The organism is Brevibacillus fortis (genome assembly GCF_046196545.1).
Lineage (GTDB): Bacteria > Bacillota > Bacilli > Brevibacillales > Brevibacillaceae > Brevibacillus > Brevibacillus fortis_A.
This window is the reverse complement of the sequence record NZ_CP176370.1, coordinates 3,415,063-3,530,405: the sequence shown is the minus strand read 5'-3', so window position 1 is coordinate 3,530,405 and position 115,343 is coordinate 3,415,063. Positions and strand designations below refer to the sequence as shown.

Sequence of the window (115,343 nt, the reverse complement as noted above, 5' to 3'; positions counted from 1 at the left end):
TATCAGGAACTGAATGCGAAAGCGAACCGCTTGGCACGGACTCTGCGTGATCAGGGTGTAAAACCAAACAGCTGCGTTGCGATTTTGGCAGAACGCTCGATTAACATGGTCGTCGCTGTTCTGGCAGTCATGAAGGCGGGTGGTGCCTATGTTCCGATTGATCCTCAGTATCCGAAGGACCGCATTTCGTTCATGCTGGAAGACAGTCAGGCAAAGGTCATGCTGGTCAATCAAAATGGGCAGAGCGGAGTAGAGTTCAGCGGCGCCATTATCGATCTGGACGCAGAGGCCAGTTACAGGGAGGATTCGTCCAATCTCGACGCCATCTCCGGACCGAGCGATCTCGCTTATATCATTTATACATCCGGCACTACTGGCAAACCCAAAGGGGTCATGATCGAGCATCGCAATCTGGTGAGTGTAGCCAATACATGGCGGTACGAGTACGAACTAGAACAGATGAATGTGAATCTCTTGCAGATGGCGAGTTTCTCTTTTGACGTGTTTGCAGGGGATTTGTGCAGGGCCTTGCTGCATGGTGGGCATTTGGTGATTTGTCCCAGTGATGTAAGGATTGATCTTCCGGCTCTTTATCAGTGGTTGACCCGGTATGAAATTTCCTTGTTTGAATCAACACCTGCTCTTGTTCTTCCTTTTATGGAGTACATTTATCAAAATGGATTGCCGCTCACTCATCTGAAACTGCTGATTCTTGGTTCGGATACATGCCAAAGCGAAGCGTTTGTCCGTTTGGTCGAGCGTTTCGGGCAGATCAAAATCATCAATAGCTATGGAGTCACGGAGGCTGCTATTGATTCCAGCTACTTCGAAATGGCTGGCGATACCGAAATGACAACCGGAAATGTTCCGATCGGAAAACCGCTGCAAAACACAGAATTTTATGTGTTGGATTCACAATTGCGACCACAGCCGGTAGGCGTGTACGGTGAACTATATATCGGGGGAGCAGGTGTTGCGCGGGGTTATCTGAACCGAGAGGAATTAACCCGTGAGCGCTTCATCCAAAATCCTTTCCGTCCTGGTGAGACCATGTATAAGACCGGCGATATTGTGCGCTGGATGGCAGATGGAAATATGGAGTTTGTTGGTCGTTCGGACTACCAATTGAAGATTCGTGGATACCGTGTGGAGCTGGGCGAAGTCGAAAATCAGCTGCTACGGCATGAAAAGGTTCGTAATGCCATTGTGCTCCCGAAGACAAAGGGAGATGAATCCGTTGTATTATGCGCTTATTACACGACGGATGAGGAAGCAAGTGCGTCCGAAATCAAGGGCTTTTTAGCCGATTCCCTGCCTGAGTTCATGGTGCCAACCTTTATCATCCAATTGGCAGAGTTGCCTGTTACGCCAAACGGCAAAATCGATCGTAATGCCTTGCCTGAACCGGATCTTTCTAAGCTGGTTTCTGAGGAATACGTAGAGCCTGCGACAGAAAATGAAAGAAAACTTGCGGGAATATGGCAAGAGGTCTTGGGGATCGAACGAGTGGGCGTTCTGGATCGATTCTTTGAAATCGGTGGACATTCTCTGCATGCTGCCATTCTTCTTGCCAAAGTAAATAAGGAGTGGCAGGTAGAAATTCCGCTGCGAGCCGTTTTCCAAAATCCTACCGTCAGAAGTTTTGCCCACGTCATTTCTGAATCGACACAGGCAGAAAAGCCTTTGATTCAGGCCGTTGGAGAACAAGAGAATTATGAGCTCTCTCCTTCGCAAAAAAGGATTTTTACGGTTCAATCACTCGATGAAACGAGTGTGGCCTATAACATGGCAGGCGCTCTGGTACTTTCCGGGCAGCTGGATTCTGCGGCCTTGGAAAACGCATTCCAGTCTCTCATCCAAAGGCATGAGGCGTTCCGTACGTCCTTTGACTACGTAAATGGTGAGCCTAAACAATTTGTCCATGACTCTGTCCGTTTTGCCATCGATCATGCTCGAGCAGAGGACAGTCCTGAGAGTATAGAAAATCTCATTCGGACGTTCATTCAACCATTCGAACTGAGTCTGGCTCCATTATTGCGCGTCAAGCTGGTCAAGCTGATGGAGGACAAGCATTTGCTCCTGATTGACATGCACCACATCATAGCAGATGGAACATCGGTGAGCATTGTGATTGATGAGTTGAATCAACTGTATAACGGGCGAAATCCAGAACCACTCACCGTTCAATACAAGGACTATTCGGCTTGGTTGAAACAGATCAAGACGACGGGTCAGTCGCATAAGCAGGAGAAGTTCTGGATAGATGAATTCAACGGGGAACTACCTGTCATGAATCTGCCTACGGACTATCAGCGACCGCAGTTCCAAAGCTTTGAAGGGGGTACGGTCGAAAGCGAGATTAAGGCGGATGTATCCCGCAGATTGCACGACTTGGCGAAGGAAGCAAACGTAACGGTCTTTTCGATTCTATTGGCAGCGTACAACGTTTTGCTGTCCAAATATACCGGACAAGAGGACATTGTCGTAGGGACTCCAGTGGCAGGACGTAACCACACCGATATTCAAAATGTAGTGGGGATGTTTGTAAATACGCTTGCACTGCGAAATTATCCAACAGGCACCAAAACGTTCCGCGAGTTTGTCCAAGAGCTAAGTGAGAAGTCACTACTGGCGTTTGAACATCAGGATTATCCATTGGAAGACCTGGTAGAAAAGCTTCAAGTTCGACGCGACCCAAGCAGGAATCCGTTGTTTGACACCATGTTCTCCTATGACAATGTGGCAGACACGGCATTTGACTGGAACATGGTAGAGGTCAGTCTTTATCCATTCCAAACGAAAATATCCAAGCTAGACATCGTCATGAATGTCGAGACGAGAAATGAAAGCTTTTTTGTGGAGTGCGAATATAGCACCAGTCTGTTTAAGCATGAAACGATGGAGCGTTTTATCAGCCATTTTACCAATGTACTGCGGCAGGTAGCTGCGAACATGGATATTCTTGTGGGCGAGATTGACCTCATGTCTCCGGAAGAAGTGCAGTTTTTGGAGAAGCTCAGTAATGATACGAAGCGGGAGTATCCTGTGGTACAACCGATCCATGTTGCCATCGAGGAATCAGCCAGACTTTATCCAAATCGAATCGCCGTTTCCTATCAAGGCTCGACAATCACTTACCAACAATTGAACGAGAAAGCCAATGCAGTCGCTTCTGATCTGCTGAAACGCGGTATAGGAAAAGGCAAGTATGTACCTGTGCTTATGGAAAGAAGTCTGGAATTGGTCGTATCGTTATTGGGTGTAATGAAGACGGGAGCAGCGTTTTCACCACTGGACATTCAGTGGCCTGTCGATCGACTCCAGTCTGTTATTGCCGAGCTGGGTAGCGAGTTCGTATACGTAGAATCTGACCATTCCTTTACGGAAACGGATTTGGGAGCGAATTTGGTCGCGATTGATCTGGGGCACCTGACAACGGAAGCCGAAAATCTGAATCTGTCCGTATCGCTGGAAGACCCCATCTATGTCATTTTTACTTCTGGTTCAACAGGCAAACCAAAAGGAGTCGTCGTACCGCATAGAGGGATCGTCAACCGTTTCCTCTGGATGGATGATTACTTTGGACTGGACGCAGCGCAATCTGTCCTTCAGACCACCAACCATGTATACGACAGTGCCATTTGGCAATTCTTCTGGCCGCTGACCAATGGCGGAAAAACGGTCTTGCCTACTACAGGGATGACAGTCTCGGCTGATTACATGGCTGGAATCATTGAAGACGAACAAATTACCTTAACTGATTTCGTCCCATCTGTCTTTAATGTGATCGTAAATCAGTTAGCTGAAAACCTCGAACTGCAGGGCAAATTACAATCGCTCAAAAAGATCATTATCGGCGGCGAGGAAATTGTTCCGTCCGCGGTTTCCAAATTCCTGAAAATATTCCAGTTTGTATCACCGACGAATTTGTATGGCCCGACAGAAGCCAGTATCGGATGCATTGCCTACCAAATTACGGGAGAGGAAGATCGTATTCCGATTGGAAAACCGATATTCAACACGAAAATCCTTCTTCTCGATGCGTACGGAAAGCGAGTGCCGATAGGTGTCCCTGGAGAAATCTTCATCTCAGGCATGCCGCTTGGATTAGGTTATTTGCATAACGAGCAGCTAACGAGACAAAGTTTTGTCGATAATCCATACGCGGAACCCGGCTATGAAAAAATGTATAAGACAGGAGATTTGGCTGTCTATTTACCAGATGGAAACATCCACTTCCTGGGGAGAAAGGATTTCCAGATCAAAATCAGGGGATACCGAATCGAGCCAGGGGAAATTGAAAGCAAGCTGCTTTCGCTAGAACAGGTAAAAGAAGCAATCGTTATCGCCAGAGAAGAGGAAAATGGAAGCAAGTACTTATGCGCGTATATTGTGACAGAGCATGAGCTTGCGGCTGACGAGTGGAGGGACTTGCTCGCTAAAGATTTGCCCGATTACATGATCCCGGCTTTCTTCGTTCGACTAGACGCTATGCCGATTACCGCTGTCGGAAAAGTGGATCGGAAAAAACTCCCTCTTCCTGATCGCTCTCTCTTGGTGGAGGAACACATCGTCGAGCCGTCCGATGATCAAGAACAAATCATGGTCACCATCTGGAAGGATGTACTGGGACTTGCGCAAGTAAGCGTGACACACAACTTCTTTGAGCTTGGGGGAGACTCCATTAAAGCTCTTCAGATGATAGCGAGATTGAGGAGTCATGGGTATGAGCTCCGATTGAAAGACTTGTTCCAAAACCCGCGTATTCGCAGTGCAGTAAGATATCTCCAGCCGCTGACCAGACAAATTGATCAAGGACCTGTAATGGGAACCGTAGCGTTGACACCAATCCAGATGAACTTCTTTGAACAAAACCATCAGAACCCTCATCATTACAATCAATCTGTCATGTTGTTCAGAGAAGCTGGCTTCGATCCAAAGCTGGTTCAACAAGCATTTACGAAGCTGATTGAGCATCATGATGCTTTGCGAATGAAATTCCAAATGAATGAGTCGGACATTGTCCAGGAACATCGGAAACTGGACGAGTGCCTGGTTCCCATAATGATCAGGGAGTTTTCGGCTCAAAACGTAGAGGAGATAGAGCAAGCAGCGCAGCTCATACAGGAAGGGATCGATTTGACGGATACTGCGTTGGTAAATCTCGGCCTTTTCCGAACAGATGCAGGAGATCACTTGCTAATCGTGATTCATCATCTCGTTGTCGATGGTGTCTCATGGCGGATTCTACTAGAAGATTTCCATACGGTGTATGACTCCTTGCTGCAGGAAGAAGAGCCTGCTTTGCCTATGAAAACCGATTCCTATCAAACATGGTCAGAAGAATTGCAAAAATATGCGCGGGGAAGCGAGATTCAACAAGAAATCGGATATTGGAAGCAGGTCGAGGAAATGCCATTCTCTCCTCTGGCAAAGGCGGAAAAGATCGAAGCACCGCTTATGCAAGATACAACAGATGTCACCATCGAGCTTGATGAAGCCTACACAGAAAAGCTGCTGAAGCAGAGCCACCAGGCTTATAACACGGAAGTGAATGATTTGTTGCTTACGGCGTTAGGTTTGGCGGTAAAAGAGTGGGCGGGGATAGATCATGTACTCGTCAATCTGGAGGGACACGGCAGAGAAGAGATCGTGAAGGACATCGATGTTTCACGCACCGTCGGATGGTTTACAGCCCAGTATCCATTTGTACTGGATATGAGCCGATCGGAATCCGTTGGCTACCAGATCAAAATGGTGAAAGACAACCTGCGACGTGTGCCGAACAAAGGTGTTGGATACAGTATTTTGCAGTATCTGTCCGCGAGACAAACCGAAGTTCCGTTAACGTTCCAGGTAAAGCCCGAGATCAGTTTTAACTACTTGGGACAGTTTGATACAGACTTGGAATCTGGCAGCATAACGACTTCCACCCTTTCAACGGGCCGAGAAATCAGTCCGACCGCCATTCGATCCTTTGCGCTTGATGTGAATGGAATGGTGGTGAATCGCAAGCTGACACTTACTTTTACGTATCATCGTGAAGAGTTTGAAGAAGGAACCATTCAGCGCCTCGTGGATGCCTACCGAGATAAGATCGTAGAAATTATTACGCACTGCTTATCGAAAGAGTCAGTAGAGCAAAGCCCAACAGATTTCACATACGATGAGCTGTCCATTGAGGAATTAGATCATCTTTCCCAACTGCTGGGTGAAAAAATTCAATGATAGATGGTGATGAGGTTTGAATGGTGTTCAGATAAAAAATATATACCGCTTGACACCTATGCAAGAAGGCATGCTGTATCACTTTATCCTTCATCCTGAATCAGAGGTTCACTTCGAACAAACGGTGATTACGATGGAGGAGTCGTTGCGGCTTGATCTCCTTGATCAGAGCTTTCGCGACCTCGTCGAAAGATTCGATATCCTGCGAACAGTCTTTCACTATAAAGAAAGTAAAAAGCCTCTGCAAATCGTGTTGAAGCAAAGAGAAGCAGCTATTCAGATCGAGGACATCTCTGACCTGACCCAGGATGAACAAGAAGCATTTGTGGAGCAATTTCTTGTAAGGGATCGGGGCAAGAGATTTGATCTGGAAAAGGATCTGTTGTTTCGGATGACCGTTATGAAATTGAGTGAATCGAAATACAAGATGGTGTGGAGCTTCCACCATATTATTATGGATGGCTGGTGCTTGGGGATTGTCGCAAAAGACTTTTTCCATATCTATCGCTCTTATCTTCAAAATAAGAAGGCTGAGCTGGCTCCACCGTATTCCTTCAGTAGCTATGTCACTTGGCTTGGCAAGCAAAATAAACAAGAAGGGCTCTCGTTCTGGCGAGATAGCTTGGATGGATTTGATCAGCAATCTCCTTTACCGGTTGAATACATTTCAACCGGTAAGGGGTACCAACGAGAAGCGATCGTGTTCCGCATTGATCGGGAAACGACTGCCCGTTTGGAGCAAATAGCGAGATCAAATGATGTGACACTGAGCATCGTCTTTCATTCCCTCTGGGGATTGTTGCTGCAACGATACAATTATGCCAATGATGTTGTCTTCGGATCAGTCGTTTCAGGACGTCCCACTGAGCTCGTTGGCGTGGAAGAAATGGTTGGGTTGTTTGTCAATACGATCCCAATGCGGATTCGCAGTGAAGGCAAACAGACATTTTCGGAGTTACTCGGGCAGGTGCAACAATTCTTCACAGCCACAAGTAGCTACCAATACTTGTCTCTGGCGGATATTCAGTCCGAAACCGCATTAAAACAAAACCTGATTCAGCATCTCATGGTCTTTGAAAACTATCCATTGACGGAGGAGGCATTCGACGAAGATGGAAAAGGCGGCTTATTCGGAATCACGGATGTCCAAGGATATGAGCAAACCAGCTACGACTTCAACTTGTGCATTATTCCCGGAAAGGAATTAGAAATTCACTTTATCTATAATGCACTTGCTTACAGCGATGCCTACCTGCATAAAGTACGAGCGCATTTGAATCAATTGATCCAAAGTGTCGTCCGTAACCCCGACCAGCCGATTGCAAAAATGCAAATGATCACGGACGAGGAGCAGGCACTCATTCTCCAGCAATGGAATGACACGGAGATGCTGGTTGATCAATCGCGAACCATTGACCAGCTGTTTAAGGAACAGGTCAAAAAGGGACCGGATCACATTGCCGTGGTCGATCAGGAAGGCACCTACACGTATCAGGAATTAGATGACAAATCAGATGCGCTGGCCTACGTACTGCGTGAGAAAGGCGTACAACCAGGCAGCATTGTTGGTGTGATGGTAGAGCGCTCTACTGCTTACAGCCTCGCCATCTTGGCCGTTTTAAAAGCGGGCGGTGCCTTTCTCCCAATTAGCACCGACCATCCGAGCGAACGGATCAGCTATATGATCGAAGATAGCGGGGCTAGCATTGTTTTGGTCCATAATCCGACTGCAGCGTATGCAGAGCGTGTTCTCCCTGCAGCAACGTTGATCAATCTTGATGATAGGATCGTTTACAACGATGTTTCACTACAGACCCTTCATCGTTCCAGTGACCTGGCCTACGTCATTTATACATCTGGGTCAACGGGGAAGCCAAAGGGGGTAAGGCTGCATCACGTCGGAATCGCCAACCTCCAGCAGTTTTTCATCAACGATCTCGGTATCACGCAAAAGGACAAGGTGTTGCAGTTTGCCAGCATCTCCTTTGATGCCTCTGTCTGGGAGTTTACGATGGGGGTATTGACGGGGGCGAGATTGGTTATTGTTTCAAAGGATGTCGTACTCGATCCGCATGCTTTCAGTGAGTATCTGCTACGGCATGAAGTAACAGTCGCGACGCTTCCGCCTACCTTTGTGACGTATTTGGAGCCGGAACATTTCCCGAAATTGAAAACGTTAATCACCGCAGGTTCCGCGGCAAACTGGGAGCTCGTCCATAAATGGAGCGCGCATTGCCGATACATCAATGCATACGGTCCGACCGAAACAACGATTTGTGCAACGACGTGGACGTATGAAGGGCAAGAGAGGCTGCCGCAGCAAGTGCCAATCGGAAAGCCCATTGCCAACACAAAAGTATACGTGCTGGATGCGCACGGTCATTTGCAGCCCCAGGGAATTCCTGGTGAGTTGGCTATCGCGGGCATTAGCGTCGCTGATGGCTACATCAATCGCGAGGAATTGACGAACGAGAAATTTGTGGCAGATCCGTTTATTGCTGGTTCGAGGCTCTACAAGACGGGAGATATGGTGAAATGGCTTGCGGATGGAAGTCTGGAATATTTGGGGCGAATGGACAACCAGGTCAAGATACGTGGTTTTCGTATCGAGCTTGATGAGGTTGAAAACGTGATCCTATCCCAGGCAGGAGTGAAGGAAGCGGTCGTGTTGGCCAAAAAAGAGCAGGGGGGAGATGCCTGCCTGATCGCTTATCTGGTATGGGAGCAGCCTGAGTGGAACAGAGATTTGCGTCAGGAGCTTTTGGCCACCCTTCCGGCCTATATGGTACCAACGTATATCCACATCCTTGAGAGAATGCCTGTAACACCGAACGGAAAAATAGATCGGAAAGCATTACCTGAGCCTGTCATGATCCGGGAGGCAAATAAGCATCTGAATCCACCGGTTACAGAGCAGGAGATTAGGCTGGCGGAAATCTGGAAAGAAGTGCTCGACCTACAGGAAATCAGTGTGGATGACCATTTTTATGATCTGGGCGGGCATTCTATCAAAGCAATCCAACTGGTAGCGCGACTTCATAAGGAAGGAATAGAAGTAAAGATTCAAACGATCTTCCAATACGATACAGTCAGAGCGCTAGCAGGATATTTAGATACAATAAACCGGATTCGCACCACAAAAGCGCAAGATAAAAAAGAGCTGGAAACCTTGATCTACGCGCATTTTCAAGTACGAAGCAACTATGTAGAGGTGCCCTTCGGCAGCAAGCACCGAGCTGTTCTGTACGTGGAGGAAAATGCGCGGGACCAACACCAAGAAATACTGTCCTTATTGCGTAGGTCTTGTGATCCTGCGATTCAGCCGCACGCCATTCAATATCTGGATCTCTCGCAAAAAGCATGGGAAAAAGAGAAGAATCATTTCCAAGAGGCTACACTTGATGAGAAGGAAACCCTGTCATGGCAGGAGCGCCTCGTCAACGACCTCGATCAGAAGCTCCTTCAGTATTCGGAGGCGATCGTTAATCAGCAGACTTTTATCAGACAGCCGATGTCACCTTCACAGCGCTATCATGTACAGGAAAAGGACATTTCTGGAACAGTGATTCGCTTTGAGCGGATGATCGATCCTAAGACACTGGAAAAGGCCTTTCTTGACATCCTGGAGCGGCATCATTTACTTCGATGCACGCTGGCTTTTGAGGAAGAAGAGCCATATTGGAAAGAGTATCCTTGCCCAAGTGAAATTGCGCTTCCTGTTGTTGATGTATCGGGCGGGTCGGATGAAAGAAAAGAAGCGGTGCGTCATCTTTTGCTGAGCGAGTATTTTTACAAGCAGCATGATTCGATCGGTTCCTTGTCTTACAAAGTGATCTTGCTGAAAGAGAGCGAGAAAGAGTACTCGTTCATATTCCCGGCATCGCATCTCATTTTTGATTTTATTAGCAGTGAGGTTCTGCAAAACGACATGAACCTGTATTACGAAGCGTTGGAGAATGGTACAGACCTCTCGGGAAATGATCGGAATACGTATTGGGATTTCGTCCGGCAAATTACCAAAGGTCCAGTTGGTATCGAAGATCAGCAGATCATGGAGGAATTTGACCTTCACGCATTTGAGAATAGTCTTTTGTCCATAGAAAGACAGCTTCCATCTTCATCTGCTTTGGACGGATACACGATTGTTACCTGCGAACTGGATATGGACAACCCGCAGGAGACAGAAAATGCGCGGATTCCGATTGCTCTTTTAGCAAGATTTTGTGAAAGAAGTTATGGAGTCCACAAGGCACCCATCTTCCTCATGAACTTTGGCAGATCCTTTATGGGGAACCATTTCTTCGATGTGCTTGGCGAGTGCATCGATCATATTCCGCTTCATATTGATCCAGCGTGGAGTCTGGATGAGGTGGAAACGTATGTGAAAGTCCGGTTGGATCTCGCAAAGGAAGGGAACATCCATTTCACCAATCTCGTGCAAAATCCTGATGTAACGGAAAACTATCCTCTTTCCAATCACTCACTCATCCGATCCATGCAGATGACACCTATTATTTGCAACTTTCTGGGTGAGCAGAACAAGAGTCAACCGAGTGAATACGATCACCTGTTTATAAAGAAACGTATTCTCTTTGAGGCCTCCTATACATCCATGGGCAAAATGACTATTTTTATGGCTTTGCCATATCGCGAGGATGAAAGGAAGCTGCGAGTGATCTTGGAGGAGGAAGCAAAAAAATTGATAGGAATGCCTCTAGTCATACGCTAAGAGTCGCCTAGGCATCGTATTGGAAATCGGCAGATGGATTCCGCTCTATTCCGGATTTATTGTCCGTGAGGCGTAGCGGGTTCATCTTGCCGAAATAGATATTCACCTAGAGGGATTACTATTCAGGGAGGTTAAGATGGGCAACCAAACATACGGATACGGATTAAATATTTTTCTCTTTTCTTTTACTCGTTTCATTACAGAATTAGGTAGCGGTGTCTACAAATTTGCTCTTGCCCTGTACATTGCGGATGTGACGGGTTCTTCCGCTGCATTTGCAACTGTTTTGGGCTTTTCGTATTTGCCAGGGGTGCTGATTAATATTTTTGCAGGCGCCTATATTGATAGACACAACAAGAAAACAATCATGGTTGTCACCGAGCTACTCAGCGGTGCGCTCGTTCTCTTGTTTTTACTGTTTTTCCTTCAGTTTCCCACAAATCTATGGTTGTTTGTCGGGTACGCTTTCTTGATCAGTACCATTCAGGCTTTTACGTATCTCGCTTTGCAAGCATCCATTCCTGAGCTGGTAGACGAGGATAGAGTAGGAAGTATGAACTCTATTTATCAAGCGATCAGTGCCATTCTCAATGTAGCAGGTCCTTTGGTAGGGGCGGTAGCCTATGGTTTACTGGGGATGGAAATGATTTTGCTGATTGATGGCCTTTCTTTTATCGGGGCAGGGATCATGCAGATGTTCCTCCGTTTCCGCAAGACCGAGGCAGTACAGGAGACAACGCAAAGCTATACAGACACCATCAAGGAAGTCTTCCAATATATCCGAGAACAGGTTGTGATCAAGTACTTGTTCCTGATTTTCCTTGTGCTCAACTTTATTTTCCCTCCGCTCATGTATGTGGGGCTGCTGCATATTGCCTATCGAGTTGAAAAAGTATCGATGGAGCAATTCTCCTTTATTCAGTCCTCCTGGTTTATCGGGATCATTATCGGAGCGGCTGTTGTCTCTATGAAAAAGGTGAGCAAATATGTGGAGAATAAAATCTTCCTTTTGATTCAATTGCAAGGGCTTCTTTTGCTGACGTGGGTATTTCCGATTTTTGTTCCGGAAACGAGTAACGCCTCTTGGATCATCACTGGCGTATTTGTCTCGATTCTATTAGTCTCGGCAATTTTCAACTCCATGGGGAACATCCCGATCTTTACTTTTGTTCAATTGAACACGCCTGAGCATTTGCGTGCCAGCATGTTTGGGGTGGTCGGTACTTTTACCGGAGTGGCCGTACCGTTTGGGATCTGGTTGTACGGTATTTTACTGGAGGCCGTTCACTGGACGTATCTTGTGTTGGCATCGGGTGCCATCATTTTCGTGATCGCCTTGATCGCTCATCTGAATAAGCAAGTGAGTCAATACTTTAAGAAAAAAGAAGAACAGGTGGTTGCAACAGACAAGTCTGCTTGAGCAAGGTCGCTATAACTATAGAGAGAATATGATGTCAGTTTCATTCAAAAAGACAATGACAAAACTACTGGAGGACTCTACGTGAAGAGTATGCACTACGTCGTTTTGACCGTTGTACTGATGTTCATCACGGGATGTGGAGTGGAAACGAAACAGGAAACGGAGCAAGCCAAACAAAAAATCGTGCAGGTGCACACCGTAAAACAGACGGATTCCTTGCCGATACCACTTACTGCTTTCGTTGAATACAAACAGGAGAGCCATTTAGCCTTTGGGGCTTCTGGTACGATTGAACGAATGAACGTAAGAAAAGGGGCAAAGGTGACACAGGGCCAGGTATTAAGTTCATTAAATACGAACTATTATCAAAAAGGGCTGGAAGCGGCACAAAGCCAGGTTCAAAGTGCATCTGCGTTGCGTTCAAAAACGTTGCAAGGAGCAAGCGCCGATCTCATCAGCAAACAACGCTTGGCAGTAGACAGCCAGGAAAAGCGCATGAAGGATGCGCAACGGAAATGGGAGACAGCCCAGGAGCTGTTTAAGGGCGGCGCTATTTCACAGAGTGAGCTGGACAGTGCGCAGTCGGAAAAAGAGCAAATCGAGATATCGCTACAAGAGGCGCGAATTACGTTGGATAAGTTACTAAAGGGTGCGGAAGTCAACGAGATTGCCAGTGCAGATGCCGATTTGAAACAAGCGGCCAGTCAAGTAGAGCTCGCAAAGAAAACCCTTCAAGAAACGCAACTCGTCGCCCCGTTTAGCGGTACGGTCATCGATGTGACCCAAAAGGCAGGCAGTCTTGCCCAGCCAGGTGAAAGTATCATTCACCTGGTTGATAGCTCGGAAGTGAAGCTGAAGGTCGATGTCCCATTGGATGTGATGGAAAACTACAAGCAAGGGGACACGGTGCCTGTGGCAGTGGAGGGAAAGGGCAAAAGTACAGGGACCATTACCTTTATCTCCCCCGTTCTTAACCAGGAAACGGGAAAGTATCTGGTAGAGATAGCTGTTTCCAATAAAGACAACGTGTTGATCGAGGGGATGGTCGCGACTGTAGAGATGTCACGCAAAGTGAACGGAATGCTCGTTCCCGTCCAAAGCGTGGGCATTAAGGAAACACAGCGCTTCGTCATGGTTGTCGAGAATGGTGTAATCAAGAGACGCGACGTGGAAGTGGGGCAAATTTTTGGCAATAACGTCGAGATTCTATCGGGTCTTCAGTCAGGCAATCAAATCCTAATCTCCGGCATCACGTACTACGCCGAAGGAGAAGTCGTAACGGTGAAAGGGGAGTAACCGATGGACAAGGTCATTCTCTTTTTGCTGAAACGAAAAGTGATCCTCTATTTATGCACATTCCTCATCGTGCTAACCGGAATCGGTGCTCTCTTTTCCTTCCACGTGGAGCTCGTACCGAAAACGAATTTGCCTTGGATTGAAGTGAATATTTCAGGAGGAGCGCTACCGCCTGAAGAGATGGTGGAAAAGGTCACGAAAAAAATAGAGCAGGAATTGAAATCAGTGACTGGCATTAAAAATTTCTCATCGAAAACAGGGACGGGGTTTTCTGGCATCTCGATCCTTGCAGAAGATGGGGAAGGTGAAAAGGTCAAGCAAGAGACACAAAATATTGTGAATCGGCTGCGCAACGAGTTTCCCAAAGTAGTGGATACCGTAACTGTCACGCAAACGAATTTAGGTGACGAGGACTTAATCGACTACGCGATGGTGGGTGCCGATACACAGACCATGCTCACCTTGCTGAAGACGACCATTAAGGATCGAATAGAATCCGTCCCGGGTGTGAAAGAAGTGGTTGTATCCGAGGACGGTTTTGAAAATAAGGTTGCGATAACATTTCGTCCTGATCGGCTTACTGCCTATCGTACGACAGCAGCAGATGTCGTTGGTCAGCTACAGGGTGCCAATTGGAAAAAAGCCGTGGGGATATTGGAAAATCCCGGGTTCGACACCGTTGTGATGATTGACAACAGCTTAAAAAATGTAGAAGAGTTCAAAACCATTTTAATCAAGACACCCAAGGGCAAGGTTGCACTTGAACAATTGGCAACGGTGAGTGACTTGCGCGGAAGCGTGAAGGACGCTATTTCCATGACAGAAGGAAACCTCTTTGTACAAATCAGTGTAAAGCGCGCTACGGGGAGTGACCTGATCACTACACAGAAAAAAGTCGAAGAAGTTGTGAGGCAAATCAATGATGAGGCGGGCGGAAACTACGAGCTGAGAGTCATGTTTGAATCCGTCTCCTTTATCAAAAAAGCGATCACCAATTTGAGTCGAGATGTTGTCATTGGGGGTATATTGGCAATCCTCGTGCTCTGGGTCTTCCTGCGAAATTGGCGTGTGACGATGGTCATTGCAACGACGCTCCCGCTCTCCATCCTGATGACTTTCATCGCTTTGAAAGCTGCCGGATATAACATTGACATGGTGGTATTGATATCACTGAGTTTGTCAATCGGATTGATTGTTGATGCCGCGATCGTTGTTCTGGAGAGTATTTATCATTTGAGAGAAAAGGGAATGCAGTTGAAACAGGCCATCGTTCAGGGTTCAAAAGAAGTCATAGCACCTGTTTTTGCTTCCCAGTTAACTTTGATTATTGTGTTTTTACCACTTGTGGTCGCGGATTTTGAACAGTGGCTGAAGCCTATTCTTCATACCATTGCGTTTACTGTTACCTCTACCATTCTTGCGTCAACGATTGCAGCTTTTCTGTTTGTTCCGATTTTTTCCGAGCGTTTTCTTCAACATGATAAACAGTTACAGTCCCATGGCGAGAAAGAAGGGAAGAATCGGATTGTTTCTCTCTTTCAGCGATTGCTGCTGTTAACCCTTCGTCATCGAATTCTCACATTGCTGGTGGCTCTAGCAGTGTTTGTAGGGGCCTTGAGTCTCTTCCCATTGATTAAAATAGGAAATGGCTTGAATGCCAATGAGAATCAAATTTTTGCCACGCTAACGATGCCCGATGGCACTAGCTTGGAGCAGGCGCGAACAGCGGCAGTTGAAGCGGAAAAAGCGTTGAGAGAGTTGTCCGACGTGAATCAAGTCTTTTTTACGGCAAAGAAAGAGACAGTCGAGTTAAATATTACATTAGTGACCAAGTCGCAACGAATACAAGAGAAAGAAGAATTTATGCAAGAAGTTAACGGTCGCTTGAATGCCGTTGACGGAGTGGAACGGACGAGTTTGACATTTGGCTTCTCAGGTGAATCGGCACCTATTGAGTTGCAGGTCGCGGGAGAAGATTTGGAGGTTTCCCGGTCGATTTCCACAAAAGTAGAAGAAATGCTGGCGAGTATCCCCGGTGTAGTCAATATTCGGAATGACTTTGAAAGAGGGAAGGAAAAAGTAACGCTGACACCGAATCAGGAGGCAATGTCTCAATTACAGGTTGACTCCGATTCATTGGACAGCCAAATCAGCATGTTACTTGGGGAGCAATCCCTATCCACAATCAGTCAAAATGGTATCGAAACCTCGATTGTTGCCAGATTTCCAGAGACATGGGTGACACATCCTGACCAACTTCAACAGACTATGATTCGAACCGAAACAGGCTCACAGGTGCCGTTACACGAGCTGGTCGATTTCCATTTCAGCAAATCTCCGATTACGATCAAGCATGAAAAAGGAGAACAAATCATCACCGTGTCAGCAGAACTGTTGGGCACGGACATTGGTACGGCAGGCAGACAAATCAATGAGAAGCTGGGCACTGTGGAATTGCCCGCTGGATACAAGATCGAGATCGCTGGCGATTTGAAGGAACAGAATAACACCTTTACGCAAGGAATCATCGTCTTGGTAGCGGTCGTCTCCCTCATCTATGTGATTATGGTAGCGCAGTTTGGGAGGTTATCTCAGCCGTTTATTATCATGCTGTCGTTGCCAATGGCCTTGGTGGGCGTCATTCTCGGATTCGTGGTTACACAGCGAACCTTTGGTGAGATGGCGATGATTGGGCTCATCATGCTGGTAGGAATTGTCGTATCCAATGCGATTCTGTTAATTGACAGAATCAATCTGCTCCGCTCACGGGGAATGGGGTTGGAAGAAGCGATTGTACAGGGCACGCGAGATCGTGTTCGTCCGGTGATTATGACCAAGCTGACAGCGATACTCGGTATGCTGCCGATGGGACTCGCTGTTGCGGAAGGAGCGGAACTAGAGGCACCGCTTGCTACCGGGGTAATTGCGGGGTTGATTTTTCACACGCTCGTAACGCTTGTATTGGTTCCCGTTCTTTATTCGATCTTTGAGGGGCTTCGTGAAAAGAGAGTAGCGCGAAAAAAAGCGCAGCGTATTGCTGATTTGTAGAAAAGGGATACCGGGCACGGCGCTGACGAACCAGCGTTGTGCCCTCTACCAACTTCATAGAGCGAATAACATGACGGCAGGTGAGTTTGCCAAGGGTTAAACACAAAGGAGGAGCAATCATGCGCATAAAAGTAGGCATTATTGGCTGCGGTTCCATTGCAAACGAACGTCATGCGCCGGAGTATCACGATCATCCAAATGTCGAGCTTTTCCTTGTGTATGACCCTAATCCAGATCGTGCTCAGAAGCTGGTTGCAAAGTATGGGGGGACGGTAGCGGCTAGCTGGCAAGAGGTCGTTCATCATCCTGAAATTCAAGCGATCAGCGACTGCTCGACGAACGAAATGCACCATATCATCACGACCGAGGCACTGTTGGCTGGAAAACATGTCTTGTGTGAAAAGCCGATCGCGACGACGAGCGAAGGTGCACAGGCTATGCTTGCAGCAGCCAAAGCTACAGGTGCGATTCTCATGATCGACCACAATCAGCGGCTGGTTATCGCCCATCAAAAAGCGCGTCAGATCATTGATTCAGGTGAGCTAGGGCGCATCTTATCCTTTAAAACAAGCTTCGGACATAAAGGGCCTGAGCATTGGAGTATCAACAAAACAAACGCCACATGGTTTTTTAAAAAGAATCGTTCTGCACTCGGTGTTGCCGGAGACTTGGGCATCCATAAAGTAGATCTGCTGCGTTATTTGCTTCAGGACGAAATCGTGCAGGTCAGTGCCTTAACAGCTGTTTTGGACAAAAAAGACGAGGAAGGCTTACCAATCGAGGTATGTGATCAAATGGTATGTCTTTTCCGAACACAGTCGGGGACGGTGGGGACTGCTGCCTTTAGCTGGAGCTACTACGGTGAGGAAGACAATAGTACGATTCTCTATGGAGAGCGTGGGATCATGAAGATTTTTGCTGATCCAGAAAAGGATATCGAATTGATAACAGCTACGGGCGAAAGAAGAGTAGAGCGAACAGGGGCGATACAGACCAACGACCATCAGACAAATAGTGGGGTAATCGATGCCTTTGTAGATGCGATCCAAAATCAAACAATCCCCATCGTCACAGGAAAAGATGGACTTATCGCTCTTTTGATTATCGAAGCGGCCCTGGAGTCAGCTGCAACGGGAAAAACGATTTCTTTGCAACAAAATATTGGATGATTGCCATGTTGCTTGGTCACACTAAGGTGGGAGGTGTAACCATGGAACGAACCATTCAGGTCAATGGTGAGGATTATCATTTCGAGTCAACGTATGATGGGGATTCCCAGTATCATGTACAAGTGCGATGCGGCAAGAAAGTGGTATCGAGTTTCAAAATCTCGGCCGGATCGGAAAGTGATGTGTTTGAGGCTGCTCGTGCTCATTTCAGTGCGGACAAGGAATTGGGCAATTTAAATGGATAGAGACTGGTCTCGGAACGCAGCTTGCGAATGCAGGGCTGCGGTTTTTTCTTGCGCAAAAGGAAATCTCATGATAAGGTTATTTTGTTTCCGTGGAAACAAAAATCGAAATAGATGAGGAGCTGATGCTGTAGTGGACCCTAAAAAGAAGATTTGGAATCGATGGATCACCTTTCTACATAAACAGGAGGAGCGCAGCAAGCTACGTGAAGAAATGCTATTGCGCCAGATTAGAATCAGCGTACCTGATTACGATAAAGTTGGAAGGTTATCCGTAACAGAGCTCCACGTCCTTCAGGAGGTAGGGGGGAGGGATCGAGTCAATGTTACGACAATTGCACAGCATATTGGGGTAACAAAGAGTGCGATATCCAAAATAACAGTCAAGCTTTTGAAAAAAGGATTACTCGAGCGCTATCAGCTCGAAGACAATCAGAAGGAAGTTTTTTTTAGGCTGACATCAGTTGGAGAGATGGTAAACGAGATTCACGAACACTACCATCAACGCCTGGAGAATGACATGTACCGATTCTTGGATAGGTATACCCCCGCTGAATTGGCATTTTTGGATAAGGTCATACGAGAAGCAACAGAAGATTAGGGGAAACATACAACTGGTGTTCATTATTTTTTTGCGAAAATTGTTTCCAAGGACACAATATTAACGAGATAAGAGGCGAGCAACCATGAATCGAAAAAAAGTACTGTACCTACTTGGGTTAACGCTTATGCTAGGTATGTTTGCGCAAAATTTGTTCATGCCTATTTTACCAGCCATGCAAAAAGAGTTTCAGACGAGTGCAACCATGATTAACTGGACCATTTCAATCTTTACCGTCATGCTCGCAATTATGCAAATCGTCTACGGACCATTTATCGATCGGTTCGGCCGAAAACGTGTCATGATACCTGCTCTGATCCTATATACGATCGCATCGATCGGATGCTATCTGGTCGATTCTATTTATGGCCTATTATTTTTCCGGGCTTTACAAGGGGCGGGGTTTGCTGCCATTCCGATTGTAGCCGCAACGATCATTGGAGACTTATTTACAGGAAACCATCGTGCATCTGCAATGGGCACCTATCAAATGCTACTCGCGCTTAGTCCGGCGCTTGGTCCACTGTTAGGTGGCTGGATTGGCGGAATCGGCGGACATTCTGCGGTCTTTTTGTTTTTGGCGACCTGCGCGGTGTTTCTCGTCGTCATAAATGCAACGCTGTTACCTGAAACGAAAACGAATCAAGCAACTTCATCAGGTGGCTTTACATTAGGTTCTTTCCGTGATATTTTACTCCACCCGGTCGGTGCATCCGTCATTTTGATTGGTTTTAGCCAAATGTACGCCTATTATTGCTTTCTGCTGTTTCTCCCTGTCCAATTGACGAACCATTACGAAATCTCCGTTGAAAAAATCGGATTGGTTTTCATGCTCGTGTCAGCCGTTTTTATTATCAGTAGCAAGCTGTCTGCTGTATTGCAAAATCGATGGGGAGCACGTACAACTTTACTGGTGACGACCGGTTCAAATGCTTTGGCGATGTTTCTTTTTATGGCTGCGGCTGATGTTTCTTTTCTCCTGCTTATGATAACAAGTGCGCTGTTTGCCTTAACCTTGGGTGTAGGTATGTCTGCACACACGATCTTGCTATCCGAAGTATTTGAAGCAGAGCGTGCAACAGCCATTGGTGTGTACAATTTCATCCGCTATACGGGAATGGCTGCAGGTCCGGTTGTAGGTGCGATGCTGTTAGAGTGGGGAGGGGTCTGGCTTGAATTTGGTACGGCCGGTATCCTCATTGCTTTGTCGACTTTATTCGCACGTCAAAAGGTAAAAAGAACGGCAGCAAACATTCAAGGGGAGTTCTAATGTTCGGACAGACTTTTCATGTTCGGCTAAATATGCTACAACAGGGATGAAACAATGGAGCGGGAGGAGCAATCAAAAGATGCAGCATCAAGAAGAACGGGACCCGAGGGTACTGATTGCAGGTTTTAGCGAAAATCCGTCCAGCATCCAGTCACTATCCGAAGGCGAATGCCTGACATTCCTGCAAATGCTCGAACAGCATCGCCAAGAACATCCAGGCGAAGAGCTTGATTGGATGGAAGCGATGGTGTTGACGCGGATGTCTGCTTTGCGGATGCACAAAACAGGAGGCCATACGCTGGCAGCTGAATGGGTAGATCGTGCGATTCAACTAGCCCCTGATTATCGCTACGCTGGAGAAGTTAAGCTCGAGCTGTACTTTACACAGTTACGATCCCATGCCTTTCTCACTGAATTCAAGTCCGTGCGTGAAACGGATAACGTCGTCATGCGCAGGAGAACAGTTGAGGTGCTGGAAGAGCAGGCAACCAGTGAGTTGGCTGAAATCACGAAGTGGCGCTCTCTTGTTGAAGAGACGCTGCAGGCAGCGCAAAAGTGGAACGATTCGGAGGCGGAAGCTACGGCTGCTGGCCTCGTGCTGTTATACACGGAACGACAAAATTTGTTAATACAATTGCAAGAACGTGTTCAATCGTATGGAGCGTCTTTATCCGGGGTCTTTTACTCCAGTGAAATGCTCGTCCAATTGCAAGAGACGATTCGCGCTTTAACTAATCAGCAAGAACAGAAAGAAAAACTCCTGCCGCAAAGGAACGAAAGGGTAGAAGATCGCGAAAAAGCGCCTCAGCAAGATTTGAGTGCCTTAGAGCAATTGGAGCAGTTGATCGGTTTGGACGAGATCAAACATCGGGTTCGGCAGTTGGCGCAATTTTTGCAGTATCGCCAGCTGCGCGAAGAAAAGGGCTGGCATATGAAAGACCAGCTCCCTCTTCATCTTGTGCTGATGGGGAATCCAGGCACGGGGAAGACGACTTTGGCTCGCTTGATCGCCAAGCTGTATCAGGAGCTCGGGTTGTTGGCAAAAGGACAGCTCATCGAGGTAGATCGTTCTCAGTTGGTCGGCGCTTACGTAGGACAGACAGAGCAGCGCGTCATGGAAGCGATCAAGCAGGCAGACGGTGGAGTCCTGTTTATCGATGAGGCATACAGCTTGAAGCGCCCAGATAGCTCCGGCAGTGATTACGGACAAGTGGCGATTGACACGCTTGTATCCGCTATGACGAGTGGCGAGTATGCTGGACGCTTCGTCGTGATGCTGGCGGGCTATCCCGAAGAAATGCGTCATTTTTTGTACGCCAACCCTGGGCTGAATAGCCGTTTTCCCGAGACGGGCCACTTTTTGCTGCCGGACTATAAGGCGGACGAACTGGTGCAAATCGCAGAAGAAGTAGCCGTACGGAACGATTTTACTCTGACAGAGGCGGCAAAAATTACGCTGCGCCAGCGCATTGAAAAAGCGCAAGTAGACGAGACGTTTGGCAATGCACGGGCAGTTACAAATATCGTGCTCGATGCTATCTTTGCCAAAGGACGCCAGACAGACGGTAAGGAACTGAAATGGGATGACTTTACGATTCTGAAACCAGAGGATGTCCGTGGTTTCGATCCGCCGCAAAAAGAAAGGAATGCGGAAGCCCGACTGCAAGCGTTGATTGGTCTTGCTCAAGTGAAAACGGAGCTGAAAAAAATCGCTGCGTATGTATCCGTCCAGCAAGAACGCGCAGTAAGAGGCCTGCCGAAAAGTCCGATTGAGCTGCATGCCGTCTTTACTGGAAATCCTGGCACAGGAAAGACGACGGTTGCCCAGCTGTATGCGCAGATTTTGCAAGAAATCGGCTATTTGAAACGCGGTCATCTTGTTACGGCGAGTAGAGCCGACTTGGTAGCGGGGTATGTCGGTCAGACCGCAGCGCTTACTCGCAGAAAAGTTCGAGAAGCTTTGGGCGGCGTCTTGTTTATCGATGAAGCGTATTCGCTGCTCGGTGGAGGAGAGCGGGATTTTGGGCAGGAAGCGGTTGATACGCTCGTAGAAGAGATGACCAAACACGAAGAGAATCTGGTCGTGGTCCTCGCAGGCTACCCACTCGAAATGAATTCATTATTGATGAGCAACCCTGGACTCTTGTCACGGTTTAAAAAATATATTGCATTCCCAGACTATACCGTGAAGGAACTCGTGCACATTCTTGAACAGGCCGCATGCGATGTGGGATATGCGATTGAGAAGAACGTGCTGGAAATGATCTCGCAGTCTTTGGATAAAGCAGTCAGTGATCATCGTTTGAATGGCAATGGTCGTTTTAGCTATAACCTATTGCAAGAGGCGATCCAAAATCAGGCTGTCCGACTGATGGATATTCCGAAGCAGGAATGGAATCAGGAAATGCTGATGCAGTTGGCATGGGCCGATTTTCAACCACTATTACAGTGGACGGTAGAAGAGGATGGGGCAAAAAATTAGTTTTTGTCCCATGTCTATGTCTTCTTACTCTTTTGACAATTCACCCTTTCTCTTATAATGGAAAGTAATGGTTACATTACGCCATGGGGGAAGGGTGTTTGGTTTGCGAAAAAAATGGCAGGCAGCTTTATGCACGACACTTGTTCTGACACTTTCGCTGGAGGGCATTCCGGCGGATGCCAAGCAAGAGGGAGAGCGTCGGGGCAATATCCAGATCGAAGCGGATAAGGGTCTTGCACTGGACAAGCTTACGTCGAAAAAGAGAGAGTCCGAGCTCGTCGTTATTCAGTTATCTGGTCCTGTTCGTGAGGAGTGGAAAGAAGAACTGGAAGATGTCGGCGTCACGCTTGGTGATTACATACCAGATTATGCATTCATCGCGAAAATCGAGGATGAACAGGTAAGAAAGGAAGTCGAGGAGCTGTCCTTTGTCGAAGACGTTATGGCGTTTACACCGAAGTCCAAGGTATCGTCCGAGCTTCGCTTTTCAGGAGGCAACAGAGAGCGGGTCGAGGTTGCCGTCATCGGTTTCAATCAACGGGTGGACATGTATCGAGCGATGACGGAAATGTCGGAGGATCAAGATATAGGAGACATTCAAACGCCGGAAGATGCTCCGCATATATCTATCGCTAAGATGGATCAGCAAACGATTGAACAAGTGATCGAATCAGATGATGTCATTGCGGTTGTCCCCGTCCCAGAAAACAAGCCCCGCAATGATGTGGCAGCTACCATTATTCATTCGGACAAGCTGGCCTCAACAGGGTACACAGGCAAGGGACAAATTGTCGGAGTCGCCGATACCGGACTTGATACAGGGAAGCTTCAAGCGATGCATCCAGATTTTAAGGGCCAGATTGAGAAGCTCATTTCACTTGGTCGACCGAATGATGCGAGTGATGTCCACGGTCATGGTACGCATGTAGCTGGCTCCATTGTGGGCACAGGAGAAGCATCAGATGGACAGTATAAAGGAACGGCACCGGGTGCGAAGCTCGTTTTTCATTCGATAGAGAACGCGAAAGGGAAGCTCGTCACGGATGTCGAGACCATTTTGCAGGAAGCATACGAAGAGGGAGCCCGGATTCACTCCAATTCTTGGGGGACGGACGATAAGGGAGCGTACAGCCTATCATCGCTTCTGTTTGATCGCTTTTTATGGGAGCATCCAGATATGACGGTCCTTATTGCGGCTGGAAACGATGGCGAGAATGGCTATAAAACGATCGGGAGCCCAGCCACGGCTAAAAACGTTATCGCCGTTGGAGCTACGGAAAATGTTCGGCCCAACTTGGGGAAGAACTCCGATAAAGCGGACGACGTGTGGGTATCGAGCAGTCGCGGCTTAACGGACGACGGGCGTTTGAAGCCCGATATTGTTGCGCCTGGTTCAGCGATCTTGTCCACGCGCTCTTCACTGGCACCGAGCAAAAATTTCTACAAGCGTTTTAATGAACATTACGCGTATATGAACGGAACGAGCATGGCTACGCCGATTTTAGCGGGCGGTGTGGCACAAATTCGGGAATTTTTGCAGGAAGAAGGGGAAAAAAATCCGAGCGGTGCATTAGTAAAAGCCATGCTCTTGACGAGTGCAGATAACCTGGATGAAGACATGCGAGAGCAAGGCTTTGGTAGAGCCAATCTGGAGCAGGCGATTGAAACGAACTACAAGGACGAGAAGGATGGCATTCGCACGCGAGAAAAAGTTACGTATAAGGTCAAGGTCTCAGATGATTCCATGCCTTTGGCAATTACGCTTGCGTGGACGGATTATCCTGCTGCCATTGTCGCAAAGCGTGCGCTCGTCAACGATTTGAATCTGAAGGTGACGACACCGAGTGGAGAAAAACTGAACGGCAACGACTTTTTTGAGGCTCCGTACAATGACGAAGTGGACAACCTGAACAACGTCGAGCAGGTATGGATTACCGAACCGGAAGAGGGAACCTACACCGTGACGGTCGAAGGCTATAACATCCCGAAAGGACCTCAGCCGTATGCAATAGCGACAACGGGAAAATGGCAAAAAGCCGATGACGAGGAAGAGGAAAAGCCACCGGTTGAACAGAAACCTTGGCGAACAGGAAAGCTGACACAAAAGCAGAAATACATGGACTATTCAATTCGCGTCAATGAGCCGGGGGATTTGGAATTGTCCGTAGACTGGGATGAGGATGCAGATGTCGATATGTTCGTGTATAACAGTCGTTCAAAGGAGCTTGCTTCTGTCACAACGTCCAACACTCCTGAGCAACTAACAGTGAATATCGAGCAAACCGGCCTGTACAAAATTCGTATCGTGCTAACGGAAGGCAAAGAAGCGAAGTATCGCATGTATCTGAAAAAGCCAGGAAAATAAATAACAGACACAACCTTCGTCTTCTGAACAGATGAAAGGTTGTGTCTTTTTTTAGTGCTGCTCTTCTTTGTTTAACCAGTCCCGCGCACGCATGGCGATTTCCAGGCAAATCCTGTTTTGCGTTGCCGTGTAATCCTCACCGAGAATTTCTTTGATTTTTTCCAAGCGATGATAGAGAGTTTGACGATGAATGAACAGTTTTTCCGCAGCCTCCTGCTTGGACAGGTTAACATCCAAATAGACACGCAGCGTATGCACGAGCGAGGAGCCGTGTGTTTGGTCATGGGCTAAAAGCGGGCCGAGGTAATCGCTTATGAAGGTCTTTAACACAGGCTCACTAGGTACGTGGAACAGGAGTCGGAACAATCCGAGATCAGCGAAAAACGGACTGGATGATTCCTGACAAAAAGCCAGTGCCTGTTCCGCCTCCACGAGGTGCCGTCCAGCGTCAGACAACCGTTTTCCAGCTCGACTGACGCCCGTCCAGATTTGAACATCCGCCCCTAGCATTTGTGTCATGATTCTTTTGACATCGCGAAAGGCTTTTTCCAGGGTACGACGGGAATCTGCAAGCGGCTGTTGCTCGATTAGCAAAAAGTAAAAGCGATGGCCCATGCAACGGATGAAAGGACGAAAGTGATGACGAGTCAATAGTGAACGGAAGATAGCCGTCAGATCGTGCGGCGGAAGGGAATCCTCGACCAAGTTCTTCGGCTTCTCAAACGATAAAATAATCATGTGATAGGCCGAGGCTTTACCGCTGCCCGTGATACCGAGCAGGGAACGCATTTGTTCCTCGGGTATGGAGCGGTTGGCAATCAAATCATCAAACAGCCGGTTTTCGGTAGCAAGCGCCTGTTCCTCCACAAACATTTTCCGCATTAAAATTTGGGCCATGGCGCTGACTGTATTGTCTAAGGTCAGGAGCAAATACTCATCTGGACTGCGTTCATACAAAACAATGCCGACATAAGCGAGCACGTGACCCATCGCCATTACTGGTTGGTAGGCAAGCTGCCTGGTCGCAGAGAGAGAAAGGAAGCGGACGCCAGCTTCACTACTATCCAGTTCGGAAAAATGAGACCGCATCAAATCGCTCATCTCAACGGCAACATCATGTGGTACCACCGGGGCAAATTGTGTGGAGCCATCTGGTGCGTAATAGAAGACCTGCGTCTGAACCGCCACCTGAAAATGCTGCAACAGCTTGGGTATGCCCGCTGCCTGCAGACTGAGCTGCTGCAAACTGCGAGAGTATGCTTCCAAATTGCGAAGTGCTTGCATCTGCGCATGGATCAAATGCTCGTGCAAATCTTGCGTGATGTCCACAAAGCGGACAGGCTGATGAAAGACGAGCAACGGAAACTGATGGTGGTTCGCCAACTCTAGCATATCTTCAGGGATGAAGGGGATGTAACGTCCCAGCTCGATGCACAGCCCGACTGCTTTTCGCCGAATGAGCTCTGTTAAATACGCAAGTCGCTTTTCCTTTTCTTCGCCAAATCCTAGCCCGGTTGACAGGATCAGCTCGCCGCCATTTAAAAACTGTCCCGTATCGGCAGTCTCCAAGACGTGAACCCAGCGAACAGGTCGGGACAGGCCGCGATGCCCCGCCACTACCTGGGCATGTTGAAATAATGGTCGCTTGATGATTTCTGCAATGGTCAGGCGCAAATCGTTGCCCATGAGGACCACCTCTCCTATTTACACTCTGTATGATTAACCCTACGTAATGCGTTACGCTTTGTCTAGTGCTGACAGGCATTATTTTTGGATAAAATGGAATTGTCAATCAATTGAACGTGAGGAGTTGAAAGGATGAACACAGCTATCGTTGCAAATCCATTGAAAAACTACATCGGGGGGCAGTGGGTAGATTCACTGACGACACGTTTTGAGGATGTACCCAATCCGGCAACAGGAGAATTGTTGTCACGCGTGCCACTGTCGACGAGAGAAGACGTGGACAAGGCTGTTGCTGCTGCAAAGGAAGCGTTTGTGAGCTGGAGTGCTACCCCTGTCGTGGATCGCGCGCGCATTATGTTTCGTTTTCATAGTCTTCTCGTAAAGCATGAGGATGAACTCGCCCGGATGATCACCATGGAGAACGGCAAAAATCTGCCTGAGGCACAGGCGGAACTGTTGCGTGGGCTGGAAATGGTAGAGTTCGCTTGTGGGATGCCGACACTGATGATGGGAGAAACCTTGCCCAATATTGCAAACAGCATCGACAGTCAGGTGATCCGCTTTCCGTTGGGGGTAGTGGGCGGGATTACACCATTTAACTTCCCTGTGATGGTCCCGATGTGGATGTACCCGATTGCGATTACTGCAGGAAATACGTTTATACTGAAGCCCTCGGAGCGTACGCCGCTGTCTTCGATTCGGATTGCCGAACTGCTAAAGGAAGCAGGGCTGCCAGACGGTGTATTCAACGTCGTAAACGGAGCGCATGATGTCGTCAATGGTCTGTTGGAGCATCCGGATGTAAAAGCGATCTCATTCGTCGGCTCGCAGCCAGTTGCGGAATACGTGTACAAGACAGCAGCGGCGAACGGGAAGCGCGTGCAAGCACTGGCTGGGGCGAAAAATCACCATTTGGTCATGCCTGACACGGATTTGAAGCGCGCGGCAAAAACGATTACAAGCTCTGCGTTCGGCTGTGCAGGAGAGCGGTGTATGGCAGCCAGCGCTGTAGTAGCTGTCGAGGAAATTGCCGATGAGCTGATTGCGCATCTGATCCAGGAAGCGAATGCTCTTGCGATGGGGAATGGTTTGGAGGAGGGCATCGATCTCGGGCCAGTCATCCGTGATTCACACTTGTCCAAAGTACATGACTACATCGAAAAAGGTGTCGCGTCTGGTGCCGCGTTGGTACGGGATGGTCGCGAGGACGCGAAAAAGCTGCCAGATGGTTACTTCCTCGGGCCAACGATTTTTGACAAGTCAGATGCCGAGATGGTCATTGTCCGCGACGAGATTTTCGCGCCTGTTCTGAGTGTCATGCGTGTGAAAGACTTTGAAGAGGGCTTGGAGACGATCAGCCGCTCGCGTTTTGGCAATGGGGCGACAATCTATACGAACAACGGAAAATGGGGAAGAGAATTCGTTCAGCAGGTGGAAGCGGGTATGGTCGGTGTCAATGTAGGGGTGCCTGCTCCGATGGGCTTCTTTGCTTTCTCAGGCTGGAAGCAGTCCTTTTACGGTGATTTGCATGCTAATGGAAAAGATGGCGTCCACTTTTTCACGAAGAAAAAAACGGTCACATCCAGATGGTTCGAAGATGGCGATACCAGCATTGGCTCGCAAAAAGTTTTTGTAAAATAACCTCTTACGAAAAAGAAGGAGGATTGCGCGATGGAGCAAGGACAAGTGACAAAAGATTTTGATAAAGAGAGCTTGCTGGATGCTGACCGTTCGCATATGTGGCACCATATGTCCCCCTACAATCCCAATCCGATGATCGTAACGGAAGCGAGCGGATCGTGGATCACCGATATCGACGGGAACCGGTACCTGGATGGGATGTCTGGCTTGTGGTGCGTCAACGTTGGCTATGGTCGACAGGAGCTCGCAGACGCCGCTTACGAGCAGTTGAAGCAATTGGCTTATTTTCCACTCACACAAAGCCATGTCCCTGCTATTCGACTATCCGAGAAGATCAGCGAATGGCTTGGGGAGGAGTACCGCGTTTTCTTTTCCAACAGCGGCTCGGAAGCAAACGAGGTCGCATTCAAGATTGCCCGTCAATATCATCACCAGAACGGGGATCCGGGACGTTACAAATTCATTTCGCGCCATCGCGCTTACCACGGGAATACGATGGGGGCTCTCGCTGCAACGGGTCAATCCATACGCAAGGAAAAATACGAGCCATTAGCGCCTGGCTTCCTTCATGTACCGCCGCCTTACTGCTATCGCTGTCCGGCTGGAAAATCGTACGGCAAATGCAATCTGGAGTGCGCTCAATATTACGATCAAGTGATCAATTGGGAAGGTGAAAAGACGGTGGCAGCGGTCATCATGGAGCCGACCATTACCGGGGGAGGCGTCCTTGTTCCTTCGCCGGAATACATGCCAAAAGTGCGGGAAATCTGCGATAAGTACGGCGTGTTGATGATCGTGGACGAGGTCATCTGCGGATTTGGTCGCTCCGGTCAAAAGTTCGGCCACCAAAACTTCGGAATCAAGCCAGATATCGTGACTATGGCCAAAGGTATTACGAGCGCCTACCTGCCACTTTCCGCAACAGCAGTGCGGGCCGAAATCGCAGACAAATTCAATGAGCAGGGGAACAATTTGCATTTCCGTCATGTCAATACGTTCGGCGGCAATCCGGCGGCATGCGCACTTGCCCTGAAAAATCTCGAAATTTTAGAAGAGGAAAAACTGGTGGAGAGAGCGGAGGAACTCGGTGCAGTATTGCGTGCGAAGCTGGCGTTTCTCGCAGATCATCCATACGTTGGAGACATTCGGAGCTTCGGCTTCCTGATGGGGATCGAGATGGTTGAGGATCGCAAAACGAAAGAACCTGCGGCGCCAGCGAAATTGACACAGGTAATTGCTGAGTGCAAAAAGCGGGGGCTAATCATCGGGCGCAATGGCGACACCATTCCGAGCTTCAATAATGTGCTGACACTCTCGCCACCGTTTACCACGACGAGTGATGATATCGATTTTATTGCACAGGTCATGAAGGAAGCCTTTGATACATTGGAGTAGAAGTAGCTTGGATGTAAAGACGAATAGATGAAAGCAGCGGCAGACTAGGAGATGCGAAAAACCTAGACTACCGCTGTATTTATTTAACGATGGAGCTGATAGCGCTTTTGCAGCTTCGCACGATGTGCTTCCAATATCTCCTCAAAAGGAACCTCGTATTGGTTTGCCAGTAAGATTAAATTCCCGAGCACATCGCCCAGCTCTTCCACCAGCTCCTGCCGAGCTTCCTCTGCGGGCTTTTCCCCTTCATCAGGACGATCTCGACCAATTTCAATGGCACGTACAGCTCTTGCCAGCTCGCCAGCTTCTTCCATCAGAAATCCTACACGAATAAACGGACCATACCCAGTCCATCCGCGTTCTTGATAAAAATCTCCAACCCATTTTTGAAACTCAGTTATATTCACATATATCTGTCCCTTCCTGATTTTAGTATAATTATATTACACGCAAAGAAATTTAGGAAAAGCCATTCTACTTCAACAAGTTTTGGGAGGATGACATGAAACGTATTTGTGTTTATGCAGGTTCCAATCCGGGTGTAAATCCACTTTTTGAGCGGTGCGCACAGGAATTAGGAAAAGAACTGGTCGCTCGTGGTCTTGAATTGGTCTATGGCGGCTCTAGCATGGGACTGATGGGGCGCGTTGCAAATGCAGTACTGGAAGGCGATGGAAAAGCGATCGGCGTCATGCCTACGGGACTGTTCCGCGGAGAAATCGTACATAAAGGGCTGACAGAATTGCATGAGGTCCTGACGATGCACGAGCGCAAAGCGAAAATGATCGATCTGTCTGATGGCTTCATTGCTTTGCCAGGTGGATTGGGTACCTTTGAAGAAATTTTTGAAGTGGTGAGCTGGGGTCAAATAGGCATTCACCAAAAGCCAATCGGACTGTTGAACGTGGACGGCTACTATACGCCGTTGATGCAAATGGTGGAGCATGCGACCGAAGCAGGATTTATTCCAGCGATGCAGGGCGAATTGATCCTGTGTGAGAGTGATCCCGCTGTATTGCTAGATCGTATGCGAGATTACACACCGCCAGTGAAAGTAAACAAATGGTCGGAACTGGATAAATAAGAATGTGCAAAAGATAACCCGAAGCCCTCCAGTTGTGGGAGGAATTCGGGTTATTCTAGTTATTGACAGGATGAATGCAGGAGTGTTAATGTAGTTGATTATATCCCTAGTAAATACATAGGAATAGTATTAATATGACTCGTCTTCATACGTCAGGAGGATTCTTCATGAACAGATCATCGAAATGGCTACAACTCTCCACTTCAGCTGCCGTACTCTCAGCGGCGCTCGTTTTTCCAACTGCAGTCGGTGCAACAACGAAAACAACGGTAGAAGCACACGTAGAGTGGAACAGCTTTTTGCAGCAGCAATACGGTGTGAAATTTGACAAGACGGTAACTCGCGAGCAATTTGAGAAAGCGTTGCTCAAGATCGTATCCTCTACCACAAGTATATCGGAAAAAGACTTCTCAGCCAAAACTTTCTTGCCTGAATCCAAAGATGCCTCCAAGCTGGTTGTATGGGAAGCAGTCAGTGCTGCCGCAAAAGCTGCTGAGTTAAAAGAGCTCGGGTATACATATAGCGAGGAAAAAGTAACGGCTGCCTTGAAAAAAGCAGGAATTTCGTATAAAAAAGGCGGCACGCTTACCTTACAGGCTGCACAAGAGCTGGCTGTAGCGATTGATACGGGGCTTGTGTCCGCCAATGCTTTGAAGTCAGCTTCTGTAGAAGGGGCAGTATCCGCTGAGCTTGCAAGTCAATTGCTAGCAAAAGTAGCAGAGTTCCATGGCTCTGCCAAAAACTATCTGGGCACAATCGCCGAGGAAGAGATTTTTGGCAAGCTCGCACAGGCATGGAATGAATCGCAAATCATTAAAGCCGGTGAATTGCAAGAGCTTGTAGACAAAGGCTTGAAGCAAAACCTGATTACTGGCTACAATCTGAAGGATGCCGCATTCGATCCTCATTTTGATCCACAGCGCACGATTACGTATGGGCATAGTGATATCGCTCACGCCATTCAATTAATCGGCCTGTTAAAAAGTGAAGGCGTCAATGCCAAGGTTCAATTTGAGCCGAAAACATCTGCCTTCATTTACTTGAAGGAATGGGGAGAGCCCGTTCAAACAACAGATTACCAGGTGGTTCAGATTGAAAACGGCAACTACATTGCGTATGCCAAGGAGTACGATCTCAGCCTGGAATTCGACAGTGTAGAAGAGAAAGAGAAGTTCCAGCCACTTGTTTTGAAATATGCCAAACGGGATCAAGAGGACATGACCGGATTGCTCAAGGCTTCTTGGTGGCAGCCGCTTTATCATTCCCGTACGGAGCTGGCAGATTATGCTGTCATTACGAACAACGTGTTAAAAGATGGCCGTTATGTCGTGCAGTCTTTCTCCCTGAATGAAGAATCACCAAAAGTCGTGGAAGGCTTCCAAAAGCTGAATGACAAAGTAAAGGTAGAGACATACAAATTTTGGGTAGATCAACCGTTCTTTCATTATCTCAACGGCGAATCGAAGTAAATACCGTACATCGAAAAGCGTCCTTCCCTTGTCAACATCGGGGAAAGGACGCTTTATTCTGTTACATGGATAATGGATTGAAAAATCTTTTTAGCGGATTTTGTCTATTTCTGGTATAATTTAGGGATAATCGTTGTTTTATGGCGATGGTTGTATAGTCATGCTGATAGTTTGGGAGGGAATGAAGTGAAAAAGAAAGCGATAATGCTTCTGTTGTCCTGCTGTTTGTTCGCTTCGACAGCATTCGCAGCAAACGCATCAACGACAATGCCAACCACGACGCAAAGCGGTACGGGAACATCCGTACAGGCACCAGCAGATTTGTCAAAAGGGCTGCTCGTGAATACCTTCACTTCCCATCGGTGGAAACAAGATTCGCTTACGAAGCTACTGGGGAAATCCGTGAAAGAATTTGATGATTATGTGTATTATCCACAGGGAGTCAGCATGAAGTGGGACGAAAACAAGCAAGCGTTTGCCGTTCTCGTTGAACCTTCCTATAAAGGCGAAGTTGTAAAAGGTATTACGACCTCTAAAAGAAAAGACGAGATCGTCCGAGTCTTGGGTAAGCCGGATTTTTCCGATGAAAAGCTTGAGTTGATTGGCTATGCGGAACAGGGGTATCACTTGTTTTTCACGTTTGCTCAGGATAAAGTAAAAGCCATTTCTATTTATCGTCGTGATCAGATCGCCGATACGAAAGCACTTGTTGATATGGCTAAAAATTTGCAAGACTATGGTGAAAAATTAGGGGCACCCGCTGAGTATGCTGATTTTTCTATCTTTGGTGCATGGGGTAAGCCGGATTTTTCGTACCACCTCAGAGGAATCGGTACATACGCGTGGGAATATCCATCTAGAGGCATCGCCTACGATGGTATGCCAGATGATGCAACGCTAACCATCTACAGTAATTTTCCGAGCAAAGACGAGCTCGCTGATTTGAAAAACGTAAAAAACATCGTCTTTTCCAAAGAAGATTCCCTGTTCTTGATCGAAAAACTGAGAATCGAAACCGAAAAAGAAAAAATCGAATTGGCGAAAAAAGCCGGAATCCCATCACCAGACAAGAAAAAAATCGCGGTGATTGATTCAGACAATTTGTACAATACTGCGAATATTCGCTTCTATCAGCCAGATTACACACCACAAGCTCAACTGTTTCCAGGTTATTTTATCGATGAAGTAACATGGCTGGACAACAACTGGATCTTGTATCAGACAATGATGGGTGTGGGAGTTTATCATGTTACTACCCATGAAAAGATAGAAATTGTAGGGATGGAGAAAAAGGCAAACGAGCCGTTTGATATGCTGGATGTCAATACAGTCAAGCCTGATCTGACGAAAAAAGCAATCGTGTTTGAAGTCAGCATGAAAGAAAAGAATCAGACTTACACAGTTCGCTATCAAATCACGGGCGACCAAATCACGTTCACCTGGTAGAGAGTAGGGACTATCGTTCTTTTTTGACGCTGATGGGCGAGCTAGCTGCTTCCTTCTCGGCCAGATATGACCGCATGCCTCGAACGAACAACTCACGAAGGACTTCCTGCTGCGTTTTGCTACTGACGAGAGAGCGAATGAGCTCCAGCTCAGCTACCAATTCTGAATCAAGGTGAAGGTTGACAGTCTTCCCTCTGGTTCGCGGGTGTAGCTCGTAGTACTCTGCTGATTTTTTTACGGTGCCTTGGATAACAACAGCTTCGTCCAACCATTCCTGGTCGGGAATATACAAGCATGGTGCTTCTAAAATAATATGGGTCAGTTCTTCGCTAAATCGAATGGCGAGGGTCTGGCCCTTTTTTTTATGCAAATCGCGAATTTGTCGTGATCTCTCTTGATTGGCAACTGTATTTTCCAGCGTGATTACGGCCAGTTCCATAGTGCCTCCTTATGGGATGAGCAGTTCTTCTTCTGATACCGACAACAATACTTCTCCCGTTTTTTCCAATTGGACTTGGTAGGTGAAGTGCTGGTCGCTTCGCTCGACGGAGGTGATGATTCCCCAGCAGCATGTGCTATTTCTTATGAGCTGGACACGATCCAGTACCTCGTAGTTCGGGCAAAGATACCCTTTTTTATATAGATAAGTGAGTACGGATTCTCGAGGAAAAAGAAATCGTTTGTTTCCTTGTTTACTGACCAAAAGGGGGAAGGTCTCCCGTTCGTCTAACCAATCCCCTAAATAGCCTTGATCTGCCCAGCGTTTGACAGTAGCCATACTGCCGACACGACCAGCTTTTGTCTTCAGGATGTCCAGTATTTCGCGCGAAGAGAGAAACGCTTTGCGCCTTTCGAGTTGCGTCAGGTAGTTTTTGCGCTCGGTTTCTAATTGGCTGAGAAGCGCATGTGCCTCCGCGATTTTTTGTTTCACTACCCTGATCTCCAGGTCGTAATCCTTCATGGGGGACGGCCCTTTCATCCTTGTTTGTTTTTATCGTATTCGAATATGAAATCATTCATGTCATCCAAGCAGATTGATTTCGTTTCCTCACTAGCCAAATACGAAATGTAACAATCATAAAAAAGCGATTTCGCACATTGATTAATAGCAAGCATGTTTAGATCTGGTGAGGAGGTTGTGGACAGATGAGCATTCCCAATGAGCTCGCGAAAAATTTCGCGGAAGTCGTGCCTGCCCTAAAACCGATGGAAGCCATCCATGAAGCGAATCGCTGCTTGTATTGTTACGACGCACCCTGTATTAAGGCTTGTCCCACGTCGATTGACATCCCTTCCTTCATCAAAAAAATTGCGACCGGGAATTTGTTCGGATCAGCCCGGACGATCATGGAATCGAATCCCGTCGGGGCGAGCTGCGCACGCGTATGTCCAACCGAGGAGCTGTGTGAGGGTGCTTGTGTACTTAATTCAGCTTCCAAACCCATCATGATCGGTCTTCTCCAGCGTCACGCGACAGACTGGGCAATCCAAAATCAAGCAACGCTTTTTTCAAAAGGCGAAGCAAACGGAAAACGGGTAGCGATCGTCGGAGCGGGTCCGGCGGGATTATCAGCAGCCCGTGAGCTTGCGCGTCTTGGCTACGCGGTTACGGTATTTGAAGCCAAAGAAAAGGCGGGAGGATTGAACACGTACGGCATCGTTTCTTTCCGTCTGCCACAAGAAATTTCGCTATGGGAAGTAGAGCAAGTAGAGGCATTGGGGGTAGAGATACGTACCAATACGCGAATCGGCGTGGATGTAGCGCCAGAAGAGCTATTGGACCAGTATGATTCCGTCCTGTTGGCAGCCGGTATGGGCAATGTCCCTCAGCTGAATATCCCGGGAGAAGAATTGGAAGGTGTCCTCGATGCCATTGCACTCGTCGAGGAGACCAAGACCAAACCACTATCAGACGAAATGCTCGGCAAAAAAGTCGTGATCATCGGTGCGGGGAATACGGCGATTGATGCTGCCACCTGTTCGAAACGGCTGGGTGCAGACAATGCCCAGATTTTGTACCGACGGACAGTTCAGGAGATGTCCTGTTACCAGTTTGAGTACGAATTCGCCAAGCAGGATGGTGTAGAATTCCGCTGGCTCGTTGCTCCAACGCGTGTACTCGAGGAAAACGGCCGAGTGAAGGGATTGGAACTGGTGCGAATGGAGCTAGGTGAGCCGGATCAGAAAGGAAGAAAGCGTCCAATAGAAATTCCAGGCAGTCATTTTGTCATCGAAGTCGATTATGTCGTCAAAGCGATCGGACAAAACAGACATCTGTCTCTGATTGAATCATTTGGGCTTCAACACCGCAATGGGATTGTCGAGGTCGAGGAAGGCACCTATCGAACCTCCCATGTCAAAGTTTACGCGGCGGGCGATGTCATATTTGGTGGAGGCAAGACAGATGCGATGGTAGTCGATGCAGCCAATCACGGGAAACGAGCGGCTCATGCTATCCACCAATCGCTCAGTGATCAAAAACAGACAGTATAAAGGAGGAGACCTATTATGGCAGATCTCAGCATTAATCTGGCGGGAATCCAATCCCCGAATCCATTCTGGTTGGCCTCTGCGCCGCCGACCAATTCAGGCTACCAAGTACAGCGTGCCTTTGAAGCGGGCTGGGGTGGCGCGGTCTGGAAGACACTCGGAGAGCCGATCATCAACGTCACCTCCCGCTTTGCAGGGCTGAACTTCGGAGGGCAGCGGGTCTTTGGTTTCAACAACATTGAACTGATTACGGATAAACCGCTTGAGGTCAATTTGAAGGAAATGGATGAAACGAAGCGCCGTTTTCCGAAGCATGCGTTGATTGCTTCGCTCATGGTTGAACATAAGCAGGAAGCATGGCACGAGATTGTCAAAAAGGTGGAGGCAATCGGTGTAGACGGTCTGGAACTCAATTTCGGCTGTCCGCACGGCATGGCAGAACGCGGGATGGGCTCTGCGGTCGGTCAGCATCCAGATTTAATCCGGCAACAGGTCGAATGGGTAAAAGAAGTCGCCCAAACCCCTGTCATCGTCAAGCTCACCCCAAACATTACGGACATTCGCTTTACTGCACGGGCCGCGAGCCAGGGTGGAGCGGATGCCATCAGCATGATCAACACCATTAACAGCTTGATGGGGGTTGATCTCGACAAATGGCTGCCGATCCCACATGTAGATGGAAAAGGGGCCCACGGTGGCTATTGTGGACCAGCAGTCAAACCAATCGCCCTGAACATGGTCGCAGAATGTGCACGCGATCCCAAGGTTGGTATCCCGATCTCTGGTATTGGCGGAATCTCTGATTGGCGCGATACCGTTGAATTTTTGCTGATGGGAGCAACGGGTGTTCAAGTATGTACAGCCGCTATGCATCATGGGTTCCGGATCGTGGAAGACATGATTGATGGACTTAACAATTACCTGGATCAGCGTGGAATTGCGTCCGTGATGGATATTGTCGGAAAAGCGGTGCAGACTTACTCGGATTGGGGCCATCTGAATCTGAATTACAAGGTAGTGGCGCGCATCCATGAAGAGACCTGTATAAATTGCAACAAATGTCATATCGCTTGTGAGGACACCTCTCACCAATGCATTGACATTGTTCCTGATGCAGCGACGGGCAAAGAGCGCTTGGTTGTACGAGAAGAAGATTGTGTAGGCTGTAATTTGTGCTCCATCGTTTGTCCAGTGGAAGGAACGATCGAGATGGTCGAGATCCCGAGCGACAAAGCCCCTCTCAGCTGGAATCAGCGGCAGGCTGCTTTGGCTGCGGGTGGCAGCTGCGACCTGTAATGCAGTCATGTTTTCGGGGCGGGGTGCATAGCGTGTACAAGGGAAGGCATGTCTACTCGGTGACGGGTTGAAGGGGAGATGATCATCGGATGAAAAAATGGATTCGAAATGGCACAGTCGTGACAGCGTCAGACACCTATCAGGCGGACATCTTGATCGAAGGGGAAAAGGTAGTCGCAATTGGCTCCAATCTGGATGGGAAAGATGCCGAAGTCATCGATGCTACCGGATACTATGTTTTCCCAGGAGGGATTGACCCACATACCCATCTCGATATGCCTTTTGGCGGAACGGTTACTTCCGATAACTTCTATACAGGCACGAAGGCAGCAGCATTTGGCGGGACGACAAGCATCATCGATTTTTGCCTGACGAATAAAGGAGAGCCATTGCATTCATCCATTTCTACCTGGCACGAAAAAGCAAGGGGCAAAGCGGTCATTGACTACGGCTTCCACCTGATGGTTTCCGATGCGAACGATCAAGTGCTCGAGGAATTAGGAGCAGTCGTACGAAATGAAGGCATTACTTCGCTCAAAGTATTCATGGCTTACAAAAATGTGCTGATGGCCGATGATGAGACGCTATTTAAAACGTTGGTTCGGGCTAAGGAACTAGGTGCCCTTGTACAGGTCCATGCAGAGAATGGAGACGTTCTGGATTATTTGATCAAGCAGGCCATTGCAAAAGGGCAGACAGACCCCGTGTACCACGCCTACACCCGCCCGCCTGAAGCAGAAGGAGAAGCGACGGGACGTGCGATTGCACTGACTGCACTGGCAGATGCCCAGTTGTATGTCGTGCATGTATCATGTGCTGAGGCTGTGCGCCGAATCGCAGAGGCACGCGAAAAAGGATGGAATGTGTACGGGGAGACATGCCCGCAATACTTGGTGCTCGATATTACGGATCTACAGAAGCAGGGCTTTGAAGGAGCGAAGTACGTCTGGTCCCCTCCGCTTCGGGAAAAGTGGAATCAGGACGTCTTGTGGAGCGCGTTGAAAAATGGCATTTTGCAAACGGTTGGCTCCGACCATTGTTCCTTTAATTTCTCCGGTCAAAAAGAGCTGGGGCTAGGGGACTTCACGAAAATCCCGAATGGTGGACCAATCATTGAGGACCGGATGCGTCTCCTCTTCTCGGAAGGGGTAACAAAGAACAAGATCAGCCTCAATCAGTTCGTCGATATGACCTCTACAAAAGTAGCCAAACTGTTCGGGATGTTCCCGCAAAAAGGAACGATTGCGGTAGGCTCGGACGCGGATATCGTGTTGTTTGATCCAACGGTGAAGCGCACGATCTCCGTTGAAACTCACCATATGAATGTTGACTACAATCCATTTGAAGGGATGGTCGTGAACGGCGATATCATCTCGGTGATTTCGCGCGGCTCATTTGTCATTCGCGATCAGCAATTCGTCGGTCAAGCCGGGGCTGGACGCTTTGTAAAACGATCGACCTTTACAAGACCGTAAGCAAGGAGAGCGTAAAAAGGCGAGGAGGGCGATTATGGCAGATATCATTCGCATCGGCTTGATTCAGGCGAAAAACGATGTCCACGGAGACGAATCGGTTCATTTGCACAAAGAAAAAGCCATTGAGAAACATGAGAGGATGGTGCGGGAGGCGGCTGCCAAAGGGGCACAAATCATCTGTCTGCAAGAAATCTTCTATGGCCCGTATTTTTGTGCCGAACAGCAACCGAAATGGTATGAATCAGCGGAAGAAGTCCCAAATGGACCAACCGTGCAACTTTTCTCTTCCCTTGCCCGCGAGCTAGGAACCGTACTCATTTTACCTGTGTACGAACGCGTGGGGATTGGTACGTATTACAACACGGCCGCTGTAATTGACGCGGATGGCACGTATTTGGGCAAATATCGCAAGCAGCATATTCCGCATGTCGGTGTGGGCAGCAGCGGGTGCGGATTCTGGGAGAAATATTACTTTAAGCCCGGCAATCTTGGGTATCCCGTTTTTGAAACCGCTTTTGCCAAGGTCGGGGTCTATATATGCTATGACCGCCATTTTCCAGAAGGCGCACGACTGCTGGGCTTGAATGGGGCGGAGATTGTTTTCAATCCGTCTGCGACAGTCGCCGGCTTATCCGAGTACTTGTGGAAGCTCGAGCAGCCTGCTCATGCCGTAGCCAACGGTTATTATGTGGCAGCGATCAATCGGGTAGGGACAGAAGCACCGTGGAACATGGGAGAGTTTTACGGACAATCGTACTTGGTCGATCCGCGAGGGCAATTTGTTGCCATGGGAAGTAGGGATCAGGACGAGGTCATTATCGCTGAAATGGACCGCAACAAAATTCATGAGGTGCGGGATACGTGGCAATTTTACCGGGATCGCAGACCGGAAACCTACGAAGATATGGTAAAGCTATTACCTTAATACAAGAGTGAGGGAGGTGCCGGATACGCGCCTTCCTCCTTTTCGCATCATTGGAAGGATTCCATCAGAGTCAAAAGGAGCGTTCAGGGATGAGGCAGATTGTATATCGAGGGGTCGAATACGGTGAGGGACTTCGCGTCGTGAAAGCGCAAAAGTATGAGAGGGCAGAACGGCGTCATTTTACAAACGGTGCTAGTGCAAAGGCAGTATTTGGCGCTGGTGTTTACTTGGTGAGTAATCCGGAAATCGCCGCACAATATGCGATTTGTCATGCGGAGACCAATGGGGAGAAGGCAGTTGTGTTGAGCCAACAGATCCATTTGCAGGGTCTCGTTTGTTTGGACGAGCGCTATGGGGAAAATGAACTGCGCATCGATGCATTGCGCGCTGCTTATTCAGAAGAGGAACTCGAACAGAGACAGAACGGAATGGGCTATGAAGAGTGGCTGGAATGGACAGGCGATAAGGTGCGTGCATATTTGATTGCCTGTGGATACCGGGGGATTCGGTATCGGATCAGCCCGGAGCTAACGTATTATATTTGCTATGAGCCGGACATTCAAATTGAAGAGATCACGATTCTATCTGTGCTCGATGTGTGAGAAAGAGACTACGACTATCGACTTATTCGACAAACTTTGGTAAGATTAGACAATATTCGCGCTTTTTCTAGCTTACCTATTTGACACAGGAAGGATTGCCGTAACGATGAGTCTATTACGTAACCTCAGCACCCGAGCCAAACTGTTTAGCTTGATTGTGATGATGGCCGTCTTTTTGTGTGTTGTCGGATTCACCGGATATTTCCATGTGCAAGTCCAAGGTGAACGCATGAAGGCCATGTATGAAGAGCAGCTTCTTCCCGTTAAGTGGATTAACGACTGGAGACAAGAAATCCGCGCGATTGACGGATTGGTTTATAAAATGATTCTCGATCCATCTCCTGCGGTCTTTGCCGAATACAAGACTGAATTGGATTTACGAATGGAGACAGCGGAACAAACATTCCAATATCTCCAGAATGCGAAGCTGGATGCACAAGAACAAGAAAGAGTGACGATGCTAAAGGAGCTCATCGAGCAGTATCGCAAAGACCAGGGCGAGGTCATGAAAATGATCCAAGAGGGGAAAGCGGATCAAGCCTATTCGTTTTATCGTGCAACGGATAAGACGCTGAATTGGATTAATCAGGAACAGCTCGAATGGGCGAATTACAAATCAGAGCAGGCAGTCGCCATGCAAAAGGAAAACCAAGATGAGACTCAAGAAGCGATTACATTCCTGATCGTGGTAGGCGTACTGTCGATTATAATCGGTAGTGCATTGGGGTGGATCATCTCCCGAATGATCGCTGATCCCCTTCGAGTTGTCTCCAGCCGCATGCAGCAATTGGCAAGCGGGAATATGGCGGTTGCTCCCGTCACCTACGTAACTCGTGACGAGGTAGGTACACTTGGTACTGCGTTCAATGAATTGGTAACGAATTTCCGTTCATTGATTGAACAAGTAAAAGTGGCGGGTGAGCAAGTCGCTGCTTCCTCTGAGGAATTGTCTGCGAGTGCGGAGCAGTCCGCCTATGCAACGGAACAATCGATCAGCAGTGTACAGCAAATTGCTTCTGCCTCCGAAGTACAGACTCAACGTACGCAAGAAAGTGTTCGCGTCATGGAAGAAATGTCGATTGCCATCCAGCGGATTGCCGATACGTCTGGAGCCGTTTCTGAATCATCGGCGCAGGCAGCAGAGGATGCGGAGCAAGGAAACATTCATATTCAGCAAGCCGTTGATCAGATGAATACGATCTCCCATTCGGTGAATCACGCTGCGGATCTCGTGCAGCAGCTCGGCGTGCGATCAGAAGCTATTGGGCAAATTGTTGACGTGATTACCGGAATTGCTTCCCAAACAAATTTGCTGGCGCTCAACGCTGCAATTGAAGCTGCGCGTGCAGGAGAACACGGCAGGGGATTTGCTGTCGTTGCCGATGAGGTTCGTAAACTCGCAGAACAGTCAGAGGAATCTGCACGTGAGATCGCGAGACTGATTGGGGAAATCCAGCAAGAAACCACGCAAGTCGTGCATGTCATGATGGATGGAACCCAAGAGGCGAAAAAGGGTGCAGAAGTCGTTCAAGAAGCGGGTGTCACCTTCCAGCGTATTGTAGCGTCTTCTCAGGAGGTTGCGGGTCAAATTCAGGAAGTATCCGCTGCTACCGAGCAAATGTCGGCAAGCATGCAGCAAGTCGCATCTGCTATGGATGAAATGAATCGCCTCGCACAGGAAGCAGCCGTACATACCCAAGGAGTATCGGCGGGGGCAGGAGAACAGCTTGCCAGCATGCAAGAAATCGCCCGATCCAGCGCGAATCTGAATGAGCTTTCTCAAGAGCTGCAAGAGTCCATCAGTCAATTCAAATGGTAGAGTAAGTGATTAAACGAAAGACTGGCAAACCCAACGGGGCAGCCAGTCTTTTTTGGTAGCTTGCTATTAGGAAGCAATCGTTTGTTTGTTGTTTGCTGTGATTTTTTCATAATCATTGGCACTCAAAATCGAAGCGTCGTTTTTCATCATCCACGTGTAAATCACGAGTGAAATCAGTAGTCCGATAGTCCAAGCATTGTCCCAAATAATGGTTAAGCCCGGAATGTATTTACTGATAAAAGGAATCGCAATCCCGATTAGCATCGCCCAGATGGCTCTGCCATTAAAGCCCGTTTTGTAGGCGTAGATTCCGTTAGTTTTGTACAACTCTGTTAAATGAATGCGCCGCTTGCGCACGAGCCAATAGTCGGCGATGGCTATTCCGTCGATCGGACCTAACAAGGCTCCGTACGTTCCGAGCCATAAAAAGATGTAGTTGCCGAAGTTCTCCAAAATGTACCATGGCTGCATCAAGAGCGACACGACCCCGGCGATGATGGCACCGGCTTCATATGAGAGACGGCGAGGGGCCAGATTCTCCACTGCCCGGGCGGGAGCAACGATATTGGCCGCTACGTTGGTCGTCAATGTAGCAAGAATGATTCCAATCGTTCCGAGGAAAATGGCGAAAGGCGAGAATTTTGCCAACACGGCAGCAGGGTCCCACAACGCTTCTCCGTAAATCACGACGGTAGCAGAAGCGACAGCCACTCCGATGAACGAGAAGAAACCCATCGTGGTCGGCAACGAAGAGGATTGTCCGATGATTTGGGCTTTTTGACTTTTGGCGTACCGACAGAAATCCGGAATGTTAAGGGCCATCGTTGCCCAAAAAGCAATCGCTCCCGTCAATGCTGGGAAGAAAACCTTCAGGAAATCTGCAGTGGTAGTGAATTTCGAAGGTGCCGAGAGCATGGGACCCCAACCGCCTGCTTTCGTAAGTGCCCAGACGAGGAGAGCCAAGCTCATGATAATCAGGATGGGAGCAGCCAAAGCCTCCATTTTTTTGATCGCTTCTGGACCGCGATAAGCGACCCATACGTTTAACAGCCAAAAGCCAAAGAAGGATATCCAGAGATGTCCGGGAACATTCGCCCAGCCTGTCATCGACATGAGGAGTGTATCGATGGCAGCACCTCCGAACCAACAGTTGATGCCAAACCAGCCAGCACCAATCAAACCGCGTGCGACAGCAGGGATGTGCGCTCCTTTGGAGCCGAACCAGAGGCGCGCAAAAACTGGGTACGGAATGCCAAATTTCGTCCCGGCATGAGAGTTAAGGAGAATGGGGATAAGGACAATACAGTTACCGAGAATGATCGTCAAAATGGCCTGCCACCAGTTCATACCCAAGGAAATTAACCCTGCCGCCATTGCATACGTTGGCAAACAGATCGACATACCGATCCACAAGCTGGCGAAGTTGTAAGATGTCCAGCTGTGCTCTGCCGTCGTCGTCGGCCGAAGACCTTCATTATAGAGCGGACTGTTCTTGATTGCCTCTTCGCCTTCTTTCGTCAGGGTAACAATTCCATTTGATGCCGTTTGCGTCTTCATTTCTTTTCCCTCCTTTGCTGTTCAAGTTGTCTCGTATTCAGACAAGCGCCCTAGTTTGTCTTGAATACAAGTTGTAACATTATATTGGGGGAAAGAAGGCCTAATACCTGATTTTTCGTCGTAAAAAGACAGCCTGCAACGACAAGCTTCGCCATTGACAATGGGAATGATTCTACCTTTTTACCTAATGGGGATGGTAAGATGAAGCAAGGGGTGAGCGAGCTGTGACGACAAGAAAAATCCAAATGTCTCTGCAAACCAGAATGATCTTATTAATTACTATTATTATTATTCTGATTGTTTCGTCAGTTAGCGCGGTGTTTTCTTCCATTGTTGCGTCTTCGATCGAAGAGCAGGTGGGCAAAAAAGCATTGAGTGTGGCGAAAATTGTTGCCAGCGATCCTGAGCTGCGTAGTGCTTTTTCAAGCGACTCCCCACCTGCGTTAATTCAACCCATCGCTGAAAACGTCCGGATCCAAACCGGAGCAGAGTTTGTGGTCGTGGGAAACCATGAGGGAATTCGGTATGCGCACCCGATTCCGGATCGGATTGGAAAGGAAATGGTGGGAGGAGATAACGAGCCAGGACTCTCGCATGGTCAATCTTACATATCGAAGGCTGTCGGCAGCATGGGACCATCATTGCGAGGGAAGGTGCCGATCAAAAATGAAAAAGGGGACATCATCGGAATCGTTTCCGTCGGGTTCCTTTTGGAAGATATCGAGGAGGCCATCGACCTCTACCAAGACCGTATATTGATCTTGACTCTTCTCGCCTTGTTGTGTGGTGTTGCTGGTGCCATTGCACTCAGCCGCTATTTAAAACGCTTAATTTTGGGATTGGAGCCGGAGGAGATCGCATCCTTGTACGTAGAGAGAAATGCTGTATTAGAGTCAGTCCGCGAAGGAATTGTGGCGATTGACCGCAATAATCGCATCACGATGATGAACAAGGCTGCCATTCGTATTCTGAACCTACCGGAAGAAGAGTTTCATCGTAAAGAAATAGTGGAAGTGCTACCAGACAGTCGTATGCCAGAAGTACTGGAATCAGGAGAGCATCAATTAGATCGCGAGTCCATCATGAGCGGAAAAGAAATCATTGTGAATCGACTTCCGATCAAGTTCGGAGGGAAGGTCGTAGGAGTAGTTAGCAGCTTTCGTCCCAAATCGGAAATTGACCAGCTAGCTTCTGAATTGTCCCAAGCGAGGCGTTATGCAGATGTACTTCGTGCCCAAACCCATGAATTTCACAATTTGTTGTATACCATTTCTGGTTTGTTACAGCTTGGCTCGATTCAGGAAGCGGTCGAGCTGATTACGAGTGAAACGTCCTCACAGCAAGAGATGATTTTGTTTTTGGCGAAGCAAATTCCAGATCCGTTAATTGGGGCTCTGCTGTTAGGTATGCACAATCGAGCCAAGGAGTTGAAAATTCAATTCGTCATCCATCACGACAGTCACTTAAAGGAGCTCCCACCGGCGATCAATCGACAGCAGATCGTGGCTTTATTGGGGACACTGATCCAAAATGCGTTGGAAGCCGTCAATGAGCCGAGTGTCGAGCACAAACGAGTGGAGTGTTATTTGTCTGACACGGGCGATGAGATCATGTTCGAAATCGAGGACTCGGGACCGGGAGTAGTGGAAGAGCTGCGAGAAAAAATATTCGAGCACGGTTTTTCAACGAAAAAAGGCGAAGATCGTGGAATCGGTCTGGCCAAGGCGCATGGAATTATTAACGAACTGGACGGCTATATTCTCGTTGGCAAAAGCGAGCTAGGAGGTGCACTTTTCACAGTATCCCTACGCAAAAGATTGGAGGTGGCGTCTTGAGAAAGCTGGAGGTTCTGATCGTAGAGGACGATATGCGGATTATCGATATCAACAAGCGATTTGTCAGCAAGATTGAAGGTTTTGAAGTAATTGCTACAGCAACGAATGGGACCGATGCCAAAGAATTGCTGTCTTGTACGCGCCCTCAGCTCGTATTGTTGGATGTGTACTTGCCTGACATGCTGGGAACAGAGCTGGTCTGGTTTATTCGGCAACATTACCGCGAAGTAGACGTGATCATGATCACCGCAGCCAAGGAAATGGAAATGGTACAAGAAGCGCTGCGCGGCGGAGTATTCGATTACATCGTCAAGCCGTTGGTTTTCGAGCGTTTCCGTGAACGGTTGGAAAGCTATCGCGAGCACGTCATTCGGACGAGAGAAGCTGTCGAGGTGGACCAGGAAGTCATTGACCAAATGCTAACGAGAAGGCTGGTTGCCCCGAAAAATCGAGATGTGCTTGTACCAAAAGGAATTGACCACTTAACTTTGGAAAAAGTGATTGAGGCGATCAAACAGACGGGAGACAAGGGGGTCTCGGCGGAGGAGATTGGCCGCGAGATTGGAACCAGTCGAACAACGGCACGACGGTATTTAGAATACTTGGTCCTGGAAAAAAAGGCGCGTGCTGACTTGATTTATGGCACAGTGGGCAGACCGGAAAGAAAATATCGCTATCTTCCATAATGTTCCATGAACAATATGAACAAAAAGTGATTAATTTTCAAAATAGACCTTATGCACGAAAACTATTCCCCTAGCTTCCGCGGTGGTACATTATGTTCAAGCGTGATAGCGCTTACAAACAAGCGGGTTAAGGGGGATATTTGTTTGATGAAAAGAAAAAAAGTGCTAATCATAGTGTCCACTTTTCTTACACTAGCATTGGCTGCTTGTGGTGGAGGTACTGGAAATACGGGAACAGCAAGTCCCGGAGCGCAACCAGCGCAAGCGCCGCAGCCTGCCGCAGAGGCATCCAAATACCCAGAAAAGCCGATCGTGTATGTAGCTCCATCCGGTGCAGGTGGGGGCTGGGATAAGACAGCTCGCTCGGTAGCAAAGGTACTGGCAGAAAGCAAGCTGGTGACAGAAACCATCACGGTAGAAAACAAGCCAGGTGGTGGGGGAACCGTATTCTTGGCTGAGTATGTAAGCAAAGACAAAGGCAATCCTTATAAATTATTCGTTAGCTCTCCTCCTATCTTGATTAACAATAACAAAAAAGAGGGGAACAGCCCATTTGGCTACAAAGATGTCACACCATTGGCGCAAATGACGAAAGATTTCGGCACCCTTGTTGTGAAAGCGGATTCACCTCACAAGGATATCAAGAGCGTGCTGGACGCGATCAAGGCAGATCCAAGCAAAATTACACTGGCAGGAGGCTCTGCTCCAGGATCGATGGATCATCTGATCGGCGTTATGCCAGCAGCCAAATATGGAATTGATCCGAAAAGCGTAAAATACGTTTCTTATGATGGCGGCGGAGAAGCAATGGCAGCCTTGTTGGGAGGCAATGCAGATATCATTGCAACGGATGCCTCCAGCGTGGGTGAATATCTGAAAGCAGGTAAAATCCGCGTCCTGGGTGTTACATCTGATGAACGTCTCGGCGGCGATTTGAAAGATATCCCGACGTTAAAAGAGCAAGGCATTGATGCGACGTTCACGATTTGGCGTGGTGTCTTCGGTCCGGCTGATATGCCAGCAGACGCAAAAGCTTACTGGGATGCAAAGCTGAAAGAACTTTCCACGCATGAGGCATGGACAAAAGAATTGGCTGCAAACGGTTGGGAAAGCGAGTACAAAGACGCTGCTGCTTTCTCAGCATTCCTGGACGAACAAGATAAGCAGGTCAAAGAACTGTTGACATCACTTGGTATGTCGAAGTAGGGAGAGGAGGGGCATCCCCTCCTTTTTCCACACCTTAGGAGGTATACATGAACCTGATGTTTGATCGGATCGGCAGCCTGTTTTTTGCACTAGTTGGCGCACTCTTTATCGCTGAAAGTCAAAATATTTCGTCTAGTGCATACGGAAGTCAGGTCGGGCCGAATATGTTTCCATTTGGGCTTGGCGTCATCCTGATCTTGTTGAGCTTGCGACTGTTGTGGGAGACCTACAAAAAGGGCGTGGCAGCTTCCTCATCCGAGTCACAGGGTCCATTGCGATACAACCGGTTTTTATTCATTTTGGCAGCGACAGTCTTGTATGTATTGTTGTTGGAGAAACTCGGTTATGTCATCTCGAGCTTTGCATTTCTTATATACGCCTTCACCATGATGGGAAGCAAAAACATTCTTAAATCGGGAATCGTTTCCTTACTGTTTTCAGTAGGCGTTTATGTCATCTATGTGCATTTGCTAAAAGGTACGCTTCCAGGACTACCTGCCTGGCTAGGCGTCTAGGGAGGGGATAGATTAGCATGAGTGCATTGCAATTTTTGGCGGATGGTTTTCTCGTTGCCTTACAGTGGCATAATCTTGTCTTTGCCTTTATTGGCGTCCTGATCGGTACTGCGGTAGGGGTCCTTCCCGGCATCGGTCCAATGAGTGGAGTCGCGTTATTGATGCCCGTTACGGCTTCCTTGACCTCTGGCTTACCTCCTGAAAGTGCGGCGGCTAGCGCGCTGATTTTGTTGGCAGGCGTTTATTATGGCGCGATGTACGGTGGTTCCACAACATCCATTTTGTTAAATACACCGGGTGAATCCTCCTCTGTCGTTACGACATTGGACGGCTATCAGATGGCCAAACAGGGACGTGCTGGCGCAGCATTGTCGATTGCAGCGATCGGTTCTTTTGTCGCCGGGCTCGTGGCGTTGATTGCTCTTGTGTTTTTGGCCGATCCATTATCCGATCTCGCTTTGAAATTCGGCCCTGCTGAATATTTCTCCCTCATGCTTCTCGGCTTGTGTGCGGTCAGCGGACTGGGGGGGAAGTCAATGACCAAAGCCCTCATTATGACAGTCATGGGACTCTTGCTTGCGACAATTGGGATGGATACCGTTTCGGGTGTGGCGCGGTTTACCTACGAGATTCCCGATTTGTACCAAGGCTTGGAGTTCCTCACGATAGCAGTTGGGTTGTTTGCCCTTGGAGAAGTGTTCAAGACGATTATCGAAGACGATCAATCCACAAAGGAAATTATTAAAGTGGGGCGAGTACTGCCTTCCAAGCAAGACCTAAAAGAGAGTGCCGGACCGATTACACGCGGCTCCTTGCTCGGGTTTTTCATTGGTGTCTTGCCTGGTGCTGGCGCTACCCTCGCTTCCTTCTTTTCGTATATTTTTGAGAAAAAGCTGAGCAAAGATCCAAGCCGGTTTGGAAAAGGAGCGATCGCAGGTGTAGCAGCACCGGAGTCTGCAAACAATGCTGCTTCTGGCGGTGCGATGATTCCACTGTTGACATTGGGCATTCCAGGGTCAGGTACCACTGCAATTTTAATGGGTGCATTATTGATGTATAACGTACAGCCGGGACCGCTCTTATTCGCTGATCATCCGCAAATTGCTTGGGGATTAATTGCAAGTATGTTTATTGGGAATGTGATGCTGCTGGTTTTGAACATGCCCTTAGTGAAAGTTTTTGCCAAAATCATTGAAACACCGTCACATTTCTTGATCCCGCTCATTATCGCGATCTCCGTTTTCGGCGTATACGCTGTGCAAATCAGTACGTTTGACTTGATCCTGCTCGTAATTTGTGGGGTGGCTGGCTATTTCCTGACGAAAAACGATTTCCCGCTGGCACCGCTCGTCCTCGGCCTTGTCTTGGGACCAATGATTGAAAATAACATGAGAAGAGCATTGACCACCTCGAATGGCGACTTCTCGATCTTCTTCACGAAGCCGCTTTCCGCTGCTTTTCTGGTTTGTGCGCTTCTGTGGTTGCTGATCCCTATCTTCTTAAAGCGCAGAGGGAAGCAAGTCATTATCAGTGAAGAAGCGTAACACCTTATTCTTTGTCTTGACAGTGTCCTCGCGAGCCCGTATCATTGGAAAAATTTCGGGAAACTGTTCTGCTTGAGTGATGTAGCAGAACAGTAGAGGAGAGACAGACATGTTAACCATTGAACCTGTAATCTTGGAAGGCAAGCTGGTCCGATTGGAGCCGCTCAGAATGGCCCATGTGGATGGAATTTGGGAAGCAGGCGCATACGAAGAGATTTGGCCGCATATGTCTGTTACCATTCGAACGAGAGAAGATGCTCAGGCTTTTATCCTGCAGGCTTTAAAAAATGAACAAGCCCAAACAGAATTGCCATTCGCCATCATTCGCCAAGAAGATGAGCAGATCATCGGGAGCACGAGATTTTTAGGGATAGCGAAAAAGGATCGTGGATTGGAAATCGGGTTTACATGGCTGACCCCATCCGTCTGGAAAACGGGCGTCAATACGGAATGTAAATGGCTTCTCTTGCACCACTGCTTCGAACAACTAGGTTGTATTCGCGTACAGCTTAAGACAGATTCGCGTAATTTGAATTCGCAACGTGCCATTGCCCGAATCGGTGGCATTCGAGAAGGTGTCCTGCGCAATCATATGGTGATGCCAGATGGCTATATTCGCGACTCGGTATACTTCAGCATTCTGGACCGCGAATGGCCAGAAGCCAAGCAAAAGCTGCAATTGTTGCTGTTTGGTGAATAAAGGCTTGGATCGATTGAAGGGCGTTCAGAGCATGTGTACAATAGGGGTGAACCAAGAGGGTTTACTCTGACAAGACCCGGAAAAGAGGGTATACATGAGACTGCGTTTGTCGAAACCGGGCTATTTATTGTTGCTCGGGGATCTGATCGCCTTTGTGCTTTTTGTTTATTACGGAAAAATCATTCATAACTACCCTGTCACGGTCATGGGCATTATCGAAACATTAGCCCCTTTCCTGGTGGGATGGATCATCGCGATTCTGCTTTTCAAGAGCTACGGACAACGAACATATGAATCTGCGGGCCGACAATTATTATCGGCACTGATTACTTGGACAGTAGCGGCACCAATTGGCTTACTGATCCGCTCCTGGTGGACAGGTGTACCGACTACGCTTATTTTTGCAGGTGTGACTTATTTCATTACGTTGGCGTTTTTACTCGGGTGGCGTGTACCGTTCGCCATCGGCTACGCGCTATACAAACGCAATAGACGACTGGCAACCAGCTAATAAAGTGATCCGAATTGGTTACGCTATCCTATGAACGACTTAGGAGGTGAATCAATTGGGAAAGAACAACAACAGCAAAGACCTCGGGAAAAATCGTGGCAAAACGCTGGATGAAAATGATCGCAACACAAACTTGCGACAATCGAACCATAATGATCGAAATGAAGGAACGTCAAAAGACCGCTGAGCAATCAGCGGTTTTCTACATTGATACAGGTCATGATGTGATATAATAGGTTTTGTTTTTTTCTAGCGAGTGGAGGGAAACGTATGACGGAACCGATGCAGAATGTACAGCCGGTGACCTTGTCGTCACAGGCGTTTTTACTTTTGTGCAGACTATATGATGGCTGCTATGACGAATTGAAGCAAAATGAGCAGGTTGGCGAGCTCGTGGAGTCCATCGGTGATATTTTGTTGGCGGGCGTAGAGACGTTGCAGAAGCAGGAAACCAAGCCGAAAAATATTACCTTTCCACTTACCGTGCAGCAAGCATTTTTCTTGCGTCGGCTCGTGATTGAGCTGTTGGCTCAGTCGCCGACGGACAAAGAAGACCGAACGACGCAATGGCTGCAGGAATGTGTGACAGCACTCGCTGGAGGCGGTGTCCAACCTGATGTCAAGCACTCGTGAGCTGCATGTGATTACGAGCGGACGGCATTCGCTTGATGACGTATTGCGAATGGCAGAAGCTGCTTATGCAGGTGGTATGAACTTTTTACACATACGGGAAAAACAGCGTACGGCAAAGGAATGCATGGACTGGGTAAAGGCATTGGCGAATGCCATCCCCCTTTCGACCTTGATTGTGAATGATCGGGTAGACGTGGCAGCTGCGTCGGGTTGTGCCGGTGCTCACCTGGCATACCATAGTCTGTCTCCTGCGGAAGCGAGAATGGTGCTTGTGACTGGTCAAAAAATAGGGCGTTCCGTCCATTCCGTGGAGGAAGCAGAGCAAGCCATAGCCGAAAAAGTCGATTATTTGCTCTACGGACATATTTTTGCGAGTGGTTCGAAGCCGGGTCTTGCGCCAAGAGGAACAATCGAACTCGCGCAAATGACGGCAAGATGGCATGTGCCGATCATCGGACTCGGCGGAGTCACACCGGATCGAACGGCGCAAGTTTTGGAAGCCGGGTGTGCGGGCATTGCTGTCTTATCGGGGATCACTGATGCAACTGATGCCAAGTCAGCAGCCAGCGCTTATCGAGAGGCATTGGATCGTTGGGAGGGAAAATAAAGTATGCGAGATAGACAAAGGCTTCGGGAAAAGATGGGTGTATACTTTGTCGTTGGTACGCAGGACTGCGGGTATTCCAGCGAAAAGACCGTGCAAATTGTGGAAGCAGCATTGCGCGGAGGAGTGGGCACGCTTCAGTTACGTGATAAAGGAAGCAAGTTAACGGCTCGGGAACAATATGAGCTGGGCAGACAATTGCAACAGCTATGTCGTGAACACGATGCCGTATTTTTGGTGAATGACGATGTGGATCTGGCGATTCGTTTGCAAGCTGACGGCGTCCATGTCGGGCAAGATGACATGGCGTTGTCGGAAGTACGAGTTAAAGTTGGCTCCGAGAAGTACATCGGTGTTTCGGCAGGAACGGTCGAAGAGGCGATCGCTGCCCAGAACGGTGGCGTTGATTGTATCGGTGTAGGAGCGATGTTCGCTACACGGTCCAAGGCAGATGCTGGCGAGCCTATCGGACCTGTGGGGCTAAAGGAGATCCGTAAGGCAGTCGGTAATGACTTGCCTATCGTCGGAATTGGTGGCATTACACTGGAAAATGCTTCTGAAGTGCTGGCTGCCGGGGCCGATGGAGTCGCGATTATTAGCGCGATCAGCCAGGCCGAATCACCTGAAGAAGCAGCACAAACGTTACAGCGGATTGTACGATCTCGTTAGCACGGACAAAGCGCCGATTACATATGGTAGGGTAATAGAAACAAACCAGGATGATGCGATATTGGCGATCAAAAGGAGGTGAAGCCGATGAAAAATCGGATTTACCGTATCGGATATGAATGGGTGAGCAAACGGGAATTGCTCGAGAGATTGTTCATGACCGATTGCATTCTTATCGAACACAAGCGAATGCATCCCCCACCGGAGGATCAAGATACGGATTTGCCACCAGAAAAGGAAGTTCATGCTGTTTTGGTTCGTAGCCAGCGCCGCCCGGGCGAATGGGTGACGTTTAACGGGCTATACGAAATACAGTCGAGAGAGCCTATCCCTTGGATAGATTCACCACTGGAGTACCATCAATTCGGAGTAGAATTGATTCCAGGTAATATTCGCAGGGAAAAAGCACCTCAAGGCAGGATACCCGCACGAACCAAGCTGCAGATCGCAGCTGTGCGACAAGATACGGTATTTGTCACTGTTCCTGGGCATCCATCTCGGCGCTACGAAATGTCGTTGGCTCACGCGCGTTTTGCCAAGGATAACCCGACAGAATTGGAAATGAAGCTGCAAGTATACGCTTTTCCTCCACGTAATGATATTTTTGTGGATTGGTTATTGAAAGAAGGGCGTAAAACAGGAATAATTACGCGCCCCAATCAGGAAAGGGTAGAAAAATCAGCTTTTCAGGTGTGGGAGGATCTACGCCAAGAATACAGCATTAGTGTCAGTGCGGCATTGATTGCGATTAAACAGGCACTCATTGTTCTGGATCGTGCTGGAGTCGAAACTGACTTCCCATACCCGGCCCAAGAGCGATCGGATTTATCCTTGTTCAGCGAATCGGAGCGAGATGCCTTTTATTCCTACCAATCCGTTCGATGCGCGATGGCCGCTGTCGCTGCTCTGCTGACGGTAGACCCCAAAGATCCGTTGCAGGATATACTCTTGATGGATATCATGCTCGAGCAACAAATCAACCGCAGGCGCGAATAGCGTTTGCGGTTTTTAGGTTTTTCACAAAAGTAGTAGTATAATGGAAGTTGGTAGATGAACCCAATGAAAAGGATGTGTGACCATCATGTATGTATCCATGAACAGACTGACTGTACCAGCAGACTACCAATCCCATTTGGAACGCGCATTTGGTAATGGGGGAGAACGGATGAAGGAGGTTCCGGGTTTTTTGGAGTTCCTTTTCCTGGCACCAACGGAAGGTGACGAATACATCGTATTTACGAAATGGACAGATGAGGAATCGTTTAAAAATTGGACAGAAAGCGAAGCTTTCAAGCGCGCGCATACAGGGACTAACCCAAATAGCCCGGTAAAATCGGATTTGCGCAATTACGCTGTCAAATCCCATTCATAAAGCGAAAGCATTTGTCTCTGCGGGGCAAATGCTTTTCGGATGATTGAATAATAAACATACTTTACCTTTTTATGCTCGATCGTGATATGATAGAAAATGTTCGGAAAGCGTTTTCAGTCAAACATGATCAGGAGGTGAAGGTGTCCGAAAAAGGCAATAGATAACTCGCGATAATAGGATGCTAGCCGAGATTGTTTGTCTGTAAGGATAAGAAGAGAACCTGATTGGATGGTGTCATTCTCTGCACCAGGATATCATCAAGCCGCTTTACATCTTGTCTCATTTACGTCCATAATAGAGCCTATACATACTTGGAAAAATAGCCTCAATGAAGCACGGAGAAAAGGAGCCAGAGTGTTTTGAAAAATCGAATAAGTAAGTATCTTACTCATTTGGTCCCTGCGGCGGTGGCCAAGACGTTTTCCTTTCTTTCAGATCATCATTACTCTGCTTTGCTTCTAGAAGACCGCGAAAATACAGAGGCTTTGTTTGTTCAGCAAATCACGAAATGGATTGAAGTAGTAAAAGTAATCGACACGTATGCATTCGAACGAGAATTGAGCGAAATTGCGTACAAATTTTCGTTGCTCGGAATGAATCTGACGTATTTACAGCAATTTCTGCGCAAGTGTCGAGATGTTATTATGGAAGAAATGAATAACAACGCATTTTCTCTTGCCGCGACGGATATGGAGCGAGTAGAGCTTTTGCAAGGACAAATTCGTCTCTATCAATCGATGGACTACATTTTGCATCAAATGGACGATGTCTTCAACAAAAGTTCACATCAATTTCCAGTTGAAAAAACACCAACTTCTCCTACAAGTACGGCCAAAGGAGAAGATGTTACAATGCTCGCTGAACAGGAGCTTGTTCAATTGGTTCTTCAATCCAGTGATATTGCCGTCTTGATGATCGACCGCCAATTAAGAGTCATTGAAGCGAATTACGCTGTCTGTCATTTATTTGGCGTAGATCGCAATCAGCTTATTGGTCAAAACATTGATCATGCCCTTCGTCCTCATATAAGCGAGCGTTTTGTCCAGTGGGTAATTGAACGCGGGCAATCCGGCCATTATGTTGCGGAATACAGAGGTAAATGGACGACGGTAAGTACGAGCCCCATTTATTACGGTGGAGAGATGTGGGGAGCGATCGCCGTTCTTCGGAATGTTACAGAAAGCAAAAAGTATGAAGAAGAATTGAGCAAGCGTGAAGCGCTGGCAGCTGTTGGGCAGCTGGCTGCTGGGATGGCGCATGAGATTCGAAATCCACTGACAGCCATCAAAGGCTTCATTCAGTTGTTGCGGGAGCAAGGGGAAGCAAATCGTAGTGAATCTTATTTTTCTGTCATCTTAACGGAAATTGAACGCATTGATGGGCTATTGAACGATGTCCTTGTTTTGGCCCGGTACAGGGATGATAAAATCGTATCGGAACGTTTCTTAGTGATGGACGAGTTACATGGAGTCATTCGTTTACTGGAGCCAGAAGCGAATCGAAGAGGCATTAAGCTAGAGCTGGACATTGCACAAGGCGAGTGGTATGTGTTTGGTCATCGTTCGCGAATCAAGCAAGCCATCTTGAACATCTTGAAAAATGCACTTGAAGCTTTGATGACCCAAGGCAACCTCGTTCAAGTGAAAGTGTATTCCTCTCTCAATCAAGTCATCATTGTTGTGGAAGACAACGGACCTGGTCTATCAGATTCTTGCCTGCAAAATTTATTCGTTCCTTTTTATACGACTAAACAAGAGGGAACGGGGTTGGGCTTGTCTACGACACAACGCATCATCGCGGATCACGGTGGCGAACTCTATGCGGAAAACTCTCCGAAACTGAAAGGAGCGCGTTTTGAGATTCGTTTACCTCTTTCAATTTCCTGAAAAAACAAAAAAGGATTGTGACTGTAGACGGATCGAATATCCGTCTTTTTTTATGTTCAAATGAGCAGATGGTCCTATTTGTAAAAAAGTTGCAAGTCTTTCGAATCAATCTTTTTGTGAGTTGTTGTCAAGGCCTGTCGATCAGTGGAATAATTTACAAAACGGTTACAATTTGAACGGAGTTGAACAAGGGTGATTCGGATGCTGAAAAAAAACGAAATGAGGTGGAGCTACTGGGAGGTTTGGTATGAGGAAACGGAGCACCTTTACACCGTTCATTACGGAAATGTCGGGGAAATCGGCGACTATTTTGCTGTTGTAGCGGAGCATATCGAGGGAAGGCCTGACGAAGTTTTGCAGAGCTGGGCAGAAGAGATGAAAGAACAAGGGTATCAGGTTATGAAAGAGAACGATTTCCATCCGATGATCATTCGCTTTCCCCATTTATGTGAGTCAGAGATTGAGATGCGCTATTTGATCGAACAGCTGTTGGACGAATGTTTGGGAAAGACAGGGAATGGCCACAGCGACGGTGGGGAAGACAGCGAGAGGACTTTGGCAGTGATTTGCCGTGTGATCGATACGAAGAGAGCGGCTGCTGCTGTATTTGAAGCGATGTCCAGCGCACAGCTGGTCGAAGGGTTTTCCATCAGTATAAAGCAGGAGGATGGAAACTTGATTCCACTTAATCCTCCTGCCTGAAACTGTCTGATTTATTTCACGATTTTGTGCCGCAGAGCTTTTGCCACTGCCTGCGTACGATCCTCGACACCCATTTTTTGCAAAATCCGATGTACGTGTGTTTTTACTGTGCCTTCTGAGATAAATAAGTTTTGCGCAATCTGATCATTTCGATAGCCATCTGCAATTTGTTGAAGTACATCCAACTCTCGATCCGTTAGTTCGTCTAGCAAAACTGAATGGGGAGAGGTAGTCGAATCGGAAGTTTCAGGTTGACCTTGTAGAGCTTCGGCAAGGGCTTTTGCAGCTGTCACGGTGTGGAAGAGGGCTTCTCCCTGATGGGCTCTGCGAATTAGATCAAGCATTTCCTGAGAGTCGGCATCCTTTAACATATAGCCGACGGCTCCAGCACGAATCCCTTCCACCACATAATTGTGATTGTCAAAGGTGGTAAGAATCAATACCTTCGTGCGAGGATGCTGCTGCATGATTTCTCTTGTAGCTTCAATACCAGACTTGTTGGGCATCTGAACATCCATCAAGACCACATCAGGTACGAGGGCGCCAATCAGTTCTACAGCTTCCACGCCATCGGAAGCTTCCCCAATTACTTCCATATCGGATTGCATTTGAATGACATAACCCAAACCTTGGCGAATCATGGTTTGGTCATCTACTAGGACCACGCGAATGGCTCCTTCTTTTTGTTTACTGGTCATGTTCGCATGCTCCTTTCAGGTTCAGTCTGGCGAATCGGAAAACTGAAATCGAGTTGGAATCCGTGGGGCTCTCGAATGCGATAAGCGAGAGTTCCGTTCAATAACTGAATTCGTTCAGATATGCCAGTTAGGCCAAAGCCAGGTTTGATTTTTTGGTCGCTTGTGATGCTTCCATCGTCTCGAATGGACAACAAAAGGATGTCCTTCTTTTGTTCAATGATGACGAGAATTTCTTTTGCGTCAGAATGACGTAGGGAATTGGTGATCGCTTCTTGTAAAATTCGATAAAACGTAATCGTCATTTCTTGAGAGAGCGGAATGTCGAGATCGGAACAAATCAGTTCCATTTTTATTCCTGTATGCTTTTGAGCCTGCGACAAGAGAGCTCGCAGAGGCGTAAGTCCCAAAGAGGTTTTATCCAGAGCCAATGTATGGACAGACGTGCGAATATCCTCCAGACTTTGCTTGGCAACTCCGAGCATGTTGCGCACGGCTTCTTGTGCGTTGTCAGGTCCATCCTGCAACATATACTTCAAGGCATGTAACTGGACAATGAGTGAAGTCAAACTATGGCCTAATGCATCGTGAATATCACGGGCAATTCTCGTTCGTTCTTCAAGAACCGCTACTTGAAGGGAATGAAGCGCCGCTTCTTGAAGTTGTAAGTGCGCCTCTTGCAACTCTGTATGTGCTTTTTGCAGCTGCTCTAAGTGCTGTTGGTTGGTTTCATATGCTTCTGTTTGAATTCGATAGCCACGTGCGCCGATGTAGCAACCCACATACGTAAGAATATAAGAGATGATGTGCGTGAATTTCAGGTTTTCTTCAAAATATAAAAAAAGCGTACTGCACGTACCAAAAAAAGTAGCATAAGCCAACGCACGGCGTCCATGAATGTGAAACCCGATAAAAACAGCGAGTGGGAGCATCAAGCCGAAGCCCTCACCACCTAAGAGGAGAGACTTAAGTAACGAGACCATTCCAAGCACGACTGTCACGAACTCGAATTGGAAAGGCTTCCATTTTTTCTTGGAAGTCCAAAATACCACAAGGTAACAAATAAATAGTACAATGGTAAGAGAAAATTGCAACGGTGTTTCCCGTTTAAACGAATCAGGAAGCAAAGCTAAAACAATTAAGATGGAAAACCACATGATCAGTAAACGTTTTTGTATGGCTTTCATCATTATCTTCAACAATGAGAAGTCCTTCTTTCTCTGCCGAATAATCACTTAACTTCATTCTAGCATGCGTTGTCGTCTATCTCCAGATAGATAAATCCCTTTCAGAAATCTACCCCTGGGTAGACTTCACTACATATACATTTCAGTAGAATTATTTTTGGGAAATAAACGATTAATTATGGGTGTGGAGTGGTAGTAAGGATGGCAAGGGAGGTTCTCATGAAAGAACTGATTCAGTTGGCAAAACTCCTGCAAGAAGCCAGTGTTTTGTTTACCACGATTTCTGAGCAAGAGCTGGATACAAGCGATGTAACCTGGCAACAGGTCTTGATTCTGGAGCAGCTTGGAAACGGGCCAAAAACGATGGGGGACATAAGTAAGACTGTCGGTCTTTCATACAGCACAACTTCCGGTCTCATTAACCGGTTGGAGCAGGAAAACCTGGTACGCAGGTTCCGAGACCAATCAGATCGACGAGTTGTGTGGGTGTCACTGACAGAGCGTGTATACCAACAGCGAGATGTGAAATGGGGAAATTCACAAACCGTCTAAAAATGGTTTCATCCCTTGATATTTCGTTAAACGAAATGTTAATCGAGGTTCACCTTATTCATTTCGTCAAGCGAACTATTACTCACAGAAAATTAGCAGATATATAAAGAAGAGGTGAGTGGATTGAATCTTTCTGAACTATCGATTAAACGCCCGGTCACCATGATTATGTTGACTCTGGCCATGATGATTTTTGGTTTCGTTTCACTGCCTCGCTTGTCGATTGATCTCATGCCGGATCTTAACTTCCCGGTTGCTGTCGTGGTTACATCCGTTGACGGCGGATCTCCGAGTGAGGTAGAAAAACTGGTAACGAAACCGATTGAGGACGCACTTGCAACGGTATCCGATTTAGATAGTATACAATCGGTATCGATGGAAGGCGCTTCGCAGGTTATCCTCATGTTCAACTGGGGGACAGACCTTGATCAGGCGACTCTCGACATGCGGGAGAAGGTAGATCAGGTTCGTGGCTCTTTGCCTGACTCAGCCAGAGCGCCACGCGTACTGCGTATTGACCCGAACAGTACACCGATCATTGAGTTTGCGGTGACGGGTGAGCAAGACATCAACAAATTGAAAAAGATGGCAGAGGATATGATCCAATCACGCCTGGAGCGTATTGATGGGGTCGCATCTGCTTCCATCAGCGGCGGACAAAGCCGGATCATCGATGTTACAGTCGACCCAGCCAAACTAGCGGCGTACGGACTGTCACTTGACCAAGTTCAGCAAGCTCTACAGACCAGCAACTTGTCAGGTTCCGGTGGAGCCGTACGCGAGGGTGACGCCAAGCTCAACATCCGTGTCCAAGGTGAGTTTGCCGATATCGAACAAATCGCGCTGACACCAATCTCTGTCGGAGGAAACTCTATCAGACTCAGCGATATTGCCGAAGTAAAAGACACGAATCAAGATGTAACGCAAATGAGTTACGTAAATGGAACACCTAGCTTGGGTATTAAAGTGACAAAAGCTTCTGGCGGAAACACCATTGAGGTAGCAGATAATGTAAAAGCTGAGCTAGAGAAAATCAAAAGCGAGCTGCCAGAAGGCGTAGAAATCATTACGACTCTAGATACATCCATCTACATTAAGGATTCCGTTTACACTACCGCTGAACATGCCCTGTTGGGTGGCGGTATCGGTATGATCTTGCTGTTCTTCTTCTTGGGCAGCTTGCGATCCATGGTTATTGCGGTCATCGTTCTCCCCGTATCGATCGTTGCTACGTTCTTGCTGATGTACATGACTGGACAGACGATCAACCTGATCTCCCTCTCTGGTTTGACATTGGGATTGGGATCATTGATTGACTTTGCAGTTGTTATGCTCGAGAATGTTTTCCGCCATCGAGAACAGGGAAAAGGCATGATGGAAGCTGCTTTGGATGGCTCCAAAGAAGTAGGTACGGCAGTTATGGCTTCGGCTTTGGCGCAAATTTGCGTATTCTTGCCGATTGCCCTCACAGAAGGTATTGCTTCTGAGTTGTTTGGACCACTTGCATTGACGGTTGTTTACTCACATATTGCGGCGCTTGTATTCTCTATTTTGCTCGTGCCGATGCTGAGTTCGAGAATTTTGAACAAAATTCCGTCGCATACGCATCATGAGAACTATCGTGGAATCAATCCTGTTACTTGGTTCAACATTGGATTTAGCAAAGTAGAAAAAGGCTACCAAAGATTGTTAAAATGGTCATTGGGCCATCGTAAAACGGTCATGATTTCTTCGGTTGTCATGATGGTGGGCTCTCTTGCATTGACGCCATTGATCGGGGCAGAGTTTATCCCGGCGATGGACCAAGGTCAAGTAAATATCTCCATCAAAATGCCAAATGGTACCGTTCTGGCTGAAACAGAAAAAGTAACCAGACAAGTAGAAGAAATTGTTAACACGGTACCGGAGAAGAAAATTGTTGCGACTTCGGTTGGCAGCAATGCATCACCAATAGCGAGCACATTGTCATCCAATCAGGGAACGATCAGCCTGATGCTGGTAGATCTCGACCAGCGCACACGTTCCTCCAATGAAGTTGTGATGGATCTCCAGGCAAAGCTGAAAGATATTGCTGGACCTGAAATCAAGGTAAGCGCACCAACGGGTATGTCTACGGGTTCCCCAATCCAACTAAAGGTTAGCGGGGATGATCTGGCAGTATTGAAAGACATTAGTGGTATCATTAAAGGTGAAATTGAGAAGGTATCTGGTACGAGTAACGTAACAACCAGCTTGGAAGAATCAAGACAAGAGCTGGAAGTGAAGATCGATGCTGAGAAAGCGAGCATATACGGATTGACGACAGGACAAATTCTCTCGAGTGTTCGCACTTCCTTCCAAGGTCAAACGGTAACGTATTATCGTACAGGTGATGACGAGATTGACGTCAACCTCAAGCTGCCGAAAGAGTTTCAGGAAGATATCAACTTCTTGAACAATATGCGAATTTCCGCTCCAGGTGGAGCACAGATCGCGCTGACCTCAGTTGCGACTATCAGTAAGATAGATGTGCCTGTATCGATTAACCGTGCCAACTCAAGCCGTGAAGTTCAAGTAACGAGTGATTTGGCAGGGCGTGACTTGAGCTCTGTCACACGGGAAGTGCAAGAGAAAATCTCGAAGCTGAATCTCCCGGATGGCTACAAAGTAGATTTTGGCGGGCAAAGTGAAGAAATGATGGAATCATTCAGCAGCCTTGCTCTCGCGATTGTACTGTCAGTTGTGCTTCTCTATATGGTAATGGCAGCACAGTTTGAATCGTTCTACACCCCATTTATCATCATGTTCTCCGTGCCACCGACCGTTACAGGCGTTCTGCTTGGACTATTGGCGACAGGCACAACGATCAGCGTTGGTGTTCTGATCGGGTACATTTTGTTGATCGGTCTGGTCGTGAACAACGCGATTGTATTGATCGACTACGTGAACCAATTACGTGCAAAAGGTATGGAGCTGTTTGATGCGATCCTGCATGCTGGGCCGATTCGTCTTCGTCCGATTTTGATGACGACACTCACCACCATTCTGGCGATTGGACCGCTCGCGTTTTCTGGCGGTGCTGGATCTGAGACGAATGCACCAATGGCCGTGACGGTTATTTTCGGTCTCGGATTCTCTACATTGATTACACTGGTTCTGGTACCTGTCGTTGCTTCCTGGTTTGATGATTTAGGGAAAAAGAGACGCTTGAAGCGCCAGTTAAAGCTAGAAAAGAAACTAGAAAAGAAACAAAAGAAAATCAATCCCGCTTTGGAATCGTAAGACGTTTGTGGGAAGAGGAGGGACATACATGAAACTAAGTAAAAAACCCGTCATTTTGGCATTGCTGGCTATCACGCTAGTGGCAGGGTGCTCCAACCCGCAAGCGGAAACGCCGCCTACGGAAACAGTGGAAGCGGCAACCCCTGTACAGGTTGAAACGGTTGCAACGGGCACAGTGGTATCAGATTCTGGTCTCACGGCAAAGCTGGCGCCGAGTGAGGAAGTGCAAGTCTCCCCGAAAATGGGTGGGAAAATTTCTTCCCTGCCAGTGAAACTGGGCCAATACGTGACAAAAGGTCAAGTATTGTTCAAGCTCGATGAAAAAGATCTGGTGAACGGTGTCAAACAAGCAGAAGCAGCCTACAACGTATCAAAAGCGAGCTTAAACCAAGCAGGCAGCAGCTCTGATCAAGGCTTGGTTCAAGCGAAAAATAGCCTGAAGCAGGCAGAAACTGCCCTTCAGGATGCAAAAGTAAACCAGCAGCGGATGCAACAGCTCTTTTCACAAGGAGCGATTTCCGCTCAGCAGATGGAACAGGCAAACTCCCAACTGACAACGGCACAGACCTCTTATGATAACGCGCAGCAGGCAGTGCAATCTGCCGGGCAAAAAACGAGTGTGCAAGTTTCCGAAGCTTCTGTACAGCAAGCGCAAGTAAGCCTGCAGAATGCTCGTGAGCAATTAGCGAATGCGACTGTGACGTCTCCGATCAACGGATATATTTCCAGCGTAAACGGCGCAGTTGGTCAAATGGCAGGTCAGCAACCAGTTGTGGTTGTTGTTAACACGAACCCACTTCTGGTAAAAGCGAATCTGTCAGAAGCAGATATCACAAAAGTAAAAGTAGGAACTACCGTAAAAGTAAACGTACAATCGACAGGAAAAACGATTGATGCCAAAGTATCGGCGATGAGCCCAGTAATGGACACGCAGCTGAAGGCATACCCAGTGGAGATTACGATTCCAAACCCATCCAATGAGCTGAAGTCGGATATGGTTGTGAATGTAACCTTCCCATCGGTTGGGGAAAGTGGAACAAAATCGATCGTTGTAACGCGCGGTGCAGTTTTTGATCGCGATGGTAAGCAGTATGTATTCAAACTGGAAGGTGACATTGCAAAACAAGTCGAGGTCACTACAGGCAAATCCTCCAGTGATCAGATCGAAATTTTGACAGGCTTGTCTGCCGGCGATAAGATCGTGGTAAAAGGGCAAACACTGCTTCAAGATGGCGGCAAAGTCACTATTCAGTAAGAAAAAGAGTAGCAGGGAAGGGGCGGAGTACATCCGCCTCTTTTTTGTGTACAATGGAAGTACTCGTCTCACTATAAAAGGGAGGTGTCTTCCTTTGTACTTCCGCAAACCACAGTCTGTTGATTATCCTGTGTCACATTTGTCACAAACCTGAACTATTTTCTAAAACGGACCGGATTTAACCATCCAATTGTTACGTTTTGTGCCGAGTTTTAAGACATAATCAATATTATGTAAAGTAAATTGTCACGGATTTAAGACAAAGTGTCTTTGCTACTTTTGAAGGGGGGAAAGATTCGATACAATGAGAGGATAGTGGATAAAATACCCACCGGAGGTACATATGACTGGCGATATTACTGTGTTTTTGGCTTTTGCAGCAGGTTTCCTCTCGTTTATTTCCCCTTGCTGCCTGCCGCTTTATCCGTCCTTTTTGTCTTACATAACTGGGGTTACGGTTGATGAAGTGAAGAAAGGGAGAGCTGTTTTTCGCAAGCAAGCCTTCTTGCATACCTTTTTCTTCATTGTCGGGTTTTCGATCATTTTCGTTGCGCTCGGGCTGTCTACATCTTGGATCGGAAGCTTGTTCACGGACCAACAGGACTTGATTCGTCAACTGGGCGGTATTTTGCTTGCTGTCATTGGTTTGGTTATGCTTGGCGTGTTTAAAATGGATTGGATGATGCGTTCTTTTAAAATCGATTTAAAATCGAGGCCATTGGGGTATACTGGGTCCATACTGGTGGGAATGACGTATGCAGCTGGATGGACACCTTGTGTGGGACCTATTCTTTCTGGCATTATCGTCATGGGCGTTTCCAATCCATCAAGCGCCTTGGCTTACACATTGGCGTATACGCTCGGATTCGCCATTCCATTTTTTGTCATGACGTTCTTTATCAGTAAGGTGAACGCGATTGTGAAGTATTCCGACCTGTTTATGAAAATCGGAGGAGCCATTATGATTTTGTTTGGTATTCTTCTGTATACAGATAAACTGACGGATATTACACGCGTTCTCATTCAAATGTACGGAGGCTTTACGGGATTCTAACTCAGTAGGGCAGAGGTGACAAAATGAAAAAGCTGTTGCTCGCGGTACTCGTATTATTGGGGGTCGGACTTGCTGTTTGGGAAAAGCCTCAAGAAACGGCCGCAATCGTAGCAGAGGTTCAAAAACCGGAAGTTGGCTTTGCTGCTCCTCATTTTACTCTGACAGGATTGGACCAGCAGACGTACAAGGTAGAAGGAAAAAGGGCGAAACCATTAGTCTTGAACTTTTGGGCATCCTGGTGTGGACCCTGCAAGCTGGAGGCGCCTGATTTACAAAAAGTCTACGAAAAATACGGAGGACAGGTTGATCTGTATGGTGTGAACGTCACGAGCAATGACAGCCCAGAAGCAGCCATGGCCTTCGTCACCAACTACAAGCTGACATTTCCGATACCGATGGACGTAGCTGGTACTGTGTCGAACCGTTACAAGGTGATGGCATTCCCAACTACTTACTTGATTGACGCAAATGGGATCGTACAAAAGAAGATAATCGGCATGGTTGATGCTTCTACACTGGAGCTGGAACTGCGCCAGTTGTTGAGTCCAAAGCCATAGGAAAGGCTCATAAGTCGTTTGGAGAGAATTCTCCGGCGGCTTTTTCTATTTGTTGACTCGTATGACAAGGCCCATTTTGCAGGTGCATATCTTGATTTTGTATGCTTGCCTAAAGAGCAGGGGTGTTCTCCTTCATAGACTGGAGTGATCCAGGGTAAAGGGAGGAAAACGGATGGCCAAGGGCAAAAAAATAAAGAAGAATACGCGACAGCACCCCAATCAAGTACAGCTGAAAATCGTAACGTCCCATACATGTCAAGTATGCAAGCGCCAATGTGCACGAGGGTTGGCATATCTGGAACAGATGTCCCAGCCCGGCGCGATCGGCTTTGGTGTACCTTGCATTCTCACTAAGCAAAAGCCATAGTTCGTCCTTTTCCATGTGCGGAATATTGTGTTCATGAGAGAGAGTCCCATCGCGTGCGGTGAGAAGGGGATATACAGACTGCCTCCATTTTGGAGCTGCCTACGGGTGGCTCTTTTTTTATTTTTCATGGGGAATTAGGCGTGAAAAAGGGGTTCAGTAGAGCCAACAGGATACAAAGTACATGTTGACGTTGTGTAACTGGCGGGAATGATAGCCGTGCTGCTAGTATGGAGCAGCAAGCAACCACATCCTATGATGTAGAGGATAAACCACGCCCGGGGGTATCGCCAACCAAACGGGCAAGTGAGCTGAAAAACGTCACTTATGATAATCCAAGCAAAGCGAGCTCAGCCGGAGATATGATTTCGACTGCTGACGACTTGAACAAGTTCTTCTCAGCTTTGCTCGGTGGTAAATTACTAAAGGAAGAGCAGTTCAAACAAATGCTTACCTCAGTCACTACGGGAAGGAAAGATCTTGCCAATGGATATGGTCTTGGGATATATGAAACGAGGCTGAAGAATGGGGTCTCGGTCTGGGGCCACTCAGGGGGCATTCCAGGGGTTGCCACCAATATCCACTATATGGGTCAAGCTAACGTTTCCGATAGTTTTCATAACATTTTGCAAGCGGAATTTGGCAAATAGGCAAGCGATCCCATCTGCTGCCCAGCAAGCTAATGTCATTTTAATCAATGATGTGATGTTAGCTTGTTTTTTTTATGGCTCCCCAGTGCCAGGCTTGTATGCTGGCAGGTTTAACGGCTGTGTATTATACTGAAAGGACTGATGAAAGCAAGGGAAAGGAGCAAAAGTGACATGCGTCCATTACAAATATCACCGGAGACGGCTGTCAAGCTGGCGGAAGCACTTCAGGTACCCTTGGAGCGTCTCATGCACATGCCACAGCATATCTTGTTGCAAAAAATGATGGAGCTGGCTAATCAAGAAAAGGAAGCAAACGAAGCTGCGAATAAAAATCAAGAATAGGTGAGCGATCAAAAAGGAGGAGACAAGATGGGGGCAAACGTAGCACATAAATTCCGTACGGGGCTCAAGCCACAAGCGTTTGTGGAAAGCATGACAAAAAATCAGGATACATACCAAAACTGGTCGGATGCATTTTCATGGGAGGATGAACAAGACCGTGCGTTTTTTGCCTCTCTCCAGCATCGTGATGACCTCAGATGCTTGATTTTGGCTGCGGACTGGTGTGGAGATGTCGTTCGCAACTTGCCAGTCGTCTTGCATGCCTTGAAAGAAACAGACATGCCAGTAGAAATTATGGTGATGGAAGAACATCTCGATCTCATGGATGAGTTTCTCACGATGGGCGGTCGGGCGATCCCTGTTGTTATTTTCGCGGACACGGGTGGACATGTTCTGGCAAAATGGGGACCGCGACCGAAGCATGTTCAGGATGTCATGACAGCCTTTAAACAACAAAACCCGGACCGAAACGCATCAGATTATGAAGACAAGATCAAAGTGGCACGTGCTGAAATGCTCGAGCAGTATGGAGAAGGCACTGGCTACCAGCAAGTGATTGTCAAAGAACTGAGAGAGCTGCTTTCCTCGATCTAATTTATTACAACAATAACAGGGCGGAGTCACGGCTCCGTCCATTTTCATGCAGAAGGGCTGAATAACATGTATTACTACGGGAATGAAACCATTATGTCCTTGGAGCAGGTGCTTCGCTTAAAGGCATCTGAAGTTCGAATTCTGGAGTGGGTACGTACCTACGAGTTTTTAGAAAATAGCTATGGGATAGATGAAGCCGTTCCCTACTTCTTGGAGATAAAATGCGAAGAAGAACAAGTAAAGATTCGCAAAAACCGCATACTAGACTTCCCGGAATACTCCTGTGAGGGAGAAGCAACATTTCAAGAAGTAGACGAAGCACTGCGAGTCTTTCACGAGTGGGCACAAGAGATCTTGGCGAAAAAAGAGAATCAATCCAAATAAATATATTGACGTCAAACAAAGTTCATGGTAGATTAATAAATGTCGCTTCTGGTTGAAGAGAGTAGACGCAGAAGATAGACAGCACATATTGTGGGGAGATAGTGAAGTGGCTAAACACGGCAGACTGTAAATCTGCTCCCTCCGGGTTCGGCGGTTCGAATCCGTCTCTCCCCACCATTGATTTTCTATCGATGATGTGCTATCTTATTCATAGTTTCACATGCCGGTGTGGCGGAATGGCAGACGCGCGCGACTCAAAATCGTGAGGGAAACCGTGGGGGTTCAAGTCCCTTCACCGGCACCATATCAAAAACGAACGCACACTAACCATGATGTTTACAGACACATGGTTAGTGTGCTTTTTACATATACGGAAAACAATTCGAACAGCGGCGAGTCTAAGACTTGATTTTCAGGTCTTAGGTCGCCGCTGTTTTTATTTTGGGGAACGAAAACAGCTAGCTTAAAAGTTCAATTCTGCAATCGTCTCGCCAAACAGAACCATGCCATTTTTTTGAAATCCGAGTGAAGCGTAAAGGTTTTCGGCTGCGACATTAGCTGGGGCATAACCAATGACAATTTTTTGACAATCGTCTTTAGCTTTCAGTATATCAATGACTTGCGAAATCGCAGCACGTCCGTAACCTTGCCGTTGGTACTTTGCATCAACTAAGAGTCTGTAAATCCAATAATTCCCATCGTCGGGGTCAAGCCCATACATGACAAAGCCAACCATCGTGTCCTCGTGGTAGATGGCCAAAGGGACAAATGTAGTTTGAAACTTTGCTTCGGCGATGGAGTAGAGGTTCGGGGCAACAAACTCACTCTGTTCAGGAGTAGGTTCCAATTCAATACACTCTTCCCAGTTTTCCAGGGTTACTTCACGAAGTGTCACAGACATCTAATCACATTCATCCTTCCGAGGGCTTTTTTTACCAATATATTACATTTAATCCTACGTGAAAAGGCAGCCAAAATCAATAGTGTGTACAAATTTTTTTCCGTTCTATGCAGCGCTAGAAAAAGGAAAAAGAGATGGAATTCATTTAATTTTCAGAAATAACATTTTATGGAAAATTCATTTGACACTATAGAAGAGTCATCTATATAGTTGGGAATGGAAGTATTTGTAATCAAAAAGATTTTTTACCATGTTCGAATTGTGATTACATCTGCACAATTCCGAAAGGGGGGATATGCATTGCGCCAGGATAAGAAGCAATCGAAGGTGGGATATCCTTTAAGTCATCCACAAAAGCGTATCTGGTATACGGAAAAATTACATCCACAGCTTCCTATCCATACGTTAGGGGGGATGGTGCGAGTTCAAGGAAAGGTGAAACTGGATGTACTGGAAGCGGCCATTCACCTGTTCATTCAAAAGAACGATGCTTTGCGACTCAACTATCAGGAGGAAGAAACAATCCTTCAGTTTGTTGGAGAGTACGAACCGCAGCCATTGCAGGTGTTTGATTTCAGACAGGAACCGAATGCCCCTGATCGGTGCAGACAATTCCTGCAAGCTTTGTTTGCAAAACCATTTTCGATCGGACAGGAGCCTCTATTCTACTTTTGTCTGATTCAACTGAGTGACGAAGATGTGGGATATTTTGTAAAGTTTCACCATTTGATTGCTGATGGTTGGTCCATCTCCATTATGACTGAACAAATTGCTCACTATTATGACACGTTGTTGGCAGGCGGTACCGTTCAAGTAGGAGATGAACACGCTTATCAAGCTTTTGTCGACAGGGAGCATGCCTATTCTCAGTCTGAGAGATTTGAAAAGGACAAGCGATACTGGCGGGACAAGTTTCAGAGCTTGCCCGTGATCACGACATTACAAAAGGCAACAGATACGACCGAAGGCAAGCGCAAAGTCTATGCATTCAACCGTGAAGATTCGACTAGAATACGCGAGTTTGCAATCCAGATGAAATGCTCGCTAAATTCCTTGTTTGTGGCTCTCGTCAGTCTTTACCTTCAGCGTTGTACGAGGCAAGAAGAAATCGTGATCGGTACTCCGCTGTTAAACCGCTCAGGAAAAGTGGAGCGCAAAATATTCGGGATGTTCACTAGCACCATGCCATTTCGTCTGGCAGTTCCGATGGAAATGGATGCCTTCGATTATGTCAAATATGTCAACAGGGAATTGACTTCCTGTTTTTTTCATCAGAAATATCCCTACGATTTGTTGGCTCAAGAGTTGGAATTGAAGAAACATGGCTATGACAGCCTCTTTCAGATTTGTGTCAATTATTACAGCACGCAGCTGCCCTTCACCATTGGCGGGTACCCCGTGACGAACGAGGAGTTTTACAACGGTCACCAGTTGTATTCGCTCCAAGTAATTATCAGGGAATGGGCTACAGATGAACGATTGACGCTGGAATTGGATTATAAGATCGCTGAGTACACGGAAAATGATGTTGATCGAATAGCGGATCATCTCGTAAGGCTGCTCAATCAGATGATCGCGAATCCAGAAGTAGCGCTGTCCAATCTGAACTTCCTTGCTGACGAAGAGTTGGCACTACAACTCAAAACGTGGAACGATACAGCTGCTTCCTATCCTAGCGAGAAGACGATTGTCCAGTTGTTTGAAGAGCAGGTAAAACGCTCGCCACAGGGAGTTGCCTTGGAGTCAGAGGGGCGCATGCTGACATTTCAGGAACTGCATGATCAAGTGAATCGACTCTCTCAGTCGTTGCGAAACAGAGGAGTTGGCCCTGGCGTAATTGTTGGGCTTCTGGCAGATCATTCGCCAGAGATGATCATCGGGCTGTTGGCCGTGCTCAAAGCAGGGGGGGCTTACCTTCCGATTGACCCTCAACTCCCTTCGCAGCGCATCGAATATCTGCTGTCTGATTCTGGAGCGGACCTGTTGCTGCGCCACACCGCGCGAACAGAGGTTATTTCGTGGTCCAAAGAAATACTGGAGCTTGGTGATTCGTCGCTGTATCTACATGATGGCGCAATCCTGGAATCGGTTAATCAGCCAGAGGATTTGGCCTATGTCATTTATACGTCAGGCTCTACCGGAAATCCGAAGGGGGTCATGGTTACTCATCGAGGGTTAGTCAACTATATTTCGTGGGCGAAAGACCGATATCTCTCCAGTCCTGACGAAGCGTTTGCTTTCTATTCCTCACTGGCATTTGATTTGACCGTTACATCCATTTTTTGCCCGTTGGTAAAGGGAAATCGGATGGTTATCTATCCGCACTCCGATTCAGAATTTGTGTTATCCCGGATCTTTAGGGACGGACGCTCCCATGTTGTAAAGCTGACACCTGCCCATCTGTTTTTGCTACAAGAAATCGCTTTGCCTTCTACTACAGTAAAGAGAGTCATTGTGGGCGGCGAGGACTTGAAGGTGAGTTTGGCTGAGGTGATTCATGCGAAATGGAACGGACAAATCGAAATTCTCAATGAGTATGGCCCTACTGAGACAGTAGTCGGTTGCATGATCTATCAATACGATCCTAAGACCGATGTCGCAGGTTCTGTGCCGATTGGACATCCGATCAATAACGTGCAGCTCTACATTTTGGATTCATATGGGAAACCAATCCCGATTGGATCGACAGGAGAGCTATTCATCTCGGGAGATAGTATGGCACGGGGGTATCTTAACCGCGACGAATTGACGCAAGAGCGTTTCCTACCCGATCCGTTTCAGCCAGGTAAAGTAATGTACAAGACAGGCGATCTGGTTCGCTATCGGCCAAATGGAGTCATGGAGTATCTGGGGCGGGCTGACTATCAGGTGAAGATTCATGGTTACCGCATTGAATTGGGTGAAATTGAACAGCAGCTACTTGGTCATTCTTCTGTGCGTGAGGCAGTGGTGATTGATCGCATGGATACGTGGGGGCGGAAGTACCTTTGTGCATATTTGATCACGGAAACATCTTTCCGGGAAAAAGAGCTCCGCGAAGAACTGGCAAGTCGATTGCCCGCATACATGATCCCTTCGCAAATCGTGCAGCTTGAACAGTTTCCGCTGACCTCAAACGGCAAGGTAGATCGAAAACAGCTTCCCGAACCTATCATGGAACGAAAAGGTGCGGAGGATGAAACCAGTCCTCGTGACGAGTTTGACAAGCTATTGGTTGAAGTGTATGAGGACGTGCTCGGTCGTTCACCATTTGGTCTACATGACCCGTTTTCCCAACTAGGGGGGGATTCGATCAAGGCGATTCAGGTTTCCTATCGATTGCATCAGCGGGGAATCAAGATTCCGGTAAGAGACATCTTGATTTATGACACGATTGCAGAACTAAAAGCGAGAAGTGACTGGAGCTGGGGAGTGGAACAGATCTCACAAGAGCCGTGTACTGGCGAGTTGCCGTCATCTCCCATCGTTTCTTGGTTTCTGTCACAACAGTTCCGCAATGCTGATCATTGGAACCAGTCGTTGCTCATTGAAAGCAAAGAAAAAGTAACGCTGGAGGAGTTTGAAGCGAGTCTGACTGCACTGGTTAACCATCACGATTGTCTGCGACTCAATTACTCTTCAAAAGAGGGGAAGCTCTTTTACAATGAGCGCCACCTTACCAACCGAGTGTCAGTGTCTTGCGTCGACCTTTCTTCCTTACCGCAAGAAGAACAGGAGAGTAGAATGCTTGAGGCGATGAGAGCTTGCGCTGTGAGCTTCAAGCTGGAAGAATCTTTGCTGTTTACCGGTTGCCTCTTTGAATTAGATCCCGATCGACCTCAGCGATTGTTTCTGACGGCCCATCATCTTGCTGTGGACGGTGTCTCCTGGAGGATTCTCCTGGAAGATTTGATGGGAGCCTTGGCCAGTCTTAAACGGAATGAGCCGATTGTCTTGCCGGATAAAACCCATTCGATGCAAGCGTGGATAAAGGAAGTCTCCGCCTTTTACCAGTCGGATCAGGCAAGCAAAGAAAAAGCATATTGGGACATGTTTTCCATACCGGAAGACAAACTTCCTACGGATTACGATTTTGGCGAAGACTTGGTAGAATACAGCGCTACATCTACTCGCACGCTTTCAGCGGAGATAACGTCACGACTGTTGACAACGGCCAACCGAATGTTCAACACGGGTCCCCAAGACCTATTGGTTGCAGCACTTACCCGGACATTGTGTGATTTGTTTGAAAGACAGCGTCTCTTGCTGGTAATGGAATCGCATGGGCGTGAGTCTTCTATTCAAGCGATGAACGTAACCAGAACAGTAGGATGGTTTACCAGCATGTATCCTGTTCTGTTCGAAACGAATCCATCCAATCGGACTGATCATTTAAAAGCAGTAAAGGAGAAATTGCGTCAGATTCCGATGGGGGGGCTTGGGTTTGGTTGGCTTAAGCCTCATCTGCTAGCGGCAGAGGAAAAGTCCCATGTTCGATTCAATTATCTGGGAACCGTTGATAATCAACTGAGTGATGATCTGGTTCTAATGGGAGGAAACTTGGCGGTTGATGCCGGAGTGGGTAATCATTTGACAGCACTGCTTGACGTGGCTGCTCTCATTCGACAAGGAGAACTTCAGGTTTCTGTTACGTACAGCTTGCGCAAGTATCGCGAGGAGACCATCGAGAAGTTGCTTGCGTTGTTTTTCAGTGAATTGGAGCAGCTCATTGATCATTGTTGCCGTCAGGACGTCCCAGAATTTACTCCATCGGATTTCGAAGATGTGGAATTGACACAAAATGAACTGGATTTGTTGTTTGGTTAACAAGAGAAGACGAGCGTTTAAGAATGACGGGAGGGATTACATTGAGTGTTAAGGTGTTAATGGGAAAAAAAGGATTTGAGGAGTTCGCAACAATTGTCGGCTTTACAGAAGCAGAGAAGGAAGAACGCGGTGCATTACTGGAGCAGTCTTATATGCCATTTAAGGTGACTCGCTATTATGCCGAGTTGATTGCGAGTCAATCAGAGCCATATCGTACCCAGATGATCAATATCGTGCTTCCGCCACCGGGAGTGAAGCCCTATAAAGGGCGCTTTGATCCGTATGGTAACAAGTCATACCGTCAGGATGAAACAGCTTTCCTGCAACACAAGTACAAAAAGACATTGTTGCTTCACATCGACGACTTTTGTATTGCCAACTGCCAATTCTGCTATAAAGTGAACGAAATTCGCCACGAGGATATTGGGTACACCAATATTATGGAAAAAGCAGAAAGGGCAGTGCAGTATTTGGAAGCTCATCCGTACATCGATAATGTCCTCTTTACTGGCGGAGATCCAGCTTCCTTCCGTAAAAGCTCTGACTTAATCAAGCTGATTAGTACTCTATTGAGTGTGAAGAGTATTCGACTCGTTCGCTTTGCGACCAAGGCACTGGCCTATGATCCGGCACGTTTTCTTGATGGAGAGCTGCTAGCGTTTTTTGACCAAGTTAGACAGACACCCGGCAAGCAGGTAAGTGTGATTTCCCAGTTCAATCATCCCGGGGAAATAAGCGACGTTTCGATCCAAGCAACGCAAGCGCTGCTGTCCGTCGGTGTACAGATTCGCGGACAGCCTGCCATCATTCGCGGAGTAAACGATTCTGTCGAGACCTTGATCGACTTACAACGCAAGTTTCTCGATAATCGAATCATTTCGTATTATTTGACAGTGTTTATGCCAGTCAGAGGAGTCGAGCAGTATGCCATTCCATTGGACGAGGCGTTCCGGAATGTGGCTGAGTCCAAACGCAATCTGGGTGGCTTGGAGAAAAAAGGGGTACTTCTTACTTCGCACGACTTTGGAAAATTAGAGATTTGTGGTTTTTATCCGACAGCTGAGCGCCCTGAAAAAATTGTTTTGAAATGGCATCAAGCGGTCGGACCAGACTATCTTCCAGAGCGGTTGAAGGAATTAATCCCAACCCGTTCAGAAGACCTGATGATTTTGGACTACAAGCAGGGAGAGATGTATTGTCTCGACCATGTGTTCAAACACAATGGCTTGCCGTACGTGAATGCAGATGGGGAGATCGTGGAAAACCTGCCGAGTGAAGCTGTTCGGTAAGGGAGTCAGGAGAGAAAAATTGTGATGAATAAGATCGACAAAAACAATATAGCTGACATTTTGCCGTTAAGTCCAACGCAGGAGGGCATGCTGTTTTACTACCGACTCCAAAAGGATTCCAATCTGTATTTCGAACAGCATCGGCTAACCCTTCGTGGCAAATTTCAGCTGGAGTTGTTTACGCAGGCTGTTACGATGGCGTTTGAGGCCAATGAAATGCTTCGTACGGTTTTTCGCTGGGAGGGGCTTCAAGCCCCTGTCCAGCTAATTCTCAAGCAAAAGACATTGGAGATTCCTTATTTCGATTGGAGCGAGTTACCATCTGGAGCGCGGGAAAGAAAACTGTCTGTCTTGTTGTCACAGGACAAGCAAACACCCTTCACGCTTGAGTTGGGCAATACCATTCGCATTCAAGTAGTAAGGATGGAGTTGTATCGTTATGAAGTCATATGGTCCTTTCATCACATTCTCATGGACGGATGGAGTTCCGGCATTCTCCTAAGAGAGATATTTACAGCATATGGACAATTGTGCTCGGGGCTGTCCCCTGCGATCAAACAGAAGGCGAAATACAAGGAGTATCTGCGTTTTCTCAAAGAAGCATCGAAAGATCAATCGTTATCGTATTGGAAAGATTCCTTACAAGGAATTAGCTCGCCTACACCGCTTCCCTTTATGCGGGAACGTAGCGAAGAGCAGCGGTATTCTTCTTATCATCTTCGGCTTAGTCAAACGCTTACGGAGACATTGGAGGAAACATCCAAGCGTTACCGCGTGACAATCAGCACAGTGCTGCAAGCCGCATGGGGTATTTTGCTGCAAAAATACAGCGATACGCGGGATGCTCTTTTTGAAGTGGCGTACGCCGGACGTCCTGCCCATCTCACCGGAGTAGAGGAAATCGTCGGCCTCTTCATCAAGACGTATCCGCTCCGGGTCAAACGGACTGAAACGACAACAGTCAAAGATCTGCTGGGTGTCATGATGGAAGAACAGCACCAGATGGCCCCGCATTTGTACGTACCAGCAGTTGAGTTGAAAAACTGCTCAGAGATGGACGCACAAACCCCTTTGGCACACAGTCTGTTCGTTTTCCAAAACTATCCTATCGACAAGACGCTGGCCGGATTGGAACTTGACTTCGAGCTGGAGAATATTACTTCACATGAAACAACCGATTATCCAATGGTGCTGGAAGTAACACCAGGTGATGAATGGACAGTTCATGTCAACTACCAGGCATGGAAGTTTCAAGCGAAGGAAATCGAACGCCTGGCGCTTCACTATCTGAGCCTTCTCGAGCAGATTGCGGCTGATCCGGATCAAGAGATTCGTGATCTGACCTTGCTCAGTGATCGTGAGCGGCACGAGATGATCGAGGAACAGATGAAAGTCGTGCCAGTTCCGAGTAACTACTGCGTGCACGAGTTGATTGATCAAGCGGCTGAAAAAACACCGGATGCAGTTGCGCTTGTACAAGGAAAGCAGACTGTGACCTACAAGGAGTTACAAGAGCAAGCGAATAGCCTGTCTTGGGCTCTGCAAAAGGAGGTGACAGATGCAGGTAGACCGATAGTTATCATGTGTGATCGTTCCCCTGAGATGATTACTGCACTGCTGGCTATCCTCAAAGCTGGGTGTTACTATGTCCCACTTGATCCAGACTTGCCGAAAGCGCGAATCGAACAGATCGTAAGCCAGATTCAGCCTAGTCTGATTGTGACAGAGGGCAGCTATCTGGAACTCGTCGCTGACTTGCAAACAAGGGTGTTTCGTCTGGATGAACCAGCAAGCTGGGCACAGGAGTTAACTCAAACACCACAGCGAAAAGCGGCACCATCGAGTACTGCGTATGCCATCTTTACTTCTGGTTCGACAGGTACGCCAAAAGGTGTGCGTGTAAAGCATGATCAATTAATCAACGCTCTTTGGTGGCACATTGAATTTGTCGGGTTCGGAGAGCAGACGAGAACGTTGCAGATTGCCACCTTGACTTTTGACGCATCGGTTGTCGAGATTTTCTGCACACTGATCAGCGGCGGTACCCTTTGCTTGTTGCAGCGACATGAAAACAAGTCCCCGCAAAAGCTCGCGGCTGCCATCGAGAGCCAACAGGCAAACGTGATACTCGTCGTCCCTACGATGTATCACGCTTTGCTTGACCACGTGGCTGATGGCTCGATGAATTCGATTCAAAAAGTGTTGTGTACAGGAGAGATGTTGTCTTCTTCGTTAGTGGAACGACATGCAGCCTTGCTGCCTCAAGCCCAGATGTACAACTTGTATGGCCCAACGGAAAATAGTATCTCGGCATCTGGGTATTGTGTACCGCGACAAGGGCCTTTTGAAAACCCGCTTCCGATTGGACATCCGAGTTACAACGTTCGTGTCTTTCTTCTGGACCAAGATTTTCATCTATTGCCCAAAGGGGTAATAGGGGAAATGTACGTAGGTGGGATGGGAGTAACGGAAGGTTACATCGCGGATGAGGAAAGAACCAGCGCGTCCTATATACTGACCCCGTATGGCAGGCTTTATCGTACAGGAGACTTGGCTTGCTGGACGGATGAAGGACATCTGCAATATTTTGGTCGCAAGGATTTTCAGATCAAGATTCGTGGCAACCGCGTTGAGCTGGAGGAAATTGAAGCTGTCCTGCGCCGTCAGCCTGGTGTCCGGGAAGCAGCGGTAGTGGCTATTCAGGAGTCAAAGCGTGATCCTTATCTGGTTGCATGTCTGGTTACGATGCATCCGATTGAGGAACACGTTCTGCGAGAAGCAGTGCTGACTTATCTGCCTGACTACATGCTACCTGCCTTTTTCGTCCATCTTGATGCGTTGCCTCGGACGCAGAGTGGAAAAGTAGACAAGAATGCCTTGCAACGTCTGGATTACACGCAGTATCGCACGGGAAAGCAAGAGGCCCCGGCAGATGAACTTGAGCAGCAATTGGCCCAAATATGGCGAGAACTTTTGGCAGTCGAAAAAATAAGCGTGCACGATCATTTTTTCTCGCTAGGAGGCCACTCGCTGAAGGCCGCTCAACTCGTGACCAGATTGCAAAAAGAGAGTAAAACAGACATCACGATCAGGGATGTATTCCAGAACCCCACCATTCGACAATTAGCTGACCGCATCAGGGGTAGACAGCCGATATCCTACGCGCCGATTGATCGGGTAAGTAAAGCCGAGAGATACAGGGCTTCTTCTTCACAGAAACGAATTTTCGTGATGCATGGGATTGAAGGGGAAAGCACCAGTTACAACATGTCGGGTGTAATCGCGGTGAACGGTCATCTGGATGTAAGTCGAGTGAAAAGTGTGTTTAAGGAAATCATCCAAAGGCATGAAGCATTCCGTACTTCGTTTGCGGTACAGGATGGAGAAGTGTATCAGTACATCAGCGACAATGTGCCCTTTGAGATCAAAACCATTCGTAGCGACGGCAAGACATTGGACGAACTGATGGAAGACTTCCGGCAATCTTTTGATTTGACGAAAGCACCTCTCCTTCAGGTTTGCCTAGTCGAGGTCACAGCTACTCAGCATTATCTGCTGTTCAATTCTCATCATATTATTTTGGACGGCATTTCACTGAATGTGTTAATGGAAGACTTCACTCGATTGTATGTCGGTGAAGAGCTGCCTGCACTGCCCATTCAGTACAAGGACTACGCCGACTGGCAGTGGCAGAAGCGGGGTAGCGAGCAGTGGAATCAGCAGGAAAAATACTGGGTGGATACTTTCAGCGACCGAGTCCCGCTCATGTCTTTTCCGCTGGATTACCCACGTCCTTCCGTTAAGACATTCCAGGGGGATCACCATACGTTCTTCCTTACTGAGTCTACGTACCGTGATTTGCATGCCTTTGCCAAGCAGAACGAAGTGACTGTCCATGCTGTTTTGATGTCAGCTTATTACGTGTTGTTGATGAAATACACGTCTCAGGAAGATTTCGTTGTCGGTTCACTGGTAGCTGGACGAAACCATCCCGATTTGGAGCGAATCGTCGGCGTCTTTATCAACTTCCTTCCGATACGCAATCGTCCTCGTGCCGATCTTGTGTATACCGATTTTGTACAAGAGGTTCAGCGCAGTCTGCTTTTGGCCTACGAACATCAGGAGTATCCGTTTGAAGAGATCGTTGCTCGTAACGCCGCAGGCATCCAGCAAACGCAAAATCCATTGTTTGATACGATGCTGATCTTCCATAACCAGCGCGAGCAAGAAGTCAGGTTTACCCTTGGCGACGTGCAATTTGAAGAGGTTCCGCATGAATCGAAGACGTCGAAGCTTGACTTTAAGCTGGATATTACACCACTCGCTGATCAATTCAGGTGCGTGCTTGAATACGATACCCAGTTGTTTAAAGCGGAGACAATGGAAGGCTTCGCTGACAACTATTTGCGTATACTCGCAGCGCTTCTGAAGCATCCGAAACAGCGATTGGATGATGTTGAGATCGTACATCACCAAACAGAAAAAGAGGGCGTGATGAGCCGCCTTCATCATGTCGGAGTTGCAGTTCCAGAACTGGGTCCGGCTCAAATCATGTATGGTACTCTCGGATTTGAAACAAGCGATTCCTTGCATGACCCAGAACAAAACGTGTATCTCTCGATGTGCATGAAACCGGGATGTGTGCCTATCGAGCTAATTGCTCCTGTCGATGAAACGTCACCTTGCGTTCGTTTGTTGGAAGAGAAGGGGACGGGTCCGTACCATCTATGTTTTTCTGTTTCCAATATTGATCATTTTTTGAAAAGGTTAGTTGATTCTGGCTTCAAATACGATTTGGTCAGCGCTCCAAAGCCAGCGGTACTTTTCAATCATAGACTCGTTGCCTTTCTCTTTCTGGAATCGGTGGGCTTGATTGAACTTGTAGAGAGCGAGAACATGACGAATGACAAATGGCAAAGCAGCGATCAGCGATCTGCTGTCCGGTTGCTTACATCAGATGCTGAAAAGGCACTGTCGTTCTTTACATTCCTGGGCTACCGTGTTCACGAGAAATATCTGGATCGGCCATCGCAAGCCAGTATCATCACACTGGGCAAAGCGACGGAGAGCAGCATCCAGTTAGTCGAGCCTCGAAATGAGCACTCGCAAGAACAACGGGAGCTCATGAAAAGTGGTTGTGGTGTTTACCAAATCGAGGATCGGGTAGCGAATCTGACCGAACGGATCGACACATTGATAGCGTGCGGCATACCCGTTTCTTTTGTAGACCGGGCAGGACGTATTCTGCAACTGACAGATGCCCCCTACCTACTTTTAACCGACGGGAAATCAGCCACAGAAAGACCTAAGCCGATTCTAGGCGAGTTTCATTCGGAAACAACGCCCATCTATTCCTTCGTTCAGGAACGTTTGCTGAAGCAGGAACAAGAAGATGGGATTGTGGCTGTCAGATGTTTTGACATCGAGCTTCGGAGCAGAATTGAACTGTCGTATATGCAGCAGGCATGGCAAGTTCTCGTGCGACGTTTCCCTCTGCTGTCGCCCCAAGGCTTTTCCGAACCGATTCCGCTTGCGCTATGTGATTTACAGGAGAAAAGCGAGGCGGAGGCAACGATATGGTTACGAGAACGATTGGCTGCCGAGCAGAAGAGGCCGTTTAAGGACAAAGCAGGAAGTTTGGCTCGATTTGAACTGATAAAGCTGGCTCAAGATCGCTATCGGTTGATTGGAAGTCTTCACAGCTCCTTTAGTGATTGGCGAGGTCTCGGAATTCTCCTGGAAGAATGGGAGGCTCTGTATCGGGCGATTGCAGAAGGGTATGAGCAGGCTACGGAAGAACAGCCTCGCTACGAAGCATTCGCTGTATGGCAGAAAAAAATGCTTTATTACGGACATCTCGAGGATCAGCGTCACGAGTGGTTGACAGCAGCAAATCCACATTCTGCTCAGCCATTTGGTACCGGTGGGGTTGCAACCCGACAAGTCGAGAAGTATATCGACCCGACAGGTCACGCCGATTTGCTGCATGTAGCTACTGTCTCCAATCAGGAGCTGGGAGACATCTTGCTTGCCTCCTACCTGCTATTGCTTCGACAGGTCACTCAATTGCCGAGTTTGACGCTTGGGGTAGTGACGACGAATCGGATGCAAGATGTGCTGGAACAAACGCTAGGCAACTTTGACAACATCGTACCGCTCACCATCGATATGCAGACGATCAGTTCGTTTTCACAATTAGTGGATCAAACGAAGCAAGTACGTGCCCGAATGCAAACGCTCGCGTTGTATCCGTCAGAGCACTGGCAAGCGACAACACACCTGGAATGGCCGACACTTTTTGTGAACCAGACGATTCCGTTTAAAGCTCAGTCAGCTGTTTGGAAACGTGAAGTCAAACGTTCAGTTGAGTCAGAAATGGCCGGATGTCCGTTAGTTCTTCAGGTAGCAGAAACCTCGGAAGGTATCCATGTCGTTTTTACCTATGATCCATCTATGCTTCAGACGGCATATGTTGAATCGCTTTCGGATCGCTATGTGAAAATCCTAAAAATGTTAGCAGAAAAATCCAAAATAAAGTAAAAGGGGTAGGAAAATATGGAAATCAGATCCTCAATTAATTTTCACGACGAACGCTTTTTGATGTTTGTACTGGACCAGATGGCAAATGAGCTTGAGAGAAACGGTGGAGAAGCGATCCGCATGACTCTTGGGAAGTCAGAAATGCCACTGCATCCCGAAATTATCAATTCCATGCAACAGGCATTGAACAGCTTTGAAAAATATTCGCTTGTGTATCCAGGTGGGCTACCGGAGTTGAAAGAGAAACTATCGACCCACTATCAATCAAAATACGATGTGTCAATCAAACCGGAGAATTTCGTGATCAGTGTCGGTACCAGCACACTCTTCCGTAACCTGTTCTACCTCCTGCTTAAAGAGGGCGATGAAGTGTTGCTGCCACTTCCGTACTACTCACTTTACCATTTCTGCGCGCTCTTAGTCGGTGCGAAAGTTCGTTACTACAAAATTGATCTGGATACATTGAGACTCGATGTGGAGTCGTTTAAAGAGAATTTTACAGACAAGACGAAAGTGGTCGTGATCAACACGCCAGGCAACCCATTGGGAAATATTCTTACAAGAGAGGAATTGTATACAATCGATAGCATCGTAGACGGTCGTGCGGCTATTATCAATGACGAAATTTATGCGAATACCTACTTCGATGACGAGTGCGAATCTGTGATGCAGCTGAAAAATACCAAGTCTACGTTCATCACAACGGATGCGTTTTCCAAAGCGTATCGGATGTATAGCAGACGTGTCGGATATGCGATCGTACCGGATGAGCTGGTGCAGCCACTGACGGTCATTCAGCACCACACACTGCTCACAGCTGACCCAGTCGTACAGTTCGGGGCAATGGCTGCGCTTGATTACCAGCATGAGGTTGATCATTTGGTCCAACTGTACAAAGGTCGTCGGGACTACACGATAGACGCTTTCCAAAATGTACCGGATGTCCGTGCTCTGCCAGCGAGAGGTAGCTTCTACTTCACGATTGATTGCGAAGCATTTATGAAGCGTAAAGGCATCAGCACCTCGCTTGAGTTGGCTACGCAAATTTTCGAGGCTACACATGTGGCGACCGTACCGGGTTCTGACTTTGGCATCCCGAACACACTGCGCCTCTCATACTCTGCCGCCAAGTATAACGAGGGAATTAACCGTTTGCGGGAATTTTTCACCACCACCTAAAAAGGGGAAGAGTCGCAATGAATGGACGTATGCAGCTCGATCTGGATCTGAACGAGTTTAACCTGCTCACTGATGATGAAGCGAACTTGTTAACCCGAGTCAATCAGACAGACAAACCGAATCGCAACAAAGTAACAATCGCTGAACTTTTCACCCGGCAAGCGGAAAAAACGCCTGATAGAGTCGCTGTGGTAGAGGCGGATCGAGAAAGAACATACGCAGAACTACACGCGGAAGCAAACCAGATAGCCCGTATCTTAAAAGATGCGGGTGTAGTTCCTTCGCAACTCGTAGGAATTCTCGCAGACAGGAGCTCCCGTATGGTAGCGGCAGTTCTTGCAATCCTCCAAGCAGGTGGGGGATACGTCCCGGTTGATCCGCATTATCCCCGAGCTAGAATTCGGTATCTTTTGCAGGATAGTCGTTGCAAGGTGCTTGTAACAGAAGCCATTTATCTGGATGAGATCATACCGGATCTACCTGACAGTATCGAAACGATCATTTGTTTAGACGAGACTTCCTTCCATCACGAAGGATACAAGGTCTATACAGCCTCCGATATTCGCCGCCAAAAGGATGAGGCGATAGCCCCGGCGGGTTCAGAGGATGATGTTGCTTATGTCATCTACACATCTGGTTCGACCGGTGCACCAAAGGGCGTCATGATTACGCACAAACAGGTTTTGAATACGTTGTTTTGGCTGGAGGAGACTTTTCCGCTAAGCGAGACAGACGTTGTTGCCCAAAAAACCTCGATTTCTTTTACGGACTCGGTGTGGGAATTGTTTTGGCCGCTGATGGTTGGATCAAAGCTGTCTATCTTGAAAGAGGAAGACGGGAAAGATCCGGGCGCGTTGTATGACTGGCTGCGAGAGCAACGCATTACAGTCACCCAATTCGTACCAGCGATGATGAATGTGTTTCTGGCTCATGTACATTCTCGTAATGAACCAGATCCGTTGCCCAATTTGAAGTGGGTATTTAATGGAGGAGAAGCACTGACAGCTAATCTGGTGCGCGAATGGAACCGTCTGTTCCGTGTTGCGCGAATCGCCAATATTTACGGGATGACAGAATCAGCGATATACGCTTCCGTCTATCTTTGCACAGAACAGCCTGCTGAAGAAACACTCCGAATCCCTATTGGTGTTCCCATTGCCAATACTCATATGTTCATCCTTGGACAGACGGGGGAAATTTGTCCCCCAGATGTCAAGGGCGAGATTTGCATCGGAGGAATTGGCATCACCGATGGATATTTGGGCAAGCCTGAGTTGACCGAGAAAGCTTTTACGTATCATCCCATTACCGGCGAGCGCCTTTACCGTACGGGAGATGTCGGATTACTCAGCGAAACAGGCGTGTTTGAATATTTAGGGCGGATGGATGATCAGGTTCAAGTGCGCGGCTATCGTGTGGAGCTGAAAGAAGTGGAACGCGCCGTCCTTCAGCATCCCGCTGTGAATCAGGTAGCTGTATTGGCTATGACTGATCAAATGGGTATGACCGAACTGGCTTGCTACTATGTGGTGCAAAAGGATGGCGTTCAGCCAGATGGGCTTCGTGGGCACCTGCTGGAGTGGCTCCCCGGATATATGATCCCGAGTTACTTTATGGAACTGTCCGAGATGCCGCTTACCCCGCATGGAAAGATTGATCGCAAAGCTTTGCCTGCTGTAAAGCCCGGCGTCAGTAGTGATTACGTGCCTCCGGCAAATCCTATTGAACAAAAGCTGGCTGAATTGTGGGCGGATGTCTTACAGATTCCATCCCCTGGTGTACTTGATCACTTTGTCGGACAGGGAGGACATTCGCTGAAGGCCATTCAGCTTTTATCCAGAATTGAAACTGACTTTCAAGTGAAGCTTTCCATGCGCGACCTGTTTGATGCCCCGACGATTCGAGGTTTGGCGACAAGACTCACAGGCAATCTCCAGGAGATGGAGCAAAAGCCGATCGCCTTGCTCTCTGATCAGGAATATTACCCTGTCACGGGTGCACAAGAGCGGCTTTATCTGTTGTGGCAGTTGGAAGAAGATGCTACCAGCTATCATACACCGGGAGTTATGCGGATCACCGGTTCCCTTGATTCAGGGCGTCTACAAGAGGTTGCGGATCAACTCGTCGCACGACATGAGGCGTTGCGCACTTCATTTCATCTGATTGAAGGTCAGGTGAAACAAAAAGTACACAGTGACCTGTCTGTACAGATCGAGACATGGAAAGCAGACGAGGAAGTTGTGGAAAAGACAATCGAAAGCTTTTTCCGGCCATTCGATTTAAAGCAAGCTCCTTTACTTCGTATCGGTTTCATTGAGCTTTCACCAGAGGAGCATCTGTTGATTTTCGACATGCACCATATTATTTCAGATGGCATATCAAAGTCCATCTTGCTTGAAGAGTTTTGTACCCTATATCAAGGGCAGGTGCTGCCGGAATTGTCAGTACAGGCCAAGGAATTCGCTTGGTGGCAAAGAGAACAAGCTGCCGAGAGCGATTGGGCCGAGCATGAAGCCTACTGGTTGGATGCATTTTCCGAGCAGGCGCAACCGTTGGCAATCCCGACCGATTATCCTCGCCCACAAACCATGACATTTGATGGAGATGAGTTGCTGACAGAGCTATCTGGAGAGTGGTTGGAAAAACTCGACTCGTTCACCCGTCAGAGTTCTACGACGCTGTACATGCTTCTGTTGGCCGTCTATTCTGTTTTGTTATCCAAATACAGCAATCAGGAAGACATCGTCATCGGCTGCGACATGGATGGTAGACAACGTGCGGAGTTTGCCCCTGTTGTAGGAATGTTTGTCAACACCTTGGCCTTGCGAAACTGGCCGAAGAAAGAATTGACCGTCCAAGAGTATATCGGGCAGGTACGCCAAAACGTGCTAAGCGGTTTTGAGCATGGAGACTATCCATTCGATCAACTCGTAAGCCAGATTCAATTGCCACGCGCTCCAGCAAGGAACCCGTTGTTTGACACCATGCTGACCCTGCATCATATAGCGGAGCAGCAAAAGGTCCATCTCGATCAAATCGAGTTTGCTCCGTACGAGTTCAGACGCAAAGCTGCCATGCTCGATCTTGCTTTGGAAGTGGTTAAAGCTGAGGATCACTTAAACATGCATTGGCAATATAACACGAACTTGTACAACAGAAGGACCATCGAGAGGATGGCTCAAGACTTTGTCATTCTACTGGAGCAAATGATAGCCCACCCGAACCGAACCATCGGACAACTTCAGATCGGTCATGGAGTAGTACAAGTAGCACAGGGACAAGTGGACGACGATGACTTTGCTTTTTAAGAAATACATGACGGACAGAAAAGAGGGATTGGCTTGACAACGATAACTGCACAAAACATCTTGCTGGCCAGTGGGCAATTTGATCGCGAAAAAGACTATTGGATGGAGAACCTCTCTCGAGAGTTTCATTCACTCGACCTTCCAACAGACTCTCGGGCCTCGTTTCAGCGTCAGTCTGAGCTTCGTGAGCTGACCATCGTTTTTCCTGACGAGCTGAGCAAGGCACTGATTCATTTGAGCAATGGCTCGGATCAGCGTTTGTTCATGGCTTTGCTGAGTGGATTTGGCATCTTGTTGTCCAAATATACGGGACATCAGGACATATGCGTTGGAACGGCTATCTTTCGTCAAACAGAGCCGGGTGAGTTTTTGAACAAGGTATTGCCCTTGCGTCATCAGGTACTCCCGGAATGGAGCATCAAGGAGCTGCTACAAGAAGTTCGGCAAACCTTAAAGGTCGCTGTGGAACATCAGAACTACCCAATCTTGCGGTTGATCGAGGAACTGCAAGTACCGCAGCAGGGACACAGCACACCGTTCTTTGAGGCGACTTGCTTATTGGACGTCCTTCATGATCAGGACAGCCTAAAACAGGTTTCGAGCGAGTTGCAGCTCCTCTTTTCTAAAAAGGGAGACTCGCTCGAATTACTCGTGCGTTACGTGGGGCAAAGATACCAACTCCCCATGATGAAACGGATGATGGAGCATTTGGTCCGTATCTATCAGGTTATCGTAACGCAACCGAATCACAAGATCGCTGAGATAGTGTGCTTATCTGAGGAAGAGGTTCGGGAGTTAGTTCTTTCGTTTAATGACAACCGGGTTGATTTTCCGCGCGATCAGAGCTTTGATCGCCTCTTTGAGGAGCAGGTTAAAAAGACTCCTCATCGCAAAGCGGTGACAGACGGAAAAATAACCTTAACCTATCAGGAATTAAACGAGCGATCCAATCGACTCGCGCACCATTTTATCCAGCAAGGATTACGACCTGGCACGAAAATCGGTATTTATATGAAGCGTAACGTGGATACGCTTGTTGCGATACTCGCGGTGTTCAAGGCGGGAGGAGCCTACGTACCGATTGATCCAGACTATCCACAGCATCGGATCTTGTACATCGTGCAGAAGAGCGAGATTGCAGGGTTGATAACTCAGCCTGATTTGTTAGATGGATTGGAGTCGATTCAAGCATCCTCACCTGAGCTGAAGTATCTCTATGTCTTTGGTCAATCCGATCAATCAGTTGAGTCACTTTCGGGAGAGGACATCGATCGGGAGAGTGCGGGAACAGACCTGGCTTACATCATCTTCACATCGGGCACGACTGGACAACCAAAAGGCGTAATGGTGCACCATCGTGGAATGATTAACCACATTTTCGCAAAAATCAACGACCTATCCCTCTGCGAGGATGATCTTGTCGCACAAACGGCTTCTCTTTGCTTTGATATTTCTGTTTGGCAATATCTGGCTGTTTTGCTGGTGGGTGGCTCTGTGCAAGTGGTCGATACAGAGACGGTAATGGATACGCAGGCCCTTCATAATGTACTGCGTTCCAACCGCGTCACCGTAGCGGAAGTGGTACCATCTCTGCTCTCCGTGCTGCTTGATCTCGTTCAAGAATGGTCCGACTCCGAACGCAGCTTCCCTGATCTGCGGTGGATGGCAGTGACAGGAGAGGAGTTGCCTGCCCCTCTGGTACGACGCTGGTTTGCCTGCTATTCGGAAATTCCATTGGTGAATATGTACGGACCAACGGAAGCATCCGATGATATTACCCACCACATTATCCGGGAAATGCCCAGTGATCAGCAGATTGTGGTTCCCATCGGCATCCCGATCCAGAACACTCATATTTACATACTCGACCAAAATCAGTGTATTTGCCCGCGAGGCGTAAAAGGAGAAATAGGTGTGGCCGGTCCGGGGGTTGGATACGGCTACTACAAAGATGAGGAACGGACGCAAAAAGTTTTCGTAGCAAATCCGTATGCCAGCTGGGTAGAAGACGCTGACTATCAAGTCCTCTACCGAACAGGTGATGTAGGCCGGATCACGGAGGACGGATATATTGAGTACTTCGGGAGAATGGACAATCAAGTCAAGATTCGGGGTTACCGAATCGAATTGAGTGAGATTGAACAGGTTATGCGCAGACATCCTACGGTTAAGGATGCAGTGGTCTTGGCGCTTTCAGAGGAAACGGGTGCAAAGTACTTATGTGCCTATGTCGTTCCTCTAGAGGAATTTTCCGCCCGAGATGTGCGTGATTATCTGTTTACTGTGCTTCCGGAATACATGGTTCCGATGCACTATGTAAAACAAAACGTATTGCCACTTACCCCTAACGGAAAAGTGGACAGAGGGGCTTTACCGAAGCCTGGCATACAGGATCGGGTCGACAAATCTATTTTTGTGTCAGCTACAACCGAGACGGAAAAAGCACTCATCCACATCTGGGCGCATGTGCTACAGCTCGATCCAAACACAATCAGCGCTCGGGATAATTTCTTCGCCCTAGGGGGGCACTCCTTAAAAATCAACGCCGTGGCTACGCAGGTTGCCCAGCAGTTTGGTGTACAGCTTCCACTGCGAACCATGTTTAATCACCCAACTATTCAGGAGCTTGGCAAGGTGATTGATGGAGCAGACAAGACGATTATGAAAAGACGATTCCCAGTCGAAGCCAGATCGTACTATCCTGTTACGGCTGCTCAGAGTAAGTTCTTTATTCTTCAGCAGTTGAATCCGGCTGATACAAGTCTTCACATTACGGCTGCCCGTTTCATCGAGGGAGATTTGAGCCGTGAGAAGGTAGAACATGCTTTTCAAGGATTGATTGACCGCCATGAATCTCTTCGTACCTCGTTTGATTATATAGATGGGCAAGTGGTTCAAATTGTACATGATTCGCTAGTCTTCCGTTTGGAAGTGAGCGAAGCAAATGCAGAGCAGTTGGAGGCCAGTCTGGCAACATTTGTACGGCCATTCGACTTGCGTCAAGCGCCCTTGTTGCGTGCAGGGCTAATCAGGATTGACCCGGAAAAGCATCTCTTGTTGTTCGACATGCACCATATCGTTTCAGACGGTGTATCCATGGACATTCTCGTAGAGGACTTTGTTCGTCTCTATGCAGGTATGCCACTTTCTGCATTGGAAGTTCAGCAGAAAGAGTTTGCTGTTTGGCAGGAATCTGCACTTGAGTCAGGGGAGCTTCAAGCTGACTATTGGGCAAACTTGTTTACCAGCCCGGCTCCACTTCTATCGATTCCGACTGATTACGAAAGGCCAGAATCTCTTACGTTCCCTGGTGCGACGATTGAGTTCGAGATATCGGCAGAGGAGAGGCAGCGGTTGCAGGAGCTGGCAGCGCAGGAACATGCGACACTTTACATGGTGCTGTTGTCGGTTTACAACATGTTGCTTGCAAAATACAGCGGCCAAGAGGATATCGTTGTCGGAACTCCAGTAGCTGGCCGTAAATTTGCAGAGTTTGATGAAGTAATTGGGATGTTTATCAACACCATTCCGCTACGCAATTATCCAAAAGGCGAGAAAACCTATCGCGAGTTTCTTGCGGAGGTCCGTGAGCATACGCTAGCCTCTTTCGAACAAGCAGATTACCCGATTGATCTGTTTGTCCAGACGCTTGGCCTTGAGCCAAATACAGGTCGTCAGCCCCTTTTTGATACGATCTTCGTCCTGCAAAACATGGACAATCCGGAAGGGGAACTGAAGCTTGAGGACATGATCGTCAAAAACTATCCACTGCCAAACAACACGGCTAAGCTTGACCTTCATCTGGCGGCTTATCCTGTTTTCGACAGACTTACATGTAAGCTGGATTACCGCAGTGACCTGTTCCGAAGAGAAACGATGGAGCAGTTTGTGAGTGACTTCAAAAGCTTGTTGCAGCAGGTGATGGAAGATCCCCAGCGCCTCCTGCATGACTTTGAATTGACCCGTGAGGTAGCCCTTATTCAGGCACAGGGCGTCGATTGGGATTTTGAATTTTAGAGCAAGCGGTGAGTAAGAGGGGGAGGGCATATGGAGACTACTATTTCGCAAAACATTCTGCTAACCAGTCGAAAATTTAGCCGGGAGGAACAGTACTGGCACGAGAAGTTACAGGGGGAGTGGACGCTTTCCCTCCTTCCAACTGAAGGAACGGATAAGGAAGGCGATGGGGTGGAGGAGACAAAAGAAATATCTTTTGTCTTTCCGGATGATTTGAATGCTGCCATTGCGGCCCATTGCGATCATCATCCGATGAAGCTCTACCTGTTTCTTCTGTCGACGTTTCAAATCATGCTGAATCGGTATAAGCAGACAGATGACATGATCATTCTCACGCCCGTCTTTCAGAATCCGCTTCCCCCTAATGCTTGGAATCGGGTGCTGCCGCTGCGCGTACGGATGCATCAAGAAGCTACTTTTGCAGAAGTGGCGAAAGAGGGTAAGCAGCTGGTCAAAGAGGCAATTGAGCATCAGAACTATCCGTTTTCGCAAATGATGCAATGGCTTGATCTATCCGACACCGATCTGAAGACACTGCTGGATACAGCCTTCGTTTTAGAAAACATGCAAGATATTGCTGCTTTAGAAGGCCTGTCTTTGCAAGTGGTGTTTGCATTGAAGCAAACAGAAGATGGAATGACAGGCCGCGTACGGTATGCGGGCGAGCAGTTCCAAGAGGCTGTCATCGAACGGATGATCAGCCATTATCAACAAATTCTTCGTGAAGTGGTTGTCGATCCCAAACGGTTGGTTCACACAATCGATATGTTGACAGAGGCGGAGCGGACTGATCTGTTGTACACCCGCAATCAAACGGATGTTCAACATTCTGCTCCAAAGCCGATCCATCAACTGATTGAGGAACAGGCAGCGCGTACTCCTCATCTAACAGCCGCTGTGTTTGGCAACAAAACCCTTACCTACGCTCAACTTAATGGCAAAGCCAATAGCCTTGCACGCATGTTGAAGGACAGCGGCATTGGAAGAGGAAGCTATGTTCCGGTCTTGATGAATCGTAGCCTGAATTTGATCATTTCCTTGCTAGCTGTGATGAAAACTGGTGCGGCATTTGTCCCGCTAGACGTGCAAAGTCCGAACGAACGGAAAAAGCAGCTACTGGATGAGTTGAATTGTCCGGTGACGCTGATCGGACCAGAAATACGCCAGGAATCATCATTCGTACAATTGACACGTGCTGTAATCGTCGATGCGGATGAAATCCGGGAAGAAGGGGACTTGAATGTCCAGGTAGATGTGGACGACACGATCTATGTGATCTATACATCTGGTTCCACCGGCAAACCAAAAGGAGCTGTCGTTCCTCATATCGGTATTTTCAATCGGTTTCGCTGGATGGATGAGCATTACGGTTGTACGGAACAGGACGCCATTTTCCAGACGACTCCCCATCACTACGACAGTTCGGTCTGGCAACTTTTCTGGCCGCTCTTGCATGGTGGGCGTACGGTATTGCCGATTCCTGAATTCGAGATGACGCTCGATCAAGTATTGCACGCCATTTCAACCTATCAGATTACGATTACGGACTTTGTGCCATCGGTCTTCAACCTGCTGGTGGATCAAATGGAAACACGGATGGACATACACGACTCACTTTCTTCGATTCGCCACCTGATCTTGGGGGGAGAGGAAATTACGGCTCACACCGTGCATCTTTTTCTTCAGCGGTTTTCCCACGTTCGCATCACGAATCTGTACGGTCCGACGGAGACGTCTATTGGTGTCATCTACTTTGAAATCGACCATACCCATGAGGGCCCGATACCGATCGGAAAGCCGATAGCCAATACAAAGATCCTACTGTTGGATTCGAATCGCAAACTTGTTCCGGCTGGACATCAAGGGGAGATTTATATAACTGGCTTGTGCTTGGGGCACGGTTACTTGCACGATCCTGAGAAAACAGCAGCCAGCTTTGTTGACAACCCTTATCCGGAAATTGGTTATCAAAAGCTTTATCGGACAGGCGACCTTGGACGTTATCTGCCGAATGGCAATATCAAGTTCTGCGGTCGCATCGATCATCAAGTAAAAGTACGCGGGCACCGGATTGAGCTGGGCGAGATTGATGAGGTGCTATTGTCCCATCCGCTAGTGAAAGAGTGTGCCGTGCTATTTCAAGAAGAGAAGGCTCGATTGTGCGCTTACTACGTATCGAATGCTCAGGAATTGACCGCAAGTGACTTGCGTGGTTATCTCAGCGAACAGCTTCCCGATCACATGATCCCTTCCTTTTTTGTCAGCATTGAAAAAATGCCTTTGACAGCAGGGGGCAAGATCAATCGCAAGCTACTGCCTGAAGTGGATGAACAACAGGTGTCCGATGCTGAATACGTAGCTCCACGAAATGAGAAGGAAGAACAGCTGGTTACCATCTGGAAAGAAATCCTGGGGATCGAAAAAGTGGGGGTACACGACAGCTTTTTCCAGCTGGGAGGGAATTCCCTGCTGTTGCTCAAAATGCATGCGCAAATTGTAAAACAAGTGGATAGCGAGATTAGCGTCGCACATTTGTTTTCCTACTATACGATTGCCATGTTTGTGGATTTTCTCGAACAAAGAAAACAGGATCAGTTTGCATCTATGGAAGATCAAAGCGATGATGATGAATCCCTTTTGGAATTGCTGAGGGAGGTCAAGGAGGGAGTTCTCTCCGTAGACAAGGGTGCCGAACTGATCGACAAAAGGAAGGGGAAATAGGATGAGTTTGCTAAAAAAATACATCTTGGAGCAAGTGGCTGCTCATCGACTGCAAGAGAAGGAAGCACTTCCTTTGCTGAAAGAACTGTCCTCTGCCAACGTAAACACTCGCCAAGATATCGCGATCATCGGTATGGCTTGTCGTTTTCCCGGAGCCAGCAGCCTCGAAGAATACTGGAATAATTTGGAACAGGGGCACGATTCAATCGGTGATATCCCTGCTGCAAGGCGTCCAGATGTCGAGAGGGTAGCGAGAGAATTTTTTAACGACACAGATTTTACGTATGAGCGGATGGGTTATCTCGATCACGTGGATTTATTTGATCATGCGTTTTTCGAGATATCACCTGCAGAGGCTCGAACCATGGATCCTTATCAGCGGATGTTTCTCGAGTTGGCATGGGAAACATTTGAGCATGCCGGGTATAGCGAGAAGATGATCAGCGGTTCTCCAACAGGCGTGTTTCTGGGATATTGTGACAATGAATCACAATACCAGCGTGTGCTGAAAAACGTTGACTCGTCCTCGTTGGCTGGCAACGTTGCAGCAATTATCGCTTCACGAATTTCCTATTTGCTGAATCTGTCAGGTCCGAGCCAACTGATTAATACATCTTGCTCTTCCTCCTTGGTCGCTCTGCACCAAGCATGTCAGGCCATTGGAAATAACGATTGTCGAATGGCTCTCGTAGGTGGAGTGAACCTTTCCCTGTTTCCAATTCAACAAGATACTGACTTTGGCATTGTTTCTGTAGAACGCAAAACCAAAGCATTTGATGACTTTGCTGATGGAACAGTATGGGGAGAAGGTCTTGGCGCTGTTCTTTTGAAGTCATACGATCAGGCAGTCAAGGACAACGACTATATCCATGCCGTGATCAAAAGCACAGCGGTCAATTGTGATGGCCGTTCTACCAGTATTACGGCGCCCAATGCGATTTCCCAGTCCGCTTTGTTGCGAACAACATGGGAGCGGGCGCAAATCAATCCGGAGAGCATCTCCTATATTGAGGCACATGGGACCGGGACAAGATTAGGCGACCCTGTCGAGATTGAGGGGATCATGCATGCCTTTCAGAAAGTTTCAAAACGTAAGCAATTTTGCGCAATAGGCTCGGTCAAAAGCAATATCGGACACACGATAGCGGCATCCGGTGTAGCCGGGATCATTAAGACGGCTTTGATGATGAAGCATCGTCAGATTCCGCCGACGCTGCATGTGAAACGGCCGAATACCTTAATTCCTTTTATCGACTCGCCTGTTTATATAAATGATGTGCTAAAGGCTTGGGATGTAGAGGCGGACCAACCTGTGAGGAGAGCCGGCGTAAGCGCATTTGGCCTAAGCGGGACAAACGCCCACGTCATATTGGAAGAGCCTCCTAAACGCGAGGCGGCAGCAGTTTCAGAATCTGGCGATTACCTCATTACGTTATCCGCCAAGACAAGTGGATCGCTATGGGATTTGCTCGAGAAATACCAAGCATTTTTATCAGCGCCTTCTGAGCATTCCCTTCTTGATATGTGCGCTACAGCCAATATTGGGCGCGGACACTATCGGTATCGCCTAGCCTTCCTTATCAACAGCAAAGAGGATTTTTTGCAGAAGATCCATCTCCTGTGCGCGGGAGAACGGACGGAGGACGGTGCTCCGCTTGTTGATGGGAACCAGGTGTTCTACGGGGTACTGAATTCCCGTGGGGAAGGTTCATTGCCGATCAGCATGCAAATAGACAGCTCTAACCCAGTAGAATTGGCCAAACAGTACGTGCGAGGGGTTTCTATCAATTGGCTTGAATACTACCGTCCAGTCAAATGGAAAAAGGTACCTTTGCCAACCTATTCTTTTGCAAAAACCCGTCACTGGGTGCAATCGGATCAACCTGCAAACGAAACGGTTGAGCGGCCCGTTGCTGTAGCAACTGAGGCGGCACATGAGAACGAAACAGCTGATGTTCATAAAATTGCTTCCACCTTCTTTACTTTTGGGGAAACTTTACTGAATCAGGTGAATGTCCAAAAGCAAACCGGTTTGGAAGAGGATGAGACTTTTTATTCCGGATTGTCATCGCTTGAATGCTTCAAGCAACTGGGCGTTTTCCACAAGCAGGGTCAAACGTATACCCAGGAAGAATTGCGTGAAGCTGTAAGGTTTGATGGAAGAAATGAACAGCTCTTCCAACTCATGCTTGGACTCGTCGTTCAAGCGACCCTTGTTGAACAAGTTGCAGGAACATATCGACTTGCTGCTCAAGCAGAGGGTCTTGATGCGGAATCGTTTTATCAGGATTGTCTGGATCGCTATCCGAATGAGCGAGAGACTTTCACCCAATTAAAGGCGTGTTTTGCCCATTACTCAACCATCATGACAGGGCAGACCGTACTTGTATCGAACGGTACTTCTGACTTTTTCAAATCGTATGCGGATCGCATTACTCTTGGAAATCCTTCAGGACTTATGGCAGTGGAAACCATTGCCCAATACATCCATTCGTTTAGCCGTCCTGTACACATTCTGGAGCTCGGTGGCGGTTCAAGCAGTCTTACCCACCTCTTGCTGCCGAAGATTAAAAATCAAGCTGTCACTTATCTGTTTACGGATTGTGTCCAAGGGACTCTCGATGAGACAGAAAAAGAGTGCAAAGACCTGTATCCATTTGTGGAGTTCCGCATGTTCAACCTAGAGCAGGCCCCAGCTGAACAAGGATTCGATCTACACGCATACGATGTGATTATTGCAAATAACGCTATTCACAGGGCCAGGGATGTTCGGGCATCCTTATCGATGCTGCATCAGTTACTTGCGGAGCAGGGCGTGCTGTTTGCGATCGAGCTCGTGAAAAATCGTTCAACGGCAAATGTGATCGGGGGGCTTGCCACAGACTGGTGGCAGTACGAAGATACCGATCTGCGACACCAAGCTAGATTGATGGATGCCTCACGCTGGGAAAAGGCGCTTCGGGATACGAACTATCAATCTGTTGCCATTTATCCGTCGTCAACAGCGCTGGGTGATCTGTCTGATTCAGCGTTATTGGTCGGACACTCAGCGTATACGCCACAAGAGTATCGGGAGTGGCTCTACCAGATCAATTGGCAAACGAAAGAGCTAACAACCAATCATCAGTCTCAGCGTCCAGGGATCTGGCTGGTGTTTCAAGATGAAGGCGGTGTGGGAGAAACTCTTGCTGACGCGATGTCATCGGAAGGACATGAAGTGTTCAAACTTCGCAGTGGTGAGGCTTTTGCCTCTGTTTCTTCCCACGAGTTTATCCTAGATCCCAGCCAGCCGGCAGATCTGCGGCGTGTGTTCGAGGGACTCGGGGACAAAAAGGAAAAGCTGACTGGGATTATCCACTTATGGAGCTTGACCTCGGGCTCCCAGCAGCCAAATGGTCTCGGAGAGCTTGAAGCTCTTGAGTCAGCGCAACATCTGGGAGTTTACAGTCTGTTTCATTTAACACAAGCGTTGCTTGAGCTGGATCTGAAACAGGTGCTAGATTTACGGATCGTTTCGAACTACGCACAAGCAGTAGATGACAACGGACCTGTTTTTCCAGAAAAAGCTCCCTTGTTCGGTCTTGCCAAGGTTATCTCGCAGGAAAATCCAAAACTGCAGTGTTTTAGCCTGGATCTCGCAACAGAGGGGCGTTCAACATCGCAGTTGGCTAGTCAGCTTCTAGCGGAAATTCGCTGCAATCGGGATGACACATTGGTGGCCTATAGAGGAAATCGCATCGTACCAGAGATGAATCGCTGCGATATCGATAAAATTCCGAAACGACCCGTAGAGATACGTGAAAATGGCGTTTACTTGATCGCCGGAGGGACAGGAAAACTGGGACTGGCATTTAGTAAGCATTTGGCCGCACAAAAAAATGTGACGCTCGTGCTGATTAATCGTTCTCCACTTCCACCTAACCACGAGTGGCAAGAGCGTTTACAGCATCCAGACTGCAGTACTGCTGAGGCACGAAAACTGAGAAATCTGCTTGAGCTGGAGGAAATGGGAGCGCAGGTAGTCTGCTATGCAGCCGATGTGTCCGACCGTCAGCAGATGGAGGATATTTCTGAGCAAGTCCGTGCTCGTTACGGGCCTATCAACGGCATTATCCAATCCGCGGCGCATATCACCTTCGAGACCATCCAGAAGAAGACGTTTTCCGATTTTCAAAATGGCTTAAAAGCGAAGCTGGCGGGCACACTCAACCTCGATCAGATTGCTGAACCAGAGCATCTGGATTTCTTTGTAATATTCTCATCACTTGCTTCGATTTGGGGCGGAGCGACTGGATGTGACTATGTCTCGGCCAACTGCTTCCTGGATGCCTACAGCGCAGCTCGCAACCGAACGGGTAAACCGACGATTGCATTGAACTGGTATGCGTTTGAAGGTATTACGGGTCCTGGCTTTATCGGATACATGCCGATGGATGGAGTGCTACAGGCCTTTGATGCGTCTTTGCCTTGCCAAACCGAACATTTGATCATTGGACAATTTGATTTGCAAGTGCTGAAGGAATGGGCACCGTCTCTGAAAGTAAAGCTGGGAGACACGATCTTTGCAAGCGTGGAAACACATAAAGAACGCGAAACACCACCCGCAGTGACCATGCAAAACCGTGTTGTTTTGTCTGGCAGGGAGGAAGGCGATCACTACACGTTGTTGGAGCAAGCCTTAGGTCAGATTTGGTCCGATGTGTTGGGTTACACCGAATTGAGCATCGACGACGACTTTTTCAGGCTGGGTGGCGATTCTCTTTTGGCAATCGGTATCGTTTCCCGTGTCACCAAGCAGTTGCAAAAAGAGATGACAATTACCGACCTGTTTCAGACACCGACGATCCGTCAATTGGCTGTGTTGATGGCGCCGAATGAAGAAACAGCTGTGTCAGCGATTCCTGTAGCAGAGTATCGGGAAGCTTATCCCGCCACCTCGTCTCAGCAGAGAATTTATGTGCTGGAACAAATGCAGGAAGGGGCAGTTGCCTACAACATCCCAACAGTCATGATGCTTGAGGGAGAGCTGGACAGAGAGGCTTTCGAACGTGCATTTGTCTCGTTGGTTCAGCGTCATGAGTCGTTGCGCACCTCATTTTCCATCGTGGATGGAGCTTTGATGCAATCCGTTCAACCGAGCATAGATTTTACGTTGGCGTATAGTGAAGTCGACGCGAACGAGGCCAAGAGAACGGTCGAACAATTCATCCGACCATTTGACTTGTCAAAAGCGCCACTAGTTCGCGGTATGCTCATTCGTATCGATGTCAACAAACACTTGTTGCTGTTCGACATGCATCACATTATTTCCGATGGTGTATCCATCAACATTTTGATCCGCGAGTTCTTCCAATTGTATCAGGGACTCGAGTTGCCTGAGCTGCGGATTCAATATAAAGACTACAGCGTGTGGCAATCAGAGCAGCTGGGCAATGGAGTATTGGCCGCTCAGGAGAAATTCTGGCTAAAAGAGCTGGATGGAGAACTTCCTGTGCTTAATCTGCCTACGGACCACCCTCGACCGTCCGTCCAGAGCTTTGAGGGAGATGTCCTGACCTTTGAGATTCCTCAAGAGATGACAGAGAAGATACTGGCACTGGCCAAAAACAACGGTTCAACCTTGTACATGACGCTACTGGGAGCGCTCACCATTATGCTGTCGAAATACGCTGGCGAAGAAGACATTATCATTGGATCTCCAGTGGCTGGCCGTCATCATGCAGACCTGGAAAACATCGTTGGTGTCTTTCTGAACACACTGGCGATGAGAAACTTCCCACGAAGCGATCGAACCGTAACAGATTTCCTTCAGGAAGTAAAAGAACGGGCACTGGCAGCGCTCTCGCATGCCGACTACCCGTTCGAAATGCTGGTGGATCGTCTGACGTTGCCAAAAGATACGGCGCGCAACCCACTGTTTGATGTGATGTTCATTTTGCAAAATACCGGCGATGCGAAGGGAAGCATGAGTGCAAATGGACTGACGCTCTCTCCTTATCCATTTGAACAGCGCTCTGCTCAGTTTGATCTGACCTTTGACATCATTGAGCGAGAACAGCGCCTGATTGTCGATATCGAATACAGCAACAAGCTGTTCAGCAAAGAGACGATCACATCGATGTCCACACACTTCCAAAAAATTCTGGAGCAGATGGTGGAAGATCCTGAACAGCGGATCGGCAAGATGTCCATGCTGGCAGCAGAAGAACGCTTGCTTCTGATAGAGCAATGGAATGATACGAGTTTGGAATACTCTCGTGAAAAAACAGTCGTCCAGCTCTTTGAAGAAGTAGCGGCAACACAGCCGAACGCGTTAGCTGTCACATGCGGAGATGAGAAAGTCACCTATACGGAATTAAATAAGCGAGCAAACCAAGTAGCTCGTTTGATCAAGCAACACGGCGTCACTGCTGATACTTGCGTGGGCCTTTTGACGAATCGCTCTGTGGAAATGATGGTTGGACTCTTGGCGATCTTGAAAGCAGGGGCTGCGTTTGTTCCGATTGATCCGCAATATCCAGAAGAACGTATCTCCTACGTTTTGGAAAATAGCATGACTCGTCTCGTCTTAACCCACGATTCTTTGGCAGAAAAGCAGTGGGGAAGTGTTGTCCGAGTGGACGTAAACAATTCTCGGGTTGAGACGGAAGATGACTCAAATCTTCCGCCACAGGCTGCACCTGGCGATCTCGCCTATGTCATTTACACATCGGGTTCTACAGGCAAGCCTAAAGGCGTTATGGTTGAGCATGGCAATTTGATGAGCTTCTGCTCAGGGATCGGGGAACACATCCATTTTGCCAGCACAGACAAAATGCTGGCTGTGACGACGATTTCGTTTGATATTTTTCTGCTTGAAACGATTGTGCCGCTGACGAAAGGGATGACAGTGGTCATTGCAGCCGAACAACAGCAAGCCGATCCACAGGTGCTAAAGGAGTTGATTTTGCAGGAAGAAATCAATTTCCTTCAACTGACTCCATCCCGTCTACAGCTCATGCTGGAAGAGAAGAGCAACTTGCACGCACTTGACAACCTGAAAGCGATCCTGCTTGGAGGAGAAGCCCTGTCAGCGTCTTTGTTCCAACGGCTTCGCACACAGACCAAGGCGAGACTTTACAATCTGTATGGTCCGACGGAAACAACGATTTGGTCTACGGTGCAGGACTTGACCGACGCAGGGGAAGTAACGATTGGCGCACCTTTGCCCAATACACAAGTCTACATCCTCGATGAGCATCTGCAAGTGCAGCCGATGAAGATCACTGGCGATCTTTACATTGCAGGGGATGGGGTAACGAGAGGCTACTTCGGTCAGCCAACACTGACGGCTGAGCGCTATATCCCTAATCCGTTTAAATCTGGTCAACGCATGTACAAAACAGGTGATCTCGCGAGATGGCTGCCGGATGGACGTATTGAATACGTGGGACGATCCGACTTTCAATGCAAAGTACGAGGTTATCGGATCGAATTGGGTGAGATTGAAAGTGCCCTTTGTCAGCATCCGGATATTACGGAAGCGGTGGTCAGTGTGCGAAATAGCACCAGCAATCCTTACCTGGCTGCCTACTATATGGCAAAGCAATCGTTGGACAATGATGAATTGCGTGCGATGCTAAGCAAAAGTTTACCTGATTACATGATTCCACATTTCTATACGCATATGAGTATGTGGCCGCTGACACCAAACGGAAAACTGGATCGCAAATCATTGCCAGAGCCTGATGCACTCCAAGACAAGCACACCGAATATCAAGCCCCGGCTACCAGACTGGAAGAACAGGTGGCTGGCGTTTGGCGGGAAGTGCTTAAGATTGAAACGGTCGGAATGCAGGATAACTTCTTCCACATCGGCGGTAATTCGCTTTTACTGGTGCAAGTTCATGCCAAGCTTGAACAGCTTTATCCTGGACGGGTTCGAATTGCCGATTTGTTCGCCCATCCTACGTTGTACAGCCTAACCTATTTTTTGAAGAACACCGCTTTAGATGGAGCAGATGAACAAGAGGAAACCGATACAACCACCTATTGGTTGAAGGAGCTGGATCGTGTCTCGCTGATAGAGTTGCCGTCAACGTATTGGGCTAGTGGAGAAGCGAATGCGGACACAAACTGGGTCCAATTCTCACTTACGGATGATCTGTTTGAAAATGTGCAGCAGGTAAGTCAAATGGAGGCTGTTGAGGTTAGAGACGTTCTGCTTTCGATGTATCTATACCTCATGGCCGAATTGACAGGGCAGCAGGATCTTTATATGGAAGTGGCTGTCGCCAAGGAGCTGCAGATGAATGCCTATCCATTCCGGATGAACATGTCAGAGGTCAACACCTTCTTCGATCTATTCAAGCAGGTGCAGCAGAAACGACAGTTCATCGAGAAAATGACGGGGGAAGCCTCGTTGTGGCTAAAAAAATTGCGGACGGATCGCAACGAAGGAACCATTATTCCATTCTTCGGCAGTGTCAATGAGTTTACAGATGCATCGTTCACACACCATGAACATGAGCTTACCTTCTGGATCAAGGAAGGAAAAGACGTGATTGACATCGTGTGTGCATTCGACCCTGATTGCCTCCGGGCAGAAAAGGTCACGGAGATGACTCAGGATTACCAGCAATTGCTCAGGATGCTAGTGAATGAATACATGACGTAGAGAAGGGTGATCAAAAATGGACAAAATCGCACTCTTATTCCCGGGACAAGGTTCGCAATATGTTGGAATGGGCCAAGCATTATGTGAGGCCCATCCCATTGCCGCTCGCACCTTTGAAGAAGCAAGTGATGCGCTTGGATTTAACCTGCAAACCCTTTGTTTTGCAGGGGATGTACAAGAATTGACCAAAACAGAGCACGCACAGCCAGCAATCCTGACGGCAAGTGTCGCAGCCTTTCGCGTTTATTCACAAGAAATGGACATCGAACCGAAGTGGGTGGCTGGTCACAGTCTGGGCGAGTTTACGGCCCTGACTTGTGCCGGTGCCATCCAGTTTGCAGATGCGGTCCGCCTTGTCTATCGCCGAGGTCAGTTCATGCAGGCGGCCACGCCGCAGGGTGTCGGAGCCATGTCAGCAATCTTCGGGTTGAATGCTCAACTAGTCGAGGAGATTTGTCGAGAACATTCTCGTGACGATGCGGTCGTCGTGGTCGCCAACCATAACTCCGCTGATCAAATCGTCATCTCCGGACATGCACATGCGGTGCGGCAAGTAGAAGAAGCATGCAAGCAGCATGGCTCGACTTCCGTAGTCAGCCTCAAGGTGAGTGCGCCTTTCCATTCGCCACTCATGGTGCAAGCAGCCGAACAATTACATGAAGAACTGAAGCGATACACGTACTGCGATCCCAAATGGCCTGTGATTTCCAATGTGACTGCACAACCTTATGTCCATGCTGATCAAATTGTCGATTTGCTCACAGCCCAGACAACCAGCCCTGTTCGCTGGCAATCCACGATGGATTACTTGGTAAAACAGGGAGCGAATACCGTAATTGAGCTCGGCCCAAAAAATGTACTGACAAATTTGGCCAAAGGATATCCCCTTCGCGCCTTTGCCTTTGACAAGCAGGGGGAGATCAATCGTTATCAGCAAGAGCTCCATGATGCCAAAGCGCGTAATCAAGCAGCGATTGCCCAACTGGTCGATTCTTGCATTGCGATTGCCGTTTGCACCAAAAACCGCGGTCTCGATGAAGAAGCGTACCAAAAAGGAGTGATCGCTCCCTATCAAGCTCTTCAACAACTGAGGCAACAGCTGGAACAAGGAGAAAAAGAGGGGGGCTTTGGGGATGTACGGGAAGCTTTTTCACTGCTTCGTTTGATCTTGCAAACAAAAAAGGCTCCTGACGCGGAACAAGCCATGCGCTTTGAACAGCTGACCAGCAAACCGGACTTGCAACAGCGATTTCCTGAGATCGGCAACGAATGGCAAGCAAGCTAAGCCGAATCAGGTGAGCAAAGGACCTAAGGAGGAAGAATGCAGTGAGCAAGCCATTAGGACTTAACCGAGTCAAACTGAATAAACAGCAGACGGATGCTCATTCAACAGACAGCAAACCCAATCGACACGATATTGCGGTGATTGGTGCTGCTTGCCGATTCGGAAGCGCAGAAAACCCGGCAGACTTTTGGCGTCTGTTGCAAGCTGGTCAAGATTGTGTGCGAGAGCTTCCCAAAGAGCGCCAGAACGACTTAATTCCATTGTTACTCGCCAAAGGTTTGACGATGGAACAAATTCAATTTCGAGAAGCTGCCTACCTGAATGAAATTGATAAATTCGATCCGCAATTCTTCGGTCTTTCTCCGAAGGAAGCCAGCCAGATGGACCCGAACCAGCGCTTATTTTTGCTAACATGCTGGGAGGCAATTGAGGACGCTGGGTATGGTGGAACGATGCTCGCGGGCAGTCGTACGGGTGTATATCTGGGGTTTAGCAGTGATTTTGGTGAAGAGTATAGACGAATGATTCGAGAGCTGGAACCAGATGCGCTGTCCACCTCAATCATTGGCAATATGAAATCGGTGATCGCTTCTCGCATCTCCTACCTGTTGGATCTCAAAGGTCCGAGCATGCTTGTGGATACGTCCTGCTCTTCATCGCTGATGGCTGTTCATCTGGCATGCCAAGCGATTCGTCGAGGAGAATGTGAGATGGCGCTGGCTGGCGGTGTCAAGCTCATCTTGCTGTCTTTACAAGATGGAAGCAATGATTTGGGAATTTTATCGCAATCTGGACGTACTCGCCCTTTTGACAATGATTCAGATGGTACGGGTGTGGGTGAAGGCGTTGGCGCCGTTTTGCTGAAACCGTTGACAAAGGCTCTTGCAGACGGGGATTCGATTTATGCCGTAATCAAAGGAAGTGCCGCCAATCAAGATGGCCATTCTTTCGGGCTTACGGCGCCAAATTCATTGGCACAAGCCGAAGTAATTCAGCAGGCATGGAAAGACGCGCAGATTGACCCCGAAACGCTTTCCTATATTGAGGTGCACAGCATAGGCACCAAGCTGGGCGATCCGATGGAGATGGACGGACTGGAGAGAGCATTTCGCCCGTACACAAACCGGCGCCAATTTTGCGGGATCGGCTCCGTAAAAACGAACATCGGTCACACCGACCACGTAGCGGGTATGGCTGGTCTTTTCAAGGTGATTCTGTCTCTTAAACAAAAGCAGATACCTCCGCATTTGCACTTTCAGCGCGCGAATCGGATGATTCCTTTTGAGCAATCTCCCATTTACATCCATGACACTTTGACAGAGTGGGAACCGGAGCAAAGTGTGCGACGGGCTGGAATCAGTTCGTTTGGGATGAGTGGAACGAATGTACATCTCGTGGTAGAGGAAGCACCATTCATTCAGCCTCCAAAGCAAGACGAAGGGTTTCAGGCTATCGCTTTATCCGCTAAAAGCAAGGAGAGCTTGCTCAACCTGTTGCTCCGCTTTCAGAAGTGGACAAGAAAGCCTGTGGAGGAACTGCCGACATTGGAAAGTCTCAGCTTTACGGCAAATACGGGCCGTAGTCACTACGGCTATCGTTTGCTGCTGATTTGCAGAGACATGGACGATTTTGCTGCAAAAATCTCCAAGCTGTGCGCGAGTGACTGGACATCACTTTCTGAACCAGATATTTTCTTTGGCTGGCACAAGGTTATCTCGCAGGAAAAAACGGATAGAGAGCCTGGGATACTGACTGAGGCAGAACAACAAGTGATGAATAAGGCGGCTAATGCACTTTTGCAAAAGCTTTTATTGGCGCAAAGCAAAGAGTTATCTGATCTGAAAGAGCTCGGTGAATTGTATGTGAGCGGGGCAGATGTACGCTGGAGTGCCATGTATACGTTTAAAAAGCCGCGCCGCGTGCACCTCCCTGTTTATCCGTTTGAGCGAAAGCGTTGTTGGCTGGACATCTCTTCTCTTCATTCTCTTGACAAGGATGCCGGGAGAGAAAAAGACAATGTTGCACCGCAAAAGTCTGGAGAAGCGAAGCTGCCAAGCGTGGTGGTACGTGGGAGAAAACAGGATACCTACACCGTTTTAGAGCAAGAGCTGGCTCACATTTGGGGATATGTTTTGGGGCTTGAAGAAGTAGATGTCCATGACAATTTTTACGAGCTGGGCGGGGACTCGATCATCGCGATTAGAATGATCAGCGAAATCTCAAAGCGGATGAACCGAGAAGTAGAAGTACAAGACCTGCTTACCCATTTGACGATTTCTGATTTTGCTGCCTATCTTGATACGGCTGGGCATAAAGAAGAACAGGTTGCAAAAGCAGAGGCAGCTGCTACGGTAGTCCAAACTGTTCAACAACGAAACACTAAATCATTGCATGGTACGCAAATCAAACGCAGCTCGTATGCCGATATCAGTCATTTATCCTGGCGTCAATGGAATTGTTATGATCGCGGTCTCGCTTTATTAATGGAGGAGCAGGATGCCCATCTGATTCCGTATTTTAAGCTTTTTCTCGGGTTGAAGCGCGGCTATCAGCTTGATACTGAGGGGTACCCCTATTCGTATCGGGAGCATCCTGAGGTTATGGGATATTTGTCGGATGAGGAGATGCTTTACAAATTTGGCTATCGGGTCAAACTCGTGCCTGTCGCTCGTCTGGATGAATTGCATGAGTCGATCATTCACCAGTTGGATCAAGGCAAGCCAGTAATGGTTGCGTTTGACGAGTACTACACCTTTTACACACCGCAATACCAGAAGGAACATACCGATCATCTCACCGTCATCACTGGCTATGACCATGACAAGAAGGTTTATACGATCATCAATCACAATCATTTGACTCGAGGGCAAGCTCAACGAATCCAGTACGATAAATTTTCCACAACGTACCAAACGCTTGAGGAGATTTATGCAAATGTAGAGCCGCATTCCCGGCTCATCATGGTGCTCGATCGCGTTACAGATGACGAAGCAATCTTACGTGCCAGCGCGGAACAGGAGTTGCTGCGTTTACTAAAAGCAGTCGAGAGTAATCAGCAAGTTGGTCGTGAGCTTACGCTGTTGCTGTCACTTACGGAGCAGCCAGACACCTATTTTCATGAAGCGAATTTAAACGAGCTCTACGTTCAATTAGGCGGAAAAGAACTGTGGGTAGAAACATTATTGGACTGGTACATTCCACAGGCAGATCAGTCTGTACGCGAACTGGCGGAAGAGATTTTGCAGACATCCAATAACGTGGTGAATCGCTATGCCCTTAGCTTATACAAAGAAAAAATGTTGAAGCGATCCGATATGGAAGCTGCTGTCGATAAGTTGAGGTCTCTCACTCGTCAATTTCTGCAACAAGTATTTGCCTTGCGAGAACGTGATTCGGATATCCGATAGTCGCATGTGTTTACCATTACGATAGACAGGAAGGAGAGTGCTCATGTCACTCACCGAGATTCAACCGAGCAAGCATCCGAACCTGGATTGCATCGGCGCATCTATCTACACGGTTCTGAAATACCTGAACTTTTCCGCCTTGGAAACAGCTTGGAAGCAGTGCGGTGCCATCTATCTGAAAACGCTGGATTCCCCTTATGGAGATGTAAACGGTCAATACATGAGAACAGTCGCAGAGCTTACGTGGATTCACAATATCCGCGTTGAAGGACGGGCTGAACCGGAAGACGACCTGTTTTTGGCAAATATTCAAGCACGTTTAGAACGGGATATACCGACAATCGTCCTCTGCAATATGGCAGAACTCCCGTACAACCCTTATTATCAGGACCTGCCTGAAATGCATAGCATCATTGTCACAGGAAGAGAAGACAACCATCTTCTGATCGTCGATGATTACTACCGCTACAAAGGTCTGTTGCCCATCGAGCAATTCTTACAGGCTAGTAACTCTTCCTATCGGGATGCAGGTACAGGTGAATGGTATCCACTCCACAATCGTTCATTTGAATTGGTGCTTTCAGATTCCCTGCATCCGACGCCCGATCAGTTGCTGGAAGCAGTCAGGAGCAATCTCAGCGTACTAGAGGGTCGTTGCGATATAAGTCAAATCAAGCGCGAGTTGGATGTACCCGACGATGTCAGTGTTGAGGTAGGACTGAAATCCCTTGATCCTTTTCTCAATGACGTAGAGGCTTTTCTCGCTAGTGGAGTGGAGATTACAGACGATCATCTCGATATTCTTAACCACAGCTTGATCAGCATGGCACAAACACGAGCGATGTATGCCAATGTCCTGCAAGTGATCAGTGAGAAGTACCAAAACTTTGGTGAACTTGCCGAGCAGTATCGCAGTATCGGTCATCAATGGAAAATTACGACCAATATGATTCTTAAAGCTTTTGACAGTAATCGCAGTGACATGGTTCATCGCGTTCTGCAAAAAATCAGAAGTATACAAACGCAGGAATTTGAAGCAGTCGTCAAAACAAGAGAAGTACTGGAACGGGTTGGCGTTGTTGTGTAAGCATCTACCACTTGGAGGGACTCCTATGGAAAGGGAAAACGAAGTATACGAGACGCTCCTCCGGTTGTTTTCTGAGTACGTGAACGAAAGCGGAGAACTTACGGAGTACATTGATTCATTGACCTTTATCAAGTCGGTCGTAAAAGTTGAAAAAGAGTTTGGCATTGAATTCGATGATGACATGCTCCATTTGGAAAACTTTCAAGATATGAAAACGTTGGCAGGTTACATCCAGCAAAAAATGGATGCAAAATCTGCCTGATCAAAGGGCCAAGATGTATACGGTCGATCGTACGAAGACGGGAAAAATCGGGAGTGAGGGCTCAACATGCTAACGAAAATGATGGCCATAAGTCATATGATTGGCAATACGCCTTTAAACAAACTTGAGCATGAGCACATCAATCTGTTTTGCAAGCTGGAATACAACAACCTCATGGGAAGTGTAAAAGTGAGGCCCGCCTTTTACATATTACAGGAGGCGATCAAAAGAGGAGAGATCACCCAGGAAACTACTGTAATCGAATCTTCTTCGGGAAATTTTGCTATCGCTTTGGCGACTTTGTGCAAGCGACTCGGAATTAAATTTATTCCAGTCATTGATCCAAACATCAATCCTGTCTATGAGAACTTGCTCAGGGCATTTTCCCATGAGGTCGTAAAAGTAACGGACCGTGACGAGACAGGAGGATTTCTCCTGACGCGCATCCAAACGGTCAATCGCCTGCTGAATGAGACGAATAACTCGTTTTGGACCAACCAGTATGGAAATCCGGATAGCGCTCGAGCCCATTACTTCGGATTGGGAGCAGAGATCGCAGACAGCTTCGAGTCTTTGGACTATGCTTTTATCGGCGTTAGCTCTGGCGGCACGATTACTGGAATCTCGCAGCGTTTGAAGGAACGTTTTCCTGACATAAAAATCGTTGCTGTCGATACAGAAGGATCCGTTATCTTTGGACAAGAGCCACAAAAACGATACATCCCGGGAATTGGATCGAGCATGCGGCCTGACATACTCAAGGGCGCGATTATTGATGAGGTCGTTCATGTTTCGGAGGAGGACACAGTCGAGGCTTGCTACCAGCTATACACTGAGCATGGCATTTTTGCTGGAGGATCTTCTGGGACTTCCTACTGGGCGATTAAAAACTATTTCAAAGATCAAAAGCACGCAGTCAAGCCAAATGTTGTCTTTTTATGTCCAGACGGTGGTATGCCGTATGTCAATACCGTATACAACCAGGAATGGGTTCAGTGGTTGCACCAGCAAAAGCATTCTTTCGTTGGCAATTAAGCAGTGTCCAATCAAATCTACTACGATAAGCAGGGTGGGATGTACGATGTTATATCTAAACACGAGTGATATTGAAAAGGTCGGCAAGAATTGGAAGGAAACCATTGATGTGATTGAACATGCTGTGCATTCCTTACAAAAGGAAGATTATGCACAGCCGATTAAACCTTACTTGCGGTATCATGACATGTCAAACCGCATTATTGCCATGCCAGCATTTGTAGGCGGAGATACTTACATGGCGGGAATCAAGTGGATTGCCAGTTTCCCGAAAAACCTCCAAGAGGGTATCCAACGCGCGCATTCGATTACCATCCTGAACGAAGCCAGAACGGGTAAGCCTGTGGCAACGATTAATACGGCTCTGGTCAGCGGCATTCGAACTGCTTCTGTTTCCGGTCTTCTCCTCAAGCATTACGAACAAGTACGTCCCCTGCAAAATGTAACGGTCGGAATTATCGGATTTGGCCCGATTGGCAGACTTCATCTGCAAATGGTAACGGCCTTGTTAGGAGAGAAGATCGACAAGGTGGTTCTTTATGACATTGCGGGTATCCAGCAGGAGCATATTCCGGCTGAGATAAAAGAGAAAACGGTTATCGCACAAACGTGGGAAGAAGCATACTGCGAGGCAGATGTGTTCATTACGTGCACGGTATCACCGCATGGTTTTATTGACAAGCAACCAAAACGTCATTCCTTGTTGTTAAATGTATCGTTACGCGATTTTACACCAAAAATTCTCGATTATACCCGCTCCATTATCGTTGACGACTGGATCGAAGTTTGCCGTGAGAACACAGACATCGAGATCATGCATCTGGAGAGAGGATTGCAAAAAGAAGATACCAAATCCATCACAGATATCGTCTGCCTTGACCAGATGAAAGAGTTTCCACAAGATGAGCCCATCATGTTTAATCCGATGGGGATGGCGATTTTTGATATCGCCATTGCTGCCTACTATTACAAACAAGCTCTCTCGCAGGGGATCGGAACTCACTTGCAAGATTAACTGGAGGTTACCATTTTGTACGATGTGCTGGCAAATCTAAAACTGGTAGAGTCATCTCGTATTTGTTTGCACGAGTCACATGAAAACAAGCGACTACACAAGACCAGACAGATCATTGAGGAGGAAGGGATTTTGCGCCATCCCCCGCTGGCGATTCTCATGCAAAACGGCCAGTATTTGATCATTGATGGTGCACATCGGACCTTTGCTCTTCAAGCGCTTGGGTGCAAACATATCCCCGTACAGGTAGTGGAGCATGAGGATTTTCACTTGGATATGTGGGATCATATTGTGCCAGTCGCTGCATGGTTGCAATCAGTGGAGCAGGATTCTGTGTTTCGGTGGGAAACAGAGCGTTTAGGAGAAACGCCTGTGGCAGAAATGAAGATAGGGAACAAGGAACGCTTCTATCTGTATCCAAATGAGAATCGGCAGGATGAAGAGTGGCGAATGAGGCTATGGCGTCAATTAGTGGACAGTTATAACTATAGCCACCAGGTGCATCGTCTGCCCACAGGGATGCTCGAATGGCCGGAAACAGGAGCCGCCTTGATACGGTTCCCGCCAATCAGTCTGGCGGAATTGGAGCGTATCGTATCGGAAGGGCATGTCTTGCCTGCGGGTGTTACCCGTTTTGAAATAGAAGGGCGTCTATTAAACTTGTGTATTCCAATTAATTTATTGAAGCAGGAGCAAATCGAGCTAGAACAGTGGGAGCGATTGGTTAAAAAATGGAGAGAAACCTTGCGCCTCTACTCGAAACCCGTGTATATGTGCGATGCGTAATAAGAAACCGTGGCGAGTGTGATTCGCCACGGTTTCTATCCAATCCCAATTACATCACGTACTCGTTTACTTGCGGTTGGGGTCTTTCCCACAGACGCAGCGCCTAAAAAGGAGTGGATCATTCTGCAAAAGATCATAGATGAGTCGAGACGAAAACTAGCGTTCTTGCTGATCTGTCTGGTTCTCGTACTTTCCGGCAGTATGCCCGTGTACGCCGAAACGAGCGTTCGACCAGATACGGAAATCGCAACGGCAATCGAACAGCTGGTGAATAAAACCATGGAGTCCGAAAAAATCCCGGGTGCAGCCGTTGTGGTTGTCAAAGAGGGGAAAACGATTTACAAGCAATCGTTTGGATTTTCCGATGTCCAGAAGCAGGAACGGATAACTGCTGACACATTGTTTGAAATCGGATCGAACTCCAAAGCTTTTACGGCGCTAGCCATGCACCAGCTGGTCGAGCAAAAACGTCTTTCTCTGGATGATCCTGTTCAGAGCTTTATACCGTGGTTTACCGTTACATATAAAGGACAACCGGAAACGGTCCTGATCAAGCATTTGCTGTACCATACCAGTGGGATTCCGTTTGAGAGCATTGGTTCCATACCTATCTCTTCTAGCGAGAATGCAATCGAAGAAACAGTTCGAGCGATCAATCATACTGAACTGGTTCGTAAGCCGGGAACCGAGTATGAATACGCCACCATTAACTACGATATCCTGGGCTATGTGGTCGAGAAAGTTACCGGTCAGTCCTATGAGCAGTATGTGCAGCAACAAGTCATTGCCAAATTGGGACTAACCCATACCTTTTTGAAGGCACAGGCACCCGAGTGGGATATGGCAAAAGGGCACAAAATCAGCTTGTTTTCTCAAAAAGTGTATGATGCGCCTGATTATCGTGGAAACACGCCAGCTGGTTATGTCGTATCCAATCTGAACGATATGGAACAGTGGCTGAAGATTCAGCTAGGGGTGGAGTCTTCTGGGGTGCGTACGGAGTTGGTGCGTGCCTCACATCTTCCTGACCGATCGGTACCTCCAGCCGCGGATGGTTCCTCGTATGCGTCAGGCTGGATGATTTATCAGGATGGTGGAGGGCAAATTTCGCACGGCGGCAACAACCCTGGATTCTCGTCGTACATGGTGTTTCGCCCAGAGGAAAAGCTGGGAGCCGTGGTTTTGACCAATACAAATTCGTTGAATGCATACGTTATCGCGGAAGGGGCCGTCAATCTCCTACAAGGAAAAGAAGTGCCAGTAGTCGTGTCTGACACCAATCTGCAGGCAGATCGTTTGGCGACTATTAGTCTTGTAATCCTTGGTATTCTTGTGTTGGTACTTAGTGGGGCAATCGTGCAGATTATGGTGCAAGTCTTTCGAGGTGAACGAAAACTCGCTTCGAATGCGGGGCGCATCTGTTTAACATCTTTCGTTGCTTTTGTTGTCATGGGAAGTGTATTGACAGCCGCTTTGTACTATTTACCGGATGTTTTTTTTATGGGGCTACCCTGGCAGTTCATCGAGGTCTGGCTTCCGATCACCATTTTTTACGCCATGTACGCATTGGTGGCAGGACTCGCTCTGTTTAATGTCTACATCACACTCACCCGCTTGTTCCCGAAATCGCAAGAAACATCCATGACTTCTATTGTCATACAAGGGCTTATCAGTGGATTTGGGAATGCGCTTATTATTTTTATGATCAATCTGGCGCTGACTTCTACAAACAAGTTTCATGCATCCATCTTCCTGTATTTTCTCATGGGTATCTTGTTGTATATCGTCGGGGAGAAAATGATGCGTAGCCGACTGATTGTGATCACAAATGAAATCGTATACGAAAAAAGAATGGAACTGATCCGCAAAATTTTTCGGAGCCCTTATCAAAAGTACGAGACACTTGATAACGGTCAAATATATGCGGGGCTAAATAACGATACGGAAACGATCAGTACATTTGCCAATAGTGTCGTTGTGGCACTGACGAGTGCGGTTACACTCGTGTTTTGCTTCATTTATCTGGGCTCGCTTGATCTATACGGATTTTTGTTTTGTCTGGCTGTCATTTTTGTGGCTGTAGGCTTGTATACGCTGGCAGGTCGCTTTGCAAACAAAGTATGGGAGGAAACCAGAGACATCCAAAATGTGTTTTTCTCCTATATTACCGATATGATCGGGGGTTTCAAGGAGCTGTATTTGACGCAGGCGCAACGAAAAGAATTCGAAGAAGACATGGAAAGAAGCTGCTCTGACTATCGACATAAGAAATCAGCGGGTCAATTTAAATTTGTGAACGTGTATTTGATAGGGGAATTACTTTTCGTCGTGGTAATCGGCACGGTTGCCTTTTTATTCCCGATTCTCTTCCCCTCGCTTCAAAAAGAGATGCTGATTAGTTATGTGTTTGTCTTTCTGTATATGACAGGGCCCGTTCACGGTATTTTGAATGCGGTACCGGAGCTGATTCGGATCAAGATCAGCTGGCAGCGATTGAATGCGTTGCTTGATTCGTTATCAGTGGAAACAAGAAGAGAAGAAGAAAGCTTGGCAGAGCGCAACTCGCAAGACTTTGAGTCGTTTTCAACTGAACAGGTGCGTTTCCGATACAAAAACAAGGAGGGCGAAGAGTTTTCCGTAGGGCCGCTGGACTTCTCCTGCCAAAAAGGAGAAATCGTCTTCATTGTTGGTGGGAACGGCAGCGGGAAGTCAACATTTGCCAAGCTGATTACCGGCTTGTATGAGCAGGATGAGGGCGAGTTTTTCATGAACGGTCAAAAAGTGAACGCTGATCAACGCTGCGAATTCTTCTCCGCGATCTTCAGTGATTTCTACTTGTTTGAGAAGATGTACGGAATCGATTACCAAGCGAAGCAAGAAGAAGTGAATAAATATTTAGAGGTGCTTCGCATCGCTGACAAAGTGGAAGTGGATCAAACGGGTACGTTTAGCACGACGAAGCTGTCTACGGGTCAGCGTAAACGTCTTGCCTTAATGCTCAGTCTGGTAAGAGATCGCCCCATTTTCCTCTTTGATGAGTGGGCAGCAGACCAAGATCCAGAGTATCGTCAATTTTTTTACGAATCCTTGCTGCCAGAAATGAAGAGACAGGGCAAATGTGTCATCGCGATCACACACGACGATCGCTACTTCCATCTTGCTGATCAAGTAGTGAAAATGGAGAGCGGGCGAATTATTTCGCAGCAAACACTTGCACACGCCTGATGGAAAAGCAAGCAGAGAAGACCGAACGGGATGGTGCCCGGCGGTCTTTTCTTGCATGATAGGCACGGCTCCATTCGATCGGAGACACTAGACAAACAATTCAGACAGTTATATAATTGGAAGAAGTTGGGGTGGAATGCGGTGGAATGCGGTAACATCATGCGGGTGTAGTTCAATGGTAGAACTCCGGCTTCCCAAGCCTGCGGCGTGGGTTCGATTCCCATCACCCGCTCCATACGAAAACGAATGGGCGAAATATTACTATCGAAAATAGAAGTATCACGGGTGTACAGGGAAGTTACACCAAACAAAGAGTCCTTCCATGGTAATTGGGGAAGGACTTTTTACTTGTACATTTTTCTAAACGTATCGTTTAATTTTTTGGTCACATACTTCTTTGGATTTCTTATCCATCCCGATTTCCATTCCCGCAGGATTCTCAGTCTTGTGAGTTGAATAAACCAATGAGCTCTCATGATCATCCGCTTTAACAAGCCCGGCTTTCTTTGCCTGTAGCTCCATTTCAACATGGATCGCCGTCCTTTTCTTTATGGTACCAGTAGGGGGTTACAGAACAAACATTTGCCACCGTATGGAAGCGATTGTTTCGAAATGACAAAATAAAAAAACGGAATCGGAGGTTTGACATGAGAACCATACCACTCGGCACGAGCAAGTTAGAAGTACCAGTCATCGCAATTGGGTGCATGAGGATTGGGTCACTAGACAAGCTGCAAGCGGAGCGCTTCGTACAAACGGCGCTTGAAGAAGGGGCGAACTTCTTCGACCATGCAGATATTTATGGAAAGGGCAAATGTGAAGAAATATTTGCGGAAGCGATTCAGATGAGCCCTAGCGTTCGCGAGCGTATCCTTTTGCAATCGAAATGTGGCATTCGGCCTGGCATGTTCGACTTTTCCAAAGAGCATATTTTGAATGCTGTGGATGGCATTCTAAAACGCCTAAAAACTGAATATTTGGATGTATTGCTGCTGCACCGTCCAGACACGCTTGTCGAGCCAGAAGAAGTAGCGGAAGCGTTCGATCTTCTGGAAAACGCGGGTAAAGTCCGTCACTTTGGCGTCTCCAATCAAAATCCGATGCAAATCCAGCTGTTACACAAATATGTGAAGCAACCAATCGTCGCTAACCAGCTGCAGCTCAGCATTATGAACGCGTCGATGATTTCGCAAGGCTTCAACGTCAATATGGAGAACAACTCGGCTGTGAACCGCGATGGCAGTGTACTCGACTTCTGCAGGTTGCATGATATTACGATTCAGCCTTGGTCGCCGTTCCAGCATGGATTTTTCGAAGGATCTTTCCTTGGGAACGAGAAATTTCCTGAGTTGAACAAAAAAATCGATGAAATTGCAGCTAGATATGAAGTATCCAACACGACAATCGCCATCGCTTGGCTATTACGACACCCGGCGAACATGCAACCTGTCATTGGCACAACGAATATCGACCGAATGAAAGAGTGCGTGAAAGCAACTCATATTCGCTTGACGCGAGAAGAGTGGTATGACATCTATCGCTCTGCCGGAAATGTGTTACCTTAACTGATTCCATTTACAAAAATACCTGATCAATCTTGGCTCTGTCATAGTCTAATATCCAATGAGGATAGCTGTCATATATCCTTCTGATTGTTTCAGGAGAAGTGGCTACTAAATCACAGCCTCGATCGTCATAGATGTGAAAGAGGGTATGTTTGCTCGTATTGATAAAGTAAACCCGATGAAAAATACGTGGTTTTAATTCCATATCCTGACGGCAGATTGCTTTTACCATTGGAACATATGCAAAGTCCGATGTCTTACACTTCAAGAAGAACCGATGCGTTCGATAGGCGCCATTCTCATCGTCTTCTGGAAAAACATAAGGAATGGTATTTTACCTAAGCTTCCAATATCCCAGTTATAAAACAAAGGTGGTCTAAGCAGTAACGTTGGAAATGTATGATGTAAATACTCGTGTAACGTCATCAAAGCACCTTCCTATTCCTGCAAAAACTCTTTTTGCTTCCACTCTTTGTACTGAGTAAGGTCGCTGCTCACTTGACGAAACACCAATCCAATGATTGTCGCGTCATCTAGTAAACCAGCAACAGGAATAAAATCTGTAATGGCGTCTACCGGTGAAACAAAGTACAGAATCCCGCCAATAATCATCAAGATGGATTTAACAGGGATTGTTCGATATTTTCCACTCGTCCAATCACCGAAAATACTGAAGAGTAGCTGTAACTTCTCCCAAACATCTCCGATCGCCTTTTTGTCTGCTTTTTTCATTGCTTTTTTTAGGAGATTAGATGCTTTTTCTTTA

At 47.7% G+C, this 115,343-nt stretch carries 72 protein-coding genes, 3 tRNA genes and 2 pseudogenes (2 of these 77 only partly in view); 67 read left to right on the top strand and 10 right to left on the bottom strand.

The genetic code is table 11. The features are described from left to right. The 11 genes from ACKKE8_RS17375 to ACKKE8_RS17325 form a co-directional block, all read left to right on the top strand. A protein-coding gene (locus ACKKE8_RS17375) for an amino acid adenylation domain-containing protein (RefSeq protein ID WP_409174179.1) crosses the window boundary here: on the top strand, window positions 1–6,228 show its final stretch. The gene continues 9,327 nt to the left of window position 1, outside the view; only the last 6,228 of its 15,555 coding nucleotides appear in the window; the start codon falls outside the window, past its left edge; it ends in the stop codon at window positions 6,226–6,228. Between the two features lie 16 nt (window positions 6,229–6,244). After that, the gene (locus ACKKE8_RS17370; protein WP_409174178.1) at window positions 6,245–10,957 is read left to right on the top strand and encodes an amino acid adenylation domain-containing protein; all 4,713 of its coding nucleotides are present in this window, start codon (window positions 6,245–6,247) and stop codon (window positions 10,955–10,957) included. Between the two features lie 136 nt (window positions 10,958–11,093). Beyond that, window positions 11,094–12,377, top strand: a complete 1,284-nt coding sequence (locus ACKKE8_RS17365) for an MFS transporter (protein ID WP_409174177.1) — start codon at window positions 11,094–11,096, stop codon at window positions 12,375–12,377. Between the two features lie 90 nt (window positions 12,378–12,467). Continuing rightward, window positions 12,468–13,673 carry an efflux RND transporter periplasmic adaptor subunit gene (locus tag ACKKE8_RS17360; protein ID WP_409179152.1) on the top strand — a complete coding sequence of 402 codons (1,206 nt, stop codon included), beginning with the start codon at window positions 12,468–12,470 and terminating at the stop codon, window positions 13,671–13,673. A 3-nt stretch (window positions 13,674–13,676) separates the two neighbouring features. Beyond that, the gene (locus ACKKE8_RS17355; protein ID WP_409174176.1) at window positions 13,677–16,721 is read left to right on the top strand and encodes an efflux RND transporter permease subunit; all 3,045 of its coding nucleotides are present in this window, start codon (window positions 13,677–13,679) and stop codon (window positions 16,719–16,721) included. A gap of 119 nt (window positions 16,722–16,840) precedes the next feature. Beyond that, on the top strand, window positions 16,841–17,890 hold the full coding sequence (locus ACKKE8_RS17350; protein WP_409174175.1) for a Gfo/Idh/MocA family protein: 1,050 nt from the start codon (window positions 16,841–16,843) through the stop codon (window positions 17,888–17,890). A gap of 41 nt (window positions 17,891–17,931) precedes the next feature. Beyond that, window positions 17,932–18,135: a hypothetical protein gene (locus tag ACKKE8_RS17345; RefSeq protein ID WP_409174174.1), complete on the top strand. Its 204-nt coding sequence runs from the start codon at window positions 17,932–17,934 to the stop codon at window positions 18,133–18,135. Between the two features lie 130 nt (window positions 18,136–18,265). Beyond that, window positions 18,266–18,733, top strand: a complete 468-nt coding sequence (locus ACKKE8_RS17340) for a MarR family transcriptional regulator (protein ID WP_409174173.1) — start codon at window positions 18,266–18,268, stop codon at window positions 18,731–18,733. 85 nt (window positions 18,734–18,818) lie between these two features. Continuing rightward, window positions 18,819–20,003, top strand: coding sequence for an MFS transporter (locus ACKKE8_RS17335; protein WP_409174172.1), 1,185 nt, complete (start codon window positions 18,819–18,821; stop codon window positions 20,001–20,003). A 79-nt stretch (window positions 20,004–20,082) separates the two neighbouring features. After that, window positions 20,083–22,485 (top strand): AAA family ATPase, encoded by a 2,403-nt coding sequence (locus tag ACKKE8_RS17330; protein WP_409174171.1) that lies wholly within the window; start codon window positions 20,083–20,085, stop codon window positions 22,483–22,485. A gap of 94 nt (window positions 22,486–22,579) precedes the next feature. Beyond that, entirely contained in the window at window positions 22,580–24,850 is a 2,271-nt protein-coding gene (locus ACKKE8_RS17325; RefSeq protein ID WP_409174170.1) for a S8 family serine peptidase, read from the top strand. 51 nt (window positions 24,851–24,901) lie between these two features. Here ACKKE8_RS17325 and ACKKE8_RS17320 read toward each other — a convergent pair whose 3' ends face one another. Next, window positions 24,902–26,536, bottom strand: coding sequence for a PucR family transcriptional regulator (locus ACKKE8_RS17320; protein WP_409174169.1), 1,635 nt, complete (start codon window positions 26,534–26,536; stop codon window positions 24,902–24,904). Between the two features lie 132 nt (window positions 26,537–26,668). Between ACKKE8_RS17320 and ACKKE8_RS17315 the strand changes: the two genes are divergently transcribed. Continuing rightward, window positions 26,669–28,177, top strand: coding sequence for a CoA-acylating methylmalonate-semialdehyde dehydrogenase (locus tag ACKKE8_RS17315; protein WP_409174168.1), 1,509 nt, complete (start codon window positions 26,669–26,671; stop codon window positions 28,175–28,177). Between the two features lie 30 nt (window positions 28,178–28,207). After that, window positions 28,208–29,572 carry an aspartate aminotransferase family protein gene (locus ACKKE8_RS17310; protein WP_409174167.1) on the top strand — a complete coding sequence of 455 codons (1,365 nt, stop codon included), beginning with the start codon at window positions 28,208–28,210 and terminating at the stop codon, window positions 29,570–29,572. 83 nt (window positions 29,573–29,655) lie between these two features. Here ACKKE8_RS17310 and ACKKE8_RS17305 read toward each other — a convergent pair whose 3' ends face one another. Continuing rightward, on the bottom strand, window positions 29,656–29,979 hold the full coding sequence (locus tag ACKKE8_RS17305) for a MazG nucleotide pyrophosphohydrolase domain-containing protein (protein WP_056488064.1): 324 nt from the start codon (window positions 29,977–29,979) through the stop codon (window positions 29,656–29,658). A gap of 95 nt (window positions 29,980–30,074) precedes the next feature. Here ACKKE8_RS17305 and ACKKE8_RS17300 point away from each other — a divergent pair, with 95 nt between their 5' ends. The 3 genes from ACKKE8_RS17300 (at window position 30,075) to ACKKE8_RS17290 (ending at window position 33,571) form a co-directional block, all read left to right on the top strand. Beyond that, entirely contained in the window at window positions 30,075–30,656 is a 582-nt protein-coding gene (locus ACKKE8_RS17300) for a TIGR00730 family Rossman fold protein (protein ID WP_409174166.1), read from the top strand. Window positions 30,657–30,823: 167 nt separating this feature from the next. Beyond that, a complete protein-coding gene (locus ACKKE8_RS17295) occupies window positions 30,824–32,125 on the top strand; it encodes a hypothetical protein (protein ID WP_409174165.1) in 1,302 nt (433 codons plus the stop codon). Between the two features lie 186 nt (window positions 32,126–32,311). Further along, window positions 32,312–33,571, top strand: coding sequence for a hypothetical protein (locus tag ACKKE8_RS17290; RefSeq protein ID WP_409174164.1), 1,260 nt, complete (start codon window positions 32,312–32,314; stop codon window positions 33,569–33,571). A gap of 10 nt (window positions 33,572–33,581) precedes the next feature. On the opposite strand, the gene ACKKE8_RS17285 is transcribed toward ACKKE8_RS17290, so the two are convergent. Together ACKKE8_RS17285 and ACKKE8_RS17280 are read right to left on the bottom strand one after the other, a co-directional pair. Then, window positions 33,582–34,010, bottom strand: coding sequence for a hypothetical protein (locus ACKKE8_RS17285; protein ID WP_409174163.1), 429 nt, complete (start codon window positions 34,008–34,010; stop codon window positions 33,582–33,584). A 9-nt stretch (window positions 34,011–34,019) separates the two neighbouring features. Further along, window positions 34,020–34,502 carry a hypothetical protein gene (locus ACKKE8_RS17280; RefSeq protein WP_409174162.1) on the bottom strand — a complete coding sequence of 161 codons (483 nt, stop codon included), beginning with the start codon at window positions 34,500–34,502 and terminating at the stop codon, window positions 34,020–34,022. Between the two features lie 215 nt (window positions 34,503–34,717). On the opposite strand from ACKKE8_RS17280, the gene ACKKE8_RS17275 reads away from it, so the two are divergent. The 6 genes from ACKKE8_RS17275 (at window position 34,718) to ACKKE8_RS17250 (ending at window position 42,178) form a co-directional block, all read left to right on the top strand. After that, window positions 34,718–36,064, top strand: a complete 1,347-nt coding sequence (locus tag ACKKE8_RS17275; RefSeq protein WP_409174161.1) for an NAD(P)-dependent oxidoreductase — start codon at window positions 34,718–34,720, stop codon at window positions 36,062–36,064. A 15-nt stretch (window positions 36,065–36,079) separates the two neighbouring features. Then, window positions 36,080–37,357, top strand: a complete 1,278-nt coding sequence (gene preA, locus ACKKE8_RS17270) for an NAD-dependent dihydropyrimidine dehydrogenase subunit PreA (protein WP_409174160.1) — start codon at window positions 36,080–36,082, stop codon at window positions 37,355–37,357. An 89-nt stretch (window positions 37,358–37,446) separates the two neighbouring features. Continuing rightward, window positions 37,447–38,832 carry a dihydropyrimidinase gene (gene hydA / locus ACKKE8_RS17265; protein ID WP_409174159.1) on the top strand — a complete coding sequence of 462 codons (1,386 nt, stop codon included), beginning with the start codon at window positions 37,447–37,449 and terminating at the stop codon, window positions 38,830–38,832. 34 nt (window positions 38,833–38,866) lie between these two features. Beyond that, complete coding sequence (locus ACKKE8_RS17260; RefSeq protein ID WP_409174158.1) at window positions 38,867–39,757, top strand: nitrilase-related carbon-nitrogen hydrolase; 891 nt, start codon at window positions 38,867–38,869, stop codon at window positions 39,755–39,757. An 89-nt stretch (window positions 39,758–39,846) separates the two neighbouring features. Then, window positions 39,847–40,359 carry a hypothetical protein gene (locus ACKKE8_RS17255; protein WP_409174157.1) on the top strand — a complete coding sequence of 171 codons (513 nt, stop codon included), beginning with the start codon at window positions 39,847–39,849 and terminating at the stop codon, window positions 40,357–40,359. A gap of 106 nt (window positions 40,360–40,465) precedes the next feature. Next, entirely contained in the window at window positions 40,466–42,178 is a 1,713-nt protein-coding gene (locus ACKKE8_RS17250) for a methyl-accepting chemotaxis protein (RefSeq protein WP_409174156.1), read from the top strand. A 66-nt stretch (window positions 42,179–42,244) separates the two neighbouring features. Here ACKKE8_RS17250 and ACKKE8_RS17245 read toward each other — a convergent pair whose 3' ends face one another. Continuing rightward, window positions 42,245–43,735: an NCS1 family nucleobase:cation symporter-1 gene (locus tag ACKKE8_RS17245; RefSeq protein ID WP_409174155.1), complete on the bottom strand. Its 1,491-nt coding sequence runs from the start codon at window positions 43,733–43,735 to the stop codon at window positions 42,245–42,247. 224 nt (window positions 43,736–43,959) lie between these two features. Between ACKKE8_RS17245 and ACKKE8_RS17240 the strand changes: the two genes are divergently transcribed. The 15 genes from ACKKE8_RS17240 to ACKKE8_RS17170 all read left to right on the top strand — a co-directional run bounded on the left by ACKKE8_RS17240 (window position 43,960) and on the right by ACKKE8_RS17170 (window position 56,598). Continuing rightward, window positions 43,960–45,570: an ATP-binding protein gene (locus ACKKE8_RS17240; RefSeq protein WP_409174154.1), complete on the top strand. Its 1,611-nt coding sequence runs from the start codon at window positions 43,960–43,962 to the stop codon at window positions 45,568–45,570. 32 nt (window positions 45,571–45,602) lie between these two features. Beyond that, a complete protein-coding gene (locus ACKKE8_RS17235) occupies window positions 45,603–46,256 on the top strand; it encodes a response regulator (protein ID WP_409179151.1) in 654 nt (217 codons plus the stop codon). Window positions 46,257–46,403: 147 nt separating this feature from the next. Further along, entirely contained in the window at window positions 46,404–47,462 is a 1,059-nt protein-coding gene (locus ACKKE8_RS17230; protein WP_409179150.1) for a tripartite tricarboxylate transporter substrate binding protein, read from the top strand. Between the two features lie 47 nt (window positions 47,463–47,509). Continuing rightward, window positions 47,510–47,977, top strand: a complete 468-nt coding sequence (locus tag ACKKE8_RS17225) for a tripartite tricarboxylate transporter TctB family protein (protein WP_409174153.1) — start codon at window positions 47,510–47,512, stop codon at window positions 47,975–47,977. A gap of 17 nt (window positions 47,978–47,994) precedes the next feature. Beyond that, entirely contained in the window at window positions 47,995–49,521 is a 1,527-nt protein-coding gene (locus ACKKE8_RS17220; RefSeq protein WP_409174152.1) for a tripartite tricarboxylate transporter permease, read from the top strand. Between the two features lie 109 nt (window positions 49,522–49,630). Beyond that, the gene (locus tag ACKKE8_RS17215; RefSeq protein WP_409174151.1) at window positions 49,631–50,221 is read left to right on the top strand and encodes a GNAT family N-acetyltransferase; all 591 of its coding nucleotides are present in this window, start codon (window positions 49,631–49,633) and stop codon (window positions 50,219–50,221) included. 94 nt (window positions 50,222–50,315) lie between these two features. After that, window positions 50,316–50,732 (top strand): DUF3054 domain-containing protein, encoded by a 417-nt coding sequence (locus ACKKE8_RS17210; RefSeq protein ID WP_409174150.1) that lies wholly within the window; start codon window positions 50,316–50,318, stop codon window positions 50,730–50,732. A 55-nt stretch (window positions 50,733–50,787) separates the two neighbouring features. Continuing rightward, complete coding sequence (locus tag ACKKE8_RS17205) at window positions 50,788–50,919, top strand: hypothetical protein (protein WP_409174149.1); 132 nt, start codon at window positions 50,788–50,790, stop codon at window positions 50,917–50,919. A gap of 83 nt (window positions 50,920–51,002) precedes the next feature. Beyond that, the gene (locus ACKKE8_RS17200; RefSeq protein ID WP_409174148.1) at window positions 51,003–51,365 is read left to right on the top strand and encodes a hypothetical protein; all 363 of its coding nucleotides are present in this window, start codon (window positions 51,003–51,005) and stop codon (window positions 51,363–51,365) included. Then, window positions 51,349–51,972, top strand: coding sequence for a thiamine phosphate synthase (locus ACKKE8_RS17195; protein WP_409174147.1), 624 nt, complete (start codon window positions 51,349–51,351; stop codon window positions 51,970–51,972). The genes ACKKE8_RS17200 and ACKKE8_RS17195 overlap by 17 nt, the downstream gene beginning before the upstream one ends. A 3-nt stretch (window positions 51,973–51,975) precedes the next feature. Beyond that, the gene (thiE, locus tag ACKKE8_RS17190; RefSeq protein WP_409174146.1) at window positions 51,976–52,638 is read left to right on the top strand and encodes a thiamine phosphate synthase; all 663 of its coding nucleotides are present in this window, start codon (window positions 51,976–51,978) and stop codon (window positions 52,636–52,638) included. 87 nt (window positions 52,639–52,725) lie between these two features. Continuing rightward, the gene (locus ACKKE8_RS17185; protein WP_409174145.1) at window positions 52,726–53,634 is read left to right on the top strand and encodes a hypothetical protein; all 909 of its coding nucleotides are present in this window, start codon (window positions 52,726–52,728) and stop codon (window positions 53,632–53,634) included. Between the two features lie 85 nt (window positions 53,635–53,719). Beyond that, on the top strand, window positions 53,720–54,010 hold the full coding sequence (locus ACKKE8_RS17180; RefSeq protein WP_007727197.1) for an antibiotic biosynthesis monooxygenase: 291 nt from the start codon (window positions 53,720–53,722) through the stop codon (window positions 54,008–54,010). 359 nt (window positions 54,011–54,369) lie between these two features. Then, complete coding sequence (locus ACKKE8_RS17175) at window positions 54,370–55,896, top strand: two-component system sensor histidine kinase NtrB (RefSeq protein ID WP_409174144.1); 1,527 nt, start codon at window positions 54,370–54,372, stop codon at window positions 55,894–55,896. A 192-nt stretch (window positions 55,897–56,088) separates the two neighbouring features. Then, window positions 56,089–56,598 (top strand): hypothetical protein, encoded by a 510-nt coding sequence (locus ACKKE8_RS17170; RefSeq protein WP_409174143.1) that lies wholly within the window; start codon window positions 56,089–56,091, stop codon window positions 56,596–56,598. Window positions 56,599–56,609: 11 nt separating this feature from the next. On the opposite strand, the gene ACKKE8_RS17165 is transcribed toward ACKKE8_RS17170, so the two are convergent. Further along, on the bottom strand, window positions 56,610–57,296 hold the full coding sequence (locus tag ACKKE8_RS17165) for a response regulator (protein WP_409174142.1): 687 nt from the start codon (window positions 57,294–57,296) through the stop codon (window positions 56,610–56,612). Further along, window positions 57,293–58,528 carry a sensor histidine kinase gene (locus ACKKE8_RS17160; protein ID WP_409174141.1) on the bottom strand — a complete coding sequence of 412 codons (1,236 nt, stop codon included), beginning with the start codon at window positions 58,526–58,528 and terminating at the stop codon, window positions 57,293–57,295. The genes ACKKE8_RS17165 and ACKKE8_RS17160 overlap by 4 nt, the downstream gene beginning before the upstream one ends. Window positions 58,529–58,699: 171 nt before the next feature. Between ACKKE8_RS17160 and ACKKE8_RS17155 the strand changes: the two genes are divergently transcribed. From ACKKE8_RS17155 to ACKKE8_RS17100, 12 genes and pseudogenes are all read left to right on the top strand, one after another. After that, entirely contained in the window at window positions 58,700–59,032 is a 333-nt protein-coding gene (locus ACKKE8_RS17155; protein ID WP_007727206.1) for a MarR family winged helix-turn-helix transcriptional regulator, read from the top strand. Between the two features lie 123 nt (window positions 59,033–59,155). Continuing rightward, entirely contained in the window at window positions 59,156–62,293 is a 3,138-nt protein-coding gene (locus tag ACKKE8_RS17150; RefSeq protein ID WP_409174140.1) for an efflux RND transporter permease subunit, read from the top strand. Between the two features lie 28 nt (window positions 62,294–62,321). Further along, window positions 62,322–63,548: an efflux RND transporter periplasmic adaptor subunit gene (locus ACKKE8_RS17145; protein WP_409174139.1), complete on the top strand. Its 1,227-nt coding sequence runs from the start codon at window positions 62,322–62,324 to the stop codon at window positions 63,546–63,548. 343 nt (window positions 63,549–63,891) lie between these two features. After that, window positions 63,892–64,602, top strand: a complete 711-nt coding sequence (locus tag ACKKE8_RS17140) for a cytochrome c biogenesis CcdA family protein (protein ID WP_007727213.1) — start codon at window positions 63,892–63,894, stop codon at window positions 64,600–64,602. Between the two features lie 23 nt (window positions 64,603–64,625). Further along, window positions 64,626–65,159 carry a TlpA family protein disulfide reductase gene (locus ACKKE8_RS17135; protein WP_409174138.1) on the top strand — a complete coding sequence of 178 codons (534 nt, stop codon included), beginning with the start codon at window positions 64,626–64,628 and terminating at the stop codon, window positions 65,157–65,159. 172 nt (window positions 65,160–65,331) lie between these two features. Then, window positions 65,332–65,526, top strand: coding sequence for a hypothetical protein (locus ACKKE8_RS17130; RefSeq protein ID WP_409174137.1), 195 nt, complete (start codon window positions 65,332–65,334; stop codon window positions 65,524–65,526). 270 nt (window positions 65,527–65,796) lie between these two features. Then, a pseudogene (locus ACKKE8_RS17125) lies at window positions 65,797–66,173 on the top strand (serine hydrolase); the annotation flags it as partial. A gap of 171 nt (window positions 66,174–66,344) precedes the next feature. After that, the gene (locus ACKKE8_RS17120) at window positions 66,345–66,515 is read left to right on the top strand and encodes a YycC family protein (protein WP_015891498.1); all 171 of its coding nucleotides are present in this window, start codon (window positions 66,345–66,347) and stop codon (window positions 66,513–66,515) included. A 27-nt stretch (window positions 66,516–66,542) separates the two neighbouring features. Continuing rightward, on the top strand, window positions 66,543–67,109 hold the full coding sequence (locus ACKKE8_RS17115; protein WP_409174136.1) for a thioredoxin family protein: 567 nt from the start codon (window positions 66,543–66,545) through the stop codon (window positions 67,107–67,109). A gap of 66 nt (window positions 67,110–67,175) precedes the next feature. Next, window positions 67,176–67,493: a hypothetical protein gene (locus ACKKE8_RS17110; protein WP_409174135.1), complete on the top strand. Its 318-nt coding sequence runs from the start codon at window positions 67,176–67,178 to the stop codon at window positions 67,491–67,493. Window positions 67,494–67,585: 92 nt separating this feature from the next. After that, a tRNA-Tyr gene (locus ACKKE8_RS17105) sits at window positions 67,586–67,670 on the top strand. 45 nt (window positions 67,671–67,715) lie between these two features. Then, window positions 67,716–67,797, top strand: a tRNA-Leu gene (locus ACKKE8_RS17100). Window positions 67,798–67,956: 159 nt separating this feature from the next. Here the strand turns inward: ACKKE8_RS17100 and edeQ are convergent. Beyond that, complete coding sequence (gene edeQ, locus ACKKE8_RS17095; protein WP_409174134.1) at window positions 67,957–68,394, bottom strand: edeine self-resistance N-acetyltransferase EdeQ; 438 nt, start codon at window positions 68,392–68,394, stop codon at window positions 67,957–67,959. Between the two features lie 300 nt (window positions 68,395–68,694). Between edeQ and edeP the strand changes: the two genes are divergently transcribed. The 18 genes from edeP to ACKKE8_RS17005 all read left to right on the top strand — a co-directional run bounded on the left by edeP (window position 68,695) and on the right by ACKKE8_RS17005 (window position 114,577). Further along, window positions 68,695–73,200, top strand: a complete 4,506-nt coding sequence (edeP, locus tag ACKKE8_RS17090) for an edeine non-ribosomal peptide synthetase EdeP (protein WP_409174133.1) — start codon at window positions 68,695–68,697, stop codon at window positions 73,198–73,200. A 41-nt stretch (window positions 73,201–73,241) separates the two neighbouring features. After that, window positions 73,242–74,489 carry a lysine 2,3-aminomutase gene (locus tag ACKKE8_RS17085; protein ID WP_409174132.1) on the top strand — a complete coding sequence of 416 codons (1,248 nt, stop codon included), beginning with the start codon at window positions 73,242–73,244 and terminating at the stop codon, window positions 74,487–74,489. 24 nt (window positions 74,490–74,513) lie between these two features. Beyond that, the gene (gene edeN, locus ACKKE8_RS17080) at window positions 74,514–81,029 is read left to right on the top strand and encodes an edeine non-ribosomal peptide synthetase EdeN (protein ID WP_409179148.1); all 6,516 of its coding nucleotides are present in this window, start codon (window positions 74,514–74,516) and stop codon (window positions 81,027–81,029) included. 15 nt (window positions 81,030–81,044) lie between these two features. Next, complete coding sequence (locus tag ACKKE8_RS17075) at window positions 81,045–82,208, top strand: pyridoxal phosphate-dependent aminotransferase (protein WP_409174131.1); 1,164 nt, start codon at window positions 81,045–81,047, stop codon at window positions 82,206–82,208. A gap of 17 nt (window positions 82,209–82,225) precedes the next feature. After that, the gene (edeL, locus tag ACKKE8_RS17070) at window positions 82,226–85,516 is read left to right on the top strand and encodes an edeine non-ribosomal peptide synthetase EdeL (RefSeq protein WP_409174130.1); all 3,291 of its coding nucleotides are present in this window, start codon (window positions 82,226–82,228) and stop codon (window positions 85,514–85,516) included. A 33-nt stretch (window positions 85,517–85,549) separates the two neighbouring features. Beyond that, window positions 85,550–89,533 (top strand): edeine non-ribosomal peptide synthetase EdeK, encoded by a 3,984-nt coding sequence (gene edeK, locus ACKKE8_RS17065; RefSeq protein WP_409174129.1) that lies wholly within the window; start codon window positions 85,550–85,552, stop codon window positions 89,531–89,533. 30 nt (window positions 89,534–89,563) lie between these two features. Continuing rightward, window positions 89,564–92,254, top strand: a complete 2,691-nt coding sequence (gene edeJ / locus ACKKE8_RS17060; RefSeq protein ID WP_409174128.1) for an edeine non-ribosomal peptide synthetase EdeJ — start codon at window positions 89,564–89,566, stop codon at window positions 92,252–92,254. Window position 92,255: 1 nt separating this feature from the next. Beyond that, a complete protein-coding gene (edeI, locus tag ACKKE8_RS17055; protein ID WP_409174127.1) occupies window positions 92,256–100,910 on the top strand; it encodes an edeine biosynthesis hybrid PKS-NRPS EdeI in 8,655 nt (2,884 codons plus the stop codon). 16 nt (window positions 100,911–100,926) lie between these two features. Next, the gene (gene fabD, locus ACKKE8_RS17050; RefSeq protein WP_409174126.1) at window positions 100,927–102,195 is read left to right on the top strand and encodes an ACP S-malonyltransferase; all 1,269 of its coding nucleotides are present in this window, start codon (window positions 100,927–100,929) and stop codon (window positions 102,193–102,195) included. Window positions 102,196–102,236: 41 nt separating this feature from the next. After that, a complete protein-coding gene (gene edeG / locus ACKKE8_RS17045; protein WP_409174125.1) occupies window positions 102,237–105,602 on the top strand; it encodes an edeine polyketide synthase EdeG in 3,366 nt (1,121 codons plus the stop codon). A 43-nt stretch (window positions 105,603–105,645) separates the two neighbouring features. Then, the gene (locus tag ACKKE8_RS17040; protein ID WP_409174124.1) at window positions 105,646–106,689 is read left to right on the top strand and encodes a BtrH N-terminal domain-containing protein; all 1,044 of its coding nucleotides are present in this window, start codon (window positions 105,646–105,648) and stop codon (window positions 106,687–106,689) included. Between the two features lie 25 nt (window positions 106,690–106,714). Further along, window positions 106,715–106,951 (top strand): phosphopantetheine-binding protein, encoded by a 237-nt coding sequence (locus ACKKE8_RS17035; protein ID WP_007727253.1) that lies wholly within the window; start codon window positions 106,715–106,717, stop codon window positions 106,949–106,951. A 66-nt stretch (window positions 106,952–107,017) separates the two neighbouring features. Next, entirely contained in the window at window positions 107,018–107,986 is a 969-nt protein-coding gene (gene sbnA / locus ACKKE8_RS17030; protein WP_409174123.1) for a 2,3-diaminopropionate biosynthesis protein SbnA, read from the top strand. A 46-nt stretch (window positions 107,987–108,032) separates the two neighbouring features. Beyond that, on the top strand, window positions 108,033–109,001 hold the full coding sequence (gene sbnB / locus ACKKE8_RS17025; RefSeq protein ID WP_409174122.1) for a 2,3-diaminopropionate biosynthesis protein SbnB: 969 nt from the start codon (window positions 108,033–108,035) through the stop codon (window positions 108,999–109,001). A gap of 24 nt (window positions 109,002–109,025) precedes the next feature. Then, window positions 109,026–109,787, top strand: coding sequence for a ParB N-terminal domain-containing protein (locus ACKKE8_RS17020; protein ID WP_409179147.1), 762 nt, complete (start codon window positions 109,026–109,028; stop codon window positions 109,785–109,787). Between the two features lie 165 nt (window positions 109,788–109,952). Then, the gene (gene edeA / locus ACKKE8_RS17015) at window positions 109,953–113,012 is read left to right on the top strand and encodes a cyclic peptide edeine export ABC transporter EdeA (RefSeq protein ID WP_409179146.1); all 3,060 of its coding nucleotides are present in this window, start codon (window positions 109,953–109,955) and stop codon (window positions 113,010–113,012) included. 161 nt (window positions 113,013–113,173) lie between these two features. Next, window positions 113,174–113,247: transfer RNA gene (locus tag ACKKE8_RS17010), tRNA-Gly, on the top strand. Between the two features lie 412 nt (window positions 113,248–113,659). Beyond that, entirely contained in the window at window positions 113,660–114,577 is a 918-nt protein-coding gene (locus ACKKE8_RS17005) for an aldo/keto reductase family oxidoreductase (protein WP_409174121.1), read from the top strand. Between the two features lie 10 nt (window positions 114,578–114,587). Here the strand turns inward: ACKKE8_RS17005 and ACKKE8_RS17000 are convergent. Together ACKKE8_RS17000 and ACKKE8_RS16995 are read right to left on the bottom strand one after the other, a co-directional pair. Continuing rightward, window positions 114,588–114,911: pseudogene (locus tag ACKKE8_RS17000) on the bottom strand (DUF3885 domain-containing protein); the annotation flags it as partial. Between the two features lie 104 nt (window positions 114,912–115,015). Further along, window positions 115,016–115,343, bottom strand: partial view of a YkvA family protein gene (locus ACKKE8_RS16995; RefSeq protein WP_409174120.1) — the 3' portion only. It continues 65 nt past the right edge of the window; the window shows 328 of its 393 coding nt (coding positions 66–393); its start codon lies beyond the right edge, outside the window — the gene reads right to left on this strand; it ends in the stop codon at window positions 115,016–115,018.

What these genes read in the sequence shown, in the direction of transcription:
- ACKKE8_RS17365 (WP_409174177.1), top strand. Translation starts at nt 11,094, where the DNA reads ATGGGCAACCAAACATACGGATACGGATTAAATATTTTTCTCTTTTCT.
- ACKKE8_RS17360 (WP_409179152.1), top strand. Translation starts at nt 12,468, where the DNA reads ATGCACTACGTCGTTTTGACCGTTGTACTGATGTTCATCACGGGATGT.
- ACKKE8_RS17355 (WP_409174176.1), top strand. Translation starts at nt 13,677, where the DNA reads ATGGACAAGGTCATTCTCTTTTTGCTGAAACGAAAAGTGATCCTCTAT.
- ACKKE8_RS17350 (WP_409174175.1), top strand. Translation starts at nt 16,841, where the DNA reads ATGCGCATAAAAGTAGGCATTATTGGCTGCGGTTCCATTGCAAACGAA.
- ACKKE8_RS17345 (WP_409174174.1), top strand. Translation starts at nt 17,932, where the DNA reads ATGGAACGAACCATTCAGGTCAATGGTGAGGATTATCATTTCGAGTCA.
- ACKKE8_RS17335 (WP_409174172.1), top strand. Translation starts at nt 18,819, where the DNA reads ATGAATCGAAAAAAAGTACTGTACCTACTTGGGTTAACGCTTATGCTA.
- ACKKE8_RS17330 (WP_409174171.1), top strand. Translation starts at nt 20,083, where the DNA reads ATGCAGCATCAAGAAGAACGGGACCCGAGGGTACTGATTGCAGGTTTT.
- ACKKE8_RS17320 (WP_409174169.1), bottom strand. Translation starts at nt 26,536, where the DNA reads ATGGGCAACGATTTGCGCCTGACCATTGCAGAAATCATCAAGCGACCA.
- ACKKE8_RS17315 (WP_409174168.1), top strand. Translation starts at nt 26,669, where the DNA reads ATGAACACAGCTATCGTTGCAAATCCATTGAAAAACTACATCGGGGGG.
- ACKKE8_RS17310 (WP_409174167.1), top strand. Translation starts at nt 28,208, where the DNA reads ATGGAGCAAGGACAAGTGACAAAAGATTTTGATAAAGAGAGCTTGCTG.
- ACKKE8_RS17300 (WP_409174166.1), top strand. Translation starts at nt 30,075, where the DNA reads ATGAAACGTATTTGTGTTTATGCAGGTTCCAATCCGGGTGTAAATCCA.
- ACKKE8_RS17295 (WP_409174165.1), top strand. Translation starts at nt 30,824, where the DNA reads ATGAACAGATCATCGAAATGGCTACAACTCTCCACTTCAGCTGCCGTA.
- ACKKE8_RS17285 (WP_409174163.1), bottom strand. Translation starts at nt 34,010, where the DNA reads ATGGAACTGGCCGTAATCACGCTGGAAAATACAGTTGCCAATCAAGAG.
- ACKKE8_RS17275 (WP_409174161.1), top strand. Translation starts at nt 34,718, where the DNA reads ATGAGCATTCCCAATGAGCTCGCGAAAAATTTCGCGGAAGTCGTGCCT.
- preA (WP_409174160.1), top strand. Translation starts at nt 36,080, where the DNA reads ATGGCAGATCTCAGCATTAATCTGGCGGGAATCCAATCCCCGAATCCA.
- hydA (WP_409174159.1), top strand. Translation starts at nt 37,447, where the DNA reads ATGAAAAAATGGATTCGAAATGGCACAGTCGTGACAGCGTCAGACACC.
- ACKKE8_RS17260 (WP_409174158.1), top strand. Translation starts at nt 38,867, where the DNA reads ATGGCAGATATCATTCGCATCGGCTTGATTCAGGCGAAAAACGATGTC.
- ACKKE8_RS17255 (WP_409174157.1), top strand. Translation starts at nt 39,847, where the DNA reads ATGAGGCAGATTGTATATCGAGGGGTCGAATACGGTGAGGGACTTCGC.
- ACKKE8_RS17250 (WP_409174156.1), top strand. Translation starts at nt 40,466, where the DNA reads ATGAGTCTATTACGTAACCTCAGCACCCGAGCCAAACTGTTTAGCTTG.
- ACKKE8_RS17245 (WP_409174155.1), bottom strand. Translation starts at nt 43,735, where the DNA reads ATGAAGACGCAAACGGCATCAAATGGAATTGTTACCCTGACGAAAGAA.
- ACKKE8_RS17235 (WP_409179151.1), top strand. Translation starts at nt 45,603, where the DNA reads ATGCGGATTATCGATATCAACAAGCGATTTGTCAGCAAGATTGAAGGT.
- ACKKE8_RS17230 (WP_409179150.1), top strand. Translation starts at nt 46,404, where the DNA reads ATGAAAAGAAAAAAAGTGCTAATCATAGTGTCCACTTTTCTTACACTA.
- ACKKE8_RS17225 (WP_409174153.1), top strand. Translation starts at nt 47,510, where the DNA reads ATGAACCTGATGTTTGATCGGATCGGCAGCCTGTTTTTTGCACTAGTT.
- ACKKE8_RS17220 (WP_409174152.1), top strand. Translation starts at nt 47,995, where the DNA reads ATGAGTGCATTGCAATTTTTGGCGGATGGTTTTCTCGTTGCCTTACAG.
- ACKKE8_RS17215 (WP_409174151.1), top strand. Translation starts at nt 49,631, where the DNA reads ATGTTAACCATTGAACCTGTAATCTTGGAAGGCAAGCTGGTCCGATTG.
- ACKKE8_RS17210 (WP_409174150.1), top strand. Translation starts at nt 50,316, where the DNA reads ATGAGACTGCGTTTGTCGAAACCGGGCTATTTATTGTTGCTCGGGGAT.
- ACKKE8_RS17200 (WP_409174148.1), top strand. Translation starts at nt 51,003, where the DNA reads ATGACGGAACCGATGCAGAATGTACAGCCGGTGACCTTGTCGTCACAG.
- ACKKE8_RS17195 (WP_409174147.1), top strand. Translation starts at nt 51,349, where the DNA reads ATGTCAAGCACTCGTGAGCTGCATGTGATTACGAGCGGACGGCATTCG.
- thiE (WP_409174146.1), top strand. Translation starts at nt 51,976, where the DNA reads ATGCGAGATAGACAAAGGCTTCGGGAAAAGATGGGTGTATACTTTGTC.
- ACKKE8_RS17185 (WP_409174145.1), top strand. Translation starts at nt 52,726, where the DNA reads ATGAAAAATCGGATTTACCGTATCGGATATGAATGGGTGAGCAAACGG.
- ACKKE8_RS17180 (WP_007727197.1), top strand. Translation starts at nt 53,720, where the DNA reads ATGTATGTATCCATGAACAGACTGACTGTACCAGCAGACTACCAATCC.
- ACKKE8_RS17165 (WP_409174142.1), bottom strand. Translation starts at nt 57,296, where the DNA reads ATGACCAGTAAACAAAAAGAAGGAGCCATTCGCGTGGTCCTAGTAGAT.
- ACKKE8_RS17155 (WP_007727206.1), top strand. Translation starts at nt 58,700, where the DNA reads ATGAAAGAACTGATTCAGTTGGCAAAACTCCTGCAAGAAGCCAGTGTT.
- ACKKE8_RS17145 (WP_409174139.1), top strand. Translation starts at nt 62,322, where the DNA reads ATGAAACTAAGTAAAAAACCCGTCATTTTGGCATTGCTGGCTATCACG.
- ACKKE8_RS17140 (WP_007727213.1), top strand. Translation starts at nt 63,892, where the DNA reads ATGACTGGCGATATTACTGTGTTTTTGGCTTTTGCAGCAGGTTTCCTC.
- ACKKE8_RS17135 (WP_409174138.1), top strand. Translation starts at nt 64,626, where the DNA reads ATGAAAAAGCTGTTGCTCGCGGTACTCGTATTATTGGGGGTCGGACTT.
- ACKKE8_RS17130 (WP_409174137.1), top strand. Translation starts at nt 65,332, where the DNA reads ATGGCCAAGGGCAAAAAAATAAAGAAGAATACGCGACAGCACCCCAAT.
- ACKKE8_RS17120 (WP_015891498.1), top strand. Translation starts at nt 66,345, where the DNA reads ATGCGTCCATTACAAATATCACCGGAGACGGCTGTCAAGCTGGCGGAA.
- ACKKE8_RS17115 (WP_409174136.1), top strand. Translation starts at nt 66,543, where the DNA reads ATGGGGGCAAACGTAGCACATAAATTCCGTACGGGGCTCAAGCCACAA.
- ACKKE8_RS17110 (WP_409174135.1), top strand. Translation starts at nt 67,176, where the DNA reads ATGTATTACTACGGGAATGAAACCATTATGTCCTTGGAGCAGGTGCTT.
- edeQ (WP_409174134.1), bottom strand. Translation starts at nt 68,394, where the DNA reads ATGTCTGTGACACTTCGTGAAGTAACCCTGGAAAACTGGGAAGAGTGT.
- edeN (WP_409179148.1), top strand. Translation starts at nt 74,514, where the DNA reads ATGAATAAGATCGACAAAAACAATATAGCTGACATTTTGCCGTTAAGT.
- ACKKE8_RS17075 (WP_409174131.1), top strand. Translation starts at nt 81,045, where the DNA reads ATGGAAATCAGATCCTCAATTAATTTTCACGACGAACGCTTTTTGATG.
- edeL (WP_409174130.1), top strand. Translation starts at nt 82,226, where the DNA reads ATGAATGGACGTATGCAGCTCGATCTGGATCTGAACGAGTTTAACCTG.
- edeJ (WP_409174128.1), top strand. Translation starts at nt 89,564, where the DNA reads ATGGAGACTACTATTTCGCAAAACATTCTGCTAACCAGTCGAAAATTT.
- edeI (WP_409174127.1), top strand. Translation starts at nt 92,256, where the DNA reads ATGAGTTTGCTAAAAAAATACATCTTGGAGCAAGTGGCTGCTCATCGA.
- fabD (WP_409174126.1), top strand. Translation starts at nt 100,927, where the DNA reads ATGGACAAAATCGCACTCTTATTCCCGGGACAAGGTTCGCAATATGTT.
- ACKKE8_RS17040 (WP_409174124.1), top strand. Translation starts at nt 105,646, where the DNA reads ATGTCACTCACCGAGATTCAACCGAGCAAGCATCCGAACCTGGATTGC.
- ACKKE8_RS17035 (WP_007727253.1), top strand. Translation starts at nt 106,715, where the DNA reads ATGGAAAGGGAAAACGAAGTATACGAGACGCTCCTCCGGTTGTTTTCT.
- sbnA (WP_409174123.1), top strand. Translation starts at nt 107,018, where the DNA reads ATGCTAACGAAAATGATGGCCATAAGTCATATGATTGGCAATACGCCT.
- sbnB (WP_409174122.1), top strand. Translation starts at nt 108,033, where the DNA reads ATGTTATATCTAAACACGAGTGATATTGAAAAGGTCGGCAAGAATTGG.
- ACKKE8_RS17005 (WP_409174121.1), top strand. Translation starts at nt 113,660, where the DNA reads ATGAGAACCATACCACTCGGCACGAGCAAGTTAGAAGTACCAGTCATC.